The 109,691-nt window shown below is 71.4% G+C and carries 109 protein-coding genes, 1 tRNA gene and 1 riboswitch (2 of these 111 only partly in view); of the genes, 58 read left to right on the top strand and 52 right to left on the bottom strand.

Annotation, left to right across the window (positions count from 1 at the left end; genetic code table 11):
• Positions 1–842 carry the 3' portion of a beta-1,6-N-acetylglucosaminyltransferase gene (locus J3S20_RS09655; protein WP_216836217.1) on the top strand. It extends 28 nt beyond the left edge of the window, so 842 of the gene's 870 nt are visible here — the last part of the coding sequence; its start codon lies beyond the left edge, outside the window; it ends in the stop codon at positions 840–842.
• Here the strand turns inward: J3S20_RS09655 and cysQ are convergent.
• Complete coding sequence (gene cysQ / locus J3S20_RS09660; RefSeq protein WP_216836218.1) at positions 839–1,624, bottom strand: 3'(2'),5'-bisphosphate nucleotidase CysQ; 786 nt, start codon at positions 1,622–1,624, stop codon at positions 839–841. The two genes, J3S20_RS09655 and cysQ, sit on opposite strands and share 4 nt — an antisense overlap.
• 116 nt (positions 1,625–1,740) lie before the next feature.
• Between cysQ and cysN the strand changes: the two genes are divergently transcribed.
• From cysN to J3S20_RS09675, 3 genes are read left to right on the top strand one after another with little or no spacing between them, the layout of a single operon-like run.
• Entirely contained in the window at positions 1,741–3,612 is a 1,872-nt protein-coding gene (gene cysN, locus J3S20_RS09665; protein ID WP_216836219.1) for a sulfate adenylyltransferase subunit CysN, read from the top strand.
• Positions 3,613–3,616: 4 nt separating this feature from the next.
• Positions 3,617–4,405, top strand: a complete 789-nt coding sequence (locus J3S20_RS09670) for a sulfotransferase (protein ID WP_216836220.1) — start codon at positions 3,617–3,619, stop codon at positions 4,403–4,405.
• A complete protein-coding gene (locus J3S20_RS09675; protein WP_216836221.1) occupies positions 4,402–5,220 on the top strand; it encodes a sulfotransferase family 2 domain-containing protein in 819 nt (272 codons plus the stop codon). The genes J3S20_RS09670 and J3S20_RS09675 overlap by 4 nt, the downstream gene beginning before the upstream one ends.
• A 6-nt stretch (positions 5,221–5,226) precedes the next feature.
• On the opposite strand, the gene J3S20_RS09680 is transcribed toward J3S20_RS09675, so the two are convergent.
• The 3 genes from J3S20_RS09680 to J3S20_RS09690 all read right to left on the bottom strand — a co-directional run bounded on the left by J3S20_RS09680 (position 5,227) and on the right by J3S20_RS09690 (position 10,836).
• Complete coding sequence (locus tag J3S20_RS09680; protein WP_216836222.1) at positions 5,227–7,230, bottom strand: DUF6212 domain-containing protein; 2,004 nt, start codon at positions 7,228–7,230, stop codon at positions 5,227–5,229.
• Positions 7,227–8,399: a glycosyltransferase family 4 protein gene (locus J3S20_RS09685; protein ID WP_216836223.1), complete on the bottom strand. Its 1,173-nt coding sequence runs from the start codon at positions 8,397–8,399 to the stop codon at positions 7,227–7,229. Before J3S20_RS09685 ends, J3S20_RS09680 begins: the two co-directional genes overlap by 4 nt.
• A 103-nt stretch (positions 8,400–8,502) precedes the next feature.
• Entirely contained in the window at positions 8,503–10,836 is a 2,334-nt protein-coding gene (locus J3S20_RS09690) for a glycosyltransferase (protein ID WP_216836224.1), read from the bottom strand.
• A gap of 282 nt (positions 10,837–11,118) precedes the next feature.
• Here J3S20_RS09690 and rpsB point away from each other — a divergent pair, with 282 nt between their 5' ends.
• The 18 genes from rpsB (at position 11,119) to J3S20_RS09780 (ending at position 28,645) form a co-directional block, all read left to right on the top strand.
• Positions 11,119–11,943, top strand: a complete 825-nt coding sequence (gene rpsB / locus J3S20_RS09695; protein ID WP_216836225.1) for a 30S ribosomal protein S2 — start codon at positions 11,119–11,121, stop codon at positions 11,941–11,943.
• A 117-nt stretch (positions 11,944–12,060) separates the two neighbouring features.
• Complete coding sequence (tsf, locus tag J3S20_RS09700; RefSeq protein ID WP_216836226.1) at positions 12,061–12,969, top strand: translation elongation factor Ts; 909 nt, start codon at positions 12,061–12,063, stop codon at positions 12,967–12,969.
• A gap of 206 nt (positions 12,970–13,175) precedes the next feature.
• On the top strand, positions 13,176–13,898 hold the full coding sequence (gene pyrH / locus J3S20_RS09705) for a UMP kinase (protein WP_216836227.1): 723 nt from the start codon (positions 13,176–13,178) through the stop codon (positions 13,896–13,898).
• Between the two features lie 12 nt (positions 13,899–13,910).
• Positions 13,911–14,483, top strand: a complete 573-nt coding sequence (frr, locus tag J3S20_RS09710; protein ID WP_216836228.1) for a ribosome recycling factor — start codon at positions 13,911–13,913, stop codon at positions 14,481–14,483.
• Between the two features lie 31 nt (positions 14,484–14,514).
• Positions 14,515–15,303 (top strand): polyprenyl diphosphate synthase, encoded by a 789-nt coding sequence (gene uppS / locus J3S20_RS09715; RefSeq protein ID WP_216836229.1) that lies wholly within the window; start codon positions 14,515–14,517, stop codon positions 15,301–15,303.
• Between the two features lie 13 nt (positions 15,304–15,316).
• Positions 15,317–16,195, top strand: coding sequence for a phosphatidate cytidylyltransferase (locus J3S20_RS09720; protein ID WP_216836230.1), 879 nt, complete (start codon positions 15,317–15,319; stop codon positions 16,193–16,195).
• Complete coding sequence (gene dxr / locus J3S20_RS09725) at positions 16,183–17,361, top strand: 1-deoxy-D-xylulose-5-phosphate reductoisomerase (RefSeq protein WP_216836231.1); 1,179 nt, start codon at positions 16,183–16,185, stop codon at positions 17,359–17,361. Before J3S20_RS09720 ends, dxr begins: the two co-directional genes overlap by 13 nt.
• Positions 17,362–17,449: 88 nt before the next feature.
• Positions 17,450–18,550: an RIP metalloprotease RseP gene (gene rseP, locus J3S20_RS09730; RefSeq protein ID WP_216836431.1), complete on the top strand. Its 1,101-nt coding sequence runs from the start codon at positions 17,450–17,452 to the stop codon at positions 18,548–18,550.
• A 202-nt stretch (positions 18,551–18,752) separates the two neighbouring features.
• Positions 18,753–21,092 (top strand): outer membrane protein assembly factor BamA, encoded by a 2,340-nt coding sequence (gene bamA, locus J3S20_RS09735; protein ID WP_216836232.1) that lies wholly within the window; start codon positions 18,753–18,755, stop codon positions 21,090–21,092.
• 23 nt (positions 21,093–21,115) lie between these two features.
• Complete coding sequence (locus tag J3S20_RS09740; RefSeq protein WP_216836233.1) at positions 21,116–21,898, top strand: OmpH family outer membrane protein; 783 nt, start codon at positions 21,116–21,118, stop codon at positions 21,896–21,898.
• A gap of 3 nt (positions 21,899–21,901) precedes the next feature.
• Entirely contained in the window at positions 21,902–22,942 is a 1,041-nt protein-coding gene (gene lpxD, locus J3S20_RS09745) for a UDP-3-O-(3-hydroxymyristoyl)glucosamine N-acyltransferase (protein ID WP_216836234.1), read from the top strand.
• A gap of 47 nt (positions 22,943–22,989) precedes the next feature.
• Positions 22,990–23,478, top strand: a complete 489-nt coding sequence (gene fabZ, locus J3S20_RS09750; protein ID WP_216836235.1) for a 3-hydroxyacyl-ACP dehydratase FabZ — start codon at positions 22,990–22,992, stop codon at positions 23,476–23,478.
• The gene (gene lpxA, locus J3S20_RS09755; protein WP_343215194.1) at positions 23,475–24,347 is read left to right on the top strand and encodes an acyl-ACP--UDP-N-acetylglucosamine O-acyltransferase; all 873 of its coding nucleotides are present in this window, start codon (positions 23,475–23,477) and stop codon (positions 24,345–24,347) included. Before fabZ ends, lpxA begins: the two co-directional genes overlap by 4 nt.
• Positions 24,344–25,225, top strand: a complete 882-nt coding sequence (locus tag J3S20_RS09760; RefSeq protein WP_216836236.1) for an LpxI family protein — start codon at positions 24,344–24,346, stop codon at positions 25,223–25,225. The genes lpxA and J3S20_RS09760 overlap by 4 nt, the downstream gene beginning before the upstream one ends.
• A complete protein-coding gene (gene gloA / locus J3S20_RS09765; RefSeq protein ID WP_216836237.1) occupies positions 25,222–25,617 on the top strand; it encodes a lactoylglutathione lyase in 396 nt (131 codons plus the stop codon). Before J3S20_RS09760 ends, gloA begins: the two co-directional genes overlap by 4 nt.
• 10 nt (positions 25,618–25,627) lie before the next feature.
• Positions 25,628–27,025, top strand: coding sequence for a YcjX family protein (locus J3S20_RS09770; RefSeq protein WP_216836238.1), 1,398 nt, complete (start codon positions 25,628–25,630; stop codon positions 27,023–27,025).
• A complete protein-coding gene (locus J3S20_RS09775) occupies positions 27,022–27,942 on the top strand; it encodes a DUF697 domain-containing protein (RefSeq protein WP_216836239.1) in 921 nt (306 codons plus the stop codon). The genes J3S20_RS09770 and J3S20_RS09775 overlap by 4 nt, the downstream gene beginning before the upstream one ends.
• A gap of 127 nt (positions 27,943–28,069) precedes the next feature.
• A complete protein-coding gene (locus tag J3S20_RS09780) occupies positions 28,070–28,645 on the top strand; it encodes a calcium-binding protein (RefSeq protein WP_216836240.1) in 576 nt (191 codons plus the stop codon).
• 12 nt (positions 28,646–28,657) lie between these two features.
• Here J3S20_RS09780 and J3S20_RS09785 read toward each other — a convergent pair whose 3' ends face one another.
• Positions 28,658–28,969: a hypothetical protein gene (locus tag J3S20_RS09785; protein ID WP_216836241.1), complete on the bottom strand. Its 312-nt coding sequence runs from the start codon at positions 28,967–28,969 to the stop codon at positions 28,658–28,660.
• Positions 28,970–29,057: 88 nt separating this feature from the next.
• Entirely contained in the window at positions 29,058–30,461 is a 1,404-nt protein-coding gene (gltX, locus tag J3S20_RS09790) for a glutamate--tRNA ligase (RefSeq protein ID WP_216836242.1), read from the bottom strand.
• 120 nt (positions 30,462–30,581) lie between these two features.
• On the opposite strand from gltX, the gene J3S20_RS09795 reads away from it, so the two are divergent.
• Positions 30,582–32,765: a ComEC/Rec2 family competence protein gene (locus tag J3S20_RS09795; protein ID WP_216836243.1), complete on the top strand. Its 2,184-nt coding sequence runs from the start codon at positions 30,582–30,584 to the stop codon at positions 32,763–32,765.
• 194 nt (positions 32,766–32,959) lie between these two features.
• Here J3S20_RS09795 and lexA read toward each other — a convergent pair whose 3' ends face one another.
• From lexA to J3S20_RS09825, 6 genes are all read right to left on the bottom strand, one after another.
• Positions 32,960–33,685, bottom strand: a complete 726-nt coding sequence (gene lexA, locus J3S20_RS09800; protein ID WP_216836244.1) for a transcriptional repressor LexA — start codon at positions 33,683–33,685, stop codon at positions 32,960–32,962.
• 138 nt (positions 33,686–33,823) lie between these two features.
• Positions 33,824–35,029 (bottom strand): molybdopterin molybdotransferase MoeA, encoded by a 1,206-nt coding sequence (locus J3S20_RS09805; protein ID WP_216836245.1) that lies wholly within the window; start codon positions 35,027–35,029, stop codon positions 33,824–33,826.
• Positions 35,029–35,499 carry a cyclic pyranopterin monophosphate synthase MoaC gene (gene moaC, locus J3S20_RS09810; protein WP_281419468.1) on the bottom strand — a complete coding sequence of 157 codons (471 nt, stop codon included), beginning with the start codon at positions 35,497–35,499 and terminating at the stop codon, positions 35,029–35,031. Before moaC ends, J3S20_RS09805 begins: the two co-directional genes overlap by 1 nt.
• Positions 35,499–36,314: an indole-3-glycerol phosphate synthase TrpC gene (trpC, locus tag J3S20_RS09815; protein WP_216836246.1), complete on the bottom strand. Its 816-nt coding sequence runs from the start codon at positions 36,312–36,314 to the stop codon at positions 35,499–35,501. Before trpC ends, moaC begins: the two co-directional genes overlap by 1 nt.
• On the bottom strand, positions 36,311–37,342 hold the full coding sequence (gene trpD, locus J3S20_RS09820) for an anthranilate phosphoribosyltransferase (protein WP_216836247.1): 1,032 nt from the start codon (positions 37,340–37,342) through the stop codon (positions 36,311–36,313). Before trpD ends, trpC begins: the two co-directional genes overlap by 4 nt.
• Complete coding sequence (locus J3S20_RS09825; protein WP_216836248.1) at positions 37,339–37,926, bottom strand: anthranilate synthase component II; 588 nt, start codon at positions 37,924–37,926, stop codon at positions 37,339–37,341. Before J3S20_RS09825 ends, trpD begins: the two co-directional genes overlap by 4 nt.
• Positions 37,927–38,059: 133 nt before the next feature.
• Between J3S20_RS09825 and J3S20_RS09830 the strand changes: the two genes are divergently transcribed.
• The 3 genes from J3S20_RS09830 to J3S20_RS09840 all read left to right on the top strand — a co-directional run bounded on the left by J3S20_RS09830 (position 38,060) and on the right by J3S20_RS09840 (position 41,714).
• Entirely contained in the window at positions 38,060–39,040 is a 981-nt protein-coding gene (locus J3S20_RS09830; RefSeq protein WP_216836249.1) for a Bug family tripartite tricarboxylate transporter substrate binding protein, read from the top strand.
• Positions 39,037–40,239, top strand: coding sequence for a mandelate racemase/muconate lactonizing enzyme family protein (locus tag J3S20_RS09835; RefSeq protein WP_216836250.1), 1,203 nt, complete (start codon positions 39,037–39,039; stop codon positions 40,237–40,239). Before J3S20_RS09830 ends, J3S20_RS09835 begins: the two co-directional genes overlap by 4 nt.
• Before the next feature lie 155 nt (positions 40,240–40,394).
• On the top strand, positions 40,395–41,714 hold the full coding sequence (locus J3S20_RS09840; protein ID WP_216836251.1) for a hypothetical protein: 1,320 nt from the start codon (positions 40,395–40,397) through the stop codon (positions 41,712–41,714).
• On the opposite strand, the gene J3S20_RS09845 is transcribed toward J3S20_RS09840, so the two are convergent.
• On the bottom strand, positions 41,715–42,191 hold the full coding sequence (locus tag J3S20_RS09845; RefSeq protein WP_216836252.1) for a CreA family protein: 477 nt from the start codon (positions 42,189–42,191) through the stop codon (positions 41,715–41,717).
• Positions 42,192–42,228: 37 nt separating this feature from the next.
• Entirely contained in the window at positions 42,229–43,836 is a 1,608-nt protein-coding gene (gene ggt / locus J3S20_RS09850; protein WP_246602527.1) for a gamma-glutamyltransferase, read from the bottom strand.
• A gap of 127 nt (positions 43,837–43,963) precedes the next feature.
• On the opposite strand from ggt (J3S20_RS09850), the gene J3S20_RS09855 reads away from it, so the two are divergent.
• Both J3S20_RS09855 and J3S20_RS09860 read left to right on the top strand, forming a co-directional pair.
• The gene (locus J3S20_RS09855; protein WP_216836254.1) at positions 43,964–44,350 is read left to right on the top strand and encodes a YraN family protein; all 387 of its coding nucleotides are present in this window, start codon (positions 43,964–43,966) and stop codon (positions 44,348–44,350) included.
• Positions 44,350–44,823: a 2'-5' RNA ligase family protein gene (locus J3S20_RS09860; RefSeq protein WP_216836255.1), complete on the top strand. Its 474-nt coding sequence runs from the start codon at positions 44,350–44,352 to the stop codon at positions 44,821–44,823. Before J3S20_RS09855 ends, J3S20_RS09860 begins: the two co-directional genes overlap by 1 nt.
• Here J3S20_RS09860 and panC read toward each other — a convergent pair.
• Positions 44,820–45,647: a pantoate--beta-alanine ligase gene (gene panC, locus J3S20_RS09865; RefSeq protein ID WP_216836256.1), complete on the bottom strand. Its 828-nt coding sequence runs from the start codon at positions 45,645–45,647 to the stop codon at positions 44,820–44,822. The genes J3S20_RS09860 and panC overlap by 4 nt on opposite strands.
• Before the next feature lie 180 nt (positions 45,648–45,827).
• Between panC and J3S20_RS09870 the strand changes: the two genes are divergently transcribed.
• Positions 45,828–46,472 carry a hypothetical protein gene (locus J3S20_RS09870; RefSeq protein WP_216836257.1) on the top strand — a complete coding sequence of 215 codons (645 nt, stop codon included), beginning with the start codon at positions 45,828–45,830 and terminating at the stop codon, positions 46,470–46,472.
• A gap of 3 nt (positions 46,473–46,475) precedes the next feature.
• On the opposite strand, the gene J3S20_RS09875 is transcribed toward J3S20_RS09870, so the two are convergent.
• Together J3S20_RS09875 and J3S20_RS09880 are read right to left on the bottom strand one after the other, a co-directional pair.
• A complete protein-coding gene (locus J3S20_RS09875; protein ID WP_216836258.1) occupies positions 46,476–47,984 on the bottom strand; it encodes a YifB family Mg chelatase-like AAA ATPase in 1,509 nt (502 codons plus the stop codon).
• Between the two features lie 31 nt (positions 47,985–48,015).
• On the bottom strand, positions 48,016–49,047 hold the full coding sequence (locus J3S20_RS09880) for a histone deacetylase family protein (RefSeq protein WP_216836259.1): 1,032 nt from the start codon (positions 49,045–49,047) through the stop codon (positions 48,016–48,018).
• A gap of 95 nt (positions 49,048–49,142) precedes the next feature.
• Here J3S20_RS09880 and J3S20_RS09885 point away from each other — a divergent pair, with 95 nt between their 5' ends.
• Genes J3S20_RS09885 through J3S20_RS09910 form a run of 6 tightly spaced genes read left to right on the top strand, consistent with a single transcriptional unit; the run spans position 49,143 to position 56,686 of the window.
• The gene (locus J3S20_RS09885; RefSeq protein ID WP_246602528.1) at positions 49,143–50,726 is read left to right on the top strand and encodes an ABC transporter substrate-binding protein; all 1,584 of its coding nucleotides are present in this window, start codon (positions 49,143–49,145) and stop codon (positions 50,724–50,726) included.
• Positions 50,727–50,730: 4 nt separating this feature from the next.
• Positions 50,731–51,717, top strand: coding sequence for an ABC transporter permease (locus J3S20_RS09890; RefSeq protein ID WP_216836260.1), 987 nt, complete (start codon positions 50,731–50,733; stop codon positions 51,715–51,717).
• Positions 51,714–52,559, top strand: a complete 846-nt coding sequence (locus J3S20_RS09895) for an ABC transporter permease (RefSeq protein WP_216836261.1) — start codon at positions 51,714–51,716, stop codon at positions 52,557–52,559. The genes J3S20_RS09890 and J3S20_RS09895 overlap by 4 nt, the downstream gene beginning before the upstream one ends.
• On the top strand, positions 52,556–54,157 hold the full coding sequence (locus tag J3S20_RS09900; RefSeq protein ID WP_216836262.1) for an ABC transporter ATP-binding protein: 1,602 nt from the start codon (positions 52,556–52,558) through the stop codon (positions 54,155–54,157). Before J3S20_RS09895 ends, J3S20_RS09900 begins: the two co-directional genes overlap by 4 nt.
• Before the next feature lie 7 nt (positions 54,158–54,164).
• Positions 54,165–55,451, top strand: coding sequence for an ArgE/DapE family deacylase (locus J3S20_RS09905; RefSeq protein ID WP_216836263.1), 1,287 nt, complete (start codon positions 54,165–54,167; stop codon positions 55,449–55,451).
• Entirely contained in the window at positions 55,448–56,686 is a 1,239-nt protein-coding gene (locus tag J3S20_RS09910; protein ID WP_216836264.1) for a Zn-dependent hydrolase, read from the top strand. Before J3S20_RS09905 ends, J3S20_RS09910 begins: the two co-directional genes overlap by 4 nt.
• A gap of 117 nt (positions 56,687–56,803) precedes the next feature.
• Here J3S20_RS09910 and J3S20_RS09915 read toward each other — a convergent pair whose 3' ends face one another.
• Positions 56,804–57,613, bottom strand: a complete 810-nt coding sequence (locus J3S20_RS09915; protein ID WP_216836265.1) for an alpha/beta fold hydrolase — start codon at positions 57,611–57,613, stop codon at positions 56,804–56,806.
• A gap of 110 nt (positions 57,614–57,723) precedes the next feature.
• On the opposite strand from J3S20_RS09915, the gene J3S20_RS09920 reads away from it, so the two are divergent.
• Together J3S20_RS09920 and J3S20_RS09925 are read left to right on the top strand one after the other, a co-directional pair.
• Positions 57,724–59,226: a M81 family metallopeptidase gene (locus J3S20_RS09920; protein ID WP_216836266.1), complete on the top strand. Its 1,503-nt coding sequence runs from the start codon at positions 57,724–57,726 to the stop codon at positions 59,224–59,226.
• A 68-nt stretch (positions 59,227–59,294) separates the two neighbouring features.
• Positions 59,295–59,783: a GNAT family N-acetyltransferase gene (locus J3S20_RS09925; protein ID WP_216836267.1), complete on the top strand. Its 489-nt coding sequence runs from the start codon at positions 59,295–59,297 to the stop codon at positions 59,781–59,783.
• A 14-nt stretch (positions 59,784–59,797) separates the two neighbouring features.
• Here the strand turns inward: J3S20_RS09925 and J3S20_RS09930 are convergent, their stop codons facing one another.
• The 5 genes from J3S20_RS09930 to J3S20_RS09950 form a co-directional block, all read right to left on the bottom strand.
• Positions 59,798–60,727, bottom strand: coding sequence for a sugar kinase (locus J3S20_RS09930; RefSeq protein WP_216836268.1), 930 nt, complete (start codon positions 60,725–60,727; stop codon positions 59,798–59,800).
• Between the two features lie 84 nt (positions 60,728–60,811).
• Positions 60,812–61,441, bottom strand: a complete 630-nt coding sequence (locus tag J3S20_RS09935; protein ID WP_216836269.1) for a bifunctional 4-hydroxy-2-oxoglutarate aldolase/2-dehydro-3-deoxy-phosphogluconate aldolase — start codon at positions 61,439–61,441, stop codon at positions 60,812–60,814.
• 84 nt (positions 61,442–61,525) lie between these two features.
• Positions 61,526–62,359 carry a MurR/RpiR family transcriptional regulator gene (locus J3S20_RS09940; protein ID WP_216836270.1) on the bottom strand — a complete coding sequence of 278 codons (834 nt, stop codon included), beginning with the start codon at positions 62,357–62,359 and terminating at the stop codon, positions 61,526–61,528.
• A 63-nt stretch (positions 62,360–62,422) separates the two neighbouring features.
• Positions 62,423–62,737, bottom strand: a complete 315-nt coding sequence (locus J3S20_RS09945) for a hypothetical protein (RefSeq protein WP_216836271.1) — start codon at positions 62,735–62,737, stop codon at positions 62,423–62,425.
• 83 nt (positions 62,738–62,820) lie between these two features.
• On the bottom strand, positions 62,821–63,252 hold the full coding sequence (locus tag J3S20_RS09950; RefSeq protein WP_216836272.1) for a DUF3429 domain-containing protein: 432 nt from the start codon (positions 63,250–63,252) through the stop codon (positions 62,821–62,823).
• Positions 63,253–63,360: 108 nt separating this feature from the next.
• Between J3S20_RS09950 and J3S20_RS09955 the strand changes: the two genes are divergently transcribed.
• On the top strand, positions 63,361–64,662 hold the full coding sequence (locus J3S20_RS09955) for a hemolysin family protein (RefSeq protein WP_216836273.1): 1,302 nt from the start codon (positions 63,361–63,363) through the stop codon (positions 64,660–64,662).
• A gap of 89 nt (positions 64,663–64,751) precedes the next feature.
• Here J3S20_RS09955 and gpt read toward each other — a convergent pair whose 3' ends face one another.
• A complete protein-coding gene (gene gpt, locus J3S20_RS09960) occupies positions 64,752–65,237 on the bottom strand; it encodes a xanthine phosphoribosyltransferase (protein ID WP_216836274.1) in 486 nt (161 codons plus the stop codon).
• Positions 65,238–65,279: 42 nt separating this feature from the next.
• The gene (locus J3S20_RS09965) at positions 65,280–65,618 is read right to left on the bottom strand and encodes a tRNA-binding protein (protein WP_216836275.1); all 339 of its coding nucleotides are present in this window, start codon (positions 65,616–65,618) and stop codon (positions 65,280–65,282) included.
• Positions 65,619–65,725: 107 nt separating this feature from the next.
• On the opposite strand from J3S20_RS09965, the gene J3S20_RS09970 reads away from it, so the two are divergent.
• The 4 genes from J3S20_RS09970 (at position 65,726) to J3S20_RS09985 (ending at position 70,182) form a co-directional block, all read left to right on the top strand.
• The gene (locus J3S20_RS09970) at positions 65,726–66,487 is read left to right on the top strand and encodes an SDR family NAD(P)-dependent oxidoreductase (protein ID WP_216836276.1); all 762 of its coding nucleotides are present in this window, start codon (positions 65,726–65,728) and stop codon (positions 66,485–66,487) included.
• Positions 66,488–66,581: 94 nt separating this feature from the next.
• Positions 66,582–68,189 (top strand): gamma-glutamyltransferase, encoded by a 1,608-nt coding sequence (gene ggt, locus J3S20_RS09975; protein WP_246602529.1) that lies wholly within the window; start codon positions 66,582–66,584, stop codon positions 68,187–68,189.
• 5 nt (positions 68,190–68,194) lie between these two features.
• Positions 68,195–68,689 (top strand): O-acetyl-ADP-ribose deacetylase, encoded by a 495-nt coding sequence (locus tag J3S20_RS09980; RefSeq protein WP_216836277.1) that lies wholly within the window; start codon positions 68,195–68,197, stop codon positions 68,687–68,689.
• Entirely contained in the window at positions 68,686–70,182 is a 1,497-nt protein-coding gene (locus J3S20_RS09985; protein ID WP_216836278.1) for an amidase, read from the top strand. The genes J3S20_RS09980 and J3S20_RS09985 overlap by 4 nt, the downstream gene beginning before the upstream one ends.
• A 19-nt stretch (positions 70,183–70,201) precedes the next feature.
• Here J3S20_RS09985 and J3S20_RS09990 read toward each other — a convergent pair whose 3' ends face one another.
• The gene (locus tag J3S20_RS09990) at positions 70,202–70,462 is read right to left on the bottom strand and encodes a hypothetical protein (protein ID WP_216836279.1); all 261 of its coding nucleotides are present in this window, start codon (positions 70,460–70,462) and stop codon (positions 70,202–70,204) included.
• Between the two features lie 203 nt (positions 70,463–70,665).
• Here J3S20_RS09990 and J3S20_RS09995 point away from each other — a divergent pair, with 203 nt between their 5' ends.
• On the top strand, positions 70,666–71,640 hold the full coding sequence (locus J3S20_RS09995) for a Bug family tripartite tricarboxylate transporter substrate binding protein (protein ID WP_216836280.1): 975 nt from the start codon (positions 70,666–70,668) through the stop codon (positions 71,638–71,640).
• A 31-nt stretch (positions 71,641–71,671) separates the two neighbouring features.
• Here the strand turns inward: J3S20_RS09995 and J3S20_RS10000 are convergent, their stop codons facing one another.
• Positions 71,672–71,926 carry an Lrp/AsnC ligand binding domain-containing protein gene (locus tag J3S20_RS10000; protein WP_216836281.1) on the bottom strand — a complete coding sequence of 85 codons (255 nt, stop codon included), beginning with the start codon at positions 71,924–71,926 and terminating at the stop codon, positions 71,672–71,674.
• A 315-nt stretch (positions 71,927–72,241) separates the two neighbouring features.
• On the opposite strand from J3S20_RS10000, the gene J3S20_RS10005 reads away from it, so the two are divergent.
• From J3S20_RS10005 to J3S20_RS10015, 3 genes are all read left to right on the top strand, one after another.
• Positions 72,242–73,330, top strand: a complete 1,089-nt coding sequence (locus tag J3S20_RS10005) for an efflux RND transporter periplasmic adaptor subunit (protein WP_216836282.1) — start codon at positions 72,242–72,244, stop codon at positions 73,328–73,330.
• Between the two features lie 72 nt (positions 73,331–73,402).
• A complete protein-coding gene (locus J3S20_RS10010) occupies positions 73,403–76,564 on the top strand; it encodes an efflux RND transporter permease subunit (protein ID WP_216836283.1) in 3,162 nt (1,053 codons plus the stop codon).
• A 117-nt stretch (positions 76,565–76,681) separates the two neighbouring features.
• Positions 76,682–78,379 carry a thiamine pyrophosphate-dependent enzyme gene (locus J3S20_RS10015; protein ID WP_216836284.1) on the top strand — a complete coding sequence of 566 codons (1,698 nt, stop codon included), beginning with the start codon at positions 76,682–76,684 and terminating at the stop codon, positions 78,377–78,379.
• A gap of 54 nt (positions 78,380–78,433) precedes the next feature.
• On the opposite strand, the gene J3S20_RS10020 is transcribed toward J3S20_RS10015, so the two are convergent.
• From J3S20_RS10020 to J3S20_RS10030, 3 genes are all read right to left on the bottom strand, one after another.
• Positions 78,434–78,802: a hypothetical protein gene (locus J3S20_RS10020; RefSeq protein ID WP_216836285.1), complete on the bottom strand. Its 369-nt coding sequence runs from the start codon at positions 78,800–78,802 to the stop codon at positions 78,434–78,436.
• A 64-nt stretch (positions 78,803–78,866) separates the two neighbouring features.
• Positions 78,867–79,835: a Bug family tripartite tricarboxylate transporter substrate binding protein gene (locus J3S20_RS10025; protein ID WP_216836286.1), complete on the bottom strand. Its 969-nt coding sequence runs from the start codon at positions 79,833–79,835 to the stop codon at positions 78,867–78,869.
• A gap of 64 nt (positions 79,836–79,899) precedes the next feature.
• Positions 79,900–81,687 (bottom strand): gamma-glutamyltransferase family protein, encoded by a 1,788-nt coding sequence (locus tag J3S20_RS10030; protein WP_216836287.1) that lies wholly within the window; start codon positions 81,685–81,687, stop codon positions 79,900–79,902.
• Between the two features lie 85 nt (positions 81,688–81,772).
• Here J3S20_RS10030 and phnN point away from each other — a divergent pair, with 85 nt between their 5' ends.
• Positions 81,773–82,351 (top strand): phosphonate metabolism protein/1,5-bisphosphokinase (PRPP-forming) PhnN, encoded by a 579-nt coding sequence (gene phnN / locus J3S20_RS10035; RefSeq protein ID WP_216836288.1) that lies wholly within the window; start codon positions 81,773–81,775, stop codon positions 82,349–82,351.
• Here the strand turns inward: phnN and J3S20_RS10040 are convergent.
• The 8 genes from J3S20_RS10040 to phnG all read right to left on the bottom strand — a co-directional run bounded on the left by J3S20_RS10040 (position 82,290) and on the right by phnG (position 88,855).
• On the bottom strand, positions 82,290–82,964 hold the full coding sequence (locus tag J3S20_RS10040) for a DUF1045 domain-containing protein (protein ID WP_216836289.1): 675 nt from the start codon (positions 82,962–82,964) through the stop codon (positions 82,290–82,292). The two genes, phnN and J3S20_RS10040, sit on opposite strands and share 62 nt — an antisense overlap.
• Positions 82,965–83,163: 199 nt before the next feature.
• Entirely contained in the window at positions 83,164–84,303 is a 1,140-nt protein-coding gene (locus tag J3S20_RS10045; RefSeq protein ID WP_216836290.1) for an alpha-D-ribose 1-methylphosphonate 5-triphosphate diphosphatase, read from the bottom strand.
• On the bottom strand, positions 84,300–84,998 hold the full coding sequence (gene phnL, locus J3S20_RS10050) for a phosphonate C-P lyase system protein PhnL (protein ID WP_216836291.1): 699 nt from the start codon (positions 84,996–84,998) through the stop codon (positions 84,300–84,302). Before phnL ends, J3S20_RS10045 begins: the two co-directional genes overlap by 4 nt.
• Entirely contained in the window at positions 84,995–85,867 is an 873-nt protein-coding gene (gene phnK / locus J3S20_RS10055; protein WP_246602530.1) for a phosphonate C-P lyase system protein PhnK, read from the bottom strand. The genes phnL and phnK overlap by 4 nt, the downstream gene beginning before the upstream one ends.
• Positions 85,864–86,706, bottom strand: coding sequence for an alpha-D-ribose 1-methylphosphonate 5-phosphate C-P-lyase PhnJ (locus tag J3S20_RS10060; RefSeq protein ID WP_216836292.1), 843 nt, complete (start codon positions 86,704–86,706; stop codon positions 85,864–85,866). The genes phnK and J3S20_RS10060 overlap by 4 nt, the downstream gene beginning before the upstream one ends.
• Complete coding sequence (locus tag J3S20_RS10065) at positions 86,703–87,773, bottom strand: carbon-phosphorus lyase complex subunit PhnI (RefSeq protein ID WP_216836293.1); 1,071 nt, start codon at positions 87,771–87,773, stop codon at positions 86,703–86,705. Before J3S20_RS10065 ends, J3S20_RS10060 begins: the two co-directional genes overlap by 4 nt.
• A 3-nt stretch (positions 87,774–87,776) precedes the next feature.
• Positions 87,777–88,391: a phosphonate C-P lyase system protein PhnH gene (gene phnH, locus J3S20_RS10070; protein ID WP_216836294.1), complete on the bottom strand. Its 615-nt coding sequence runs from the start codon at positions 88,389–88,391 to the stop codon at positions 87,777–87,779.
• Positions 88,388–88,855 (bottom strand): phosphonate C-P lyase system protein PhnG, encoded by a 468-nt coding sequence (gene phnG, locus J3S20_RS10075; protein WP_281419469.1) that lies wholly within the window; start codon positions 88,853–88,855, stop codon positions 88,388–88,390. Before phnG ends, phnH begins: the two co-directional genes overlap by 4 nt.
• 127 nt (positions 88,856–88,982) lie before the next feature.
• Here phnG and phnF point away from each other — a divergent pair, with 127 nt between their 5' ends.
• The 3 genes from phnF to J3S20_RS10090 all read left to right on the top strand — a co-directional run bounded on the left by phnF (position 88,983) and on the right by J3S20_RS10090 (position 91,865).
• On the top strand, positions 88,983–89,747 hold the full coding sequence (gene phnF / locus J3S20_RS10080) for a phosphonate metabolism transcriptional regulator PhnF (RefSeq protein WP_216836296.1): 765 nt from the start codon (positions 88,983–88,985) through the stop codon (positions 89,745–89,747).
• Positions 89,747–90,886: an alpha-D-ribose 1-methylphosphonate 5-triphosphate diphosphatase gene (locus J3S20_RS10085; protein ID WP_216836297.1), complete on the top strand. Its 1,140-nt coding sequence runs from the start codon at positions 89,747–89,749 to the stop codon at positions 90,884–90,886. The genes phnF and J3S20_RS10085 overlap by 1 nt, the downstream gene beginning before the upstream one ends.
• Before the next feature lie 76 nt (positions 90,887–90,962).
• Complete coding sequence (locus J3S20_RS10090) at positions 90,963–91,865, top strand: OmpA family protein (protein ID WP_216836298.1); 903 nt, start codon at positions 90,963–90,965, stop codon at positions 91,863–91,865.
• A gap of 21 nt (positions 91,866–91,886) precedes the next feature.
• Here the strand turns inward: J3S20_RS10090 and J3S20_RS10095 are convergent, their stop codons facing one another.
• From J3S20_RS10095 to J3S20_RS10120, 6 genes are all read right to left on the bottom strand, one after another.
• On the bottom strand, positions 91,887–92,873 hold the full coding sequence (locus tag J3S20_RS10095; protein ID WP_216836299.1) for a Bug family tripartite tricarboxylate transporter substrate binding protein: 987 nt from the start codon (positions 92,871–92,873) through the stop codon (positions 91,887–91,889).
• 57 nt (positions 92,874–92,930) lie between these two features.
• On the bottom strand, positions 92,931–93,860 hold the full coding sequence (locus J3S20_RS10100; protein WP_216836300.1) for an NAD(P)/FAD-dependent oxidoreductase: 930 nt from the start codon (positions 93,858–93,860) through the stop codon (positions 92,931–92,933).
• A gap of 49 nt (positions 93,861–93,909) precedes the next feature.
• A complete protein-coding gene (locus J3S20_RS10105) occupies positions 93,910–94,389 on the bottom strand; it encodes a YaiI/YqxD family protein (protein ID WP_343215196.1) in 480 nt (159 codons plus the stop codon).
• Positions 94,386–95,360: an ABC transporter substrate-binding protein gene (locus J3S20_RS10110; protein WP_216836301.1), complete on the bottom strand. Its 975-nt coding sequence runs from the start codon at positions 95,358–95,360 to the stop codon at positions 94,386–94,388. The genes J3S20_RS10105 and J3S20_RS10110 overlap by 4 nt, the downstream gene beginning before the upstream one ends.
• A complete protein-coding gene (locus tag J3S20_RS10115; RefSeq protein ID WP_216836302.1) occupies positions 95,357–96,115 on the bottom strand; it encodes an ABC transporter permease in 759 nt (252 codons plus the stop codon). The genes J3S20_RS10110 and J3S20_RS10115 overlap by 4 nt, the downstream gene beginning before the upstream one ends.
• A complete protein-coding gene (locus J3S20_RS10120) occupies positions 96,112–96,882 on the bottom strand; it encodes an ABC transporter ATP-binding protein (protein WP_216836303.1) in 771 nt (256 codons plus the stop codon). The genes J3S20_RS10115 and J3S20_RS10120 overlap by 4 nt, the downstream gene beginning before the upstream one ends.
• Positions 96,850–96,957: riboswitch (TPP riboswitch) on the bottom strand. Its footprint overlaps the gene before it by 33 nt.
• A gap of 166 nt (positions 96,958–97,123) precedes the next feature.
• On the opposite strand from J3S20_RS10120, the gene J3S20_RS10125 reads away from it, so the two are divergent.
• The 4 genes from J3S20_RS10125 (at position 97,124) to J3S20_RS10140 (ending at position 99,429) form a co-directional block, all read left to right on the top strand.
• The gene (locus J3S20_RS10125) at positions 97,124–97,681 is read left to right on the top strand and encodes a manganese efflux pump MntP (protein WP_216836304.1); all 558 of its coding nucleotides are present in this window, start codon (positions 97,124–97,126) and stop codon (positions 97,679–97,681) included.
• Positions 97,682–97,707: 26 nt separating this feature from the next.
• Positions 97,708–98,835: an acetoin utilization protein AcuC gene (locus J3S20_RS10130; protein ID WP_216836305.1), complete on the top strand. Its 1,128-nt coding sequence runs from the start codon at positions 97,708–97,710 to the stop codon at positions 98,833–98,835.
• Complete coding sequence (locus J3S20_RS10135; protein WP_216836306.1) at positions 98,832–99,314, top strand: DUF192 domain-containing protein; 483 nt, start codon at positions 98,832–98,834, stop codon at positions 99,312–99,314. Before J3S20_RS10130 ends, J3S20_RS10135 begins: the two co-directional genes overlap by 4 nt.
• A gap of 41 nt (positions 99,315–99,355) precedes the next feature.
• Positions 99,356–99,429 (top strand) — tRNA-Pro (locus J3S20_RS10140).
• Positions 99,430–99,433: 4 nt separating this feature from the next.
• Here the strand turns inward: J3S20_RS10140 and J3S20_RS10145 are convergent.
• Positions 99,434–100,207 carry an alpha/beta fold hydrolase gene (locus J3S20_RS10145; RefSeq protein ID WP_216836307.1) on the bottom strand — a complete coding sequence of 258 codons (774 nt, stop codon included), beginning with the start codon at positions 100,205–100,207 and terminating at the stop codon, positions 99,434–99,436.
• Positions 100,207–101,166 (bottom strand): Bug family tripartite tricarboxylate transporter substrate binding protein, encoded by a 960-nt coding sequence (locus J3S20_RS10150; RefSeq protein ID WP_216836308.1) that lies wholly within the window; start codon positions 101,164–101,166, stop codon positions 100,207–100,209. Before J3S20_RS10150 ends, J3S20_RS10145 begins: the two co-directional genes overlap by 1 nt.
• Before the next feature lie 174 nt (positions 101,167–101,340).
• On the opposite strand from J3S20_RS10150, the gene J3S20_RS10155 reads away from it, so the two are divergent.
• The 3 genes from J3S20_RS10155 to J3S20_RS10165 are packed head-to-tail and all read left to right on the top strand — an operon-like array spanning position 101,341 to position 104,595.
• Complete coding sequence (locus J3S20_RS10155) at positions 101,341–102,537, top strand: amidohydrolase (protein ID WP_216836309.1); 1,197 nt, start codon at positions 101,341–101,343, stop codon at positions 102,535–102,537.
• A gap of 31 nt (positions 102,538–102,568) precedes the next feature.
• Positions 102,569–103,561 (top strand): D-2-hydroxyacid dehydrogenase, encoded by a 993-nt coding sequence (locus J3S20_RS10160; protein ID WP_216836310.1) that lies wholly within the window; start codon positions 102,569–102,571, stop codon positions 103,559–103,561.
• Positions 103,562–103,617: 56 nt separating this feature from the next.
• Positions 103,618–104,595: a Bug family tripartite tricarboxylate transporter substrate binding protein gene (locus J3S20_RS10165; RefSeq protein ID WP_216836311.1), complete on the top strand. Its 978-nt coding sequence runs from the start codon at positions 103,618–103,620 to the stop codon at positions 104,593–104,595.
• An 84-nt stretch (positions 104,596–104,679) separates the two neighbouring features.
• Here the strand turns inward: J3S20_RS10165 and J3S20_RS10170 are convergent, their stop codons facing one another.
• From J3S20_RS10170 to J3S20_RS10180, 3 genes are read right to left on the bottom strand one after another with little or no spacing between them, the layout of a single operon-like run.
• Positions 104,680–105,252, bottom strand: a complete 573-nt coding sequence (locus tag J3S20_RS10170) for a peroxidase-related enzyme (protein ID WP_216836312.1) — start codon at positions 105,250–105,252, stop codon at positions 104,680–104,682.
• Positions 105,249–105,698 carry a CMD domain-containing protein gene (locus tag J3S20_RS10175; protein ID WP_216836313.1) on the bottom strand — a complete coding sequence of 150 codons (450 nt, stop codon included), beginning with the start codon at positions 105,696–105,698 and terminating at the stop codon, positions 105,249–105,251. The genes J3S20_RS10170 and J3S20_RS10175 overlap by 4 nt, the downstream gene beginning before the upstream one ends.
• A 16-nt stretch (positions 105,699–105,714) precedes the next feature.
• Positions 105,715–106,707 carry a Bug family tripartite tricarboxylate transporter substrate binding protein gene (locus J3S20_RS10180; protein WP_216836314.1) on the bottom strand — a complete coding sequence of 331 codons (993 nt, stop codon included), beginning with the start codon at positions 106,705–106,707 and terminating at the stop codon, positions 105,715–105,717.
• 116 nt (positions 106,708–106,823) lie between these two features.
• Between J3S20_RS10180 and J3S20_RS10185 the strand changes: the two genes are divergently transcribed.
• Positions 106,824–107,822 carry a nitrile hydratase subunit alpha gene (locus tag J3S20_RS10185; RefSeq protein WP_246602532.1) on the top strand — a complete coding sequence of 333 codons (999 nt, stop codon included), beginning with the start codon at positions 106,824–106,826 and terminating at the stop codon, positions 107,820–107,822.
• A gap of 50 nt (positions 107,823–107,872) precedes the next feature.
• On the opposite strand, the gene J3S20_RS10190 is transcribed toward J3S20_RS10185, so the two are convergent.
• The 3 genes from J3S20_RS10190 to J3S20_RS10200 form a co-directional block, all read right to left on the bottom strand.
• Positions 107,873–108,574, bottom strand: a complete 702-nt coding sequence (locus J3S20_RS10190) for an isochorismatase family protein (protein ID WP_216836315.1) — start codon at positions 108,572–108,574, stop codon at positions 107,873–107,875.
• 62 nt (positions 108,575–108,636) lie between these two features.
• Entirely contained in the window at positions 108,637–108,951 is a 315-nt protein-coding gene (gene sugE / locus J3S20_RS10195) for a quaternary ammonium compound efflux SMR transporter SugE (protein WP_216836316.1), read from the bottom strand.
• A 28-nt stretch (positions 108,952–108,979) separates the two neighbouring features.
• Positions 108,980–109,691 carry the 3' portion of a bestrophin-like domain gene (locus J3S20_RS10200; RefSeq protein WP_216836317.1) on the bottom strand. Its footprint extends 185 nt past the window's final position, so the window shows 712 of its 897 coding nt (coding positions 186–897); the start codon falls outside the window, past its right edge; the stop codon is at positions 108,980–108,982.

Consider the following 109,691-nt stretch of genomic DNA (forward strand, 5'->3'; position numbering starts at 1 on the left):
ATCGCGCGCCGCAGGTCGGCCAGCGCCTGATCCGCCGTCTGCTGCGCCTCGGCGACGTCTACCTGCATGTCGATGCCAAGGTGGGGCTGGAGGATTTCCTTCCCCAGGACATCGAGGGCCTGCCCGGCCGGCTGCACCTGGCGCGGCGCCGCTTCGATATCCGCTGGGGCTCCTTCGCCATGGTGGAGGCGACGCTGGCCCTGCTGGCGGAAATGCGCGCCGCCAAGCCCTATCACCGCATCACCCTGCTGTCCGGCGACAGCTACCCGATCTTCCCCGATGGGCGGATGCGCGAATTCCTGGCCTCCTCCACCGAGGCGATTTCCGCCCGGCCCGTGACCCGCGATGCAAGGCGCAGCCGGACGGAGCGGATCTATGTGCCGGATACGGTGATCGGCGTGCTGAAGTCGCATTTCACCGATCGCTACCTGACGCCCGCCGATGTGCCGGACCTGCTGGCGGCGATCGGGCTGCTGCAGACCCGCACGGAATTCCTGCAGCGCACGCCGGTCCATCTCGGCAGCCAGTGGTGGTCCCTGACCCGCGATGCGCTGGACCAGATCGAGGCCTTCCTGCAGGCCAACCCCGATTTCATCCAGCACTTCCGCTATTCAGCGATTCCGGACGAGAGCTTCTTCCAGACCGCCTTCATGAAGGCGGTGGCCGATCCGAAGAAGCGCACCGATGGCCCGCTGCATATCCGCTGGGACACCAAGCCGCGCCCCTTCGTCTTCCTGCTGCCGGAGCAGATCGTCGACCTGCGCGCCTCGAACAAACCCTTCGTCCGCAAGGTGGCCGAGGAATCGGCCGAGCTGCTGGACCTGCTGGACGCCGAGACCTAGCCCCCCCAGGCGATGAAGGGCCCATTCCGGAAGCCGGCCCCCGCCTTGCCATAGACGAAGGGCGCCCCCTCCGGCGTCTCCACCCGCCCGCCGGCGGCCTCCAGCACCGCCTGGCCGGCGGCGGTGTCCCATTCCATGGTTGGGCCGAAGCGCGGATAGACATCCGCCACCCCCTCCGCCAGCAGGCAGAATTTCAGGGAAGACCCGATGGCGCGATGCTCGCCGATCGGCAGCCGCGCCAAATAGGCCTCGGTCTCCGGGTCCATATGCGACCGGCTGGCCACCGCGGTCCAATCCGCCGCCGGGCGCGGCCGGGCGCGGATCGGCCGCCAGGCGACGCGCTTCGGATCGGCGCCCGGCGGCAGCGCCGCCATCTCCGCCCCCAGGCCCACGGCGCCGCGCCAGATCCGGCCAAGTGCCGGCGCATAGACTACGCCGCCGCTCGGCCGCCCGGCCTCGATCAGCGCGATGTTCACCGTGAATTCGCCGGAAGGCCCCAGGAATTCCCGCGTGCCGTCCAGCGGGTCCACCAGAAGGAAGGTCGCCCCCGGGGGCGGGGCGACGCGCGCCGCATCCTCCTCGGACACCACGGCGATGCCGGGCGCCGCGGCGGGCAGGGCGGCCGCGATCACCGCCTCCGCCGCCAGATCCGCCTCGGTCAGCGGCGAGCCATCCGCCTTGGCCACCACGTCATGCGGCCGGGCGCGGATCTCCACGATGCGCTGCCCGGCCTCGGCGGCAATGGCGGAGAGGCGCGCCAGGAGGGGGCCGTAGTCGATCATTCCAGCGGGGTCCCTGAAGGAGTTCGGCGCATCTTGCCCGGCCGAGGGTGGTCATGGGATAGCCGAAAGGCAAGCAGGGCCAACCGCCACGCGCGCCAGGAGCCGGACGGACCGCCATGGACAGCCACCGCCACGACGCCATCCCGCCGAGCCGCGGCCTGCTGCGCTTCCTGACCTGCGGCTCCGTCGATGACGGCAAATCCACCCTGATCGGCCGGCTGCTCTTCGACAGCCGCCTGATCATGGAGGACACGCTCGCGGCCATTACCAAGGACAGCCGCAAGCACGGCACGGTGGGGGAGGAGGTGGACCTCGCCTTGCTGGTCGATGGGCTGGAGGCGGAGCGCCAGCAGGGCATCACCATCGACGTCGCCTACCGCTTCTTCGCCACGCCCCGCCGCAGCTTCATCGTCGCCGATACGCCGGGGCATGAGCAGTACACGCGCAACATGGCGACGGGCGCCTCCAATTCCGATCTCGCCATCATCCTGTGCGATGCGCGGCGCGGCGTGCTGACGCAGACGCGGCGCCACGCCTATATCTGCTCGCTCCTCGGCATCCGGCATGTCGTGCTGGCCGTGAACAAGATCGACCTGGTGGGGTTCGAGCAGGCCGTCTTCGACCGCATCACCGGCGATTTTGCCACCTTCGCCGCCGGGCTGGGCTTCCATACGCTCACGCCCATCCCGGTCTCCGCCCGCTTCGGCGACAATGTCTCCACCGCCTCCGGCAATACGCCCTGGTATCGCGGCCCGACGCTGGTGGCGCATCTGGAACAGGTGGAGCCGGAGGCTGAGGCGGCGGCGCGGCCCTTCCGCTTCCCCGTGCAATGGGTGAACCGGCCGAACCAGGATTTTCGCGGATTTTCCGGCACCGTCGCCTCCGGCCGCATCGGCCAGGGCGATCCAGTGGTGGTCGCGGCCTCCGGCAAGACGACCACGGTTTCCCGCATCCTGGGCCCGGATGGCGACCAGCCCGCCGCCGTCGCGGGCGATGCCGTGACCCTCTGCCTGGCGGAGGAGGTGGATGTGGCGCGCGGCGATGTCCTCGCCCCGCCCGCGGAACGCCCGGCCGTGACGGACCAGTTCGCGGCCCACATCCTGTGGATGGACGAGGAACCGCTGCTGCCCGGGCGGCAATACCTGATGCGCTCCGGCAATCTCTGGACGCCGGTCTCCGTCACCTCCATCCGCCACCGTGTCGATGTGAATACGCTGGAGCATCAGGCGGCGCGGCGCCTCGATCTCAACGAGATCGGCTTCTGCAACCTCTCGGCCGCCCAGCGCGTGCCGCTCGACCCCTATGCAGAGAACCGGCAGACCGGCGCCTTCGTGCTGGTGGACCGCTTCAGCAACCGCACCGCCGGCGCCGGCATGGTCGCCTTCAGCCTGCGCCGCGCCACCAATATCCACACCGAGGAATTTTTGGTCGACAAGGCCGCCCGTGCGGCGCTGGACCATCAGAAGCCGCTGGCGCTGTGGTTCACCGGCCTGTCCGGCTCCGGCAAGTCCACCATCGCCAAGCTGGTCGAACAGGCGCTGCATGCGGAGGGCCGGCACACCTATACGCTGGACGGCGACAATCTGCGCCACGGGCTGAACCGCGACCTCGGCTTCACCGATGCCGACCGTGTCGAGAACATCCGCCGCGTCGGCGAAGTCGCGAAGCTGTTCGTCGATGCCGGGCTGATCGTCATCTGCTCCTTCATCTCGCCCTTCCGCGCCGAGCGGCAGATGGTGCGGGAGATGATGGGCGCGGGCGAGTTCATCGAGGTCTTCGTCGACACGCCGATCGAGGACTGCATCAGGCGCGACCCCAAGGGTCTCTACGCCAAGGCGCTGGCCGGCACGATCCGCAATTTCACCGGCATCAGCAGCCCCTATGAGGCACCCGAAGCGCCCGAGCTGCGCATCGCCACGCCCGGCCTGACGCCGGAGGAAGCGGCGGCTCAGGTGCTGGCGCATCTGCGACGCGTGCTGGCCGGCTGAACCCATGTCCATGCATCTGCTGTCCGAGGGCCGCGCCCTGGCCTTCCTGCGGGAAGCCGACCTCACCGCCGGGCCCTGCATCTTCGTGCATGTGCCGAAGACCGCCGGCACCTCGCTGCGCGCCGAGCTCGCCGCAATCCTGCCGCCCGACGTCAATATCCATGTCGACTATACCGACACCACGCGCAGCTTCCGCGAGCGCATCGACGAGGCGGTGGAGCGGTTTCTCGACCAGGCGGGCCCCGGCGGCATCCGCTTCGCCTCCGGCCATATCGTCGCACGCCATGTCGCGCGCATCGCCGAACGCCTGCCAGATGCGCGCTTCATCACCATGCTGCGGGACCCGGTGGCGCGGGTGATCTCGGACTATCGCCACCAGCGATCGCCGCGGCAGCCCGGCTTCGAAGCCTTCCGCCAGCGCGTGCCGGATCTCGACGCCTATCTCGCGTTGCGCTGGGAGATGGACAAATCGGCCCTGCACCTGGTGCCGCAGGAGATCCTGGCGCGCGGCGACACGGCGGCCGCGATCCAGCACGTCGCGCGCCGCTTCGCCTTCGTCGGCATCCAGGAAATGTACGACCTGTCCTTCCGCGCCATCACCGCGCTTGCCGGCCGGCAGCAGGCGCCGCAGATCCGGGCCAATGTGAACATGGACGAGGACGGCACGGATGCGGTGGATGCCGCGACCGCCGCGCGCATCCGTGCGCTGAACCCGATGGACACGGCACTCTACGACCACTTCGCCGAGGCGCTGCGCACCGCGACGCCGGCGCTGCGTGCCGTGCTGGGATGACGCCGCTCCAGGCCTTCTTCGCCGGCGACTTTGCGACATGGCGCGCCAGCGCCCATCCGGCGCCGCCGCTCTGGCTCTTCGTGCATGTGCCGAAGACGGCCGGTTCATCGCTGGCCGCCGAGATCGCGACGGATGTCGCGCCCTATCGCAGCCTGCATATCGACCATCTCGACCGCAGCCGCCCGGCGCTCGCCCGTTACGACACCGTCGTGGAACAGGCGCTGGAGGAATTTGAAAAAGCGCCCTTCCGCTTCGCCTCCGGCCATGTGCAGCAGCGCCAGGTGGCGCGGCTGGTGCAGGGCGTTCCGGGGACGCGGCTGTTCACCATGCTGCGCGACCCGGCGGCGCGGCTGGTCTCGGACTATCTGTACCAGCGGTCGGAGATGCATCCCCTGGCCGAGGAGGTGCGCCGCCGCATCCAGGATTTCGACGCCTTCCTGGACCTGCCCGGCCAGCGCAACCGCGCCGCGCGGCACCTGGTGCCGAAGCCGATCCTCGATGCGCAGGACGCCGCCGCCGCCATCGCGCATATCGAGGCGAACTACGCCTTCCTCGGCCTGCAGGAGAGCTATGCGCTGGGTTTTCGGGCGCTGACGGCGCTGCTGGGCGCGCCCCGCGCGCCGGCCGCGCGGCTGCGGGTGAATGCGGCCGCGGCGGCGGAACGGGCGGAAATCGCCGCGCGCCTGTCCGACCCTGCGCTCGCGGCGCGCATCGCGGAGGCCAATGGCCTGGACCTTGCGATCTACCGCTATTTCGGCGCGCGCTGGGATGCCATCGCGCGCCGTCTGGAAAGCTGGCTCGACGGGCTGGGCTGAAGGGCCTCAGCCGGGGCCGACGGTGACGCCGCGCGGGGCGACCGGGCGGCTCGCCTCCACGGCGCTGGCCAGCACGCGGCCACGCTCGCCCCAACCCTCCTGCTCCTCGGGCGGCAGGCCTGCCAGGCGGGCGGCACGGCGAACCAGGGCGGGCAGCACCTCCAGCAGGGCCGCCATCATGGCGCGGTCCTGCGGCGAGGTGAGCTTGGCCATGGCCTCCGCCGTGGCTTCCGTCTCCAGGCGGTAATAGGGGCCGAACTGGTCGCTGCCGCCCTTCGGCCAGGTCTCGAACATGTTCGGCCAGCCCTTGATGCGGCGGAATTCCAGCCCGACGGTGCCGCGCCGATCGAAGAGCTTCAGCCGCACCTCCCGCCAGACGCCCGCCGCCGAGACCAGGCCGGTCAGGCCGAGATCCAGGTGCCGGTAGCTGCCATCGGCATTGGCGGTGTGCTGGTGCAGCTTGATGTCCTGGAAGTCCGATCCGCCCGGCGGCATCTCCGCGGCCAGCACCGGCATGGGGGCGGCAAGCGTCATGGGTGTGGTGGCGGGGGCGGGCGGCGGCAGCGGGCCGCCGGCCTCTCCGCCGGCCAGCGGCGGCTGGGTGGTGGCCGCGCGCGGCGGGGGGCCGGGCAGGCCGGAGGCGGCGGGCGGTACCTCGGCCAGCGGGGCCGGGGCGGCGCCAGGCAGGGGCACGGAAAGCCGCGCGGGCTGCGGTGCCAGGCCAGGTGTCCGCAGCCCGGGCTCCGGCAGCAGGCGCCGCGGCGCCCCGGCGGCGCCGGCCATCAGCGCCAGGGCGGAGACCTCCACCGTCAGCGCCGCCGTGCCGCGGTTGCGCAGCGCGAGGCCCAGAAGCAGCGCGCCGCCGAGGCCCGCCGGCAGCGGCAGGGCGATGCGCAGCGCGCCCGTCGCATCCGGAATCCGCCAGCCGCTGTCCCGCGCCGGGCCTGATTCGGGCCCGGCCGTCAGCGCCACCTGCAGGCCGGTGGCATCGCCCAGCCGGCAGGCGAGCTCGGCCAGCGCCAGGTCGGTGGCGCCGGGCGGCAGGCTGGGCAGACGCAACTGCGCGGTGCCGCCCGGTTCCAGCTCGAGCAGCATGCGCGGCGCCTCGCCGCCCGCCGCCACCATGCGGGATTCGGCGCCTTCCACCACAGCCGCCGCCCAGGCCGCTTCCGGCACCGGCAAGGCGAGCCCGGCGGCGGGGGCGGGCAGGTCGCGCGCGGCCCAGTCGAAGTGGCGCGGCAGCGCCAGGTGGTGCGGCGCCGCCGTCTCCGCCCGCAGGGCGAGCGGCGCCAGCGGCCCGGCGCCGGCGGCCGAGAGCTGCAGGGTCTCATTGGGCGCGACCTCGGCCGCGACTTCCAGCACCGCCTCCGCCGCGCCGGGCGGCGCCGGCTCGGGCAGGTCGAGCGCCAGCCAGCCGGGGGCGAGCGCCGAGCCCGGCACGGTCCAGGCGCCCAGCACCCGCCCCGCGGCCAGCAGCCGCACCCGCAGCAGGCTGGCGGCGCTGGCCTGGACGGCGGCGAGATGCAGCGCCAGGCCACAGAGCCCCTCCGCCGGGCGGCCCAGATGCTGGGTGACGCGGGCGGGCGGCGGCGGCGCCATGGGGGCGGGCGGCAGGTCGATCACCTGCTGCCGGGCGGCAGGCTGGCCCGCGGCCGCGGCCTGCAGCCGCAGCCGCGTGGCCTCCGCCGCGGCCAGCGCCTGCATGGCCAGGGCCAGCAGGCCGGGCAGGGGGTTGCTGCCGGTCACCTGCGGCAGGCCAGGGGGCAGGCCCGCCGCCAGCTCCGCCGCCCCCGCCGCATCCGCGGCCAGGATGGCCAGCGGGCGCAGGCCGGCGGGCAGCGGCTCCGCGGGGCCGTCGCTGGCGCCATCCTGCCGCAGCACCCCCTGCACCGGCCGCAGCACCGCCATCGGCAGGCTCTCCAGCCCCAGCATGCCGGGCGGGGCCACCACGGCAGGCTGCCCGGCGGCCAGGGCGGCGCGCTCGGCCGCGCCGATCAGGAATGCGGTCATGCGGGGGTCTCCGGCGAGGGATCGAGGGGCCGGCGCGTCGCGGCGGCGCGCAGCAGGCCGAGCCATTCGGGCAGGATGCGGTCCCAGGACCGCCGCGCCGCCTCGGCCCGGGCGCGGCCCGCCAGCGCGGCGGCGCCTTCCGGATCGGCCAGCAGGGCGCGCAGCGTGGCGGCGAAGGGCGCGGCCTCCGGCCTCGGCACCAGGCGAGCGAGGTCGGGCGCCGCAGCGCCGAGGCCTTCCAGCGCCGCTTCCGTGGCCACCACGGGGCAGCCGGCGGCGGCGGCCTCCAGGAAGACCAGCGGCATCCCTTCAAGCACCGATGGCAGCACCAGCGCGTCCGCGGCCAGATACCAGGCGGCGGGATCGGCCAGCTGTCCGAGCAGGCGCAGCCGCCCCTCCGGGTCCGCTGCCGCCTGGCGGTCCAGCAGCGGACGCAGCGGGCCGCTGCCGGCGCAGGCCAGCGTCATGCCGGATTCCGTCGCGATGCCGGGCAGCAGATGCGCGCCCTTGCCCTTCTCCAGCCGGCCGACGAACAGGACCAGCGGCGCATCCGCATGCAGGCCGAGCCCGGCGCGCAGCGCGGCGCGGACCATGGCGCGATCGGCCTGCGGCGGCGGCGGTGCGGGATTGTCGATCTGGGCGCAGGCGAGCGGCGGCAGGCCGAAGAACCGCTCCGCCCGCCGCGCACCAGGGGCGGAGACGGCGCACCAGGCGGCGCCTTCCAGCGGCAGATCCTCCACCGCCTCGGCCAGCCCGGCCGGCGCCGCTTCCGGCACCAGGTGCAGCACCACCAGCCGGGGCAGCGCCGCGCCGGCGCGCAGCAAGCCGAGGCCGGCATTGGGCCAGGGCAGGGGGATCAGCAGGATATCGGGGGCGAGGCGCGCGACCAGGGCGGTGGCCGCGGCCTGTTGGCCGGCGATCTCGGCCTCCGTCGGCACGCGGCCGCTCCAGCCGATCGGGGCGGCGCGCAGCGCGGGGGCGGGGCCGTGCGGCAGGCCGGCGGCCAGCTCCGGCAGTAGCGCGGCCTCCGCCGCCAGGGTCACGCGCAGGCCCGGCTGCGCGGCCAGCCGCGCCGCCAGCTGCAGCGTATGGCCCTCGGTGCCGCCGAAACGGGTGGAGGGCAGCAGGATGAGGAGATGGCCCAGGCGGCCGGAAGGCTGCGCGGTCATCCGGCCGCCCTGTCCAGCGCCTGCGGGCTGCGGCCCATCCGACTTCCCGCCCCTGTTGCCAATCCGGCCGATCCCTTAGCCCAGCCCCGCCGATGGCGCCAAGTCAGGCACCAAGGGCGCGAGGGCGCGGCTCCGGGCGGGGGATGCCGCGCGCCAGCCCGGCCAGGCTGCGCATGGCCGGCGCCAGCGCCGCCGGGGCGAAGTGGCGGCGGCCGAAGGCCTGGGCCGCATCGCCCATCCGCGCCCGCGCCGCCGGGTCCAGCACCAGCCCGGCCAGGGCCGCGACGAAGCCTGCGCGGTCCTCGGCCAGTTCATAGGCGGTGCCGGCGCCGCCGCTGATGCCGTAGAGCGCCTCCGCCGTCAGCACGCTGGGCAGGCCGTGGCAGAGGTACTCCACCGTCTTGATCTTCAGCCCGCCGCCGTAGAAGACCGGGTTCACGCCGATATCCAGCGTCGCCAGGAAATCCTCCGGCCGGTTCACCAGGCCATGCGCCACCACCCCTGGCCGGCCCGGCGGCACGGCGGCAGAGACCTGGCCGGCCACATGCAGCTCCGCCCCCAGCGGCGCGATGGCGGGCCAGACCTGGTCCAGCAGCCAGGTCAGCCCGTCCCGGTTCATCGGGCTGTCGCCGCCCAGGAAGCCGATCCGTACCGGGCCTTCGCCGCTGCCGATGGCGCGCGGCATCAGCGGCACGACATGCGGCGCCAGCAGCACCCGGCCGGGCAGCAGGGCCTCCAGCCAGGCGAATTCATCCTGCTGGATCGCCAGCAGCTGGTCGAAGGCCGAGAGGATCTGCAGCTCCTCCTGCACGCTGATCTCGATGAAGTGGCGGCGGCCGAAATGGGCGAAGTTGCGCGCCCGCAGGGACATGATGTCGTGCGTATCCAGCACCTTCAGCACCGGCTGGCTGATCGCGTGGCGCAGATAGGACAGGCGGATGTATTCCAGCACCACCGCATCCGGCGGGTTCTCCGCCAGGTGCCTGGCAAACAGCGGCAGGGCGGAGGCGATGGTGGAGCGCCGCTCGAAGGGCGTCATGCCGCGGGGCAGGATGGCATCCGGCGTGGGCGGCAGCGGACCGGTCGGGAAGATGCGGGACCGGCCGCCCATCAGCTGGCGCGCCTGCGCCTGCTCGGCCTCCGACATGCTGCCCAGGAAGAACAGGTCGAGATCCGTCTCCGACCGCGCGGCGCGGGCGAGCGAGGCGATGCGGGCATGGTTGCCCAGCCGTTCCTCCCAGAAGCGCAGGTCGGTGACCAGCAGGGTGCGCGGCCGCTGCATCGCCAGGCGCAGCTCCGCGGGGCTGGCCAGGTGGCGCGCCTCGGCCGCGACGCGGGTGGCATAGCCCTGCCAAAGCCGGGCCGAGGCCCGGGCCAGCTCCGGCCGCAGCGCCGGCTCCGCCACCAGGCGCTGCACCAGGGCGGCCAGGGCCGGGGCATCGGCCGCGGCCTGGAAGGCGGATTGCGGCGCGAGGCCCGCAAAAGCCTCCGCCGTGCCGGCCACCGGGCGGCCGCGCGCCAGCGCCTCCACCGTCTTGATCTTCAGCCCGGTGCCACCCTCATGCGGGTTCACCACCAGGTCCACCGCGGCATAGAGCTCGTCCGGATCCGGCACGGGGCCGAGCAGAACAAGGCCAGGCTGCGGCGCCAGGTGGCCGGCGGCGCTGCCGGCGATGCGCAGCTCCGCCCCCACCGCGGCCAGGGCCGGCAGGTCGAGTGCCGCCAGGAAGCGGTCCAGCGCGCGGGTGTTCATGGGGTTCGCGCTGCCGAGATAGCCGATGACGAAGCGGCCATCCGGCGCACGCGGCGGCAGGGGCGGGTGCTGGCCGGCCGGGATATGGCCCAGCGTCAGCACGGGCTTGGGGCTGTAGGACGCGAAGGCCTCGCGCTCCTCGTCCTGGATCGACAGCACCAGATCGGCCCTGCCGAAGCCGCGCGCCTCCTCCGCCTCCGTCGTGAAGAAGAAGGAGGGGTTGAGGCCCAGCGCGCGCAGCCGCGCATCACGCCCGCCGAACTGGTCGTGCGTGTCCAGCACCTTCAGCACCGGGGTCGGGAAGCGCAGATGCGGGGCGGGGAAGAAGGTGAAGGCGCGGCTGAGGAAGACGTATTCCACCAGCACCATGTCGAAGCCCGGCCGCCGCGCCGCGAGCCCGACCAGCGCATCCTCCAGCGCCGGCTGGATCCAGTCGTCCAGGCCGAAGCGGCCTTCCGCCAGGCTGGGCTTTTCCAGGCTGCGGTCATGCGGCACCAGGATCAGCTCGTCCCAGGTGTTTCGCATGGATTCAAGATGTTCGGGGGCGACTTTCTCACGGTCCAGCAGGCAGAGCGTGATGCCGTGGCCCGCCGCCTTCAGCCCGGAGAGCACGGCATGGATGCGGGCGCGGTTGCCGGCATCCTGCGGATGGCTCGGCGTGGGGGAGACGACCAGGATTCGCATGGGGCTCGGGCTGTCCGGAGGCGAGGCGCCAGGATAGGGATGGGGCCGCCCGCGGCAAGCGGCCCGCAAGCTAGGCTCGCCGCCGCCGGGGTTGCGGCAGCGGCGCCGCTGGGGCATACCGCGCCCGTCGACCCAAGGCGCAAGCCCGGGGGCGGCAAATTCGCACGCTCTGCACCTTCCGGGGCATACCCCGAGGGTCCGGTCCCCACCCTTCGGTCTGACGGGCGGGGGCGGCAGCGCGGAGGCACAACCGGACCACTGGAAGTAGAAAGGATTTCGCCGATGGCGATGCCCGACGTCACCCTGCGCGGCCTGCTCGAGGCCGGCGTCCACTTCGGCCACCATACCCGCCGCTGGAACCCCCGGATGGCGCCCTACATTTTCGGCGTGCGCAACCAGGTCCATATCCTGGACCTGCAGCAGACCGTGCCGATGATGGACCGCGCGCTGCGCGCCATCCGCGACGTGGTGGCCGCCGGCGGCCGCGTGCTGCTGGTCGGCACCAAGAAGGCGGCGGCCGACTATGTGGCCGAGAGCGCCGCGCGCTGCGGCCAGTATTACGTGAACCACCGCTGGCTGGGCGGCATGCTGACCAACTGGAAGACCATCCAGGGCAGCATCAAGCGCCTGAAGCAGATGGAAGAGCAGCTGGGCGGCAACATCCAGGGCCTGACCAAGAAGGAAGTCCTGATGCTGACGCGGGAGCGCGAGAAGCTCGACCGTGCGCTCGGCGGCATCAAGGACATGGGCGGCCTGCCGGACATCATCTTCGTCATCGACACGGTGAAGGAGAAGCTGGCGATCGAGGAGGCCAACAAGCTCGGCATCCCCGTGGTCGCCGTGGTCGACAGCAATGCGGACCCGATGGGCATCGCCTATCCGATCCCGGGCAATGACGACGCGATCCGCGCCATCCACCTGTATTGCGACATGGTCGCCGGCGCGGTGCTGGACGGCATCTCGGCCGAGCTCGGCTCCTCCGGCGCCGATCTCGGCGCGGCCGAGGAGCTGGTGCCCGAGGCGCTGCCGGATGTCGCCGAGGTGCTGCCCGAGGCGGTCGCCGCCGAGGTTGCGGCCGAGCCGGCCAAGGACGCGCCCGCCGCCTGATGCGCTGGCCCCCGGTGCATCCGGGGGCATCCGGCCGGGCGCTCGCGCCCGGCCATCCGGAAAGAAGCCGCGCTGGGGGACCCCTGGTGCGGCCGTGATTCGATGGGGATGACCGATATGGCCGAGATCACCGCGGCATTGGTGCGCGACCTTCGCGAGAAGACCGGCGCCGGCATGATGGACTGCAAGAAGGCGCTGGTGGAATCCAACGGCGACATGGAAGCGGCCATCGACTGGCTGCGTAAGAAGGGCCTCTCGGCCGCGGCCAAGAAGTCCGGCCGCGTCGCCGCCGAGGGCCTGGTGGGCGTCGCCTCCGGCCCCAATGTCGCCGCCATGGTCGAGGTGAATGCCGAGACCGACTTCGTCGCCCGCAACGACGCCTTCCAGGCCTTCGTGGCCGAGGTGGCGGGCCTGGCCCTGTCCGTGGGCGACGATGTCGAGGCGCTGAAGGCCGCGACCTATCCGGGCACCACGCACTCCACCCAGGAGGAGCTGACCCGCCTGATCGCCACGATCGGCGAGAACATGTCGATCCGCCGCGCCAAGGTGCTGCGCGTGCCCTCCGGCACCGTCGCCACCTATATGCACAATGCGGTGAAGCCCGGCCTCGGCAAGATCGGCGTGCTGGTCGCCCTGCAGGCCGAGAACGAGATCGAGGCGCTGGAGGCGCTCGGCCGCCAGATCGGCATGCATGTGGCCGCGACGCGGCCGGAGGCGCTGGACGTCTCCGCCGTCGACCCCTCGGCACTGGAGCGGGAGAAGGCGGTGCTGCGCGAGCAGGCGGCCGGGTCCGGCAAGAAGCCCGAGATCGTCGAGAAGATGATCGAGGGCCGCATCCGCAAGTACTACGAAGAAGTGGTGCTGCTGGAGCAGGTCTGGGTGCATGACGGCGAGACCCGCGTGAAGGAAGTGGTCAAGAAGGCCGGTGGCCAGCTGACCGGCTTCGCCCGCTTCCATCTGGGCGAGGGCATCGAGAAGGCGGCTAGCGACTTCGCCGCCGAAGTGGCCGCCGCCGCCAAGGGCTGAGGCGCAAGCCCGCCCGCCCCCCCGACCCGGCTGCCTGAAGGGGCGGCCGGGCGGGCGCATACCTGGCGCGAAGTCGGCCGCGCAGCTCCCCCGGCCCGGCTCGCGCCCGGGGCCTGCCGCCACAGGGCTGCTTTCCCTTCGCCTTGCCGCCGCCATGCCGCGGCGACTATGTTCCGCAACGCCAGCCTCCGGATTCCCGAGACCCGATGAGCAGACCTCCGATCTACAAGCGCGTCCTGCTCAAGCTGTCCGGCGAGGCGCTGATGGGCTCGCGGGACTATGGCCTCGACATCGCCGTGCTGAAGGCCATCGCGGAGGATATCCGCGACGTGGTGGAGCTCGGCGTCGAGGTCTGCATGGTGATCGGCGGCGGCAATATCTTTCGGGGCGTCGCCGGGGCCTCGGCAGGGATGGATCGCACCCAGGCGGATGCGATGGGCATGCTGGCCACGGTGATGAACGCGCTGGCCATGCAGAACTGGCTGGAAAAGCTGGGCGTGCCCACCCGGGTCCAGTCCGCCATCCAAATGGCCAGCCTCTGCGAGCCCTTCATCCGCCGCCGCGCCATGCGGCACATGGAGAAGGGAAGGGTGGTGATCTTCGCCGCCGGCACCGGCAACCCCTTCTTCACCACGGACACCGCCGCCGCGCTGCGCGCCAATGAGATGGGCTGCGACGCGCTGCTGAAGGGCACGCAGGTGGATGGCGTCTATTCCGCCGACCCGCGCAAGAACCCCAATGCGGAACGCTACACCACGATCACCTATCTCGATGTCCTGTCCCGCGACCTGGCGGTGATGGACGCCGCCGCCATCAGCCTGGCGCGGGAGAACAAGCTGCCGATCGTCGTGTTCAACATTCACGAGCCTGGTGCCTTCACCGCCGTCATGCGGGGCGAGGGGAAGTTCACCACCGTGGTCGATCCATAAGGGATAGCTGGCATGGCCGCTGACTTCGCCGAGTACAAGCGCGAGCTGCAGCGCCGCATGGACGGCGCGCTGGAGACGCTCAAGAAGGAATTCCAGGGCCTGCGCACCGGCCGCGCCAGCCCGGCGCTGCTGGAGCCGATCCGCGTCGAAGCCTATGGCAATGTGCAGCCGTTGGTGCAGGTCTCCAATATCTCGGTGGCCGGGCCCGGCCTGCTCTCGGTCCAGGTCTGGGACAAGTCCGTGGTGAAGGCGGTGGAGATCGCCATCCGCGATTCCGGCCTCGGCCTGAACCCGCAGACGGAGGGCCAGGTGATCCGCGTGCCGCTGCCGCCGCTGACCACGGAACGGCGCAACGACCTTGTGAAGACCGCCGGCAAATATGCCGAGGCCAGCAAGGTTGCCATGCGCGGCGTTCGGCGCGATGCGATGGAGACGGTCAAGGCCTGGGAGAAGGACAAGAAGTCCGAGGTCAGCCAGGACGACGTGAAGCGTTGGACGGATGAGATCCAGAAGATGACCGACCAGAGCATCAAGGCCGTGGATGCCACCCTGGCGGAGAAGGAAAAGGACATCCGGACAAGCTGATGGCACGCGAGGCGGCCTGGATCGTCGGGGGATGAGCGCTGCGACGAAGCCGCTGGATGGCGCGGCGGCGCGCGACCTGCCGCAGGGCGCCGCCCCGGCTCGCACCGGGTGCGAGGGCGGGCCGCCACGGCATATCGGCATCATCATGGACGGCAACGGCCGCTGGGCCAGCGCCCGCGGCCTGCCGCGGGCCCTCGGCCACAAGGCGGGAGCCGAGGCGGTGCGCCGGACCATCGAAGCCGCGGCCCAGTCCGGCGTCAGCTGGCTGACGCTGTTCGCCTTCTCCTCCGAGAACTGGCAGCGCCCGGCCGAGGAGGTGCGCGACCTGACCGGGCTGATGCGCATGTATCTGCGCTCCGAGGTCGGGACCCTGGCGCGGGAAGGCATCAGGCTCCGTGTGATCGGGGAGCGGGAGCGCTTCGGCGCGGAAACCGTGCAGGCCATTGCGGCGGCGGAAGCGGCCACGGCACATGGCACCCGGCTGAACCTGAACGTCGCCGTGTCCTACGGCGGGCGGGCGGAGATCCTGGCCGCGGCGAAGGATATCGCGCGGCGCGTCGCCGCCGGCACGCTGGATGCGGAAAAGGTGGACATGGCCGAATTCGCCGGCCGGCTTTCCACCGCCGGCATGCCCGACCCGGACCTGATCATCCGCACCAGCGGGGAGCAGCGCCTGTCCAACTTCCTGCTCTGGCAGGCGGCCTATGCCGAATTCGTCTTCCAGGACGTGCTCTGGCCGGATTACGACGCCGCGCATCTGGCGGAAGCGATTGCCGAATTCTGCCGCCGCGAACGCCGCTACGGCCTGCGGGTCGCGTGACGCGGGCCTGGCGATGATCACCGCGCCGGTTCCGGGCGAGCCCGGCGCCCCGCGCCGGCAGTGGAACGACCTGCGCAAGCGGGCGCTTTCGGCCGCCGTGCTGCTGCCGGCGGCGCTGGCCTGCATCTGGTTCGGCGCCGAATCCTTCACCGCCATGGTAGCGATCGCCGGCGCGGTGCTGGCCTGGGAATGGGTGCACCTGTGTGGCCGCCGCACTCGGGTCTTCCCGGGCCTCGCCGTGCCGCTGGTGGTCTGCGCCGCGGGGGCGCTTGCGGTGATGGAGCAGGTGCGGCTCGGTCTGGCGCTGCTGCTGGCCGGCTTCGCCGCCACCTGGCTCGGCGTCGCGTTGCTCGGCCGGCGGTCCGGCATCACCCAGCCGGCGCGGCGGCTCGCCCTCGGCGTGCTCTATATCGGCTTGGCCGGGCTCGCGCTGATCGAGCTGCGGCACGACAACGAGGCCGGGCGCGGCAATGTGCTGTTCCTGTTCGTCGTGGTCTGGGCCTCCGACATCGGCGCCTATATGGCCGGGCGGGCCTTCGGCGGGCCGAAGCTGGCGCCGTCCATCTCGCCCAACAAGACCTGGTCCGGCGCGCTGGGCGGCCTGGCCGCGGCGCTGATCTTCGGCGGCGCCTGCGCCCTGGCCTTCACGCCCGGCGCCTGGTGGCCGGCGGTCGCGCTGGTGGCGCTGCTGGTCAGCATCGCCTCGCAGGCCGGCGATCTTCTCGAATCCGCCATCAAGCGCCACTTCAAGGTGAAGGACACCTCCTCCCTCATCCCCGGCCATGGCGGGCTGCTGGACCGGCTGGATGGGGTGCTGGCGGCGGCGCCGGTGGCGGCGCTGCTGTCCACTATGCTGGGGCAGGGGCGGCCGCTTTGGGGATGGGCCTGGTGACGCGTTCGGTTTCGATCCTCGGCTCCACCGGCTCGGTCGGGCGGTCCACCATGGCGCTGCTGGATGCGGCGCCGGAGGGCGCCTTCCGGGTCGAGGCGCTGGTCGCCAACCGCGACTTTTCGCAACTTGCCGAACAGGCGCTACGCCACCGGGCGCGGCTGGCCGTGGTGGCGGATGAAGGCGCCTATGCGGATCTGAAGGCCGCCCTGGCCGGCAGTGGCGTCCAAGCTGCGGCGGGCGCCGCGGCGGTGGAGGAAGCTGCGGCGCGCCCGGCCGATTGGACCATGGCCGCCATCGTCGGCGCCGCCGGCCTGCGCTCCACCCTCGCGGCCCTCGGCCGCGGCGGCACCCTGGCGCTGGCCAACAAGGAAAGCCTGGTCTGCGCGGCGGAGCTGGTGCTGGCCGTGGCGGGCGCCGGCGGCGCCCGGCTGCTGCCGGTCGATTCCGAGCATAACGCCATCTTCCAGGCCCTCGATGGCCAGGACCCGGCAGGGGTGGAAAAGATCATCCTCACCGCCTCCGGCGGCCCCTTCCGCGAATGGCCACTGGAACGCATGGCGCGCGCCACGCCGGAGGAGGCGGTGCGCCATCCGGTCTGGTCGATGGGCGCCAAGATCAGCATCGATTCCGCCACCATGATGAACAAGGGGCTTGAGCTCATCGAGGCCGCGCGCCTGTTCCCGGTGCCGGAGGCGCGGATCGACATCCTGGTGCATCCGCAATCGGCCGTGCATGGGCTGGTGCAGTTCGCCGATGGCTCGCTGATGGCGCAGCTCGGTACGCCCGACATGCGCACGCCCATCGCCCATGCCCTGGCTTGGCCGAAGCGGCTGCATGTCGAGGCGCCGCGGCTGGATCTGGCGGCGATCGGCCGGCTGGAATTCAGCGCGCCCGACCCGGTCCGCTTCCCTGCGCTGCGCCTGGCACGAGAGGCCTTGCAGGCGGGCGGCGGCGCCCCGACTATATTGAACGCGGCCAATGAAGTGGCGGTGGGGCTTTTCCTCGACCGGCGCCTCGGCTTCCTCGAGATTGCCGCCGTGGTGGCGGATACGCTGGCGGGGCTGGTGGCGCCGCGGGCGGAAGGGCTGGAGGATATCCTGGCGCTGGATGCCGCCGCGCGCCGCGCCGCCCGCGACCATGCCGAGGCCCGCGCCGCGGTCGGGTGAGGGCGGGCGGCAGGCGGGACTGGCGCCGGACTGGCTGGCGCATCAATGACGGGCGCCTTGCGCGCCGCTGGAGAGCACCTTGGACTTCCTGCCCGATCCGATCCGCACCCTTCTGGCCTTCGTGGTCGTGCTGGGCGTGCTGGTGTTCTTCCATGAGCTTGGCCACTACCTCGCGGCCCGCTGGCGCGGCATCCATGTCGAGCGATTCTCGGTGGGCTTCGGCCGGGCCATCGCCTCCTGGACCGACCGGGTTGGCACGGAATGGCGCATCGGCTGGCTGCCGCTCGGCGGCTATGTGAAGCTGCACGGCCAGGAACAGCCGGAAGACGTTCCGGAGGAGGTGCGCGCCAGCTGGCGCCCCGGCCAGACCTTCCATGAGAAGCCGGTGCGCGACCGCGCCATCGTTGTGGCCGCCGGCCCGCTGGCCAATTTCGTGCTCGCCGCGCTGATGTTCGGCGCGCTCTACATGACCGTGGGCCAGCCCGCGGCGACCACCGCGGTCGGCACCGTGCAGGAAGGCTCCGCCGCCGCCACCGCCGGGCTGCTGCCGGGCGACCGGATCCTGGCGCTGGATGGCCAGGCGGTGACGCGGTTCGAGGAGGTGCAGCGCCATATCCAGCCCCGCGCCGGCACGCCGGTGGCGGTGACGGTGGAGCGGGACGGGACGCAGCGCACGCTGACCGCGACGCCCGTGCCGCGCACGACCGGGGAGACCACGGTGGGCATCCTCGGCGTCGGCGCCGCGCCGACGCAGTTCGAACGGCTGAACCCGCTCAGCGCCCTCTGGGCCGGCACGGTGCAGACGGTGGATATCACCAAGCAGACGCTGGCCGCCGTCTGGCAGATGATCGCCGGCGGAAGGGGGGCGGAGGATCTCGGCGGGCCGCTGCGAATCGCGCAGATGTCGGGCCAGGTGGCGGAGCTCGGCATTGCCAGCCTGGTCTCCTTCATGGCGGTGCTCTCGGTGAACCTGGCGCTGATCAACCTGTTTCCCATCCCGGTGCTGGATGGCGGCCACCTGATGTTCTACGCGGCGGAGGCGATCCGCGGCCGGCCGCTGCCGCCGCGCGCCCAGGAATACGGCTTCCGCGCCGGATTCGCGCTGCTGATCACCCTCTTCGTCTTCGCCACATGGAACGACCTGTCGCAGCTCGGCGTGGTGCGCTGGGCGGCGGGGCTGTTCGGCTGAACCGGCCGGGGCCCTCGCGGCCCCGGAAAGTCCTGCAATTTCAGCGCATCAGCGCGGCTTGGCGCGGTTTCCGCCGAAGCGCGGCGCGGGCCGCGCGGCGGGGATGGGCAGGCCAGGCGGGCAGCTTGCCTGCGGGGGTGGCGGGGGCCTTGCCGCTCGGGTAGTCTCCGCCGCCTTACTCACCCCGCCGGGGATATACCTCTTGGTCGCCAATCGGCTTCTCCTGCTCGCCGCCACCTGCCTCGTCCCGGTCGGCCTTGCCCTGACCGCGGAGGCGCAGACCCGTGGCCCTCGCGCCCCCGCCGCCGCATCGCCCGCCGCTTCCGGCGTGGTGCGCGGCATCGACGTGACCGGCAACCAGCGCATCGAGGCGGATACCATCCGCTCCTACATGCTGCTGCAGCCGGGCGATCCCTTCGATGCGGACCGGCTGGACCGCAGCCTGCGCACGCTGTTCGCCACCGGGCTGTTCCGGGACGTGACGGTGGCCCGCGCGGGAGACCGCATCCAGGTCGCGGTGCAGGAGAACCCGATCGTCAACCGCGTGGCCTTCGAGGGGAACAGCAAGGTCTCCGACGATGTGCTGACGCCGGAGGTGACGCTGCGCGCGCGCGCCGTCTTCACCCCGCAGGCGGCGCAGGCGGACCGGCAGCGCATCCTCGACCTCTATGCCCGCCGCGGCCGTTTCGCCGCCCGCGTCGAGCCCAAGGTGATCGAGCTCGACCAGAACCGCGTCGACGTGGTCTTCGAGATCACGGAAGGCGATGCGGCGCTCGTCAGCCGCGTCAGCTTCGTGGGCAATACCGCCTTCTCCGACAGCCGACTGAAGGACGTGGTCGCGACGCGCGAGCAGGCCTGGTACCGGATCCTGTCCACCTCCGACATCTATGACCCGGAGCGGCTGAACTTCGACCGCGAGCTGCTGCGCCGCTACTACCTGCGCCAGGGCTATGCCGATGTGCAGGTGACCGGCGCGGTGGCCGAGCTGGCGCCGGACCGCAGCGGCTTCTTCGTGACCTATACGATCGACGAGGGCCCGCGCTACCGCGTCGGCCGCGCCGAGATCACCAGCACGCTGCGTGGCGTGGAGCCCGAAACGCTGCGCGGCGAGCTCGCGATCTCCGAGGGCGACTGGTACGACGGCGATGCGGTGGAACGCTCGGTCGAGGCGTTGTCCGATGCCGTCGGCCTGCGCGGCGTGCCCTTCGTCGAGGTCCGCCCGCGCGTGGTGCGGGACCGGGAGAATCGCCGCGTCGACGTGACCTTTGAGGTCGCCGAGGGCACGCGCGCCTACGTCGAGCGCATCGACATCACCGGCAACAGCCGCACGGCGGACCGCGTGATCCGGCGCGAATTCCGCATCGCGGAGGGTGACGCCTTCAACGCCGCGCAGGTGCGCCGGTCCCGCCAGCGCATCCGCGACCTGGGCTATTTCGGCAATGCCGAGATCAACGTGCAGCCCGGCTCCGCGCCGGACCGCACGGTGCTGGTCACCTCGGTGACGGAACGCCCGACCGGCGAAATCTCGCTGGGCGGCGGCTTCTCCACCGATGCCGGCTTCCTGACCGACTTCGGCATCCGCGAGCGCAACTTCCTGGGCACCGGCGTCGACACGCGGCTGCAGACCCTGCTGGCGCAGCGCCGCACGCAGGTCGACTTCTCGATCACCGACCCGTCCTTCCTGGACCGCAACCTGGCGGCCGGCCTCGACGTCTTCTATATCACGCGCGACCTGCAGGACACGTCGAGCTATTCGGAGAAGCGCGTCGGCTTCGCCCTGCGTGCCGGCTACGAATTCAATGAGCGGGTGCGGCAGAGCTGGTCCTACAGCCTGGTGCAGCGCGACATCTTCGACGTGCAGACGGATGCCAGCCGCTATATCCGGGAACAGAGCGGCATCACCCTGCTGTCGCAGGTCGGCACCACCCTTTCCTATGACGTGCGCGACAGCCGGATCGAGCCGCGCAGCGGCTATATCGCGCGCGTCGGCACCGATGTGGCGGGCCTCGGCGGCGATGTCGCCTATATCCGCTGGCGTGGCGACGTGGCCGGCTACATCCCGCTGGAACGCTACCTGGGCGCGCCGGAATACGTGCTGGCGCTGCAGGCCGGCGTCGGCCTGCTGACGCCCTGGGGCGACCGGCCGGAACGCATCATCGACCGCTTCTTCCTGGGCGGCGACAATCTGCGCGGCTTCGCCCTGGCCGGCGCCGGCCCGCGCGATACCTCCAGCGCCGGCAATGACGACCCGCTGGGCGGCCGGCTGATCTGGACGCAGACCACCGAACTGCGCTTCCCGCTGCCGCTGCCTTCCGAGATCGGGCTGCTCGGCCGCGCCTTCGTCGATGTCGGCTCGCTCTCGCGCACGCCGGTCTCGGGCGTGGGCGTGCAGGACGATTCCTCGCCGCGCGTCGGCGCCGGCGTTGGCGTGTCCTGGCGCACGCCGGTCGGCCTGATCAATATCGACATCGCCCAGGCGGTGGTGAAGAAGTCCTACGACGAGACGCAGCTTGTGCGTTTCGGCTTCGGCACCCGTTTCTGAGCCACATCCGGAATTATCGACCCATGCGCCTGCGTCATCTCCTCGCGGCCTCGCTGCTCCTCGCGCCGTCCCTGCTGATCGTGCCGCAGGCGTCTGCCCAGCAGCAGCAGGGGCAGCAGTGGTTCGTGCCGCCCGGCCAGGCCCAGGGCCAGCCGCAGCGGCCCGCGCAGGGCCAGCCGGCGCAGCGCCCGCCGCAGCAGCGCCCGGCGGCCACGCCGGCCGGCCAGCGCCCGCCCGCGCCGGTCATCGCCATCGTCGACATCCCGGAGGTCCAGCGCCTTTCCGCCGCCTTCAACCAGGTGCGGGAGGAGATCGAGCGCCGCCGCGCCAGGCTGAACGAGGATCTGCAGCGCGAGCAGGGCCGCTGGCGCGAGGAACAGCAGGCCCTGGCCGCCGCCCGCGCCACCCTGGCGCCGGAACAGCTGCGCGCGCGGGAGCGGGAGCTGCAGGAACGCATCACCGATGCGCAGCGCATCTTCCGCGACCGGTCGCGCGCCATCGACCAGGCCGCCCAGACCGGGCTGCAGCAGATCGAACAGGCGCTGGGCGCCGTCATCCGGCAGGTCGCGGCCTCCCGCGGGGTGAACATCGTGCTGCCGCGCCCGCTGGTGATCTTCAACGATTCGGGCTTCGACCTGACGGATGAGATCTCGGCGCAGATGAACCGGGTGCTGCGCAGTGTGAACCTGCCGGCCGAAGGCGCCGCGCCGACCGAGGCGCCCGCTGCCGGCGCGCCCGCCGCCGATGGCACGCCGCCGCCGCCGCCGCCGCCCGCCCCGGCCGCCCCGGCCGCGCGACGGAACTGACCGATGGCGGCGGATCCGCGCTTCTTTCCCGCCGGATCCGCCCTGACCCTGGCGGAGGCCGCGGCCGCGGCCGGGGGTGAGCTGGTGGGCGGCGACCCTGAGCTGCCGATCACCGGCGTGGGTCCGCTGCAATCGGCGGGGCCGGCGGAGGTCAGCTTCCTCGACAACCGTCGCTATGCGGGGCAGCTCGCCATCACCCAGGCGGCGGCGGTGGTGCTGGCGCCGGAGATGCTGGCAAAGCTGCCGGAAGGCCGCGCGGCCATCGTCACGCCGCATCCCTATCTCGGCTTCGGCCGCATCGCCCGCGCGCTGCACCCGGCCGCCGCACCCCGCCCCGGCATCCATCCCAGCGCCGTGGTCGATGCCTCGGCACGGATCGGGCAGGGGGTGGAGGTCGGCCCACTGGCGGTCATCGAGGCGGGGGCGGAGATCGGCGCCGGCTGCATCATCGGGCCGCATGCCGTGATCGGTGCCGGGGTGGTGCTGGGGGAGGGCTGCCGGATCGGCGCTCATACCAGCCTGTCCCATTGCATCGCCGGCCGGCAGGTGGTGCTGCACCCCGGCGCGCGGGTCGGCCAGGAAGGCTTCGGCTTCGCCGTGACCCCGGAAGGCCGCTTCGAGACCATGCCCCAGCTCGGCCGCGTGCTGCTGGGGGACTTCGTGGAGCTCGGCGCCAATGCCTGCGTCGATCGCGGCAGCCAGACGGATACCGTGCTGGGGGCGGGCACGCGCCTCGACAACATGGTGCAGATCGGCCACAACGTGAGCACCGGCAAAGGCTGTGTGCTGGTGGCCCAGGTCGGCATCGCCGGCTCCACGCGCCTCGGCAACGGGGTGCAGATGGGTGGCCAGTCCGGCATCAGCGGCCATGTCGAGATCGGCGACCGGGCGCAGGTCGCGGCCCAGTCCGGCGTCATGTCCGATGTCGCGCCGGGTGAGGTCGTTGGCGGCTCTCCCGCCTGGCCGATGCGTGAGACCTTGCGGGCCTTTGCCGCGCTGCGGAAGCTGGCTGGCACCAAGCCGCCGGCCAAGCCGACGCCTTGATTCGCCCGACGCCTTAATTCGCCATGGAGCGAACGGAAGACAGGACCATGGACGCGACCGCAGAGAAGACGCCGGCCACCGCGGCGGAAGGCACCGTCGGCACCTATGACATCGCCCGCATCATGCAGGCGATCCCGCACCGCTTCCCCTTCCTGCTGGTGGATCGGGTGGTGGAGATCGTTCCGAATGTCTCGGCCGTGGGCGTCAAGAACGTCTCGATCAACGAGAACTTCTTCCAGGGCCATTTCCCGCAGCACCCGGTCTTCCCGGGCGTGCTGATCATCGAAAGCATGGCCCAGACGGCGGCCGTGCTGGTGGTGGAGACGCTTGGGCCTTCCGCCCAGGGCAAGCTGGTCTATTTCATGACGGTCGAGAGCGCGAAGTTCCGCAAGCCGGTGGTGCCGGGCGACCAGATGCGCGTGCATGTCCAGAAGGAAAAGCAGCGCGGCAACATCTGGAAGTTCACGGCCGAGGCGAAGGTCGATGGCAAGGTGGTGGCCGAGGCCGGCTATTCCGCCATGATCCTCGACAAGTGAGCGAAGCCATCCGCGTGGATTCCGAAATCATGCCGGTTACCAGCCATGGTGGCTTCATCCACCCCGCCGCCCATGTGGCGGACGGGGCCCAGATCGGGGCCGGATGCCATATCGGCCCCGGCTGCGTGGTGGGGCCGGAGGCGGTGCTGGGACAGGGCGTGGAACTCGTCGCCCATGTCGTGCTGGATGGCCGGGTCAGCCTGGGCGATGGGGTGAAGGTCTTCCCCTTCGCCACCATCGGCCTGCCGCCGCAGGACCTGAAGTACAAGGGCCAGCCCACCGGCGTGTCCATCGGCCCCCGCAGCCAGGTGCGCGAACACGCCACCATCCATCGCGGCAGCACCGGCGGCGATGGCATGACGCGGATCGGCGCCGATTGCCTGGTGATGTGCGTGGCCCATGTCGGGCATGACTGCAACATCGGCGACGGCGTCATCCTGGTGAACAACGTGATGCTCGCCGGCCATGTGGAGATCGGCGATTTCGCCGTGATCCAGGGTGGCGCCGCCATCCAGCAATTCGTCCGCATCGGCCGCATGGCCATGGTGGCCGGCATGTCGGGCGTGGAGCGCAACGTGCTGCCCTATGGCCGCGTGAAGGGCTTCCGGGCCAAGCATGCCGGGCTCAACACCATCGCCATGCGCCGGCGCCTGGGCCTGAGCAAGGACCAGGTGGTTACGGTGGCGCGTGCGGTGCACGACCTCTATCGCGGCGGCCGGCCGGATGAGGCGGTGGAGAGCGTCGCCGCCGCCTATCCGGGCAATCCGCAGGTGGCCGAGATCCTCGCCTTCGCCCGCAACCGCGGCCGCCACGGGCTGATCCCCTTCGGCCGCTACGGCGACGAGGAGGAGAGCGGGGAGGCCGCGTGACCGGCGCCCCGCTCGGACTGCCCCTCGGTTTGATCGTCGGCGGCGGTGTCATGCCGCTGCGCGTGGCCGATGCCGCCACCCGCGCCGGCCGCCCGGTCTTCGCCGTGCTGGTGGAGGGTTTCGCCGATCCCCGCGAATGGGCGGCCTGGCCGCATGCGGTGGTGCGCCTCGGCGCCATCGGCCAGATGCTCGGCCTGCTGCGGCGCGCCGGGGCGCGGCAGCTGGTGCTGGCGGGGCGCGTGACCCGGCCCTCCATCCTGTCGCTGCGGCTGGATGGGGAAGGCCTGCGGCTGATGGCCAAGGTGGGGCGGCGGGCGCTGTTCGGCGGCGATGACGCGCTGCTGACCGCCATCGTCACCGTGCTGCGCGAGGAAGGCTTCGAGCCGCTGGGCGCCCAGCAGGTATTTGCCGAACTGCTGATGGAGGCCGGCTGCCCCACCCGTGCCCAGCCGGATGCCGAGGCGCTGGAGGATATCCGGCGCGGCATCACGGTCGCGCGCCAGCTCGGCGCCGCCGATGCCGGCCAGGGCTGCGTGGTCCAGCAGGGCCTGGTCCTGGCGCTGGAGGCGATCGAGGGCACCGACGCCATGCTCGCCCGCGCCGGCGAACTGCGCCGCGAGGGGCCCGGCGGCGTATTGGTCAAATTGGTAAAACCGGCGCAGAGCAAGCTGGTGGACCTGCCCGCCATCGGCCCCGACACCATCCGCGCCGCCGCCGCCGCCGGGCTGCGCGGCATTGCGGTGGAGGCGCGACGGAACGGTCATGTGGGCACCATCGTTCTGGACCGCGACGCCACCATATCGGAAGCCGACGCCGCGGGGCTGTTCCTGCTGGCGATGGATGCCGACCAGATCCTCACGCAAGGGAATACGCCATGAGCCAGGGCTCGCTGCTGCACACCATGATCCGCGTCGGCAATCTCGAGCGCAGCGTGGACTTCTACACCAAGCTGCTCGGCATGAAGGAGCTGCGCCGCCGCGACGTGCCGGAGGGCAAGTACACGCTGGTCTTCGTCGGCTATGCCGAGGAATCGACCGGCGCCGCGGTGGTCGAGCTGACCTACAACTACGGCACCGAGAGCTACGAGATGGGCACGGCCTTCGGCCACCTGGCCGTCGGCGTGCCGGACATCTACGCGACCTGCGACAAGCTGCGCGCCGGCGGGGCCAAGATCACGCGCGAGCCCGGCCCCGTGAAGTTCGGCACCACGGTCATCGCCTTCGTCGAGGATCCGGACGGCTACAAGATCGAGCTGATCGAGCGGAAGTAACGCCGCCCACATGGCGATCCTGACGCCGCTGGAGGATGCGCTCGCCGGCATGACCGATGCCGCGCGGGCGCTGGCGGGGCGGGAGAGGGTGCGCCTGGCCGTCACCGGCCTGTCGCGCGCTGGCAAGACCGTCTTCCTGACCTCCCTGGTGGCGAACCTGCTGGCGGCGGGGGCGGGGGTGAACACCCTGCCTGCGCTGGCGGCCGCCTCCGGCAACCGGCTGCGCGGGGCGCGGCTGGTGCCGCCGGGGGTGGAGGCGACGCCGCGCTTCGACGCCGCCGCGCATCTGGAGGCGCTGGCCGCCGATCCGCCGCGCTGGCCGGAACGGACCGAGGATCTTTCCACGCTGGAGATCGCGCTGGACCTGGCGCCGGCCTCCTGGCTCGGCCAGGCGCGCGGCTGGGTGGCCGGCGAACGCCGCGTCACGCTGGAGCTGCTGGATTATCCCGGCGAATGGCTGCTGGACCTGCCGATGCTGGACCAGTCCTTCGACGACTGGTCGCGCGAAACCCTGGCCCGGCTGCGACAGGGCAGGCGCGCCGCGGTCGCCCGCGACTTTCTCGATTTCGTCGATGCCCTGCCGCCCGGCGCGCGGGATGACGAGGCGCTGGCCCGCCAGGGTTTTCGTCTGTACCGCGCCGCCCTGCTGCGCTGCCGGGACGACCTCGGCTTCCGCTTCCTGCAGCCCGGCCGCGCGCTGAATCCGGGTCCGCGCGGAGAGGCGCCGCTGCTGTGGTTCTTCCCGCTGCCCGGCGGCAGCCAGGGCGAATTGGGAAGGCTGCTGGCGCGGCGCCACGCCGCCTATCTGGCGGACCAGCGCAGCGCCTTCTTCGAACCCTTCTTCCGCCGCTTCCGCCGCCAGGCGGTGCTGGTCGATGCACTCGGCGCGCTGCATGCCGGGGAGGAAGCCTTTGACGACACGGCTGCCGCGCTCTCCGCCATCGCCACCGCCCTGCGCCGGGGCGGCGGCTGGCTGAATCTGCTGACCGGCCAGGGCGTGCAGCATGTGGGCTTCGCCGCCACCAAGGCGGACCATGTGCCGGCGGCCCAGCGCGACAAGCTGGTGGGGCTGCTGGGGGATTTGGTGGGGCGGGACACGGCGGGGGCAGGGGGCGCCACCACCTCCGTCCATGCCATCGCCGCCCTCCGCTGCACCCAGGACGACCTGGCGCGCGTCGATGGGCGGGACGTTCAGGCGGTGCGCGGCGTGCTGCTCGATGGCGGCCGCAGCGCGCGGATCTATCCCGGGGAGGTGCCGGACCGCCGGCCGGATCACGCCTTCTGGAGCCATGGCGAATTCCGCATGCCGGTCTTCCGCCCGCCGCGGCTGACCGGTGACGGGCTGTCCGGCATGCCCCATCTGGGGCTGGACCGGATGCTGGCATCCCTGATCGGAGACCTGCTTTGAGCGATACCCCGCGCGGTCCCCGCGATACCCCGCGCGGTCCCCGCGACGCCCCGCGCGGCCCCCGAATCCTGACCGAGGACAGCCTGGCCCCCGCGCCGCGCCTCGATTTCGGCTGGGACCAGGCGGTGGCGCCGGTGGCGCTGCCACCAGCCCCGCGCAGCCGCTGGTCGGCTCTGAGCCTGGCGGCGGGCGGCATCGGCGTGCTGCTGGTGGGCCTCTCCGCCATCGATGTCGGCGGCTATGTTGCGGACCAGTTCACGCGCGCACCCTGGCTGGGCTGGGTGACGCTATCCGTGGCCGTGGCGGGCTACGGGCTGATTGCGGCCGCCTTCCTGCGCGAGCTGCGCGGCCTGGCCGGCCTCGGTACGGTGGAGCGCGGTCGCGCCGCAGTGGCGCGTGGCGACTTCGCCGCCAGCCGCTCCGCCATCCTGGACTGGGCGGCCCGCCTGCCGGAGGCGCAGGAGATGCTGCCGGCGCTGCGCAAGGCGCCGGACCTGCCGACCCTGCTCGCCTTGCTGGAGGCCGGGCCGCTGGCCAGGCTGGACCGTGCCGCCGTCTCGGCCGGGCGCGCCGCCGCGCTGCAATCCCTGGCCGCCACCGCCATCGTGCCCTCCCCGGCGCTGGACGGCGTCTTCATCGCCTGGCGCGGCCTGCGCCTGGTGCGGGAGGTGGCGGCGATCCACGGCCTGCGCCCGGGCCTGCTCGGCACGCTGAAGCTGCTGCGGCGCACGCTGTTCGAGGCCGGGGCCGTGGCGGCAGCCGATGTCGCGATCAATGCGGCGGTCACGGCCGTGACCACCAATCCGCTGGTCGCCTCCGTGGTCGGCGATGCCGCGACCGGGGCGGTGGCGGCGCGGCGCATGCTGCTGCTGGCGCGCGCCACGGCGCGGGCCTGCCGGATCGTCACGCCGCGATAGGGCGGGGCGCATAGGCACAGCCTATGCGGCCGATCGCCTGGGCCCCTGTCCTTCTCCCGCGACCTCTCGCTAGATTGGCGATCGATAAACTTTATCTCCAATCAGCTTGAGCAAAGGTTGCGGTTGCATGGCCAGTGCCCCGAAATCCCTCCCCACCGCGCCGGTCCCGCTGGACGATGCGGCGCTGGACCAGGTGACCGGCGGGACGAGTTTTTCCGCCTTCATGACCAGCCGCATAACCTTCGCGGGCGATGACAATGTCACCCTCTCCGACAGCGGCGAAAGCGTCGGCGGCAAGGCGGGAGACGACACGCTCTACGGCGTCGGCGGCAATGACACGCTGGACGGCCAGGCGGGCGATGACGTGCTGGTGGGCGGCCAGGGCGACGACAAGCTGATGGGCGGCTTCGGCAGCGACACCTTCATCATCGGCCAGGGCGACGGCAACGACCGCATCTTCGGCGAGCGCAACACCAACCTCGGAGAGCATATCGGCCGCGGCGATACCGATACCATCGTCATCAACAACTACGACTGGGGCGATATCCGCATCGAATTCAGCAAGGGCGGCTTCAGCGGGGAGATGCAGCCCGATGGCACCCGCGCGCTCAGCACCAATTCCGCTGGCGTGATCTACTTCGGCGACCAGCGGGTGGAATTCCGCGGCATCGAGCGCATCCAGGTGCCGAACGGCGCCGGCTGAACCGCCGCGCCCTCAGGCCAGGCGCTGCGCCGGCCGCACGGGGCGGGCCACCGGGACCCGGGGCCGGCCGAGCGGCAGGGGCGCCTGGGCGAGGCTGCGCATCGCCTCCTCCCGCGGCATGCGGCCGGGCGCGATGGCGCCGTCTTCCTCCCGCTGCTTGGGGAAGAGTACCGAATGCCCCCAGAGGCAGCCCACCATCATCATGGCGCCCAGCGCCAGTTGCGCGGGCAGGGGCAGGGTGGTGAGCGCGATGATGGAACTGGTCCAGACCGCCGTGCCGATGAAGCCGAGGATCCAGTAGCTGACCTTGGACAGGGTACGCATGCCGCCCTCCGGAGCCGAACGGCTAATTTGCCGTTCGTTAGTCTATTTTTTAGACTTTCTCCGAGGCGGGGTCAAGCGGGAAGAATCGTCACAGCGCCTCGCCGGAAGCGGCCAGGATCCGGGCCAGGGCCTCGGATCGGCCAAGCGCCACCAGTACCGCATCGATCGGCGGACTCTGGGTGCTGCCGGTGAGTGCTACACGCAAAGGTTGTGCGATTTGGCCGAGCTTGACGCCCTTCACCTCGGCATAGTCGCGCAGCCACTGCTCCAGCTCCGCCCGCTCCCACGGCGCATCCGCCAGGAACTGGGCGAGGTCCGCGAGCCGCGCCCGCACCTCCTCCGTCAGCAGCGCGGCGGCCTTGGCATCCGGCACCGGGGCGCCATTGGCCACCGCGAAGATCGCCGCATCGGCCAGCTCCACCAGCGTCTTGGCCCGCGCCTTCAGGTCCGGCATCAGCAGCTGGATGCGGGCGGCGGCTTCCGTGCCGAAATCGATGCCGCGCCGGGTGAAGCGGGCCAGCACGTCGCGCACCAGCCGGTCATCCTCCGCCTCGCGCAGATAGACGCCGTTCAGATGGGTCAGCTTGGCATAGTCCATGCGGGAGGCGGCGCGGCCGACATCGGCCAGGTCGAACAGCGCGATGGCGCGGTCGCGCGGCACGATCTCCTCATCGCCATGGCCCCAGCCGAGGCGCAGCAGGTAGTTGCACAGCGCCTCCGGCAGGAAGCCCTGCTCGGCGAATTCCAGCGCGCCCACCGCGCCGTGGCGCTTGGACAGCTTGGCGCCATCGGCGCCATGGATCAGCGGGATATGCGCGAAATGCGGCCGCCGCCAGCCCATGGCGTCATAGACCATGCATTGCCGGAAGGTGTTGGTCAGGTGGTCGTCGCCGCGGATGACATGGGTGATGGCCATGTCGTGGTCGTCCACCACCACGGCATGCAGGTAGGTGGGCGTGCCGTCCGAGCGCAGGATGATCATGTCGTCCAGCTCGGTATCGGCGACGCGGACCTCGCCCTGCACCAGGTCGGCCACCACCGTCTCCCCGCCGCGCGGGGCCTTGATGCGGATGGCGGCGGGCAGGGAAGGGGCCTGGGCTGGGTCCAGGTTCATCCAGCGGCTGCCTTCGTATTTGAAGGGGCGCTTGGCGGCCTCGGCCTCGGCCCGCATCGCCGCCAGCTCCTCCGGCGTGTCGTAGGCGAGATAGGCCTTTCCGGCGGCCAGCAACTCCCGCGCCACCTCGGCATGGCGCGCCTCCCGGCTCGACTGCATCACCGGCGGCTCGTCCGGGCTCAGGCCGAGCCATTCCAGGCTGTCCAGGATCTGCTGCACGGCTTCCTGGGTGCTGCGCGCCTTGTCGGTATCCTCGATCCGCAGCAGGTACTGGCCGCCGTGGTGGCGGGCGAAGAGGTAGTTGAACAGGGCGGTGCGGGCGCCGCCAATATGCAGATAGCCCGTGGGCGACGGGGCGAAGCGCGTGCGGACCGACATGATGTTCCGTGTCCCGGCAGGAAAAGGGGACCGGCTGCTTAGCGCGGATCGCCGAAAGGCCGAAACCCAGGCGGCGACTCCTCATTGCGACCGACCATGAAGTCATCCACCATGGGTTGAATGTCCATCGCCCTTCACCCTGTTGAACGGCAGGGGGCGGTCGCAAGGATCGGCGACTGGCTGCTGGAGATGCTCGCCCGGCAGCAGGGGCGTTTCGCCCCCTGGCTGGCGGTGGCGCTGGGCGCCGGGGTGCTGTGGTATTTCGACCAGCCGGTGGAGCCGCGCGCGCAGCCGCTCTGGCTCGCGCTGCCCTTGCTGGGCCTCGCCGCCTTTCTGGCGCGGCGCTGGTGGCTGGTCGGCTGGGCGGCGGCCCTGCCGGGGGCGGTGCTGCTCGGCGCGGGCCTGGCCGCCTGGCATGCGGGGCGGCAGCCGGCGCCGCTGCACCTGCCCTTCAACGCGGTGGTCCTGGAAGGCGTGGTGGCGCAGGTGGAGCCCCTGCCGGAAGGCCGCCGCATGACGCTGCGGGAGGTGCGGCTTGGCCAGGGCCCGCCGCTGGACCGCCACATCCGGGTGCGGCTTCGCGCGGAGGACCCGATCCAGCCCCAGCCCGGCGACCGTCTGCGCCTGCGCGCCTTGCTGCGGGAGCCTGGCGCACCGGTGGTGCCGGGCGGCTACGACTTCCAGCGCGCCGCCTTCTTCTCCGGCCTCGGCGGATCCGGCTTCGCCCTGGATGTGGCGGAGCGGCTGGAAGGCGGCGGGGAGGGAGCCTGGTTCGCCGCCCTCCGCGCCCGGCTGGAGCGGGAGGTGACCGCCGCCATCCCCGGCGCGGCCGGGGCGGTGGCCGCGGCGCTGATCACCGGCACGCAGAGCGGCATCCCGGCGCCGGCCATGGTTGCGATGCGCGATTCGGGGCTGGCGCATCTGCTCTCCGTCTCCGGCCTGCACATGGCCATCGTCATGGGGCTGGTCTTCTTCCTGCTGCGCCTCGCGCTGGCGCTGCTCCCCTGGCTGGCGCTGCGGGTGCCGGGCAAGGCGGTGGCGGCGCTGGGGTCGCTGGCCGCAGGCGCCTTCTACATGCTGCTGACCGGATCCCAGGTGCCGATGCAGCGCTGCCTGGGCATGGCGGCGCTGGTGACGCTGGCGCTGCTGACGGGGCGGCGGGCGCTGTCGCCGCGCGTCATCGCCATCGCCGCGGCCGGCGTGCTGGCGGTGGCGCCGGCGGAGCTGCTCGGACCCTCCTTCCAGATGTCCTTCGCCGCCGTGCTGGCGCTGATCGCGGGGCATGAGGCCACGCGCGCCTGGCTTGCGCGGCTGCGCGCCGCGGGCGGCTGGTGGCGGCCGGCGCTGATCTTCGGCATCGGCCTGGTGCTGACCTCACTGCTCGCCGGCACGGCGACGGCGCCCTACGGCCTGCACCATTTCGGGCGGCTGCAGCTGTTTGGCATCCTGTCCAATCCCGTGGCGGTGCCGCTGACCTCGGTGCTGGTGATGCCGGCGGCGCTGCTGGCCATGCTGGCTTTGCCCTTCGGCCTGGCGGAATGGCCGCTCTGGGCCATGGGCTGGGGGGTGGAGGGGATCCTGCTGGTGGCGCGGACCGTCGCCGCCTGGCCGGGCGCCGCGCCCGCCTTGCCGCCGCTGCCCGGCTGGGGCCTGGCATTGGCCACGCTGGGCTTCTGCTGGCTGGGCCTGTGGCGCGGCGGGCTGCGCGCCTGGGGACTGCCGCTGATCCTGGCGGGGCTGGCCTCGCCGCTGGCCAGCCCGCCGCCGGACCTGCTGGTTTCCGCCGATGCGAGGATCGTGGCGCTGCGCACCGCGGAGGGCGTCTATCTGCACCGCCTGCCCGGCGCCCGCGTCTTCGTGCGGGACAATATGCTGCGCGCCATGGGCGCGACAGAAGCACGGCCCCTGCCGGAGACCGGCACGCTGGCCAGCGGCGCGCTGGCCTGCACCCCGGCCGCCTGCCGCTTCCGCCCGCGGCCCGATGCGGCGGAGGCGGTGCTGCTGCGCGGCCCGCCGCCCGCCCGGGGCCAGCGATCGGCGCCGCTGGATGCCTCGCCCTACTGCGACGGGGCGGCGCTGGTGGTGGCGCTGGAGCCGCTGCGGCCGCGCTGCGCGACGGGGGAAAGCATCGACCGCTTCGCCATGTGGCGCGACGGCGCACAGGCCGCCTGGCTGGGGCAGGCGGCGGCGCGGCGCCTCAGCGACCGGGCCTGGCGGGGCGACCGCCCCTGGGTCCCGCCGGAGCCCCTACCTGGTCGCGTGGAAACTTTGCCGCTCGCGCCCGTTGATGACCCGAGCCGGTAACACTTTTTTCGGAATATGTGACGAAGATCACGGAGTAGCGAGGCCCGAAGGAGGAGCGCACATGACAATGGCCCTGATGCTCGGTGCCGCGCTGGCGACCGGGGCGATGACCATCCTGGCCTGGCAGCGCCTGCAGGATTGGCGCAGCGCCCGCAAGCTGGAGTGGGACCCCTACTGAAGGGGCCCCGCCCTCTTCAGTAGCGGCGCAGCAGGCCCACCAGCCTGCCCTGGACCCGCACCCGGTCCGGGCCGAAGATGCGGGTCTCATAGGCCCGGTTCGCGGGTTCCAGCGCCACCGAATTGCCGCGCCGGCGCAGGCGCTTCAGCGTCACTTCCTGGTCATCCACCAGGGCCACCACGATGGCCCCGTTATCCGCGGTGTCGCCGCGGCGGATGATGACGGTATCGCCGTCCAGGATCCCGGCCTCCATCATCGAATCGCCCGAGACTTCCAGCGCGTAGTGCTCGCCCCCGCCCAGCAGGGCCGCGGGCACATCGACCATGGTGGTATCCCGCGTCGCCTCGATCGGTAGGCCGGCGGCGATGCGGCCGTAAAGCGGCAGGGCCACGGAACCCGCCTCGTTCGCCGCCTTCTGCACGCCGGCGAGGCCGGGCGCGAAATGGCCGCGGATGACATTGGGCGTGAAGGCCGGCGCGGCGGGGGCCGCCGGGGCAGGCACGGCTTCCGAACGGCGCGGTGCCACATTCTCCGGCAGCCGCACCACTTCCAGCGCCCGGGCGCGATGTGCGCGGCGCTTCAGGAAGCCGCGCTCCTCCAGCGCCGTGATCAGCCGATGGATGCCCGACTTCGACTTCAGCCGAAGCGCCTCCTTCATTTCCTCGAAGGAGGGGGAAAAGCCCGTCGCGCGCAGATGCTTGTCGATGAACATGAGCAGTTCGTGCTGCTTGCGCGTGAGCATGGCATTCTCCAGCACCGGCGGGCGGGCCCGGATGGCCCCGAACAAACAAGCAACCGGCGTGGATGTTCTATGTAGGTTCCGGATGACGCGTCAAATGTTTTCCACACGGTCTGCCGCAAATGCAGGCAGATCGGCGCGTCAGATGCCGAATTGGCCGAGCGGGATGGCCTGGACCTCGGCCCCCTCGGGCAGCGCCGGGGCCAGGGCTGGCCTCAGAATCAGCGCCTCCGCCCGCGCCAGGGTGGCGAGCATGGAGCTGTCCTGCTGCGGAAACGGCGTGGCGACATGATGCCCAGCCGAATCGATGTGCAGAGTCGCGCGCAGATGGTCGAATCGGCGGTCATTGGCCGGCAGAGGCGCACCGGCCCGCACCAGCATGGTCGGCGGCGGTGCGGCGGGCAGGCCGGAAAGGACGGACAGCGCCGGCAGCAGGAACTGCACGCCGCAGACGAGCGCCGAGACCGGGTTACCCGGCAGCCCCAGTACCGGCGTGGCGCCGAGCCGCCCCCAGATCAACGGCTTGCCCGGCCGCATGGCGATCTTCCAGAAGTCGAGGGAAAATCCATGTTCGCCCAGCGCCGCCTGGATCAGGTCGTGCTCGCCGACGCTGGCGCCGCCGGTGGTGACCAGCAGGTCGCAGCCCCGTGCCGCGGCGGCCGCGGCGGCGATGGCGTCCCGATCATCGGCGACGATCGGCAGCACCAGCGGGTCTCCGCCGCCGGCGCGGACCAGGGCGGCCAGGGCATGGGCATTGGAACTGACGATGCCGCCGGGGGGGATGGGCTCGCCGGGCAGGGCGATCTCGTCGCCGGTGGCCAGGATGCCGATGCGCGGCCGGCGATGCACGGCCAGCCAGGGGTGGTTTGCCGCCGCGGCCAGGCCGATGTCACGCGCGGAGAGGCGTCGCCCGGCCGGCAGCAGGGTCTCGCCGGCCGAGAAATCCAGGCCGCGGCGGCGGATCCAGCGGTTTGCGGTCACGGCTTCCCGCACCGTCACGACGCCATCGGCCTGGTCCGCATCCTCCTGCAGCAGGATCCCGTCCGCGCCCTCCGGCACGAAGCCGCCCGTGAAAATGCGCACGGCCTGGCCAGGGCCGACCTGGCCCGCATAGGGGTGGCCTGCCGGCGCCGCCCCGGCCAGTGCCAGCCGCGCGCCCAGCACCGCATCCGCCGTGCGCACCGCATAGCCATCCATGGCGGAGACATCGGCCGGCGGCTGGGTCAGCCGGGCCACCACGGGCAGCGCCAGCACCCGGTTCCACCCCTCCGCCAGCGGCACCGTCTCCGCCGCCGTGGGGCGGAGGGCATCCAGGATGCGGGCGCGGGCGTCTTCCAGCGGGATCATCAGGTCGCCTTGTAAGTGCCCGATTTTCCGCCGGATTTATGCACCAGCCGCACCGCCTCGATCCGCATGCCCCGGTCGGCGGCCTTGCACATGTCGTAAATGGTGAGGGCCGCGACCGTCACCGCCGTCAGCGCCTCCATCTCCACGCCCGTCTGGCCGGTGACCTTGGCCAGGGCTTCGATCTCCACCGCATCGGGCTCGGCGATGGTCAGGTCCACCGTCACCTTGGTGAGCGCCAGCGGGTGGCAGAGGGGGATCAGGTCGCTGGTCTTCTTGGCGGCCATGATGCCGGCGATGCGCGCGATGCCGAGCACGTCGCCCTTGCCGACCTCCCCTTGCCGGATCAGTGCCAGCGTCTCCGGCGCCATGACGATACGCCCGCGCGCCACCGCCACGCGATGGGTCTCGGCCTTGTCCGAGACATCGACCATGGCGGCCGCGCCGGCCGCGTCGAAATGGGTCAGCGCCATCAGATGGCGTTGATCAGCTCGCGCGCCGCCACTTCCACATCCGGCTGGCGCAGCAGGTGCTCGCCCACCAGCAGGCAGCGGGCGCCGGCGCGGCACATGCGGCGCACGTCGTCCGGCGTGCGGATGCCACTCTCGCCGACCGGGATGCGGTCCGCGGGGATCAGCGGAATCAGCTCATCCGAGGTGCCAAGATCGGTCACCAAGGTCTTGAGGTTGCGGTTGTTCACCCCGATCAGCCGCGTCTCCAGCCCCAGCGCACGGTCCAGCTCCCGCTGGTCGTGCACCTCCGCCAGCACCGCCATGTCCAGCGACCGGGCGATATCCTCCAGCTCCTGCGCCTGCTCGTCCGACAGAGCCGCCAGGATCAGCAGGATGGCGTCCGCACCCATGGCCCGGGCCTCGAAGACCTGCCAGGGATGCACCATGAAGTCCTTGCGCAGCACCGGCAGCGAACAGGCGGCGCGGGCCTGCACCATGTGGCCGAGGTCGCCCTGGAACCAGGGAGCGTCGGTCAGCACGGAGAGGCAGGCGGCGCCGGCGGCCTCATAGGCGCGGGCCAACTCGGCTGGCTCGAAGGGCTCGCGGATCAGGCCGCCGGAGGGGGAGGCGCGCTTGATCTCGGCGATCAGCCCGACCCGGCCTTCCGCCACGGCGGCGCAAAGCGCGCCGGTGAAGTCGCGCGGTGGGCTGGCGTGGCGGGCCTGGCTTTCGATCTCGGCCAGCGGCATGGCGGCGGAACGCTCCCGCACCTCCTCGTATTTGTCGGCGAGGATGCGGGCCAGCGTATCGGACAGGACGGGGGCGGAGACGTTCATCGGGGAGGGTGCTCGGGAGAGGGGGGCACGGCGGCGCTGGCGCGCAGCCGGTTCAGCACGTTCAACGCCGCGCCACTGTCGATGGATGCGGCTGCGAGAGGCACGCCGGCGCGGATGTCGTCCACCCGGCCCGCCACGACAAGGGCGGCGGCGGCATTCAGCAGCACGCAATCGCGATAGGCGCCGGGCGCGCCTTCCAGCAGCGCCTGCAGCGCCGCCGCATTTTCGGCCGGATCCCCGCCCTTCAGCGCCGAGGCCGGGGCGCGGGCCAGGCCGGCCTGTTCGGGCGCGACCTCAAACTCGCGAAAGCGCCCGTCGCGCAGCTCCACCACCTGGGAGGGACCGGCCAGCGTCAGCTCATCGAGGCCCATGCCATGCACCAGCCAGGCGCGCTGCGTCCCCAGCCGGGCCAGCGTCTCGGCCATCGGGCGCAGCCATTCGGGGGCGAAGACGCCGGTCATTTGCCGCGTCACCCGCGCCGGGCTGGCCATGGGGCCGAGCAGGTTGAAGATGGTGCGTGTGCCGAGCTCGACCCGCGGGCCGGCGGCGTGGCGCAGCGCGGCGTGGTGGCGGGGCGCCATCAGGAAGACCATGCCGGCCTCCTCCAGCACCCGCGGCAGCGCCTCCAGCGGCGTTTCCATCACCGGGATGCCGAGAGCGGACAGCGCATCCGCGGCGCCGGAGCGGGAGGAGAGCGCGCGATTGCCGTGCTTCGCCACCTTCACGCCGCAGCCGGCCACCACCAGCGCCGCGGCCGTCGAGATGTTCAACGTGCCGGCGGCATCGCCCCCGGTGCCGACGATATCCATGGCATCGGGCGGCACGTCCACGGCTACCATCCGCGCCCGCATGGCCCGCACGGCGCCGGTCATCTCCGCCACCGTCTCGCCGCGCACCCGCATGGCCATCAGCAGGCCGGCAATCTGCGCCGGCGTCGCCTCACCGGCCATGATCATGCCGAAGGCGACCTCCGCCTCGCTCTCCGCCAGCTTTTCGCCGGCGGCCAAGCGCGCCAGGATATTCTTCATGCGGGGACGCTGTTGCGGCGCGTGGCCAGGGCGAGGAAGTTGCGGAGCAGGTCGTGGCCGTGTTCGGAGGCGATGCTCTCGGGGTGGAACTGGACGCCCCAGATGGGCAGGTCGCGATGCGCCAGGCCCATCACCAGGCCGTCCGCCGTGCGGGCAGTGGGGATCAGCGTCTCCGGCAGGTCCTCCACCACCAGGGAATGGTAGCGCGTGGCGCGGAAGGGGGAGGGCACGCCGGCGAAAATGTCCGTGCCGCCATGGGTCACGTCCCAGACCTTGCCATGCACCGGCTCCGGCGCCCGCACCACCTTGCCGCCAAAGGCCTGCCCGATCGCCTGGTGGCCGAGGCAGACGCCGAGCAGCGGCAGCCGCGCCTCCGCGGCCGCGCCGATCAGGTCGAGGCAGATGCCGGCCTCGTTCGGCGTGCAGGGGCCGGGCGAAAGCACGATCGCCTCCGGCCGCAGCTCCATGGCGGCCTGCACCGAGAGGGAATCATTGCGCCGAACCTCAACCGCCGCCCCAAGATCACCGAGGAAGTGGTAGAGATTGAACGTAAAACTGTCGTAGTTGTCGATCAGAAGGATCATGATGGCCTGACTTTTGTCCCGGAACGCGGGGGAATCAAGCCACAGCCACCTCGCCGGCGCGTGACGGGGTTCCGCGGGCCGCGGGACGGGGCGTAGCCTGCCCGCAGCAACCAGCAAGGTTGGCGGAGGAAACATGCTCATCGCGGATGTCATGCGCAGGGTGCTGCCGATGCTCGGCGCGACCCTGATCTGGGCCGGCGGCGCGCTGGCGGCGGATCTGCCGGATCGTCCCATCCGCATCCTCGTCCCCTTCGCACCCGGCGGCACCAGCGACATCGTCGCCCGCGTGCTGGCCGAGGCCGCTGCCGCCCATCTGCCCCGCGGCGCGGTGGTGGAGAACAAGGCCGGCGCCGGCGGCAATATCGGCACGGTGGAGGTGGCGCGCGGCCCGGCGGATGGCACGCTGCTGCTGCAATGCGCCTTCGGCCCCTGCGGCGCCAATCCGGCGCTCTACGCCAATGCCGGCTACGACGTTCTGGCCGACTTCGCCCCGGTGATCCTGACCGGCGCGGTGCGCAACGTGATGGCGGTGCGGCGCGACCTGCCGGCGCGGAACGTCCAGGAATTCCTGGCGCTCGCCCGCAGTCAGCGCGGCGGCATCAGCTTCGGCTCCTCCGGCGTCGGCGCCTCGAACCACCTGGGGCCGGAGCTGCTGCGCGCGGTGACGGGGATCGAGATGGTGCATGTGCCCTATCGCGGCTCCGGCCCCGCCATCACGGACCTGGTCGGCGGGCGGATCGACGTCTTCTTCGACAACCTCCCCTCCATCCTGCCGCATATCCGCGCCGGCACGGTGCGGGGCCTGGCGGCGGTCAGTGAGGCGCGGCTGCCGGAGCTGCCTGAGGTACCGACCTTTGCTGAACAGGGTGTACCGGGCATGGCGATCGACAGCTGGTTCGGCTTCATGGCGCCGGCGCGTACGCCGCCTGCCGCCATCGCCGCGCTGAACGCCGCCTTCAACCAGGCCCTCTCCGACCCCCGCGTCCGCTCCCGCATGGCGGAGCTCGCCGTGGCGCCGCTGGGCGGCACGCCGGAGGCGATGGGCACGCATGTGCGGGCGGAAGTCGCCCGCTGGGCCGATGTGGTCCGCCGCCAGGGAATCCGCGCCGAATGACACCCTCCACCATCACCTGCGTCCGCACCCTGCGCGTGCCCGAACGCGCCAATATCCTGTGGGTCGAGATCGAGACGGCGGAGGGCCTGACCGGCCTCGGCGAGAGCTTTCGCGGGGCGGCCGCCGTGGAGGGCCAGATCCACGAGCTGGTCGCGCCCTACCTGCTCGGCATGGATTCCCGAAATATCGAGCGCATCCACCGGCACCTGATGACGCCCTATGTCGGCTTCGGTGCCTCCTCGGCCGAGATGCGCGCGGCCTCGGCGGTCGACATCGCGCTCTGGGACCTGATGGGCCAGCGGCTCGGCGTGCCGGTGCATGAGGCGCTGGGCGGGCTGAGCCGGGACCGCATCCGCGCCTACAACACCTGCGCCGGCTACGACTACAATTCGGCCAAGGACCGCCGGGATATCCGGGCCGGGGAGGCCGCCATCGGCCCCTATGACGACCAGGTCGCCTTCATGCAGCGCGCCGACGAACTGGCGCATTCCCTGCTGGAGGAGGGTTTTACGGCGATGAAGATCTGGCCCTTCGACGTCTATGCCCCCGCCTCCGGCGGCCAAGTGATGAACCTGGAGGATCTGAAGAAAGGCATGGAGCCTTTCGAAAAAATCCGCCGCGCGGTCGGTGACCGGATGGAGGTGATGGCGGAGCTGCACTCCATCTTCTCCCTGCCCGCCGCCACCCGCATCTGCCAGGCGCTGGCCCCCATCAAGCCCTTCTGGGTGGAGGACCCGATCGGCAAGATGGACGACACGGCGGCCCTGGTGGAGCTGCGCCGTGCCGTGCCGGGCATGCCGATCTGCGCCAGCGAAACCCTGGGCGGCAAGGTGGCGTTCCGGGACCTGCTGGTGGCAGGGGCCACCGATGTGGTGATGGTGGACCTGACCTGGTGCGGCGGCCTGACGGAAGCGCGGAAGATCGCGGCGCTGGCGGAGGCCTGGGCCCGCCCGGTGGCCCCGCACGATTGCACGGGGCCGGTGACCCTGGTCGCCAGCCTGCACTTCGCCCTGCACGCGGCGACGGCGATCCTCCAGGAGGTGGTGCGCGCGACGCTGGCCACCTGGTACCGCGATCTGGTGACGGAACTGCCCCGGCTGGAGCGCGGCTTCTGCCTGCCGATGCAGGGCCCGGGCCTGGGGACGAAGCTACAGCCGGATACACGCAAGCGCGCGAACATCCGCGAAAGCCGCAGCTGAACCTCGACGCCGCCCTGGGCGGGGCGGCGCCGGACCGGCTGCTGCTGGCCTGCACGGCCTATCTGCTGGCGCCGGCGCTGATCTTTGGCGGCGGCTTCTTTGCCTCCCCCTGGTGGGCGGGGTTCCTGGCGATCGGCCTGGTCGGCTTCGCGCTGATGCCGGGCTGGCGCGGCGGCTGGCCGCTTTCCGGCGCGGCGACTCTGGCCTGCCTGGCAGGCGGCCTCGCCTGGGGGTTCGGCAGCAGCGGCGCGCATCACCTGCTCTATGCCGCGGTGGATTGGCAAATCCGCGACGCGGTGCTGCACGACCTCGCCACCGGGCCCTGGCCGGTCGGCTATGTGGTGGGGGATGTGGTGCGGCTGCTGCGCGCGCCGCTGGGCTACTACATGCCGGCGGCGCTGGCCGGGCGGGTCGGCGGGCTGGCGGTGGCGGAGGCGGCGCTGTTTGCCTGGACGGCGCTGGGCCTGGCCCTGGTGCTGTCGCTGCTGATGGCGCTGGCCCGGCAGGCGGGACTGCGGGCGCGCTGGCTGGTGCTGGTCTTCCTCACCTTCGGCGGGCTGGACCTGCTGCCGAATGTCTTTCTCGACCTGACCGAGGGCGAGGGGCTGCTGAGCTACTGGCAGCGCGGCGGCGAGTGGTGGGCGCGCATCTTCCAGTATTCCGGCCATGCCACGCTGCTGCTCTGGGTGCCGAACCATGCCCTGCCGGCATGGATCCCGGCGCTGCTGCTGCTGCGCCATGCGCGGCAGGCGCGATTCCTGGCGGTGGCGGCGCTGCCGCTGGCGGCCGGGGCGGCCTGGTCGCCGCTCGGCGCGCTGGGGGCGGGGCTGATGACGGGGGTGGCCGCGCTCTCCGGCGGGTTGTGGCGCGCGGCGCTGATCGGGCCGGTGAACTGGCTCGGCCTGCTGCTGGCGGTGCCGCTGGCCTGGTTCCTGGCCGCAGGGTCCGGCGCCATTCCGCATGGCTGGCTGCTGGCGGAGCATGGCCTGGCGGTGCTGCCGCGGCTGGCGCTGTTCCTCGGCGTGGAATTCGGGCTGGTGGCGCTGGCCGTGCTGCTGCTGGTCCGATCTCGCCTGCTGGCGGCCGGGCTGGTCCTGCTGGCGATGCTGCCGCTCTATGTCTTCGGGCCGGGCAATGAGATGACGATGCGCACCGGCATCGCACCGCTCGCCATCCTCGCTGTGGCGGCGGGTGCGGCGCTGCAGCAGGCGGGGGGCTGGCGGCGCGGGCTGCTGGCCGGGCTGCTGCTGGTGGCGGCGCTGGGGCAGGGGCTGGAGGCCTCGATCCTCACCCGCCCGGCCTGGCCTTCCAGCCGCGACTGTTCGCTGCCGGAGGCCGCGGCCCAGTCCGTCTTCGACGCCACCGACTGGTCGCACTACGTGGTGCCCTGGCCGGAGCCGGAGTTGGCGCCGCTGATCGAGGCGCCGGTGATGCGGGAAATCCAGCCGGCGGCGATGGCCCGCTGCTGGCCTTAGCTATTGGTGGACGGGCACCACGGCCACGGCATTGTAGGGCGAGCCGTCGATCAGCCGGGTGCTCCAGGCCAGGTAGACCACCGCATTGCGCTCCTCATCCACGAAGCGGTGCACGCGGGTTTCCTTGAAGAACAGGCTGGTGCTGCTTTCGAAGACCACCTCGCCGCGGTCGCCGCGGCGCGCGCCGGCCTGGATCTCCACCGGGCCGGTCGCGGTGCAGGTCAGCGCGAAGCGGGCTGGGTCCTCTGCCACGCCCAGCATGCCGGAGAGGCCGCCGGTGCGCGCCTGGCTGATGTAGCAGGAGACGCCGCGCACCTCGGGATCGGTGAACCGCTCCACCACCACGCGGTGGCTACGGGTCAGGCCGAGATTGGTGATGGCGGTGTTCACATGGCCGATTTCCTTGGTCTCCTCGGCCCCGGCGGGGCTCCAGGCGAAGGTGGCGGCCAGCAGCAGGCAGGCGGAGAGGCGGAGCATGGTGCGGATCCTTCGAGGGCCGAGGGGGTAGGTCGTTCTAGTCGCCAAGCGCGACGCCGTCGCGCCGCGGGTCGGCAGCACCCCAGATACCCTGGGGCGTGATCCGGATCGCGGTCAGGCCGGAATTGATCTCCCGCACATCCACGCGATGGCCGCGCGCCTCCAGCGCCGGGGCGAGGGCGGCGGCGGGCGTGCCGGCCTCCAGCTCCATCCCCGCCGGGCCGACCACGCCGATGCGGGGCAGGGCCAGCGCGGCCTCGGGCGACATCTCCCAGTCCAGCATCGCGACGAGGCTTTGTGCCACATGACCGATGATGCGGGCGCCGCCGGCGGAGCCGACCAGCAGCACGGGGCGCCCGCCGCCATCCAGCACGATGCTGGGCGACATGGAGGAGCGCGGGCGCTTGCCGGGCTCGACGCGGTTCGCGACGGGGCGGCCATCGACCTCCGGCACGAAGCTGAAATCCGTCAGCTCGTTGTTCAGCAGGAAGCCACCCACAAAAATCCGGCTGCCCATCACGGCTTCGATGGTGGCGGTCATGGAGACGGCATCGCCGAAACCATCGACGACGGAGATATGGCTGGTGCCGCTGCCGTATTCAGCGGGCTGCGGTGCCAGCCCGGCCTCGCGCCAGCGTGGATTGCCCGGGCGGGGCGGGGCCATGGCGCGGTCGCGGTCGATCAGCTGGGCGCGGCTGGTGAGGTAGGGCGCTTCCAGCAGGCCGGCCACCGGCACCCGGACGAAATCCGGATCGGCGAGGTACAGGTTGCGATCGGCGAAGGCGAGCCGCCCGGCCTCGCCCAGCAGATGCGCCGCATCGGCCCCCAGCGGGTCCAGGCCGCGCAGGTCGAAATGCTCCAGCAGGCCGAGGATCTGTCCCACCGCGACGCCGCCGGAGCTCGGCGGGCCGAACCCGCAGATGCGGAAGGCGCGGTACGGGGCGCAGACGGCCGGGCGGAGCGCGGGCGCATAGCCGGCCAGGTCCGCCGGCGTCATGCCGCCCGGATTGGCGTGGTTTCGCACGGCGTCGGCGATGGTCTCGGCCAGCGTGCCTCGATGCAGCGCATCGGCGCCCTGCTGCGCCACCTGGCGCAGCGTCGTGGCGAGCGCTGGGTTGCGCAGCAGATGGCCGGCGGGCAGGGGCTCGCCATTGGGCGTGAAGAAGTAGGCCCGCGCGCCAGGGTCGCGCCGCAGCGAGTCCGCATTGGCGGCGATGGCGGCCGCCATGCGCGGGGAAACGGCAAAACCCCGCTCGGCCAGGGCGATGGTGGGTGCCATCAGCCGGGCCCAGGGCAGGCGGCCGGTCTCCCGGTGTGCGGCTTCCAGCGTCCGCAGCAGGCCGGGCACGCCGACGCTGCGGCCGCCCTCCATGGCCTGGGCGAAGCGCATGGGCGTGCCATCCGGGTTCAGGAAGAGCTGTGGCGTGGCAGCGGCGGGCGCCGTCTCCCGCCCATCCCAGGCGGCGATGGACTGGCTCTCGCCGTCATACTGCAGCAGCAGGGCGCCGCCGCCGATGCCACTCGCCTGCGGCTCCGTCAGCGTCAGCATCACCGCGGCGGCGATCGCCGCATCCAGCGCGCCGCCGCCCTCCCGCAACACCTGGCGCGCCGCCTCGCTGGCATGGGGATTGGCGGTGGCCGCCATATGGCGCCTTGCGGCGGAAGCCACAGCAGGACTTGCCGGCTGCGCCAAAGCGGGGAAGGCGCACAGAAGCAACAGAAGGATTCGAAGCGCCATTGGGACCACCCGCCTGATGCGCCTAGTCTAGGCCATGGCCGAGCCGAACGTCATGCACCGCGCCACCCGCCAGGCCTCCGAGGCCCGCGGCCGCCAGGCCGAGGCGGCGGCGGAGGCTGCCCTAGTGGCCGATGGCTTCGTCCCGCTCGCCCGCCGCATCCGCACCGGCGCCGGGGAGATCGACCTGGTGGTGGAACGCACGGGGCTGCTGGTCTTCGTCGAGGTGAAGGCCCGCGCGACGCTGACCGAGGCCGCCTTCGCCCTCGGCCCGCGCCAGCAGGCCCGGCTGATGGCGGCCGCAGAGGCGTGGATGGCGGCCAACCCCGGCCATGGCGCGGCCGGCGTGCGCTTCGACGTGCTGCTGGTGGACGGCCAGGGCAGGGTGCGGCGCATCGCCGATGCCTTCCGGGCGATGGGCTGATGCCGGTCGCGGTGGTCCTGCGGCTGGATGGCGGGGCCGAGGCCGCTCTGGCCCGGCTCGGCAAGCGCCTCGTCTACCCGCCTCACATCACCCTGCTGCGCGCGGAGGATGCGGCCGAGGCCGCGCTCGCCCGGGCCATGCCGACGGTGGAGGCGGCGCCGGTGGACTTGGTCTTCGCCAGCTTCGGCCTCTTTCCTGGCCCGCCCGTCTTCCTGTTCCTGGCCCCAGTGGTGACGCCCGCTTTGCTGGCGCTGCACATGGCCCTGGCCGCGGCGGTGCCGGACAGGGTGCTGCACCCCCATGTGCGGCCCGGCGCCTGGGTGCCGCATGCGACGCTGGCCGAGGGCGCGGTCGATCTGGACGCTGCCCTGGCGCGCTGGACCGGCCCCATCGCGGCACGTGGCCTGGCGCTGGAACTGGTGCGCTTCCCGCCGCCGGTGGTGCTGGCGCGGCGGGACCTTCCGGCGGGCTAGAGGGCCATATTGTCCAGCAGCCGCACATCGCCCAGCTTCGCCGCCGCCAGCAGCCGCCCCCGCCCGCCTTCCCATGGCGCCAGCGTCTCGGGTTGCACCAGCGCCAGGTAGTCTGGCACGAAGCCGGCCTCCCGCAGCTGCCGCGCGGCGCGGTCCAGCACCGGGCCTGGCGCGGCGCCGGCGCGGATGGTGTCCAGCACCGTCACCATCAGCCGAGGCAGCAGCGGGGCCAAGGCGCGCTGGTCCGGCGTGAGGCGAATGTTGCGGGAGGAACAGGCCAGCCCATCCGCCTCCCGCACCGTCGGATGCGGCAGGATGCGGATCGGCAGGTCGAGGTCGGCCACCACCCGCGAGACCACCTGCACCTGCTGCCAGTCCTTCTCCCCGAAGACCGCCACATCCGCCTGGGTCTGGCTGAACAGCTTCGTGCAGACGGTGGCGACGCCGCGGAAATGGTCGGGGCGCGCCGCGCCCTCGAAACCCTCGGCATGGCCCGCTACCTCGATGCGCGTGGCGCTGCCGGGCGGGTACATGGTGGGCACATCCGGCATCCAGACGATGTCGCAGCCCACCTCGCGCAGCTTGGCGAGATCCCCCGCCTCGTCGCGAGGATAGCGGGACAGGTCCTCGGTAGGGGCGAATTGCAGCGGGTTCACGAAGATCGAGACCGCCACCGTCTGCGCCACCTGCCGCGCCGCGGTGACCAGCGCGAGATGCCCCTGGTGCAGCGCGCCCATGGTCGGCACCAGGCCCAGGCGGCGCCCCTCGCGCCGCGCCTCGGCCGAGGCGGCGCGCAGCGTCGCCAGGTCGCGGATGATCTGCATGGCGGTTCCCCCTGATCGCAAGCCAAGCCCGATTGCGGGAGCCTCGGCACCAGGGCAAGCCCGGGCGGCGCAGACCAGCCGGACGTTGCGGACATGCCGCGTCCGTGTAGGGCCGGCGTGGTGACAGGGAAGCGGAACGGAAGTTACCGTCCGGCGGTCTAAGCGACGGAGAATGAAGGCATGCGGATGGCAGCGCGGCTGCTCGGCCTGGCGCTCCTGGCCTCCTCCACCTGGACGGGGGCGGCGGATGCCAACGAGATCTGGCGCCGCAACAGCGGGCAGTGGACGGTGAAGCTGGTGCAGACGCCGGGCCAGCGCGCCTGGTGTTCCTGGGACACGCGCTTTCCCTCCAGCGGCCGCACCGTCTCCTTCATGCTGAACAATACCGGCCTGCACCTGTTCCTGGCCGCGCCGAACATGCGGCTGGACCGGCTGCGTGGGCAGCAGGCGATGATCCGCGTCGGGCAGGTGAACTATCCGGTGACCTTCGGCTTCGGCGACTTCAATGCGCGCACGAACCTCGGCGGCGCGGCCGGCCCGATCGCCAGCGACCCCACGGAGATGCGCAACTTCGTGGTGGCCTTCGCCGGCGCCAGCACAGCGAGCATCCGCTTCGCCACCGGCGTCGCCTGGGATTTCGGCCTGCGCGGCACCGCGGCCAGCCTGCCGCATATGGCGGCCTGCACGGCGGAGATGCGCCAGCGCAACGGCGGCGGCGGCGTCGATCTCGACCCGACCCGCGGCGCCCCGTCCCCGCGCAGCCTGGACCCCACCGTCCCCCAGGGCGCCCCGCAACCCGCGCCGCGCGGACTGCCGAAGCAATAAGCTTCAGCCGGGGCGCCCCGGCATGCGGTGCCGGAAGGCCAGCGCCTCCGCCACATGGGCGCGGCCGAGGCGCGCGGTCCCGGCCAGGTCCGCGATGGTCCGCGCCACGCGCAGCGTGCGCACCTGGCCGCGGGTCGACAGGCGCAGCCGCGTCGCGGCGGTCTCCAGCAGGGCCAGCGCCTCGGCCTCGGCCAGGGGCTGCAGCGCGTCCCACTCGGCCTCCGCATTGCAGCGCGCATCCCCACGGGCACGCTGGCGATCCCGCGCGGCGGCGACGCGGGCGGCCACCACCTCCGTCCGCTCGCCGGGGGGCGCGCGGGTGAGCTCGGCGGGGGGCAGGGGCTGCACCTCGATCACCACATCCATCCGGTCCAGCAGCGGGCCGGAGAGGCGCTGCTGATACTCCTGCCCGCAGCCCGGCGCGCGGGCGCATTCGCGGGCGGACTCGCCGAGATAGCCGCAGCGGCAGGGGTTCATTGCGGCGACGCATTGGAAGCGCGCCGGATAGGTCACATGCGCATTGGCGCGGCTGATGGTGGTGCGGCCGGTCTCCATCGGCTGGCGCAGCGCCTCCAGCGCCGCCCGCGGAAATTCCGGCCATTCATCCAGGAACAGCACGCCGAGATGGGCGAGCGAGATCTCCCCAGGCCGCGCCCGATGCCCGCCGCCGACCAAGGCGGGGACGGAGGCCGAGTGGTGCGGGTCCCGGAAGGGCGGGCGCTTCAGCAGGCGGCCCTCGGTCAGCATGCCAGCGACCGAATGCACCAGGGAAATCTCCAGCGCCTCGGCCGGCGTCAGGTCCGGCAATAGGCCGGGCAGGCGGGCAGCGAGCATGGATTTGCCGGCGCCGGGCGGGCCGACCATCAGCAGGTTGTGGCCGCCGGCGGCCGCGATCTCCAGCGCCCGCTTGGCGCTTTCCTGGCCGCGCACCTGGCTGAGGCAGGGGCCAGCCCAGGGCGCATCCTCCAGCCGTGGCGGCACCGGCTGGGCGAGGGTTTGGATGCCGCGGAAATGGTTGATCAGGGAGGGCAGGTCCGGCGGCGCCAGCACCTGGATGCGCCCGGCCCAGGCGGCCTCCGGCCCCTGTGGTGCCGGGCAGACCAGCCCCAGCTCCCGCGCCGAGGCCGCCATGGCGGCGGGCAGCACGCCGGCCACGGGGGCAATGCTGCCATCCAGCGCCAGCTCGCCCAGCGCCGCAAAATCATGCAGCTCGTCGCGGGGCAGCACCTCCATGGCGGCGAGCACGGCCAGCGCGATGGGCAGGTCGAAGTGGCTGCCCTCCTTCGCGATATCGGCGGGGGCCATGTTCACCAGCACGCGCTTCGGCGGCAGGGACAGGCCGATGGCGGTCAGCGCCGCGCGGACCCTTTCCTTGGATTCGCCCACCGCCTTGTCCGGCAGGCCGACGATCAGGAAGGCGGGCAGGCCGGGGGCGATCTGGACCTGCACCTCCACCGGCAGGGCCTCGATCCCGGCAAAGGCGAAGGTCTGGATGCGCGCGATGGAGCTCACGCATCCAGGGTTGATTGTTTACGGAACTAAATCAACCGGCATAGCCGGAAAGAAATCGCTCCAGCAGCATGCCCAGCAGGTCGACGTTGTAGCCGCCCTCCTGGATCATCGCCGCCGGCAGCCTGGCGCCCGCGATCATCCGCCCGGCTTCCGCAAAACCATCCGCGGTGACGGAGAGGAAGTTCAGCGGCTCATGCTCGCTGGCGTCGAAGCCGAGCGAGACAACCAGCGCATCGGCCCCGAAGTTGGCGATGGCGGTCAGGCCCGTGCCGATGGCCGCCAGCCAGGGCGCATCGCCGCTGCCCTGCGGCAGGGGCAGGTTCAGATTGCAGCCGAGGCCGGCGCCGCCGCCACGCTCCCCTTCATGGCCGACATACCAGGGATAGTAGCCGGAAGGGTCGCCATGGACGGAGACCGTCAGCACATCGGCACGGTCCCAGAAAATGCCCTGGGTGCCGTTGCCGTGGTGGCTGTCGATATCCAGTACGGCGACGCGCTGCGCGCCGGCCCGCTTCAGCGCTTCCACCGCAATGGCCGCGTTGTTCAGGTAGCAATGGCCGCCGGCGCGGGCGGCGTAGGTGTGGTGGCCGGGCGGGCGGCACAGCGCATAGGCGCTGCGGCCCCTTGCTGCTTCCTCGGCCGCGGCCAGGGCGCAGGCGGCGGCGCCGATCGAGGCCTGCCAGGTATGCGGCCCGATCGGGCAGCCGGCATCCGCCGTGTACCAGCCGACCTTGCCGACCAGCCCAGTGGGCACCGGCGCGCCCTGCGCCAGCATCTCGGGCGAAGGGTGGATATTCGCGACCACTTCCGGTCCCGCGCCGGGCAGGGCGCTCCAGGCCGCGTGGACGTCCCGGAGAAAGTCGAGATAGGCGGCGGGGTGCACCGCCTCCAGCGCCGCCCGGGGGGCGGGGGGCGGCAGCGCGGGGGCCAGGCCCATCCGGCGCAGCCCGGCTTCCAGCGAGGCGGCGCGGCCCGGCACTTCGTAGTTCTGGCGCACCTGGCCCCGCTGCAGGAAGAAGCGCGGGCTGTGCAATTCCTGGGCAGGATCGGCGAAGGTCTTCATGGCCGGGACGGTAGAGGCGCCAATGCCGCCTTGTCCATGCGGCCCGGCCGAGGCTAGCCTTCGCGCAAGACCAAGGGGGCTTTCACAAAATGAGCATGACGCGCCGTGGCCTGATGGCCGCGACTGCCGCAGCACCCGTCCTGATGTGCGTGGCGGATGCCCGCGCCCAGGGCATCGCGCCGCGCCGCGGCGGCACGCTGACCACGATCCTGCAGCCGGAGCCGCCGGTGCTGCAGATCGGCGTGAACAACCAGGGCCCGACGCTGATCGCGGCCGGCAAGATCTTCCAGGGGCTGATCAAGTTCAGCCCGAAGCTGGAGCCTATGCCGGAGCTGGCCGAGAGCTGGTCGCTGTCCGACGACAAGCTGACCTATACCTTCAAGCTGCGCCAGAACGTGAAGTTCCACGACGGCCGCCCGATGACGGCGGAGGACGTGATCTTCTCCGTCACGAAATTCCATCCGGAAGTGGCACCCCGCGCGCGCGCCATCTTCAGCCGCATCGACAAGGCGGAGGCGCCGGATGCGCATACCGTCGCGCTGACGCTGAAGGCGCCCTTCGAGCCCTTCCTGCTGATGTTCGATGTCACCGCCTGCGCCATCGTGCCGAAGCATCTGTTCGACGGCCAGGATTTCCGCACCGCCCCCGCGGTGCAGCGGCCCATCGGCACGGGACCCTTCAAGTTCGCCGAATGGCAGCGCGGCAACTTCATCCGGCTGGAGCGCTTCGAGGACTATTGGAAGCCGGGCCAGCCCTATCTGGACGCGATCATCTATCGCATCGTGCCGGACAGCCAGTCCCGCCGCCTGGCGCTGGAGACCGGCCAGGTGATGATGACGGCCGCCGGCGATATCGAGCCCTTCGACGTGCCGGCGATGCGCGCGCGGCCGAACCTGGAGGTGTGGACGGATGGCTGGGAATACTTCTCCCCGCTCTCCTGGATCGAGACCAATCACCGCGTGCCGGCGCTGGCCGATGTGCGGGTGCGGCAGGCGATCTCGCGCGCCATCAACCGCGACTTCATCGCCCAGCGGCTTTGGTTCGGCGTAGGCAAGCCGGCGACCAATCCCATCGCCAGCACCACCCGCTTCCACGACGCCAATGTGAAGCTGCCGGGCTTCGACCCGCGCGCCGCCGCGCAGTTGCTGGATGCCGCCGGGCTGCGCGCCAATGCTCAGGGCGTGCGCACCACCATCAAGCACCTCGTGCTGCCCTATGGCGAGATTTGGACGCGGCTGTCCGAATATCTGCGCCAGTCGCTGCGCCAGGTCGGCATCAACCTCGAGCTGGAAAGCACCGATGCCGGGTCTTGGGCGCGGCGGATCGGCGCCTGGGAATACGAGACCTCGATCAACTTCGTCTACCAGTTCGGTGACCCGACGCTGGGGGTGGAGCGGACCTATGTCTCCTCGAACATCCAGAAGGTGACGTTTACCAATACGGGCGGCTACTCCAACCCGCGCGTGGATGCGCTGTTCGCGACGGCGCGGGAGGCGCAGACGGCGGAGGAACGGCGTGCCGCCTTCAGCGAGGTCCAGAAGATCCTGGTGGAGGAAGTGCCGCAGATCTGGCTGATGGAAATGGCCTTCCCGACCATCCACGACAAGAAGGTGCAGAACCCCGTGCAGCTCGGCACCGGCGTGCATGCCAGCTACGACGACGTCTTCCTGACGGCCTGATCGCGTGGACCCGTCGCTGCTGCCTGGATTCCTGCTGCGGCGGGTGGCGAAGGCGGCGATCGTCGTGCTGGCGATCGTCGTCTGCAACTTCTTCCTGATCCATGCCGCGCCTGGGGATCCGGCCAGCGTGATTGCCGGGCAATCGGGCGCGGCGGATGAGCGCTTCATCGCGCAGTTGCGCGAACAGTTCGGGCTGGACCGGCCGCTGCTGGTGCAGCTGTGGATCTATGTGAAGGGCGTGCTGACGCTCGACCTCGGCTTCAGCCACCGGCAGCAGGTGGGCGTCGCCACGCTGATCCTGGAACGCCTGCCGGCGACGCTGCTGCTGACGGGCGCGGCCTTCCTGTTTGCCGTGGGCCTCGGCGTCACGCTCGGCGCGCTGGCGGCGGGGCGCGTCGGGCGCTGGGCGGACAGCCTCATCACCGTGCTGGCGCTGACCTTCTATGCCACGCCGATCTTCTGGGTCGGGCTGATGCTGGTGCTGGTCTTCTCCGTCTGGCTGGAATGGCTGCCGAGCTTCGGCATGATGACGGTGGGCGCCGATATCACGGGCCTCGCCCGCGTGCCGGACGTGGCGAAGCACCTGCTGCTACCGGCCTTGACGCTCGGCCTGTTCTACATGGCGGTCTATGCGCGGCTGACGCGGGCCACGATGCTGGAAGTGGCGGACCAGGATTTCGTCAAGACGGCGCGCGCCAAGGGTGTGCCAGAAGGCCAGGTGGTGCGAAAGCACGTGCTGCGCAACGCGCTGCTGCCGGTCATCACCTTCGCGGGCATCCAAGCCGGGCAGCTCATCGGCGGCTCCATCCTGGTGGAGACGGTCTTCGCCTGGCCCGGCATCGGGCGCCTGGCCTTCGAGGCGCTGCTGGCGCGCGACTATCCCGTGCTGATGGGCGTCTTCTTCGTCACCTCCGTCATGGTGGTGGTCTTTAACCTGGTGACGGACCTGCTCTATGCGGTCATCGATCCGCGCGTGGAGGTCAGCGGTTGAGGGATTTCGCGCGGCGCTATGCGCGCAACAAGGGGGCGGTGGTCGGGCTGCTGATCCTGCTGCTGGTGCTGGCCATGGCCCTGGGCGCGCCGCTGATTTTTCCTGACAGCCCCTGGGACATGGTGGCGGCGCCCTTCATGCCGCCGGGCGAGATGGACATGCTGCTGGGCTCGGACAGCCTGGGGCGGGATGTGGCGGCTGGCATCGCGCATGGTGCGCGGATCTCGCTGATGGTGGGTGCAGTCTCGACCGTGGTGGCGCTGGCGGTGGGCGTGTCGCTCGGCGCGGTGGCGGGTTATCTCGGCGGGCTCGCGGACGATTTGGTGATGCGCTTCACCGAATTCTTCCAGACCATCCCGAGCTTCGTGCTGGCCATCCTGCTGGTGGCGATCTTCACGCCGACGATCGGCAGCGTGGTCTTCGCCATAGCCGTCGTCTCCTGGCCGCCGGTGGCGCGCGTGGTGCGGGCGGAGTTCCTCTCGCTCCGCTCCCGCGAATTCGTGCAGGCGGCGGAGGTTCTGGGCAAATCGCGGATCAGCATCGTGCTGGGCGATATCCTGCCGAATGCGCTGTCGCCGATCATCGTGCTGTCCTCCCTGATGGTGGCGAATGCGATCCTGTTGGAATCGGCGCTGTCCTTCCTCGGCCTCGGCGATCCGAACCTGATGACCTGGGGTTTTCTCATCGGCTCCGGCCGCAGCGTCATCCGCCTCGCCTGGTGGATGAGCGTCTTTCCGGGCGTCGCCATCTTTCTGACCGTGCTGGCGCTGAACCTGGTGGGGGAGGGGCTTTCGGATGCGATGAATCCGCGCCTCGCCCGCAAGCGGGGGGCGGCCGCATGAGCCTTCTCCGCGTCGAGAACCTGACCGTTGCGCTGCCCGCCGGCGGCGACCGGGACCATGCGGTGACAGATATCTCGCTGCATGTCGATGCCGGCGAGATCCTCTGCATCGTGGGCGAATCCGGCAGCGGCAAATCCATCACCGCCAACGCCGTGATGGGGCTGCTGCCGCCCGGCCTGCCGCTGCGCGCCGGGCGCATCTTCCTGGGCGACACGGAGATCACGGCGCAGACGCCCGAGCAGCTGCGCGCGCTGCGCGGCAGCCGCATGGCGATGATCTTCCAGGAGCCGATGACGGCGCTGAACCCGCTGATGCGGGTCGGTGACCAGATCGCGGAGGCGCTGGCCGTGCATGGCGAGGCCGCGCGCGCCAAGGACCGCGTGCCCGAACTGCTGGCGGCGGTGAACCTGCCGGACCCGGCCTCGCTCGCCCGCGCCTATCCTTTCCGCCTCTCGGGCGGCCAGCGGCAGCGGGTGATGATCGCCATGGCCCTGGCGCTGGAGCCGGCGCTGCTGATCGCGGACGAGCCGACCACCGCCCTCGACGTGACCACGCAGATGCAGATCCTGCGCCTGATCCGCGAGATCCAGTCGCGCCGGGGGATGGGCGTGATGTTCATCACCCATGATTTCGGCGTGGTGGCAGAAATCGCCGACCGCGTCGCGGTGATGCAGCTCGGCCGCATCGTCGAGCAGGGGCCGGCGGCCGAAATTCTCAACCGCCCGCAGCACACCTATACCCAGGCGCTGATCGCCGCCGTGCCGCACGGCATCCCGGCCGCGCGGCCGGAGGTCGGCGGCGCCACCGTGCTGGAATCGCGCGGCGTGACGAAAACCTACAGCCGCGGCGGCTGGTTCGCACCAAGGGTCGAGGTGCGCGCGGTGCACGACGCGGATTTCGTGCTGCGCCAGGGCGAAACGCTCGGCCTGGTCGGCGAATCCGGCAGCGGCAAGTCCACGCTGGCCCGGTGTGTGGTGAACCTGGTGAAGCCCGAGGCGGGCGAGATGCTGTTCCACGGCAGCGACCTGCGCCCCCTGTCGCGCGAGGCCTGGAAACCCTACCGAAAACGCATCCAGATGGTCTTCCAGGACCCCTTCGCCTCGCTGAATCCGCGTCGCAAGGTGGGGGAGATCATCGCGGAGGGGCCGATCACCCATGGCACGCCACGCGCCGAGGCGCTGGACCGGGCGCGGGACCTGCTGCGACTGGTGCAACTGGATGCCGGCGCCATGGATCGCTTCCCCCACGAGTTCAGCGGCGGCCAGCGCCAGCGCATCGGCATCGCCCGTGCCTTGGCGATGGAGCCGGAATTGCTGATCGCGGATGAGCCGGTCTCGGCGCTGGACGTTTCCGTGCAGGCGCAGGTGCTGGAGCTGCTGGCCGAGATCCGCCGGCGGCTCGGGCTGACCATGCTCTTCATCACGCATGACCTGCGCGTGGCGGCGCAGATCTGCGACCGCATCGCGGTGATGCAGCGCGGCGCCATTGTCGAGATGGGCGAGACGGCGCAGGTCTTTGGTGCGCCCGCGCATGCCTATACGCGCCAGCTGCTGGACAGCATCCCGGGAAGGGGCTGGACTCCGCCCGATATCACTTGAGGTCCATATGAAACTCGATCCGGGCGCCCGCCGCGCCATTCTGGAGGCCTGCGATTCGCTGCGCGCGGAGGGCGAGCAGGGGCTGATGCGCCTGGTGCGCTGCCCCTCCACCCTGGGCAACGAGGCCTCGGCGCTGAACGAGATGGCGCGCGTCTACGAATCGCTCGGCCTGACGCCGCAGCGCGTGGCGACGGACCCTGCGGCGCTGGCCGGACACCCCGGCTTCTCGCCGCCGCTGATCAGCTATGAGGGGCGCGACAATGTGGTGGCGGTGCACCGTCCGCGCGCCGCAAAAGGCCGGTCGCTCGCGCTGCAGGGCCATGTCGACGTGGTGCCCGAAGGCGCCGAGGATGAATGGACCACGCCGCCCTATGCGCCGGAGATTCGCGGTGGCCGCATGTATGGCCGCGGCGCCGGCGACATGAAGGCCGGCATTTTGTCGTACATCATCGCCTTCCGCGCACTGAAGCTCGCCGGGCTGCAGCCGGCGGCGGAGGTGCAGATGCAGTCCGTGATCGAGGAGGAATGCACCGGCAATGGCGCGCTGGCCTGCATGCTGGCGCTGCCGAAGACGGATGCCGTGATCATCCCCGAGCCCGGTCCCGGCCTGCCCGCCATGTACAGCGCCGAGGTCGGCGTGGTCTGGGCCTGGGTCACCGTCACGGGCCGGCCGGCACATGTGCGGGACAAGCAGGCCGGGGTGAATGCGGTGGAGGCGGCGATGTCCATCTGGACCCGCTTCGAGGCCTATGAGCGTGACATGAACCGCGGCGAGTTGATCCACCCCAGCTTTCGCGGCGTGAACCATCCGGTGAACGTCAACCTCGGGACGTTCACGGGCGGCGAGTGGAATTCGTCGGTGCCTACGCGCGCGACGCTCGGCCTGCGCGTCGGCGTGATGATGGGGAACACTGCTGCCGCCGTGCGTGCGGACATCGAACGCATCGTGGAGCAGGCGCGCGGCGATGGCGCGCTGAAGGGCGCGAAGGTGAAGCTGGAGTTCAAGGGATTCATGGCCGATCCCTGCGTCTTCGACATGCAGGCGGAGATCGTGCAGGAGTCCATGCGCAACTTCGCCGACCTCACCGGCCACGAACTTCGAAAGTATCCGGCGACGGGCCTGACGGACGGGCGCTTCTTCACCCTCTACCAGGACACGCCGGTCGCCTGTTTCGGGCCGGATGCGCAGGACATCCACGGCATCGACGAAAGCGTCGGCATGGACTCGATGCACGACATCACGCGCACCATCGCGATCACCATGGCCGAATGGTGTGGAGTGGAATCCGCATGACCAGCAATTTCCGCCCCTCCGGCGCCCGCCTCTGGGACAGCCTGATGGAGTTCGCCCGCATTGGCGCGACCGCCAAGGGCGGCAACAACCGGCAGACGCTGACCGACCTGGATGGCGAGGCGCGCGCGCTGCTGCAGCGCCAGGCGGAAGCGGCGGGCGCGAAGCTGGTGCTGGACCGCCTCGGCAATATGGCGCTGACCCGCCCGGGGCGGGATCCTTCGAGAAAGCCGATCGCCATCGGCAGCCATCTGGACACGCAGCCCACCGGCGGCAAATTCGACGGCGTGCTGGGCGTGCTGGTCGGCCTCGAAATCCTGCGCGCGCTGGACGAGGCGGGCATCGAGACCGAGGCGCCGGTCATGCTCATCAACTGGACCAATGAGGAAGGCGCGCGCTTCTCGCCGCCGATGATGGGCAGCGGCGCCGCCATGGGAATCTTCCCGGAAGCCGAGGTGCTGGCCAAGACCGACAGCACCGGCGCCGTCTTCGGCGAGGAGCTTTCGCGGATTGGCTGGGCGGGGGGCGCCGATCCGGCCGCGCTGCAGAATCTCGAAGCCTATTTCGAGGTGCATATCGAGCAGGGGCCGCAACTCGAGAAGCTCGGCCTCGATATCGGCATCGTCACCCATGCGCTGGCGCAGCACTGGTTCGAAGTGACGGTCACCGGCGAAAATGCGCATGGCGGCAGCGTGATGGCCGGGCGGCGCGATGCCATGATGGGCGCCGCCGAGATGATTTTGGGCATCGAGAAGGCCGCGCTGGAAGCCGGCGCGCGGGCCACGGTGGGCCGGCTGACGGTGCATCCGGACAGCCGTAACGTGGTGCCGGACCAGGTCTGGTTCAGCCTGGATACGCGGCATGACGACGAGCACAAGCTGGCGGCGCTCGCCGAGGTGCTGCGCGGGGAGGCGGCGGCCATCTCGGCGCGACGCAACCTGTCGATCGCCGTGGAGGATTTCTGGATCTCACCCGCCACGCCCTTCGCCAGACCGCTGGTGGACCGGCTGGAGGCCTCCGCGCAGGCCCGCAGGATCAGCTACCAGATGATGCCCACCGCCATCGGCCATGACGCCGTCTACTGCGCGCGGCGCGTGCCGACAGTGATGGTCTTCACCCCCTGCCACGGCGGGATCAGCCACAACGAGGCGGAAAGCATCACGCCGGAATGGGCCGAGGCCGGGCTGCTGGTGGTGGCGGATGCGGTGCTGGCGACGGCGGGGGTGGCGAAGGGGTAGGGGGCGGCGCGCGGCCCCCACCCCGACCCTCCCCCGCAAGAGCGGGGGAGGGAGCAGTTCCCTCCCCTGCGAAGCGGGGGAGGGTGGCCGCGTCAGCGGCCGGGTGGGGGCAGCGCCCTACCGCCCCAGAAACCTCATCACCGCCGCATTGAACGCCTCCGGCTGCTCCCACTGCGCCGCATGCCCGCACTCCGCCAGGATCACCAGCTCGCTCCCCGGCAGCGCCCGGTGGAAGATGCGGAACACCGAGGGCGGCGCCCACAGATCCGCGTCGCCGCCGATCAGCAGCATCGGCATCGGCAGGCTGCCGAAGGCCGCCAGGTCCAGCCGGTTCATCCGCCGCTGCTCCTGCCGCTTGCCCGGAATCGCCGCGTGTTCCAGCGCCAGCCAGGCCGCCGTGCCCTCCGGGTTCGCGGCGCGATAGCTCGGCCCCACCTCGCGAAAATGCCCCGGCATCTCGGCGAAGCCCTTGGGCCGTAGGCTGGCGCTCAGCGCGGCATAGTCCGGATCCTCCAGCCCCATATGCGTGCAGGCCAGCACCATCCGCCCGACCCGCCCAGGGAAGGACAGGGCGAAATCCCAGGCGACGATGGCGCCGGCCGCGCAGCCCACCAGGTGCGCGCGCGCGATGCCGAAATGGTCGAGCAGCGCCAGCAAATCCTCCGCCGCGCAGCCGGGATCGTCGGTGGCGGGCGACCCCAGATGGCTGCGCCGCGAATAGGCAATGACGCGATAGCCTGCGCCGGCCAGCACCGGCTGCTGGTAGCCCCAGACGGCGTGGCTGCCGGTGCCGGGATGCAGCAGCACCACCGCCGGGCCTTCGCCGCCCGTGTCCCAGCAGGCCAGGCTGCCGCCGGGCACTGGCACCTGGTGCATCGTAGCCGGCACGGGGGCGGGCAGGGGCTGGCGCAGGGCGGCGTCGGACATCTTGGCCTCGTCTTCGAATCGCGGCGGCATCCTGGCGCAGCCGCGCCCGGCTTCCCACCCGCCCCCGCGGCTGGCACGGTCGCCGCCGAACTCCGGAGACCCTGAGCCACATGCGCATCGCCATCGGCGGCTTCCTGCACGAGAGCCACTCCTTCGCCCCGATCCCGACGCGCTGGGCGGATTTCCTCTCGCCTGGCGGCTGGCCCACGGTGCAGCGCCCCGCGACGCTGCTGGACACGCTGCGCCCCTCCGCCGTGCCCGCCGCCGGCGCCATCCGCCTGGCCGAGGAAGCCGGCGTCACCATCGCGCCCTTGTCCTGGGGTTTCGCCAATCCCGCCGGCCCCGTCACGGCCGAGGCCTTCGAGCGCCTCGCCGCGCTGATCTTCCACGACCTGCAGGCGGCGCTGGATGAGGGCCCGCTGGATGGCCTCTACCTCGATTTGCACGGCGCCATGGTGGCCGAACATTTCCCGGATGCCGAAGGCGAGCTGCTGCGCCGCGCGCGCGCCATCCTCGGCCCTGATGTGCCCATCACCGCCAGCCTCGACCCGCATTGCAACCTGACGGCGGCAATGGTGCAGCACGCCGACGCGCTCGCCCCCTTCCGCACCTATCCGCATGTGGACATGAAGGAAGCCGGCGCGCGGGCCATGCAGCTGCTGTTCGACCGCATCGCCCTCGGCCGGCCCTTTGCGAAAGCCTTCCGGCAGATCGACTACCTGATCCCCATCACCGGGCAGTGCACGCTGGTGCCGCCCATGGCCGACGCCATGGAAGCGCGCGCCGAGATCGCGGCGCGGGAGGGGGTGGCCGAGCTCGGCCTCTGCTTCGGCTTCCCCTATGCCGACTTCCCCGATTGCGGCGTGGCCGTCGCCGCCTTCGCCGCCGACCAGGACGCGGCCGATGCCGCCGCCGAGGCCTTCGCCGCGGACCTCGCCGCCCGCGAATCCGCCTTCGCACCCGATATCCACGAGGCCGCGGCCGGCGTCGCCGAGGCGATCCGCATCGCGACCAAGGCGGAACGCCCGGTGGTGATGGCCGACACGCAGGACAATCCCGGCGGCGGCGGCCATGGCGACACCACCGGCCTGCTGGCGGAGCTGATCCGCCAAAAGGCGGAAGGCGCCGTGCTGGCGCTGATCAATGACGCCGAAAGCGCCAGTGCCTGCCACGCGGCCGGCGAGGGGGCGGAGGTCTCCCTCAGCCTCGGCGGCAAGTCCGATGGCGCGCCGCTGGCAGTCACGGCGCGGGTGCTGAAGCTGACGGATGGGCGCTTCGTCTGCACCGGCCCCATGGCAGGCGGCAATGCGGCCGATCTCGGCCCCACCGCGCTGATCAGCCCCGCGCCCGGCGTTCGCGTGATCGTGACCTCGCGCAAGATGCAGGCCTATGACCAGGCGCTGTTCCGCCATGTCGGCATCGAGCCCGCCGCGCAACGCATCCTCGCGCTGAAGTCGAGCGTGCATTTCCGCGCGGATTTCCAGCCAATGGCGGAGGCGGTGCTGGTGGTCGCCGCACCCGGCCCGGTGGTGGCGGACCCGGCAACGCTGCCCTTCACCCGCCTGCGCCCCGGCCTGCGGCTGCGCCCCGGCGACAACCGGCGGACAGCCTGACCCTGTTGGCACTGGCGCGGCGGGGCGCCCGACCCTAAGTGGCAGGCCGCATCCGCCGAGGCACCTACTTGCTCCATCCCCTGCGTCCAGACGGCGCCGCGCCGCCTGCCAAGATCCGTATCGAGCGGATCGTGCATCTGCCGGAGGAATTCGCCGACCTCGCCGCCGATGCGCTGGGCGATGGCCAGCGGATGCTGGAGGTGCTGCGGGAGGATTGGCACGAAGGCAGGCTGCGCTTCGACGACTGGGGCGATGCGCTTTTCGCCGCCCATATCGGCAGCGCGCTGGTGGGCCTCTGCGGCCTGACGCGGGACCCCTATCTGAAGACGGAAATCGTCGGCCGGGTGCGGCGGCTTTATGTGCTGCGCGCGGCGCGCCGGTCCGGCGTGGGGCGGGCGCTGGTGACCGCGGTGGCGCTGCAGGCGGCGGAGTCCGGCTATCCGCGTCTGCGGGTGCGGGCGCCGGTGGCCGCCTTCGCCTTCTACGAAAGCTGCGGCTTCCTGCGCGCGGTGGGAGAGCCGGCGGCGACGCATGCGCGGATCCTCACCCCGGGCTGACGCGGCGACTCATCTCAGATGCGCTGCAACTCCAGGAAGGCATGCACCTCCGCCGCGGTCGGAATCGGCGCCACCGCGCCATAGCCGGTGGTGGACAGCGCGGCCGCGGCATTGGCGTAGCGCGCCGCCTGCCAGACATCATCGCCGGCGACCGCACGCGCCATGAAGGCCCCGGCCAGCGTATCGCCCGCGCCGGTCGCATCCACCGCCTGCACCGCGAAACCCGGGATGCGCGCCCGCGCCTCGCGCGTCGCTACCAGCAGCCCCTCCGCCCCCAGCTTCAGCAGCACCATGGGGCAAAGCCGCAGGTAGAAATCCGCAATCGCATCCGGCTCCTTCAGCCCGGTCAGCAGCCGCGCATCGTCCAGCGAGGGAAACACCAGGTCGGACATGCCGACCGCGGTGTGGATGCAGGCGGCGGCACGGTGCAACGGCCAGAGGCGCAGCCGCAGGTTGGTGTCGAAGGAAACGGTAACCCCCGCCTTGCGTGCCACCTGGATGGCATGGAAGCCCGCATCGCAGGCGGTGTCCGAAATGCCGAGGCTGATGCCAGACAGGTGCAGGATACGCGCGCTTCGGATCGCCTCCTCCGGCACGTCCTGCACCCGCATGCGGCTGGCCGCGCTGCCCTTCCGGTAGAAGGTGAAGTCGTGGCCCTGCGGGCCGTGGGTGACGAAGTAGATGCCGGTTGGCGCTTCCGGATCCGTGCGCACGGTGACGGTATCCACGCCCTCCATCGCCCAAAGCTCGGCAAAACTCTGCGCCGGGCGATCCTCGCCCATGCAGGCGATGATGCCGGCATCCGCGCCGCTGCGCGCCGCCGCGATGGCGGCGTTGGAGGTATCGCCGCCATGGCCCTCCAGATACAGGCTGCGGCCATCGGGCCCGATCGGCTGCTGGTTGAATTCCAGCATCGGCTCGCCGAGGCAGAGGATGTCGGGCATGGTCGTGTTCCCTGGTCGTGTTCCCGGGCGCGGATCCGTTTCGCCGAGCCTGCGCAGATCGGCACGCGGAGGCAATGAGGGGCCTCAGGCCTGGGCGAGGCCCAGCACGTCCCGCGCCGCGGACTCGATGGCCGCACGGTCGCCGCGCGCCAGCGCCGCCTCATCCACCAGCCGGCCGCCGATGCCGACGAAGGCGGCGCCGGCGGCCAGGTAGTCTGGGGCATTGCGCGCATCCACGCCGCCGGTCGGGCAGAAGGCCACCTGCGGGAAGACCGCGCGCAGCGCCTTCACATGGGCGGGGCCGCCGGCGGAGCTGGCCGGAAACAGTTTGACCACATCGGCGCCGGCGGCGAGTGCGGCGCGCACTTCGGTCGGCGTCATGGCGCCGAGCATGGAGGCGGCGCCCGCATCGCGCGCCGCGTCGGCCACCGCCGGGTCGACCCAGGGGCTGACCAGGAAGCGCGCGCCGGCGGCAAGGCAGGCCTCGGCCGCTTCGCGGTCCGGCACCGTGCCGGCGCCGATGGTCAGGGCTGGATCGGCGGCCAGCGCCCGAATCAGCCCGGGGGCATCCGGCACGGTCAGGGTGATCTCGAAGACGGTCAGGCCGGCGCCGCGCAGCCATTCCACGGCGAGCGCCGCCAGCCGCGCATCCGTCGTCCGCACCACGGGAATGACGCGCGCCGCGCGCAGCTTCGGGAGCAGGGGATGGCTCATGGATGTCTCTCCCATCGCCCCGGCCGCCGGGGCCGGGCGTCGTTGATCCGCCTGGCGCCATAGCATGGCGCGCGCCGGCTGGCGTCAGGGCGGCAGGCGGCGGGCCTGCAGCGCGGCCTGCATGCGGGACAGCCGCTCCGCCGCCGCGGGCGGGGAGAGCAGCGCGGCGGCCACCGCCAGCGCATCGCCCAAGACCAGCTGCGCCAGGCGGGTGGCCATGGGCGCGTGCAGCCCGGCCTCCTCCGCCACCGCACAAGGGATCAGCAGGGTGGCGGCGGCGGCGAGTGGCGTGCCGGGGCGGGTGATGGCGACCACGGTCGCGCCGGCGGCGGCGGCCAGCTGCGCGACCTCCACCAGCTCCCGCGTCAGGCCGGAGCGGGAGAGGCAGAGCGCCACCGCTTCCCCGTCGAGGGTCGCGGCCGCCATGGCCTGTAGATGCGGGTCGTGCCGCGCCACCACGCCGCGGCCGATCCGGAACAGGCCATGGGCCAGCGCCTCCGCCGCGGCGGCGGAGGCGCCCAGCCCCCAGACCTCGATCCGCGCGGCGCGCACCACCGCCAGGGCCGCGCGCTCGATCGCCGCCGGGTCCAGGCCGCGGCGCAGTTCGGCCAGGGTGGCGAGCGCGCTGTCGCAGACCGCGCCGGCGGCTTCCGCCACCGGGGTGGCCGGGCCGATGCGGCGGGGTGGCGGGGCGGCGCCGCCCTCGGCCCGCGCCAGGGCCAGGCGCAGCTCCGCAAAACCCTCCAGGCCGAGGGAGCGGCAGAAGCGGATGACGGTGGGTTCGGAGACGCCGGCGCCGCGGGCGATGCCGGCCAGGGTGCCGGTCGTGACGGCGGCCGGGTCGGCCAGGACCCAGTCGCCAACCTTGCGCTCGGCCGGGCTCAGCCGGTCCAGCAGCTGGGCGATTCGGTCGCGCATCCTCGCCCCCCCCCAGCCGATCCCGGCCTGACTACCGCCGGGCGGCGCGGGGCGGCAAGCGGCTCAGTTCACCCGTTCCATCGCCTCCGCCGTCGCCTGCAGGCGCAGCGCGGCCTCCCGCGCCAAGGCGGTGTCCTCGGCGGTGTCGTGCAGGCGGTCCTGCAGCAGCTGGGTGCTCTGGCCGAGATCGGAGACGGCGCTGTTCAGCGCGGCGAGCTCGGCGCGGAATGCGGCGATGGCCTGGCGCTGCTCGGCCAGGGCGGCGTCCAGGTTGCGGAGCGCGACGCGCAGGCGGCGCTCGCCGCTATTGGGGAAGGGCAGGATCTCGGCGGCGTTTGCGAGGGTCTCGCCGGGGGGGAGTTGTTCATCATCGCGCATGGATTGCCTCCGGCGGGGGTAGATGTTGCCGAGAGCTTAACAGTCCCATTTTCTGAGACAAGCGAAATCTTTTGGCGACAAGTTCACCGCAGCGCGACGGCCGCCAGCATGAGGCACGCCCCCGCCACCAGCGACAAGGCCCAGCGCAACCGCAGATAGGCTGGCGGCACAAGGCCGCGTCGTGCCGCCCAGCTTTCCACCGCCGCGGTGGCCAGGATGGCGCCGGCCAGCAGCGCCAGCCCCGGCCGCAGCGGCAGCAGCAGCGCCACCCAGCCGATCAGCGCGGGCATCACGCCGAGCGCCAGGCGCCCGGCCGCGGCTTGGGACTCGCCCGCCGGCGCGGCCAGCGCCAAGCCCCAATGCACGGCGCCGAGGAAGGCCAGGATGGTCGCGCCGTAGGCGGCCAGCGCCGGCGCCCATTCGGCCCCGGCCAGCACGCCGCCCGCGAGGCCGAGGAAAGGCAACAGCCCGGCGGCGCCGAGCCAAAGGGTCAGGGGAGGGATCGGGGCGGTCATCCCGTGCATCTCGGCCCGCCCCGTCACAAGGGAAGAGCCCGCTCGCGGTTTCATCGGGGCGGCGCCGGCGCTACACCCCGGGGCACCGGATCCAAGGAGCTGCGCGACATGGCCATCGGCCTCGAAATCCTGCTGATCCTGCTGCTGGTCCTGCTGAATGGCGTCTTCGCCATGAGCGAGCTGGCCATCGTCTCCTCCCGCCGCACGCGGCTCAGCGCCATGCTGCGGCGCGGGCATCCGGGGGCGGCGGCGGCGCAGGCGCTGGCGGATGACCCGCAGCGCTTCCTGCCCACGGTGCAGGTCGGCATCACCATGGTGGGCGTTCTGGCCGGCGCTTTCGGCGGCGCGCGCCTGTCGCAGATCCTGGGCGAATGGCTCTCGCGTTTCCCGCTGATCGGCAGCATGGGCCAGGAGATCGCCTTCGCGCTCGTGGTCATGCTGATCACCTATCTCAGCCTGATCCTGGGCGAGCTGGTGCCGAAGCAGCTGGCGCTGCGCAATCCGGAACGCGTCGCCGTCCTCGTCTCCCGCCCCCTGGCCGCGCTGGCGCGGGTCACCTCGCCCATCATCTGGGTGCTGTCCTCCTCCTCCGCCTTGGTGCTGCGCCTGTTCGGCAAGCACGACGTCTCGCAGAACCAGGTGACCGAGGAGGAGGTGAAGGCCGTGGTTGCGGAAGGCGCGACCTCGGGCGCCATCGAGCGCGAGGAGCGGCAGATGATCGAGCGCGTGCTGCGCCTGGCGGACAAGCCGGTGCGCGCGCTGATGACGCCGCGGACGGAGTTGGAATGGCTGGACCGCACGGCGCCGCCCGAGGATGTGGCGGCCCGGCTGCGCGCCTCCTCCGTCACCCGCTTCATCGTCTCGGACGGGCGGGTGGACAATGTGGTCGGCGTGGTGGCGGCGAAGGACCTGCTGGACCAGCTGCTGGAAGGCGCGCCCATGTCCGTGGCGCGCGCGCTGCGCCAGGCCCGCGTGCTGCCGGATACGCTCTCCGCGCTCGATGCGCTGGAACGGCTGCGCGGCGATCCGATCGGCATGGCGCTGGTGATGGACGAATACGGCAGCTTCGAGGGGGTGGTCACCGCCTCCGACCTGCTGGAGGCGATCGTGGGCGAGCTGGGCGCGCCGGAGAACGACACCAACCATCCGGCCGTGGTGCGCCACGATGGCAGCCTGCTGCTGGAGGGGATGATGCCCTCCGACGAGCTGAAGTCCCGCCTCGACCTGCCGGACCTGCCGCAGGAGGGCACCTATCACACGGTCGCCGGGCTGATGCTGGCGCTGCTGCAGCGCATCCCGAAGGAGGGCGACCGGATTTCCTGGGCCGGCTGGCGGTTCGAGATCGTCGACATGGACGGAAGGCGCGTGGACAAGGTCCTGGCGGCGAAGGAGGAGATACCGTCCTTTTGAGCGCGAAAGCCCTCTCCCCCGCTTATGGGGGAGAGGGTGGGGTGAGGGGGACGCGCCGGTCGTGCGACACCTCCGCCAGCGCCATCGCCCTACTTCCCCGCATGCGCCTTGGCGATGGGCGCGATGAACTGCGGCTCCGTGTCCCAGGGGAACAGGATCCAGGTATCCTGGCTCACCTCGGTGATGAAGGTATCGACCGTCGGATTGCCGGCGGGCTTCGCATAGACGGTGGCGAAGTGGGCCTTGGGCAGCATGGACCGCACCAGGCGGGCGGTGGTGCCGGTATCGACCAGGTCGTCGATCAGCAGCCAGCCCTCGCCCTGGCTTTCCAGCGCGGCGGCGGGGGGCTTCACCACCTGCGGCTCGCCGCGGTGTTCCTCGTCATAGGTCACGACGGAGACGGTCTCGATCAGCCGGCAATCCAGCTCCCGGGCGATGATCGCGGCCGGGATCAGCCCGCCGCGGGTGATCGCCACCATGCCCTTCCAGGGGCCACGTTCCACCAGGCGCCAGGCCAGGGCCTTGGCGTCGCGGTGCAGCTGGTCCCAGGTCACCGTGTAATAGCGCGGCGCCATCGTCTCGTATCCTGCAGGCAGAGGTTGGTCAGGGTTCGGGCGTCAGAACATCTTGCCGCCGTCCGGCACCTTCAGGTCCGGCTTCAGCAGCACCACCGCGCCATTCTCGTCCGGCACGCCGAGCACCAGGATCTCGCTGTCGAACCCGGCGATGCGGCGCGGCGGGAAATTCACCACCGCCATCACCTGCCGGCCGATCAGCCGGTCCGGCGTGTAGTGGACGGTGAGCTGGGCGGAGGATTTCTTCACCCCCAGCTCGCCGCCGAATTCCACCCAGAGCTGGATGGCCGGCTTGCGGGCCTCGGGGAAGGGTTGCGCGTCGATGATGGTCCCGACGCGGATATCAACCTTCTCGAAATCGGCGAAGGAGATGGGTTCCATGCCTATCCGTAGCCTGTGCCGCGCCGCGGGGGAAGGCAGGTGGCAGGGTTGCAGGATGGCCGGGCCCGGCGCATGGGGCTTGGACCGACCCTCAAGGAGGCCAAGGCATGCTGCCCGTGACACCGACCTTCCGCCTGGACGGGCTGCGCGCCCTGGTCACCGGCGCCAGCAAGGGCATAGGCCGCGCCGGCGCCGTGGCGCTGGCCGCGGCGGGGGCGGAGGTGGTGCTGGCCGCCCGCAGCCTCGATGAGCTGGAGGAGACCGCCGCCGCGCTGCGCGCCGCCGGCCATGCCGCCCGCGCCCTGCCGCTGGACGTGACGGACCGCGCCGCGGTGCGCGCCCTGGTCGATTCGGCCGGGCCCTTCGACATCCTGCTGAACAATGCCGGCACCAACATCCGCGAGCCCTTCCTGGAGGTGCCGGACAGCTCCGTGGACCGGCTGCTGGACCTGAATATCCGCGCCATGTTCACCGTGGCGCAGGCGGTGGCGCAGGGCATGGTCGCGAAGGGCAGGGGCGGGGCCATCATCAACCTCTCCTCGGTCAATGGGCACGTCGCCGGCGCCAACCGCACCGTCTACACGGCCACCAAGCACGCGATCGAGGGGCTGACCAAGGCCATGGCCTTCGAGCTTGGCCCCAAGGGCATCCGGGTGAATGCGGTCGCCCCCGGCTTTGTCGAGACGCCGCTGACCCAGGCCTTCCTGGCCGACGAGAAGATCCGCACCAGCCAGATCCGCCGCATGCCGCTTGGGCGGATCATGACGGTGGAGGACATCATGGGCGCCATCGTCTTCCTGGCCAGCCCGGCCAGCGCCATGGTCACAGGCACCAGCCTGGTGATCGATGGCGGCTTCCTCACGCAATAGGCCCGTCTTGCCGCCACTGTCTTGCCGCCACTGTCTTGCCGAGCAGCCGCTCCGGCGGCAAAACACTGTCAACAATTTGCAAGGTGCCCCGAGCATGAAGCGCGACTTCCACGCCCCCGGCCGCAGCGCCGTCTATGCCGCCAATGGCATGGCCGCGACCTCCATGCCGCAGGCGACCCTGGCGGCGCTGGATATCCTGCGGTCCGGCGGCAATGCGCTGGATGCGGCGATTGCCGCCTGCGCCGTGCTGGGCGTGGTGGAGCCGCAGTCCACCGGCATCGGCGGCGACTGCTTCTGCCTCTATGTCCCGGCCGGGTCGGGCAAGGTCATTGCTCTGAACGGCTCCGGCCGTGCCCCGATGGGGGCGACGCCGGAGGCGCTGCGGGCAGCCGGGCTGACCGCCATGGTGCCGACCTCCGCCCATTCGGTGACCGTCCCCGGCGCCATCTCGGCCTGGGAGACGCTGAACAAGGCGCATGGCCGCAAGAGCCTGGAGGAGATCCTGGCCCCGGCCATCCGCTACGCCGAGGAAGGCTTCTTCCTGTCGGGCCGGGTCGCCTCGGACTGGGAAAGCTCGGCGGGCAAGCTGGCGAAGCATCCCGGCGCGGCGAAGCACTTCCTGAAGAACGGCGCGGCCTATGCGCTGGGCGACAAGTTCACCAACCCGGCGCTCGGCGCCACCATGCGCGCCATCGGTAAGCATGGCGCGAAGGCCTTCTATGAGGGCGCCATCGCGGCCGACATGGTCGCCACGCTGCGCGCCGCCGGCGGCACGCATACCGAGGCCGATTTCGCCCGCGGCGCCCGCGTCGCCGAATTCGTCGACCCGATCAGCCGGGCCTGGCGAGGCATGGAGATCTTCCAGTGCCCGCCGAACGGCTCCGGCCTGCTGGTGCTGATGATCCTCGGCATGATCGAGAAGCTGGGCACCGCCGAACAGGGCTTCCTGAGCCCCGAGCGCTTCCACCGCCATATCGAGGCCGCGCGCCTCGCCTACCGTGACCGCGACGCCTTCCTGGCCGACCCGTCCCAGGTCGAGGTGCCTTTGGCCAAGCTGCTGTCGGAAAACTACATCACCGACCTCGCCAAGCTGATCGGCGACGACAAGGCGATGGCGGAGATGCCGGAGGCCGGCCATGCCGACTGGCAGAAGCACAAGGACACGGTTTACCTCTCGGTCGTCGACCGCGACGGCAATGCCTGCTCCTTCATCAATTCGCTGTTCGAGGGGTTCGGCTCCGGCATCTATGCCGAGAAGGCCGGCGTCATGCTTCAGAACCGCGGCTTCGGCTTCCGGCTGCAGGAAGGCCATCCGAACTGCATCGCGCCCGACAAGCGTCCGATGCACACCATCATCCCGGGCATGGTGATGAAGAACGGCGAGGCGATCATGCCCTATGGCGTCATGGGCGGGCACTACCAGCCGATGGGCCAGACCCTGTTCCTGGCCAACCACTTCGAATACGGCCTGGACGTGCAGGAAAGCCTGGACGCGCCCCGGCTGTTCCCCACCGGCGGCAAGGTGCAGGTGGAGCGCGGCATCCCGGCCAGCGTGATCGACCGGCTGAACCGCCTGGGCCATGAGGTGGCGCTGATCGACAAGCCGCATGGTGGCGGCCAAGCCATCCTGATCGATCGCGCCAAGGGTTGCCTGGTCGGCGGCTCCGACCCGCGCAAGGACGGCTGCGCGATGGGATATTGATGCCGATGCAGGCCCTCGAAGCGGACATCACCACCCTCGGCGTCGATGCGGTGGTGACGGCGGCGAATGAGGGCCTGCGCGGCGGTGGCGGGGTGGATGGCGCGGTGCATCGCGCGGCGGGGCCGGAGCTGCTGGCCGCCTGCCGCGCCCTCGGCGGCTGCCCCACCGGTCAGGCGCGCCTCACCCCCGGCTTCCGGCTGAAGGCGCGCCACGTGATCCATGCCGTTGGGCCGGTCTGGCGCGGCGGCGGGCAGGGGGAGGCCGCGCTACTCGCCGGCGCCTATCGCGCCAGCCTAGACCGGCTGCGGGAGGTGGGCGGCCGCTCCATCGCCTTCCCGGCCATCTCGACCGGCATCTATGGCTTCCCGGCCGATCTCGCCACCACCCTCGCGGTGCAGACCGTCCGGGACGATCTTGCGGAGCGGGGCGATCTGCGTGTCCTCTTCGCCTGTTTCGGCGCCGCCATGCTGGCGCTGTATGAAAAGGAACTGGCCGCGTGACCGAACCCTGCGACTTCACCGCCGTCGAGGCCCGCCGTCTCATCGGCAGCCGCAAGCTTTCGCCGGTGGAGCTGCTGGAGAGCTGCCTCGGCCGCATCGCCGCGGTGAACCATGCGGTGAATGCCGTGGTCGCCCTCGATGAGGACCGCGCCCGCGCCGCCGCGAAGGACGCCGAAGCGGCGGTGATGTCCGGCCAGAAGCTGGGCCCGCTGCATGGCCTGCCGATCGGCATCAAGGACCTGGAGGAGGTCAAGGGCCTCCGCACCACCTGGGGCAGCCCGATCTTCGCCGACCACATCCCGACCAAGGATGAGGCGATGGTGACGAATATCCGCGCCGCCGGCGCCATCGTCACGGCCAAGACCAATACGCCGGAATTCGGCGCGGGGGCGAATACCCGCAACATCGTCTATGGCGCCACGGGCAATGCCTTCGACCCGACGCGCTCCGCCGCCGGCTCCTCCGGCGGTTCCGCCGTGGCGCTGGCCTGCGGCATGTTCCCGATCTGCTCGGGCAGCGATACGGGCGGCTCGCTCCGCAATCCGGCCGCCTTCAACGGCATCGTCGGCTACCGGCCCTCGCCGGGCCTGGTTCCGGCGGAGCGGCGCGGCCATGGCTGGTCGGCGCTGCCGGTGCTGGGCCCGATGGCGCGCACGGCCACCGATGCGGCGCTGCTGCTCTCCGCCATGGCGGATGACGATGCGGTGGACCCGCTGGCCTATACGCTGCCCGGCCGCCGGGTGCGCGGCGGCGACCGCGACCTGTTCCCGCCCATGGCGGTGGATCTCGGCAGCCTGCGCGTGGCCGCCACGCCCGATTTCGGCTTCGCGCCGACCGAACAGCATATCCGCCGCGTCTTCGCCAGCCGCGTCGCCGCGCTGTCCCCGCTGTTTGGCCGGGTGGAGGAAGCCACCCCCGACTGCCGCGGCACCGACGAGGCCTTCGAGGTGCTGCGCGCCGCCAGCTTCATCGCCAGCCATGCGGAGAAGGTGCGCACCCGGCCGCAGGATGTCGGCCCGAACGTCATCGCCAATGTCGAGGAGGGGCTGCGCTACAGCCTGGCGGACTATGCCCGCGCCGCCAGCGAGCAGACCCGCATCTACCGGGTCTGGCAGCAGTTCTTCCAGGACCACGACGTCATCATCAGCCCGGCCATCACCATCAGCCCGCGCCCCTGGACGGAGCTGTATCCGGCCGAGATCGACGGCCAGCCGACCCGCACCTATTTCCACTGGCTGGCCCTGGCCTATGCGGTGACCTTGGTGGGCCACCCCGCCATCAGCCTGCCGCTGGGCGTGGACGAGGCCGGCATGCCCTTCGGCCTGCAGATCGTGGGCCCCCGCGGCGGCGACGCCAAGGTGATGGCGGTGGCCGCCGCGATCGAGGCGGCGGTGGCCGGCGATGCCGGGCTGGTGCGGCCGGTGCCGGATATCGCGGCGCTGAAGGCCGCGCCGCCGATCTCCGGCATGCCGCATTTCCGCACCTGGGGCTGAAGACGCGCCCCGGCGCGGACTACCAGCGGCGATAGCCCCGGTCGTAGCCCCGGTCATAGGCATAGCCCCGGCCGTAATAGGGCCGGGAATAGCCATAGGAGCGGCGGTCATAGCCGCGGTGGCGATGGCTGTTGTCATTGGCCGAGGCCAGCGCTGCCACGCCGAGCGCGGCGCCGGCGCCCAGCGCAAGCGAGGCCGGCACGTTAAGAGTGCCATCGGGATTCTGGCAGGCGCCGAGCAGCAGGGTGGAAGCGAGGGCGAGGCCGGAAAGCACGCGCATGATCTGATCCTCCGAGGCTCGCTATATGGAGGGGCGCTGCGGCCGGGGCAGGGCAGGGCCAAGGCGAAGGCGTGCGGAAGATGGCGGCCACATGGCAGGCATTTCATCCGCCGGCGCGGCCTTGGCCCCGCGCCAAGTCTGGTTAAGCTGGCCGCCAAGGGCGCCCGGCCTTCCGCAAAGTGGCGCCCGACCGGAGACGCCCGATGACCCAGACCACCCGCCGCTTCCTGCTGGCTGCCCCGGCCTTGCTGGCCCTGCCGGCCTCGGCCCGCGCCCAGACCGCCTGGAACCCCGGCCGCCCCGTCCGCATCATCCTGCCCTATCCCCCCGGCGGCGGCACGGACATCCTGGCCCGCGCGGTGGCGGAGACGCTGCGGCCGGTCATCGGCCAGCCGGTGGTGGTGGAGAATCGGCCCGGCGCCAATGGCGCCATCGGCAGCGACGCGCTGTCCAAGGCCGAGGGCGACGGCACCACCATCGGCATGGTCACCTCCACCCATACGCTGAACAAGTATGTCATGGGCACGCTGCCCTACGACCCGCTGGCCGATTTCCAGCCGATCGCGAAGATGACCATCCAGACCCTGGTCATGGTTTCCGGCACCGCGCAGCCCTTCTCGGACCTGGCCGGCCTGCTGGCCGCGGCGCGCGCCCGGCCCAATGCCATCGGCTTCGGTCAGACGGAGGCGGTGACCCGCTTCGCCGGCACCGAATTCGCCCGCCTGGCGGGGGTGCAGATGGAGGATGTGCCCTATCGTGGCGGCGGGCTGATGATGAACGACATCGTCGCCGGCCACCTGCCCTGCGGCTGGACCAGCACGGCCAGCGCCATGCCGCATCTGGGCACCGGCAAGGTGCGGGTGCTGTGTGTCTCCACCGCCCGGCGCACGCCGCTGCTGCCGGATGTTCCGACGGCGCAGGAAGGCGGCGTCGCGGGCTATGACATCTCCAGCTGGGTCGGGATGTTCGGGCCGAAATCCCTGCCGCGGCCGCTGGCGGAGAGCATTCATGCGGCCGTCGCCCATGCCTATCGCGACCCCGGCCTGGTGCAGCGCTTCCAGACCCTGGGGCTGGAGGCCGATCTGCGGCCGCCGGCGGATTTTGCACAATTCCTGGTCAATGACGACGCGCGCTGGGCTGATGCGCTGCAGCATAGGCGCATCCAGCGGATGAACTGAGGGGGCCTGGCCCCACCGCCGGAGGCGGGCTTTACGCCCGCCCGCCGGAGAAGGCGTTGAAGGTCTGCAGGGTATAGGTGTCCTTCACCCCGGCCACCGTCTGCACCCGTTCCACCACGAAAAGCCCGATATCCTGGTCGGGCTCCAGGTAGAACTTGCCCAGAAGGTCATACTGGCCGCTGGTGGAATGCATCTCCGACAATTCGGGGATGCCATCCGCCATTTCCCGCGCCACGCGGTAGGCCTGGCCCATCTCGCATTTGACCATGACGAAGATGGCTCGCATCGGCTGCTCTCCTGGCTCCAAGGTGCGGCAGATTGGCGCGGCCGGGGCGCGGCGGGAAGGGGCGCGTCCGAAAGGGTGGGGGGGAGGCATGCCACTTGCATGGCGGCACACAAGTCGTCATCAAGGCTGGCTTGCAAAATCCCGGATCGTGGGTCATTTGCCCGGTACGGGCTATCGTAGCTGATCGACAACGATTTGCCTCGATCTTGCAGCCGGTGAGCACGGTCAAAACAGTCCCTCGCCGGCAGGTCGGCCGGTTCGAACCATTGCTGTCAGAACTGGGGTCGCATGCGCACATCCTCCCAGCTTGCCGTGATGGCCCTGATCGTCGGGGTCGGCGCGGCCTGGCATGTCTACGGCGAGCGGTTCGGCCTGCCGCGGCCCCTGGCGCTGGTGGGGCTGGAAGCGGCGGCGCCGACGGCGCAGCAGCGCGGCGGGCCGGGCGGGCCGATCGGCGTGGCGGTCGCCCCGGTGCGCACCGGCGCCGTGGTGGACCGCACGGAATCGGTCGGCACGGTGCGGGCGCGCAATGCGGTGGCCGTCACCGCCAAGGTCACCGGCATCATCACCAATATCCGCTTCGAAGAAGGCCAGAAGGTCGCCGCCGGCGACATGCTCGTGGATATGGAGGCCTCCGCCCTGCGGGCCGAGCTGGACCAGGCCCGGGCGCAATACGACGATGCTCGCAGCCAGGTGCAGCGCGCCCGGCAGCTGCAGCCCGGCCAGTCCATCGCCGCCCAGCGGCTGGAGACACTGGAGGCCCAGGCCCGCCAGGCGGAGGGCCGCGTCCGCGCCACCGCCGCGCGGCTCGAGGAATTGCGCATCGCCGCCCCTTTCCCCGGCCGCGTCGGCCTGCGCCAGGTCAGCCTCGGCGCGCTGGTGCAGCCGGGCACGGTGGTGACCACGCTGGACGATATCGCCCGGGTGCGGGTGGAATTCTCGGTGCCGGAGGTCTTCCTGGCCCGCGTCCAGGTCGGCAGCCAGGTCACCGCCCGCAGCAGCGCCTTCGGCGACCGCCGCTTCACCGGCACCGTCGCGGTGATCGACACGCGCATCGATGCCAATACCCGCACCGTCCGCGTCATCAGCGAATTCGACAATGCGGATGAGGCGCTGAAGCCCGGCCTGTTCATGACAGTGGAGCTGGTGCTGGCCACCCGCGCCAATGCCCTGCTGATCCCGGAGGAGGCGATCGACCCGCTGGGCGACCGCAGCTTCGTCTATGCCATCCGCGACAATCGCGCCCGCCGCCTGGAGGTCCGGCTCGGCCAGCGCCTGCGCGGCGAGGTCGAGGTGCTGTCCGGCGTCGAGGCCGGCGACGTGGTGGTGGTGCGCGGCATCCAGCGCCTGCGCAACGACGCCCCGGTGCGCGTGACCGAGACCATGACCCGCCCGACCTCCTGACCGGGGAGCCCGCGCGCCCCAGGGCGCGGCGGGCCCCTGAGACTTCACGCTCCTGCCCAGGGAAGCCTCGCGATGGTGCTCTCGGACATCTCGATCAAGCGACCGGTCTTCGCGACCGTGATCAGCCTGATGCTCATCGTGCTGGGCCTGGCCTCCCTGATGAAGCTGCCGGTGCGCGAATACCCGGCGATCGACCCGCCCGTGGTCTCCATCACAACCACCTATCTCGGCGCCTCCGCCGGCGTGATCGATACCCAGATCACCGAGATCATCGAGGCCGCGGTGGCGGGGATCGAGGGCATCAAGGTGATGACCTCGCTGTCCCGCGACGAGCGCAGCCAGGTCACCATCGAGTTCCAGCTCTCCCGCAACGTCGATGCCGCGGCGAATGACGTGCGCGACCGCGTCGCCCGCGCCCTGGCGCGGCTGCCGGATGCGGCGGATACGCCGGTGGTGCAGAAGGTGGATGGCGATGCGCGCCCCATCCTCTGGGTGGCGCTGGTCTCCGACCAGCTGTCCGGCATGGAGCTGACCGAGATCGCCCGACGCCGCTTCGCCGACCAGCTGGCGATCGTCGAAGGCGTGGCGCAGGTGCTGGTGCTGGGCGAGCGCAAGCCGTCCATGCGCATCTGGCTGGACCGCCAGGCGCTGGCCGCGCGCGGCCTGACCGTGCAGGACGTGGAGGATGCGATCCGCCGCGAGAATATCGAGCTGCCGGGCGGCCGCATCGAGGGCAATGCGCGGGAGCTGACGGTGCGGACCGATACCCGCATCAGCGACCCGGCACAGTTCCGCCAGGTGGTGCTGGCGCGCAACGGCGGCGGCCAGGTGCTGCTGGGCGACGTGGCGCGGGTGGAGGTGGCGCCGGAGGATACGCGCGGCGGCTATCGCATCAACGGCAAGTTCGGCATCGGCCTCGGCATCCTGCGGCAGTCCACCGCCAATACGCTCTCCGTCGCAGATGGCGTGAAGGCGGAGGTGGAGCGCATCCGCGGCAGCGTGCCGGATGGCGTCGAGGTGGTGATCGGCTACGACGAGAGCACCTTCATCGCCCAGTCGATCTACGAGGTGGAGCACGCGCTGATGATCGCGCTGATCCTCGTGGTCGTCGTGATCTTCTTCTTCCTGCGGTCCTGGCGCGCCACCATCATCCCGGCGGTCGCCATCCCGGTCTCCATCATCGCCTCCTTCATCGCGCTGTCGGCCCTCGGCTTCTCGCTGAACGTGCTGACGCTGCTGGGGCTGGTGCTGGCCATCGGCCTGGTGGTGGACGATGCCATCGTGGTGCTGGAGAACATCCACCGCCGGATCGAGGAGGGGGAGGCGCCGCTGCTCGCCTCCATCCGCGGGGCGCGGGAGATCGCCTTCGCGGTGATTGCCACCACGCTGGTGCTGATCGCGGTCTTCGTGCCGCTGTCCTTCATGGGCGGCAATACCGGGCGGCTGTTCACCGAATTCGGCTTCGCGCTGGCGGCCTCCGTGCTGTTCTCGGGCCTCATCGCGCTGACGCTGACGCCGATGATGTGTTCCAAGCTGCTGCGCGCGCATGAGGGCGAGAGCCGGCTGGTGCGCTGGACCGAGCCCTTCTTCCTCGGCATGAACTGGGTGCTGCGCACCACGCTGCGCCGCGCCTTGGCCGCGCCGGTGCTGACCATGGGCGCGGTGGCGGCGCTGACCGGCCTGGCCGCGCTGCTGTTCTTCGTCCTGCCCAAGGAATTCGCGCCCACCGAGGATCGCGGCGTCATCATCATCCCCACCACGGGGCCCGAAGGCGCCTCCTTCACCTATACCAATGAGCATGTGGAGCGGGTGGAGCGGGTATTGCGGCCCTATGCGGAGAGTGGCGAGATTTCCTCGCTTTTCGCCACCGTCGGCGGCTTCCAGCGCCCGGCGCAGGCGAACCTGGCCAATATCTTCATGCGCCTGGCCCCCTGGGACCAGCGCGACCGCAAGCAGCAGGTGATCGCGGCGGAGATGATGCCGGGGCTGCTGGCCATTCCCGGGGTGCGCGCCTTCGCGCTGAACCCGCCCTCGCTCGGCCAGCGCGGCTTCCAGCCGCCGGTGCAATTCGTCATCGGCGGGCCGGACTACAACGTGCTGGTGCAATGGCGCGACTCCTTCCTGGAACGCGCCCGGCAGAATCCGCGCCTGCTGAACCTCGACAGCAATTTCCGTGAGACCAAGCCGGAGATCCGCGTCGAAATCGACCGCCGCAAGGCGGCGGAGCTCGGTGTTTCCATCCAGTCCATCGGCCGCACCATCGAGACCATGCTGGGCTCGCGCGAGGTCGGCACCTATGTCGAGGCCGGGCAGGAGTACAAGATCCTGCTGCAGGCGCGGGAGGAAGACCGCGCCAGCCCCTATGACCTGCAGAACATCTTCGTTCGCACGAGCAATGGCGGGCAGCTGGGCCTGATCGCGGGTTCCGGCTCCTCCCAGGGCGGGCTTGTGCCTCTGTCCAATGTGGTGACGCTGACCGAGCGCGCCCGGCCGCAGAGCCTGTCGCGGGAGGATCGGGTGCGCGCCATCACCATCAGCGCCTCGCTCGCCCCCGGCTATACGCTGGGCGAGGCGCTGGGCTTCATGGAAGGCGTGGCGCGGGACGTGCTGCCGCCGGAGGCGCGGATCAGCTATCGCGGCCAGAGCCTGGAGTTCAAGGAAAGCTCCGGCGCGCTCTATGTCACCTTCGCGCTTGCGCTGCTGGTGGTCTTCCTGGTGCTGGCGGCGCAGTTCGAAAGCTTCATCCACCCCTTCATCATCCTGATGTCGACGCCGCTTGCCGTCACCGGCGGTCTCCTGGCGCTGCATGTCATGGGGCTGACGCTGAACATCTTCAGCCAGATCGGCCTGGTGCTGCTGATCGGGCTGATGGCGAAGAACGGCATCCTGGTGGTGGAATTCGCCAACCAGCTGCGCGACCGCGGCCTCTCCGTGCATGACGCGGTGATGGAGGCCTCCGTCGCCAGGCTGCGGCCGATCCTGATGACCTCCATCGCCACCGCCTTCGGCGCCCTGCCGCTGGCCATGGCGACGGGGGCGGGGGCGGAGAGCCGGGAGGCGCTGGGCGTGGTGATCGTCGGCGGCGTCACCTTCTCCACCATCCTGACGCTCTATGCCGTGCCAGCGCTGTACCTGCTGCTGGCGCCCTTCACCAAGCCGATCGGCGCCATCGCCCAGAAGCTGTCGGAGCTGGAGCGGCAGCAGCCCGTGCACCACCCCGCGCCGGCCGAGTAGGGGGCGCCGGCCCGCGCCGGCTGAGTAGTGGGCGCGAGCCCGCGCCGGGCCAGCGAGGTAGGCGCGGGCGCCGAGCCGGGCTAAATCCCCCCGAAGCAATCTTCGGGAGAGTTCGGCGTGGCGCATGCGGCAGTACAGACTTCCAAGGGCATCGAGGCCCGGACGGGTGGCCAGCTTCTGGCGGATGCGCTGGTCGCCAATGGCGCGACCCATGTCTTCGCCGTGCCGGGCGAAAGCTACCTCGACCTGCTGGATGGCCTCTACAACCAGCGCAACCGCATCGAGCTGGTGACCTGCCGCTTCGAGGCCGGCGCGGTCCATATGGCGGAAGCCCATGGCAAGCTGACCGGCAAGGCGGGCGTCGCCGTGGTCACCCGCGGCCCCGGCGCCTGCCACGCCGCCATCGGCGTCCACGTCGCCTTCCAGGACAGCACCCCGCTGGTGCTGCTGGTCGGCCAGATCCCGATGAACGAGACCGACCGGGAGACCTTCCAGGAGGTCGACTACCGCCGCTTCTTCGGCCCGATCGCCAAGTGGGTCACGCAGATCGACGAGGCGGCGCGGATTCCCGAACTCATCGCCCATGCCTTCGATGTCGCGACCAGCGGCCGCCCGGGGCCCGTGGTGGTGGCGCTGTCGGAGGAAATGCAGAAGGACCTGGCCAGCGTGCCGGATATCGGCCCGGGCGCTGTCATGCCGGCCTATCCGGCGCCGGCGGCGCTGGACCGGATGATGGAGATGCTGAGCCGCGCCGCGCGCCCGTTGGCGATCCTCGGCGGCAGCGGCTGGACGCCGGAGGGCAAGGCCGCGATCCGCGACTTCCTGGTGGGCAACGACATCCCCACCGCCGTCTCCTTCCGCCGCATGGGCCTGTTCGACGGCACCTCCGCCCATTATGCGGGCGATCTCGGCGTTGGCGCCGATGCCGGGCTGGTGGCCAAGGCGCGCGAGGCGGACCTGATCCTCGCCTTCGGCACCCGGCTCGGGGAGCCGGTGAGCCAGGGCTATACGCTGTTCGATTTCGCGGGAAAGCAGCCGATCATCCAGGTCCACCAGGACCAGGCGGAGATCGGCCGGGTGCATCGCGTGGCGCTCGGCATCACCGCCGACGTCAATGCCTTCGCCGCCGCCGCCAAGGCCCTGCCGCCCATCGCGCAGCCGCGCTGGGGCGACTGGCGCAAGGCGGTGCGTGCACAGCGTGAGGCGCAGGCCAAGGCGCCGCAGTATGAGGGCCCGCTGAACCTGGCCGTGGCGCTGCAGGAGCTGGAGAAGGTCCTGCCGGCGGACACGATCTACACCTCGGATGCCGGCAACTTCGCCACCTGGCCGAACCGCTTCATGCATGTGCGGGAAGGCCAGGATTTCCTCGGCCCGACCAACGGCGCCATGGGCTATGGCATTCCCGCGGCCATCGGCGCGGCCATCACCCATCCGGACCGCACCGTGGTCTGCTTCGTGGGCGATGGCGGCGCGCTGATGACCGGGCAGGAGATGGCGACCTGCTTCCACCACAACGCGGCGCCGATCATCCTGGTCTTCAACAACGGCATGTACGGCACCATCCGCATGTACCAGGAGCGCACCTATCCCGGCCGCGTCTCCGGCACCAAGCTGACCAATCCCGACTTTTCCCGCTTCATCGAGGCCTTCGGCGGCCATGGCGAGGTGGTCTCGGAGACGGCGGAACTGGTGCCCGCCTTCCAGCGCGCAAAGGCCAGTGGCAAGGCGGCGATCATCGAGATCCGCATGAATCCGGAACAGGTGACCAATCGCGCCACCATCGAACAGCTGCGGGCCCAGGCGAAAAAGGCCTGAGCCGGCGCCCGGTGCGGATCGGTGCCCCGGTCCGCACCGGTTGGATCGGCGGCACTACGGAGATCGGAACCGCGCCCCATCGGCGCGGATGAACACGCGCAGCGGCGTGGTGCCGGACCCCGAGCCATCCTTCGCCCGCCAGCGGCCGTTCTCGCACATCAGCCCGCCCGGTGCGGGTACCGCATCGAACTCGACCTCGTTGCGGAAAACCTGGCCTTCCGGCGAGATGGCGGCGAAGTCCGTGCGGCAGACCGGCCCCACCACCACGGGGTCGTAGCCATCGATCATCCAGCCCCCGCCGCCGGTGCTTTCGAAGCGGGGCAGCAGGGGCGGCCAGCTTGCCGGATCCTCGGCCTGCAAGGGGCCGGGGGCCAGCAGGCTGCCGCCAAGCAGGGCCGCGACAAGGGTGAAGGCGCGTCGCATCCGGCATCTCCATGAGGGGCTACACCAAGCACTACGGCGCAGCCCCCCATCCGGATGCAGGCGGCTATTCGGGCTGCAGCCCGGTGGAGCGCACCAGTTCCTGCCACAGGGCGCGCTGGGTCCGCATCAGCGCCAGGAATGCCTCGGGCGTCGAGGGATAGGGCGCATTGCCGTTGGCGGCTAGGCGCTCGATCATCTGCGGCTTCTTCAGCCCCTCATTGATGGCGGCATTCATGCGCGCGACGATCGGCTCCGGAATTCCCTTCGGGCCCATCACGGCCGAGAAGCTCGGCAGGTCGTAGTTCGGCACGCCCTGTTCCTGCACGGTGGGGAATTCCGGGGCCAGCGGCCAGCGCGTGGGATTGGTCACCGCCAGCGCGCGGATCTGGCCGGCCCGCACCGCGCCGATGACGCCGGAATAGCTGTCGAAGACCACCTGGATATTGCCCGCAATCAGATCCGCCAGCGCCGGCGCGGCGCCACGATAGGGCACATGGGTCAGCTCCGTCCCGGTGCGCTGCATGAACAGCACGCCCAGCATGTGGTTGGCGCCGCCGGCACCGGCGGAGCCGTAGTTCAGCTTGCCCGGATTGGCCTTCGCATGGGCCACCAGCTCCTGGATATTGGTCACCGGCAATGCGTTGTTGACGCAGACCATGGCGGTGCCGGTGGCGAAGGTGGCGATGCAGGTGAAGTCCTCCACCCCCTCATAGCCCGGCGTCTTGAACAGCAGCGGCGCGCCGAGGTGGGAGGAGGGGCTGGCCATCATCACCGTGTAGCCATCGGGCGCGGATTGGGCGACATGCGCCGTGCCGATGGTGCCGCCGGCGCCGGCGCGGTTGTCCACCACCACCTGCACGCCCAGCCCCTCGGCCAGCGCCTGCGCCTGCAGCCGCCCGGCAATGTCGCTGGCGCCGCCGGGTGGGTAGGGGACCACCAGGCGAATGGGCCGGGCGGGCCAGGGCGCCTGGGCGAGGGCAGGGGCGGCGAGCAGGCCTGCGGCGATGGCGGGCAGGTGGCGACGGCGCAGCATCAGGCGACTCCGGAGGGGAAATGATCCGCCCAGTTGGATGCAACTTCGCCGCGGACCGCAAGCCCTATCGCCCGACGGCGTAGCCCTGCATGCCGCGCGGATTGGCGCCGGCGAAAAGCTGGCCGTCCACCTCCTGCCGCGCGGCGCTGAGGCGCCCCTCGGACCAGTCGCCGCCGGTATCCACCTGGTGGCCGCGGGCGGTCAGCATGCGGGCGACCTCCGGCGCATAGCGGCCTTCCAGCACCACCTTGCCGGGGCGGGCGACGCGCGGCCAGAAGCTGCTGGGCCAGTGTTCCGTGTGGAAGGCGGGCGCATCGATGGCCTGCTGGATGTTCAGGCCGAAATCCACCATGCGGGACAGCATGATGGGCTGCCACTGGTCCTGCTGCTCCCCACCCGGCGTGCCGAAGCTCATCCAGGGGCGGCCCTCCTTCAGCACCATGGCCGGGGACAGGGTGGTGCGCGGCCGCTTGCCCGGCTTCAGCCCGTTCGGCAGGTTCTCGTCCAGCCAGAACATCTGCCCGCGCGTGCCGAGGCAGAAACCCAGCCCCGGCACGGCCGGGGAGGACTGGAACCAGCCGCCCGACGGCGTGGCGGAGACCATGTTGCCCTGGGCGTCGATGACATCGATGTGGCAGGTATCCGCGCCCGAAACGCCGAGGCGCGCCACCGTGGGCTCGCCGGCGCCCGGCGCGCGGGTCAGCATCTCGATCCGGCTGGCGGCGTCGTGGTCCACCCAGGGGGTGGCGAGGCCGGGCAGGGTGCCGGGGCGGAGATCCAGGCTCGCGGCCTCACCCACCAGCTTGCGGCGCTCGGCGGCGTATTCGTCGGACAGCAGGTGGTGGATCGGCACATCGACGAAATCGGGGTCGCCGTAGAAGGCCTCGCGATCGGCGAAGGCGAGCTTCATGCATTCCACTACGGTATGGACGAACTGCTCGCCCAGCGGGTCCATGGCGCCGATATCGAAGCCTTCCAGCAGCGCGAGGGTCTGCAGCATGGCCGGGCCCTGGCTCCAGACGCCGCATTTCAGCACGGTATGGCCGCGATAGTCGCGCCGCAGCGGGGCCTCCGTGCTGGCGCGCCAGTGGGACATGTCCTGCGCCGTCAGCACGCCCTTGTGGCGCTGGCCGGAGGCATCGAGCAGCGCGTCACGCGCGAAGAACTCCCCGATCGCCTCGGCGACGAAGCCGCCATACCAGGCATTCCGCGCCGCCTCGATCTGCGCCACGCGGTCATGGCCCGCCGCCTCTGCCTCCCGCAGCACCCGCTCCCATGTCAGCGCCAGGGTGGGGTTGGCGTAGAGGCCGCCGGCGACCGGGCCGCCGTTCTTCAGCCAGATCTCGGCGGAGGTCGGCCATTCGGATTCGAACAGCGGCTTCACCGTGTTCAGCGTGGCGACCACGCGGGGCACGTAGTGGATGCCGCGATGGGCGTAGCCGATGGCGTAGGACAGCACGTCGCGCAGCGACCAGGTGCCGTAGTCGCGCAGCATCAGCGCCCAAGCATCGAAGGCGCCGGGCACCATGGCGGGCAGGAAGCCGGTGCCGGGGATCAGGTCGAGGCCGAGTTCGCCCTTCACATGGGCGACGGTGAGCCCCGCCGGTGCCACGCCCTGGCCGCAGATCACGCGCTGCGCGCCGGCCTTGGCGTCGTGGATGATGATGGGGCAGTCGCCGCCCGGCCCGTTCAGATGCGGCTCCGCCACCTGCAGGGTGAAGCCGGCGGCCACCGCGGCGTCGAAGGCGTTGCCCCCCCTTTCCAGCACCGCCATGCCGACCTGGGATGCGATCCAGTGGGTGGAAGCGACGACGCCAAAGGTGCCGGCGATTTCGGGGCGCGTTGTGAACATTGGGGGGAAAATCCGTCTGGCGGCTTGAGGGCGCCGATAGGCGCAGGCAGAAGCGTCACGGTCAATATTGCGGTGCGCAAAGACGATGCTGGTGCCTGTGGTGGGGCCCTCCGGGGCGGGCAAGGATACGCTGATGGAGGCGGCGCGCGCGCGGCTGGCGCGCGATGCCCGTTTCATCTTCGCCCGGCGCCACATCACCCGCCCGGCCGATGCGGGCGGCGAGGCGCATTTCCCGATCAGCCCCGAGGAATTCCGCCGCATGCAGAAGGAAGGCGCCTATGCGCTGTGGTGGGAGGCGCATGGGCTGCTCTATGGCATCCCCGCCGCCCTGGAAGTGCCGCTGGCGGCCGGCCGCGTGGTGGTGGCGAACCTGTCCCGCACGGTGCTGGCCGAGGCCGCCGCGCGCTACCCAACGCGCATCCTGAACATCACCGCGCCGCCCGCCGTGCTGGCCGCGCGCCTGGCCGCGCGTGGCCGCGAGACCGAGGCCGACATCGCCGCCCGCCTGGCGCGGGAGGCGGCGCTGCCGCCGGGGCTGGAGGTAGAGACGGTGTTGAACGATGCCAGCGTGGAGGAAGGCGTCGCGCGCGTGTTGGCCGCGCTCAACCGAGCAGCGGCAGACGCTCGGCCAGCAGGAAGGGCGCAGCCGGCCCCGCCTGGGTGAACAGACAAAGCTCCGTCACCCGCCGCGGCTGCGCCGGCACATCGCCGAGATGCGCCTCCAGCGCCGGGCGCACCACTGCCATCTCGGCCTCGTTCAGGCGGCGCGAGAGCGTGACGTGGAACCACCACTCGGAAAAGACATAGTGGTAGCCCCAGCGGTGCAGGTTCTGGCGCTGCGCCTCCGTCATGCGTTCCGGCTTGCGGCGCGCGATTTCCTCCTCCGTCGGCGGCGCACGATGCGCGTCGAGGCCGGCGACGCAGGCATCGCAGAGCGCCTGCAGATCGTCGGAGCGCTGCGTCTCCAGCAGCGCCAGGAAGCCGTGATGCTCGGCGAGCTGCAGCGGGGGCAGGGCGAAGGGGCGCGTGCGCAGGGCGAGCGCCATGGCGTCCTCGCGCAGCGCGGCATAGCTGGTGGCGAGGCGGAAAGGCGGCTTCAGCGTGGCATGCAGGCCATAGCCGCGGGCGTCCCTTGTGAGCTCGGCGATATCCAGGCCGGGCAGGGCGGGCTGCGGGAGGGTGGCACCGGTCTCGGTGTCCCGACCGAGCCAGGTGGAGCCGAGCTCGTGCAGCGGGTCATCGATGCGCGGCGCCCAGTAGATGCCGACGCGCATCATGGCCGCAGCATCCCAAGACTCCCTCTCCCCCCAACGGGGGGGGAGGGTTGGGGTGGGGGCCGCCATTGCATGATGGGCGCAGTCAGGTGGGCGGGACCGGAACTGTACCGCGCCCGTGGCGAGGTCGTGCCGAAACGGCACTCCCCCCCCACCCCGACCCCACCCCCCCAAAGCGGGGGGAGAGGGAGAAGCAGGCCCCTCAAGCGATCCGCTCCCCGGCGCGCCACACCTTCCGCACCACGGCGTGCCCCTCATGCGGCCGGATCTGCACCAGGTCGGCGCGCAGCCCGGCCTCCAGCCGCCCGCGATCCGTGAAGCCGGCCATCCGTGCGGCGGTATCCGTGATCATCGCGATCGCGGCCGGCAGCGTCGTGTGGCCCTGGCCGGCGGCGAGCCAGGCGGCCTCGACCATCGCCGGCGGCACATAATCGCTGGCCAGCACATCCACCGCCTGGTCGTGCATCAGGTCGGAGACCGCCACATTGCCCGAATGGCTGCCGCCGCGGACGATGTTCGGCGCGCCGGCGATCACCTGCACGCCCAGCTTCTTCGCCGCCTGCGCGGCCTCCAGCGTCACCGGGAATTCGCTGATGCGGATGCCATCGGCGGCATTGCGGGCGATGCCTTCGGGGCTGTCATCGTCATGGCTGGCGAGTGGCAGATTGCGATAGGCCACCCGTTCCAGCAGCCAGCGCCGGTTCGGCTCCAGCAGCCGCTCCCGCTGCTCCAGCAGTTCCGTGATCCGCTTGTCCACCTGCTCGGCCGTCTTGCCGTTACGGATACGCATCTGGCGATAGCGTTCCACGTCCCGGTACTGCCCGACCCCTGGTGAGTGGTCCATGAAGCTGACCATGCGGACCAGCGGATGGTCGGCCGCCATCTCCACGAGTTCGCGCATATCCGCGGCCGGGATCTCGCAGCGCAAATGCAGAAAATGGTCGGATTTCAGCAGGCCGGTGCCGGCCAGCGCGTCCAGGTCCTGCACGCCCTCCACGAAGGTCTGCGTGCGGCCCACATCGAAGCCGAGGTCGCCGAGGCAGAGCGCGTCCAGCACGGTGGTGACGCCGGCGGCGGCCGTCTGGCTGTCATGCGCCAGCATGGCGGAGCGGGACGGCCAGCGCGCGGTGGCGCGCGGCTGCACCTGGCGTTCAAGGTTGTCGGTATGCACGTCAACGATGCCGGGGATCAGGTGGTCGCCATCCAGGTCGAGCGCGCCGGGGGCCTGGCTGCGGCCGGGCTGGATCTCGGCGATGCGGTCGCCGCGGATCACCAGCGTGCCGTGCAGCACCTCCCCCGCCAGGACGAGGTGGGCATTGGTGAGGATCAGTTCGGGGATCATGCGGCGTCCTGGATTGGCAAAACTTCGAACAGGCGATCGGCCACCTGCTCGCGGATTTCGGTGTCGTGGAAGATCCCGATCAGCGCCGCGCCGCGGGCCTTGGCCTCCGCCATCAGGGCCACGACAACCTGGCGGTTCACCGGGTCGAGGCTGGCGGTGGGCTCGTCGAGCAGCAGCACGGGGTAGTCCGCGGCGAAGCCGCGCGCCAGGTTGATACGCTGCTGTTCGCCGCCGGAGAAGGTGGAGGGCGGCAGGTCGTGCAGGCGGGGCGGCAGGTTCAGGCGGGTGAGGAGTTCCGTGGCCCGCGTCAGGGCGGCCTCGGCCGGCACGCCGCGGGTGCGCAGGGGCTCCGCCACAATTTCTCGGGCGCCGACGCGGGGGATGACGCGGAGGAACTGGGAGACATAGCCCAGCGTCTCCCGCCGGATTTCGCGCACCAGAAGCGGGTCGGCGGCCGCCAGGTCGACCAGCTCGCCGCGATGGCGGATCAGGATGCGGCCCGAGCCGGCACCGTAATTGCCGTAGAGGCAGCGCATCAGCGTGGACTTGCCGGCGCCGGAGGGCCCGGTCAGCGCGACGCATTCGCCGGGCGCCACGCTGAAATCCACGGCATCGAGCACGGGGATGCGGACATCGCCCTGCAGATGCAGCCGAAAGGCCTTGGACAGGCCCTCCGTGGCCAGGGCGACGCTCATGCCAGCACCGAGGAAACCAGGAGTTGCGTATAGGGGTGCTGCGGGTCGTCCAGCACGCGGTCGGTGAGGCCGCTCTCCACCACCACGCCGTGCCGCATCACCAGCATCCGATGCGCCAGCAGGCGGGCGGCGGCGATGTCATGCGTCACGATCAGCACGGCGAGGCCGAGGTCGGCGACCAAAGCGCGGATCAGGTCCAGCAGCCGGGCCTGGACGGAGACATCGAGACCGCCGGTCGGCTCGTCCATGAAAACCAGCTTTGGCAATGTTACCAGGGTGCGGGCGATCTGCAGGCGCTGCTGCATGCCGCCGGAAAATTTCGCGGGGACCTCGTCCATGCGGGTGGGGTCGATCTCCACGCGGGTCAGCCAGTGGGCCGCCTGGTCGCGGATATTCCCATAGTGGCGCGCGCCTGTGGCCATCAGCCGCTCGCCGATATTGCCGCCGGCGGAGACGGCCATGCGGAGGCCATCGCGCGGGTTCTGATGCACAAAACCCCATTCGGTGCGCATCAGGCGGCGGCGCGCGGCCTCGGTCATGCCGAGGACGTCCTGGCCGAGATAGGAGACCTCCCCGGCATCGGGGCGCATGAGGCCGGAGAGAACCCGGAGGAGGGTGGTCTTGCCGCTGCCGGATTCACCGACGATGGCGACGACCTCGCCGGGGTGGATGTCGATGTCCACGCTATCGAGGGCGGCGATGCGGCCGAAGCGGAGGGTGAGGTCGCGGGCGGTGAGGAGGGGAGTCTGGGCGGCAAGACCCCCACCCCGACCCTCCCCCGCAAGCAGGGGAGGGGGAAGATGGGCGCCTCCCTCTCCCGCTTGCGGGGGAGGGATGGGGTGGGGGGTCTTCGAGGAGCGCTCGTTCATTCCGCCGCTTCCTTCACCGCCTGCCGCTCGCTGCAGAAGTCCGTGTCCGAACAGACAAAAATCCGCCCGCCCACGTCATCCGTCAGCACCTCATCCAGATAGGTATCGCGCGACCCGCACAGCTCGCAGGCATGCGGCGCGCGGATCGGCCGGAAGGGGTGGTCGTCGAAGTCCAGGCTTTTGACCGACGTGTACGGCGGCACGGCGTAGATGCGCTTCTCCCGCCCTGCGCCGAACAGCTGCAGCGCCGGCATCTGGTCCATCTTCGGATTGTCGAAGGCGGGGATCGGAGACGGCGACATCAAGTAACGAGAATTCACCATCACCGGGTAGCTGTAGCTGGTGGCGATATGGCCGTGGCGGGCAATGTCCTCATACAGCTTCACATGCATCAGCCCGTAATCCGCCATGGCATGCATCCGCCGCGTCTCCGCGATGCGCGGCTCCAGCCGGCCCAGCGGCTCGGGGATCGGCACCTGGTAGACCAGGATCTGGTCCTCCCGCAGGGGGCGTTCGGGGATGCGGTGGCGGGTCTGGATGATGGTCGCGGCTTCCGTGCTTTCGGTGGTCGCGACGCCGGCGGTGCGGCGGAAGAAGGCGCGGATGGACACCGCATTGGTGGTGTCGTCGCTGCCCTGGTCGATCACCTTCAGCACATCGGCCGGGCCGAGCACCGCGGCGGTGACCTGGATGCCGCCCGTGCCCCAGCCATAGGGCAGCGGCATTTCCCGCGACCCGAAGGGCACCTGGTGGCCGGGGATGGCGACGGCCTTCAGGATGGCACGGCGGATCATCCGCTTCGTGCTCTCATCGAGATAAGCGAAGTTGTAGCCGCTCACTTGGCTGCCTCCACGCTCGCCCGCATGGTCCGGACGTTCTCAAGCTCCGACTGGAAGTCGACGTAGTGCGGCAGCTTCAGATGCTCGACGAAGCCGGTCGCCTCGACATTGTCGCAATGCGACAGGACGAATTCCTGCTGCTGCGCCGGGGCATCGGAGGCCTCGCCGAGTTCCGCCGCGCGCAGCGACCGGTCGACCAGCGCCATGGACATGGCCTTGCGCTCGCCATGGCCGAAGACGAGGCCATAGCCGCGGGTGAACTGCGGCGGCTCCGTGCGGCTGCCCTTGAACTGGTTCACCATCTGGCATTCGGTGACGGTGATGTCGCCGAGGTCGATCTCGAAGCCGAGCTCCGGCGGCGTGAAGCCGACCGCCACCTCGCCCATGCGGATCTCGCCGACGAAGGGATGGTTGCCGCCATAGCCGCGCTGGGTGGAGTAGCCGAGGGAGAGCAGAAAGCCTTCGTCGCCGCGCGCCAGCGCCTGCAGCCGCAGGGCGCGGTCGGCGGGGAAGGAGAGCGGTTCGCGCGTCAGGTCGCCCGGCTCGTCCTCGGACGCCGCCTCACGCTGCATCAGCCCCTCGCGGGCCAGCATTTCGGTGACGCGCGGCGTGGGTTCGCGGCTCGCTTCCGCCTCGGGCGCGCCGCTGGGCACATGGCCCCCGGCCGCCAGGGCAAAGTCGAGGAGGCGATGCGTATAGTCGAAGGTCGGCCCCAGAACCTGGCCGCCCGGCAGATCCTTGTAGGCGGCGCTGATGCGGCGTTGGATCGCCATGGTGTTGGTATCCAGCGGCACGCTGGCGCCGAAGCGGGGCAGGGTGGTGCGATAGGCGCGCAGCAGGAAGGCGGCCTCGATGAGATCGCCGCGGGACTGCTTCACCGCCAGTGCGGCGAGGCCCCGGTCGTGGCAGGACCCCTCCGCCATCACCCGGTCCACGGCGAGGCCCAGCTGCGCCTGCACCTGGTCCGCCGTCAGTTCCGGCAGGGAAGGGTCGCCGCGACGGGTCTCGTCGAGCCAGGCATGGGCGGCGCCGATCGCCCGCTCACCGCCCTTGGTCGCGACATACATGGCTCAGCCTTCCTCGATCGCGACGCTGCGCGGCAGGGCGGCGATGGCGTCGCCTGCGCAGAGGATCACATCCACCCCGCAGGGCGTCCGCGCCCGGTTCGCCGTCCAATCCGCCAAGAAGCCTGGCGGGGCGCCGCCCACATGCAGCCGGTGTTCGTCGCGGATGCCCGGACCGGTCAGCCGCCAGCCGCGTCCTTCGGTCAGCGAAGCCACCTCCAGGATCAGCGTGGCGCCGCGCTCCGGCTCCTCCTCCGTCCCCGGATCCAGCGCCGGCAGTGCGGCCTCCCGGTCCAGCACGAACTGCGCCGCGCCCGCGGTGACCAGCGGCGCACCGCAATGGAAGCGCACCCAGGCCGCCGCCTCGGGGCCGGCCCTGAGGCAAAGCCGCGTCTCGGCATCCACCAGGGTCAGCAGCACGGCCGCGGCGGCCGGGGACAGGCCCGGCGGCAATTCCGGCAGGTCGGGCACGCGCTGCACCTGACCGGGGCGGCTCATCGCCTGCAGAACGGCGCGGAAGCTGGCCTGGGCGTCCAGCACGGGGTCGGCGAAGCCGGGGAAGGTCGTGCCAGAGGCGCGCGGAGAGGTCGTGCCGGAGGCGCGCGGAGAGGGGCTGGTCATCGCATCTGGGTCATGGTGAAGAACTCCACGCGGGTGGCCGCGGCCTTCCGCGCCTGGGCTTCGCGGCGCGCCGCCTGGGCGCGCTCCAGCGGGGCGATCACCGCCGCCTCCAGCCCCGGCGCGCGGGCCGGGTCCTGCATCAGCGCATCGACCACGGCGGCGAGCTCCGCCTGGCGGGAATCCCGCCCGGCGACATAGCCATGCCCCACCGTGCCATCCGGCAGCCGCACGGCGCATCGGGTGACGGTCATCTCGCCCAGGTTGAAGGGGGCGCCATCCCCGCCGGCGCGGCCGCGCACCATAACCAGCCCCGTCTCCGGCCCGCGCAGGCGCCGATGCGCCGGCAGGCCGGGCAGATCCTGGAGCCGCGCGGCGATATCCTCGGCCGCGGCCCGCGCCAGGATGGACATCCAGCGACGGCGTGCGGGAGGATCGGGAAGGGGGGGTGTCTGGGCTTCGATCATGGGGCGCTCTATTTGTCTAGACAACTAGTCATCCGCCCCGATAAGGTCAAGCAAAACTCGCACAAGGCGACCGGGAGGGGTTTGAACTTTCGATGACGAACAAGGCAGCAAGGGGCTTCCCCCAGCGATGACCGACGACACCAAGCGGCCCGAGACCCTGCCCGCCGGCGGCCTGCTGGCGCGCGGCCAGGGGATCGCGCTGTGGCGGCAGATCGCCCAGCGGCTGGAGCGGGACATCGCCAGCGGCCTGCATCCCCCCGGCGGCCGCCTGCCGACCGAGGCCGAGCTCGCCGGCCAGTACAACGTCAACCGCCACACCGTGCGCCGCGCGATGGAGGAGCTGGAAGGCCGCGGCCTGGTCCGCATCGAGCAGGGCCGCGGCAGCTTCGTGGCGGAGGATGTGGTCGACTACAGCCTCGGCCCGCGCACCCGCTTCTCCGAGATCATCCGCCGGCAGAACCGCGAACCGGGCGGGCGCATCCTGCGCGTCGCGGAAACCGCGGCGGAGACGGGGCTGGCCGAGCTGCTCGGCATCCGCCGCGGCCGGCCGGTGATCGTGGTGGAACGCCTGGCCCTGGCCGATGGCCGGCCGCTGGTGCTCGGCACGCACCACTTCCCCGCCGCGCGCTTCGGCCGCCTGCCGGAGCTGCTGCGCGCCGATCCCTCCATCACCGCCGCCATGGCCGTCTGCGGCGTGCCCGACTACCGCCGCCGCGTCACCCGCATCACCGCCCGCCTGCCGACGCCGGAGGAGGCGGAGCTGCTGCAGCAATCCCGCAACCGCCCCGTGCTGGTGACCGAGGCGATCAACACCGATCCGGCGGGGGAGGTGGTGGATGTCACATTCGGCCGCTACGCCGCCGGCCGTGCCCAGCTTGTCGTGGAGTCCTGATGGTTTGGTCGATCGAGCGCGGCGACGCGCTGCTGGAGGGCGCGCTGCGCCTGGAACGGGTGGCGATGGCGGAGGGCGTCTTCGCCGCTGACCCGCCCGCGGCCGCGCGCCGCTTCGACGCCAGCGGGCTTTATGTGCTGCCCGGGCTGGTGGACATCCACGGCGATGCGCATGAGCGGCAGATGCAGCCGCGGCCCGGCATCGGCTTCCCGCACGGGCTCGGCATGCGCGATTCGGCGGCGCAGCTGCTGGCCGCCGGCATCACCACCGCCTGCCTCGGCGTGACCCTGTCCTGGGAGCCCGGCCTGCGCGGCATCGCCGCCTGGCGTGCCACCCTGGCGGCGGTGGAGGCGCTGCGCCCGCAGGGGGGCTGTGACCTCCGCATCCATTGCCGCTACGAGGCCGACAACCTCGACGTGGTCGAGGAGCTGCTGACCGATATGGAAGCCGGCCGCGTAGCGCTGCTCGCCTTCAACGACCATACGCCCGGCATCGTGAAGCGCCTGCCCGACCCGGCCAAGGCGGCCTCCTACGCCCAGCGCGGCGGCGTTGCGGTGGCCGAGATCACCCGGCTCGCCGAGGCCGCACTGGCACGGCGCGCCGAGGTTCCGGCCGCCCATGCGCGCCTCGCCGCCGCCGCCCGCGCCAATGGCATCCCCATGCTGAGCCATGACGACGCCACCCCCGAGGCCCGGGCGCATTTCCGCGATCTTGGCGCAAAGGTCTGCGAATTCCCGATGTCGGAGGCCGTGGCCGAGGCCGCCCGCGCGGCCGGTGAGCATGTGGTGATGGGCGCGCCGAATGTGGTGCGCGGCGGCAGCCATATGGGCTGGGGCTCCGCCGCGCCGATGGCGGAGCAGGGCCACGTGACCATCCTGGCCAGCGACTACTACTGGCCGGCGATGCTGGAGGCCGCCTTCGTCCTGGCCGGCCGCGGCGTGCTGGACCTGCCTTCCGCCTGGGCGCTGGTTTCCGCCAATCCGGCCGAGGCAGCCGGGCTTGCGGATCGCGGCCGCATCGCGCCCGGGCTGCGCGGCGACCTGGTGCTGGTGGATCCCGCCCGGCGCGCGCCCATCGCCACCTTCTGCCAGGGCGAGCTGGCTTGGCTGGCTGCGGAGGCGGCCGGGCGCATCGGCTGAAGGCCCCGCCTCACGCGCTTGCCACTGGAGCGTTCGCCAGGCCATCGGCTACTGCGACCGCAAAGGGAGGTAAGCCATGATGCGTTTCGCATGCCTGCTTCTGGCCGGTCTGCTGTCACTGGCCGAGGCCCGGGCGCAATCCGACCATCCGCTCCTCGGCCACTACCAGGGCTCGACGCTGCGCGACCGGGAGGAGGAGGCTTTCACCACCTATCCCCGCATCATCGGCTTCGAGAGCGGCACGCCGCTGATCGAGATGCGGGAGGGAAGGCTGACCCGCCTGGTCTATGACAACCCGCCCGGCCGCTCGACGCTGGAGGTGCTGCGCAACTACCTGGCGGCGCTGCAGGCGCGGCCGGGCTTTCGGCTGGACTGGCAATGCGCCGGCCGCGCCGATTGCGGCAGCACCGCGCGCACCCAGCAGGGGCGCGGCTGGAACGGGGTGAACGGCATGAATGTCGGCGCCGGCGGCGATGTCCGCTACGCCACCGGCCAGATCGAGACGCCGGAACAACAGACCTACGTCGCCATCGGCGTCACCCCACGCCAGACCCTGGTGCATGTGCTGGAGGTGGTGCCGATGCAGCAGCGGATGGTGGCGGCCGATGCGGCTGCGCTGGCGGCGGACCTGGACCGGCGCGGCCGCGCCACGCTGCCCGGCATCTTCTTCGACACCGGCGCGCATGCGCTGCGCCCGGAATCGGAGGCGGCGCTGATGCAGGTGGTCGCGCTGCTGCGCAGCCAGCCGAGGCTGCGGCTGCGGGTGGAGGGGCATACGGATTCGGAGGGCGATGACGCCTTCAACCTGGCCCTGTCGCAGCGCAGGGCGGCCGAGGTGCGCCTGGCGCTGATCACGCGCCACGGCATCGACCCCGAAAGGCTGACCTCGGCCGGCTTCGGGGAGGCCCAGCCGGTGGCCGACAATGCGACGCCGGAGGGCCGTGCCCGCAACCGCCGCGTGGAGCTGGTGCGGCCCTGAAATCCGGCCCGGCCGTGACGGTCAGCTGTCCAGCGTCAGGCCCAGCTCCTTGATCAGCGGCGCCCAGATCGCCGTCTCGCTGGCGATCAACGCGGCCAGGTCGGCACCGGTGCCGGGATAGGGTTCCAGGCTGATGGAGCGCAGCCGCGCCGCCACCGCCTCCGTCTCCAGCGCCTTCACCAGCTCCGCCTGCAGCCGGGCGACGATGGCATCCGGCGTGCCGGCGGGCACCGCGACGCCCTGCCAGGAATAGATATCGGCGCCCGTCAGCCCCTGCTCGGCCAGCGTCGGCACATCGGGCAGCAGGGTCAGGCGCTGCGGCGCGGGGATGCCGATGGCGCGCACCCGGCCCGCGGCGATATGCGGCGCGCCGGAGGCATAATCGATGAACATCGCCTGCACCACGCCCGCCACCATGTCCTGCACCGCCGGCGCGCCGCCCCTGTACGGCACATGGGTGATCTGCACATTGGCGGTGCGGGCGAAACGCTCGGTCGCCAGGTGGGTCGGCGTGCCGACGCCGGGCGAGCCGAAGTTCAGCCGGCCCGGATTGGCCCGCGCATAGGCCACCAGCTCCGGCCCCGTGCGCACCGGCACATCCGGATGCACCACCAGCACGAAGGGAAAGCGCGCGATCGGTGCCACCGGCTTGAAGTCGCGAATGGGGTGGTAGGGCAGGCGGGACGACATGGCCGGCGTGATGACCAGCGCGGTCAGGTCGGCCGAGAGCAGCGTATAGCCATCGGGCGCGGATCGCGCCGCGGCCTCGCTGGCCGGGATGGTCGCGCCGCCCGGGCGGTTGTCCACCAGCACCTGCTGGCCGAGCGGCCCGGCGATCGCCGCCCCAAGGGTGCGGGCCAGGAAGTCGGAGCCGCCGCCCGGCGCATAGGGCACGATCCAGCGCAGCGGGCGGGACGGCCAGGCAGCCCCGCCTGGGGCCTGGGCCCATGCCGAGGGCGCGGCGGCCAGGGTGGCGGTGGCTAGGCCCAGGGCGCGCCGCGTGATCATCCTCGAATCCCCTTGGGTGGAATATCCGGACATTCCGCGCCGAAGCGGGGCGGCTGTCTATCCTCCCTCCTCATCCTCCGTCGGCAATTCGCAACGATTGTGGATATGCGTCGCGGCCACCGCCGCATGGCCCATGGCGACGACGATCTGGTCCAGGCCGCGCACGATGTCGCCGGCGGCATAGAGGCCCTTCACGCTGGTCTGGTTGTGGCCGTCGACGACCAGCGCGCCCTTCTCGTCATGCCCGGCGCCGAGCGCGCGGCCGAGGCCGGAGCGGTAGGTCAGGCCGAGGGCGGAATAGAGCACCTCGAAGCGATGCTCCCGCCCGCCGGCGCGCAGTGCCGCGACGCGACCCTCGGCGATGTCGAGGCCGCTGATCGGATCCTCCACCACCTCGACGCCATCCCGCGCGGCCAGCGCCCGCTGCTCCTCGTCCAGCCTGGTGCCGAGGGTCAGCAGGGTGACGCGGTCCGAATAGGTGCGGGCGATGAAGCCGGCCTCGCCCAGGCCGCGGGCGCCATGGCCCATGACGGCGATGCTGCGGCCGCGCGCCTCGTAGCCGTCGCAGATCGGGCAGTAGCGCACCAGGCCGCGGCGGACCGCATCCGGCAGGTCGGGCAGGTCCGGCTCCACATCCACCGCGCCGGTGGCCAGCAGCACGCGGCGGGCCGTTACCTCGGTGACGTCGGATCCGCTTTCGATCCGGGCGGTGAAGCCCTGCGGCCCGCGCTGCAGCGCGGTCACCTCGCCGTGCCGGATGACGATGCCGTAGTGGTCCAGGCTGGCGCGTTGGCGGGCCAGCAGATCCGGCCCGCCGATGCCCTCGGCGAAGAAAGGGATGTTGTGGCTGGTGGGGATCCAGGCGGCGCGCGGCGCACCGGAATCCACCAGCAGCACGCGGCGCTTGAAGCGCGCGAGGTAGAGGGCGGCGGTCATCCCGGCGGGGCCGGCGCCCACGATCAGGCAGTCATTCAGATTTTCGGGCATGCACCTCCAACGCGTGCCGGAGGTGAACGGTCGCGGTTGCGCAGGCGGATCAGCCCGGCGGCATGGCCTTCGCCCGCCGGATCGCCGCCTGCGCCATGGCATCCAGCGCATTGAGGAAGCGCGACTTGTCGGCGCCCCCCATCGGCGGCGGGCCGCCGCCCATGCCGAGTTCCCGCAGATGCTGGGACATGGCGCGGCCGGCGAGCGCGCTGCCGATATTGTTCTCGGTCCAGGGATGGCCCTTGAAATTCAAGGCGAAGGCGCCCTTGGCCAGGCAGCGGGCGGCGAGCGGAATATCCGCCGTCAGGCAGATATCGGTGAGCGTCGCCTCGTCCGCGATCCAGTCATCCGCCTTGTCCGCGCCATCGGTGACGATGACGATCCGCGTGCGCCCGCCCGGCGGCCGGATGGGGCGGGAGCCGTTGGAGATGAAGATGGTCTCGAAGCCGAGCCGCCCGGCAACTCGGAGAATCTCGTCGCGGACGGGGCAGGCATCGGCGTCGACCAGGAAGCGCGGTTCAGTGATCACCGCGCAGCAGTAGCACCCGGCAGCTCCACCGCGTAGGTCTCCAGCGCCGGCACGCTGCGGATCATGCGGCGCTCCACCAGGAATCGCGCGAAACGGTCGTAGCGGTTGCGGTCCAGCGCGCCGGGGCTCAGCGAGAAGCGGTTGGCCGTGCTGGCGAAGGCGCGGCGGTTCAGCTCGTTGTCCAGCTCGCGCCGCGGGCCGGCAATGAACATGCGCCAGGATTCCTCGGGGTTGTTCACCAGGAAGTGGGTCGCGGCCTCCGTCGCATCGATGAAGCGGCGCAGCAGCGGGTCCTGGGCGCGGTCGCGATGGGCGATGTAGATCAGCTCGTCATAGGCCGGCATGCCGTATTGCTCGGGGAAGAAGGCGCGGCCGGGGCGGTTCTCGAGGTCCAGCTGATGCAGCTCGAAATTGCGGAAGCCGCCGAGGATGGCATCCACCTGGCCCGACATCAGGGCGGAGGACAGGCCGAAATTGACGTTCACCAGCCGGATATCGGACAGGCGCAGGCCCACCGTCTCCAGCATCGCGCCCATGGTCACTTCCTCGAAGCCCGCGACGGAATAGCCCACGCGCTTGCCGCGGAGATCGGCAAGACTCCGCACCGGGCCGTCCCGCAGCACGGTGAGCGTCGAGAGCGGCGTCGCCACCAGCGTGCCGATGCGCATCAGGGGCAGGCCCTGTTCCACCGCCAGATACAGGTTCTTCTGGTAGTAGACGCCGATATCGCCCCGCCGGGCGCCGATCAGCCGCGGCGGGTCGTTGGGGTCGGCCGGTGCGACGATCCGCACATCCAGCCCCGCGCGGGCGAAGTCGCCGCGTTCCTGCGCGATGATGATGGGCGCGTGGTCCGGGTTGATGAACCAGTCGAGCAGCACCGTGAGCTGCGCCGGCGCGGGCTGCGCGAGCACGGCCCGGGAAGCCATTAGCGGCGCCAGCAGCAGGGCGAGCGCGAGAACAAGCCGCTTCATGTCGTGACCTTTTCGGTGAGAAGGGAATCGGGCTGCCAGGGGATCGCCCGGCGCAGCAGCCAGTCGGTGGCGAACCACAAAGCGAGCGCCATCAGCATCAGCACGAAGAGCGCCGCGAACATCACATCCGTCTGGCTGCGCCCATTGGCATGCAGCATCAGGTAGCCAAGCCCCGCCGAGGCCCCGACCCATTCGCCGACCACCGCGCCGATCGGCGCGACGGCGGCCGCCACGCGCAGGCCGGAGGCCAGCGAAGGCAGCGCCGCCGGAACCCGCACCCGCCAGAGCGTGGAGAGGCCGCCGGCGCCCATGGTGGTGGCGAGGTCCAGCAGCCCGGGCTCCGTCCGCCGCAGCCCGTCATAGAAGGCGGTGGCCACCGGGAAGAAGATGATCAGCGTCGCCATGGCCACCTTGCTGGCCATGCCGAAGCCCAGCCACAGCGTCAGTAGCGGCGCGATGGCGAAGACCGGGATGGCCTGGCTGATCAGCAGCAGCGGCAGCAGCCAGCGCCGCCCCTCCCGCCAGGCCACCAGCACCAGCGCGGTGGCGATGCCGAGCAGCGCGCCCAGCGCCAGGCCGAGCAGGATCTCGGCGGCGGTGATCAGCGCATGGTCCAGGATGCTCTCCCAGCGATCCGCCAGCGCGAAGGCGACGCGGCTCGGCGCCGGCAGCAGGAAGGGCGGCACCTCGGTCAGCCAGACGAAGCCCTGCCAGAGCAGCACGAGGCCGAGGGCGGCCAGGAATCCGCGGATCATGCCACCGCCTCCGCCAGGCGTTCGAGCAGCGCGGCCTGGGCCGCGAGCAGCGCCGGGTCGCCGGCCGGGCGAGGGGGCGCGCCTTCCGGCACCTCCACCGCCACCGGCACCGCCGGGCTGCCGGAGAGGACGAAGATGCGATCCGCCAGGCGCAGCGCCTCCAGCGGGTCATGCGTCACCAGCAGCACGGTGCGGCCAGCGAGCAGCCGGGCGGAGAGGGACTGCATGCGGTGGCGCGTCGGCGCGTCCACGGCGCTGAAGGGCTCGTCCATCAGCACCAGGGGGCGGTCTTCCATCAGCGTGCGGGCCAGGGCCACGCGCTGGCGCATGCCGCCCGAAAGCTGCGCCGGGCGTTTCTGCGAGTCCCCGGGGGCCAGGCCGACCTCGGCCAGCATGGCGCGGGCCCGCGGCAGGTCCGGCGCTTCGCCCCGCAGATGCGCGCCCAGGGTGATATTGCCGAGCACATCCCGCCAGGGCGCCAGCAGGTCCTGCTGCGCCATATAGGCGACGCGGCCGGCGAGGGGCGCGCCATCCCCGGCCTGCACTGCCCCGCCTGCCGGCACCGTCAGCAGCCCCGCGACCAGCCGCAGAAGGGTCGACTTGCCCGACCCCGAGGGCCCGAGCAGCGCCGTGGTCCGCCCGCCCGGCACGGCCAGGTCGAGCGCCCCCAGCACGGGCCGCCCGCCAAGCGACAGGCCATGCGGCAGCAGGATTCGGAATCCGGGTATGGCTAGGCTGGGCAAGACCACCGTTCCCTTCGCCGGCATGACCCGGATCAGGTTCGTGGGGTCGCGGGGACTGCCCCGCCTCTCAGCCCCCTATGGGCTCCCCCCGATGACCTTTCCTGTATGCGGTGCGCGCGGGCGGCTGGCAAGAGCGGGCGAATGCCGCGATTCGTCTCCTCCTCCCGCTTCTGTAGCCTGCGGAACAACTTTGGGTTCAAACTACAAGTATCGGATTTTAAAAGATAAATTTGACGGCCCGTGGCTCCGGGCCTAGGGGGGCGCCATGTCACCCGCCGCCATCACCCTCCTCGCCCTCGGCATGTCCGTGGATGCCTTCGCCGCCGCGCTCAGCCGTGGGGCGGTGGGGCCACGCGTGCGGATGGGTGATGCGCTGCGCACCGGCGCGGTCTTCGGCGTGGTGGAAATGGCGACGCCGGTGATCGGCTGGTGCGCCGGCATCCTGGCGGCGGGGCAGGTCGCGGCCGTCGACCATTGGGTGGCCTTCGCGCTGCTCGGCCTGGTCGGGCTGCATTGCCTCCATGCCGCGCTGAAGCGCGCGCCGGATGCGCCGCCACCTGGCCGCTCCGCCTGGATGCTGGTGGCGGTGGCGCTGGGCACCAGCATCGATGCCATGGCGGTCGGCGTGTCGCTCGCGGTGCTGGAGGTGGATATCTGGATCGTGGCGCCCGCCATCGGCCTGGCCACCTTCATCATGGCCACGGGCGGCATGATGGCCGGGCGCCTGCTCGGCAGCCGCTTCGGGCGGGGGGCGGAGGCGCTTGCGGGGCTGGCGCTGATCGCCCTCGGCACCTCCATCCTGGTCGAGCATCTGGCCGGATAGTCCCTGCCGCCCCATCTTGGCGGCGCATGCGCCCCCTTCTGATCGGCTCCGAAATCTACCGCGGCTCCACCTATGGGCCGAAGCACCCGCTGGCCATTCCGCGCGTCTCCACCATGCTGGACCTGGTCCATGCGATGGGCTGGGTGGCGCCGGGCCAGTACCAGGACAGCCCGCGCGCCACGCCCGACCAGCTGACGCGCTTCCATACGCCGGACTACATCGCCGCGCTGATGCGGGCGGAGGCGAGACAGGCGGTGGATCCGGCGCATCGCGAGCGCCATCGCATCGGCGCCGACGGCAACCCGGTCTACCGCGAAGTCTTCTCCCGCCCCGCCACCGGCGCCGGCGGGGTGATGCTGGCCGCGCGACTGACCGCGGAGGGCGGTGTGGTGCATGTGCCGGGCGGCGGCACGCATCACGGCCAGCCGGATCGCGCGAGTGGCTTCTGCTACCTGAACGACGCCGTGCTGGGGCTGCTGGAATGGCTCGACCAGGGCCTCGACAACATCCTTTACCTCGATATCGACGCGCATCACGGCGACGGGGTGGAGGCCGCCTTTGCGGATGATCCGCGCGTCTTCACCGTCTCCATCCATGAGGCCGGGCGCTGGCCGAATTCCGGGCCGGTCGAGAACCGGGCAGGGGGGCATGCCCGCAACCTGCCGGTGCCGGAGGGCTTCAACGACAGCGAGATGGATTTTCTTCTCCGCCACGCCGTCCTGCCGATCCTGCGCCAGCGTCGGCCGCAGGCCGTGATGCTGCAATGCGGAGCGGATGCGATCACGGAGGACCCGCTCTCCCGCCTCGCTTTGTCCAATGCGGCGCACCGGTCCGTGGTGCAGGCGCTGATGGGGCTGGCGCCGCGGCTGATCGTGCTGGGCGGCGGCGGCTACAACCCCTGGTCGGTCGCGCGCTGCTGGGCCGGGGTCTGGGCCACGCTGAACCGCCTGCCGATCCCGCCCCGCATCCCGGCCGCGGCGGAGGCCGTGCTGCGCGGCCTGGCCTGGACCCGCGCGGCCGGCCGCAATCCGCCGGAGGCCTGGTTCACCTCCATCGCCGATGCCCCGCGCCCCGGCCCGGTGCGGCCCGAGATCCGCGCCCTGGCGGCACGCACCCTGGAAGGCCTGCCGGAGCCTGCTAAGGTGCCCGCATGATCACACGCCGCCCCCTGCTCGCCGCCCTCGGCTTCTCGGCCGTCACCCCGGCGCTGGCCCAGCCCGGCGTGGACCGCCCGCAGCCGAAGCTGCCGACGGAGCCGCTGGTGATCGTCACCCGCAACGGCACTCGTCACACTTTCGCGGTGGAAATGGCGGTCAGCCCCGACCACCAGATGATCGGCCTGATGTTCCGCCCGAGCGTCGGCGCCGATGAGGGAATGCTGTTTGACTGGGGCCAGCCGCGCGAGAGCAGCATGTGGATGCGCAACACGATCGCGCCGCTCGACATGGTCTTCATCGCCGCCGATGGCCGCATCCACCGCATCGCCGAACGCACCGTGCCCTACAGCCTGACCCCGGTGGACAGCCGCGGCCCGGTGCGCGCCACGCTGGAACTGCAGGCCGGCATCACCGAGAAGCTGGACATCCGCGTCGGCGACCGGGTGCAGCACCGCATCTTCGGCACCGCCCCCTAACCCTTGCTCCCCGGGCCGCAGGCCCGTAGGTATCCGCCGGACGGGGTGTGGCGCAGCCTGGTAGCGCGCCTGTTTTGGGTACAGGAGGTCCTCGGTTCGATTCCGGGCACCCCGATCCTTCAGCCCTCCGCCAGGAAGTCCAGCAGCGCCGCGTTGAAGGCCTCGGGCTGTTCCCAATAGGCGGAATGGCCGGACTCCGCGATCACCACGCCCCGCGCATTCGGCAGGCGGCGCAGGAATAGGCGCTGGATCGCCGGTGGCGCCCAGAGATCGGCATCGCCGTTCACCAGCAGCGTCCGCACCGCCAGGCCGCGCAGCGCCTGCCAGGTCAGGGCATTCGCGGCCGGCTGGCGGAAGCGGCCGCCGGGATGGGCGCGCCGCTCCAGCGCCAGCCAGCGGGCCACCCCCTCCGGATTCTCCGCCCGGTAGCTCGGCCCGAGCTCCTGGAAGTCGATCGGCAGCTCGGTGAATCCGGGCGGCCGCAGCCGGGCGCCGAGCGCCAGGTAGTCCTCGTCCACCACGCCCACGATGGTGCAGGCCAGCGTCAGGCTGCGCAGCCGGTCCGGATGGGTCAGGGCGAAATCCGTGGCCACCAGCCCGCCCGCCGCGGTGCCGACCAGGTGGCAGGGGCCGAGGCCCAGCCGGTCGAGCAGCCCGAGAAGGTCCCCGCTGCCCGTCCCCGGCGCATCCTTCGGTCCGGTTTCCGAGCCGGCATGGCCCCGCCGGGAATAGGCGATGACCCGATAGCCGGCGCCGCGCAGCGCCGGCAGCTGGTGCTCCCAGATGTCCTTGCTGCCGCTGGCCGCATGCAGCAGCACCACCGGCGTGCCGTCCCCGCCGGTGTCCCAATAGGCCAAGCGCAGATCGGGCAGCGCGACCTCGCCCTCGATCATCACTCGGCGACAATGCCGGCGGAGCGGATCACGGCGCCGAACTGCCGGTTGTCCTCCCGCAGATCTTCGGCCAACTCCGCCGGCGCGCGGTAGCGCGCTTCCACGCCGCCGCGGGCCAGCCGCTCGATGAAGGCGGGCTCGCGCGTCGCCGCTTCGACATGGGTGGCCAGGATATTGACGATCTCAGGTGGGATCCCCGCCGGCCCCATCAGCGCCTGCCAGCCGGAGGTGTGGACATTCGGAAACCCCTGCTCGGCCAGAGTCGGCAGATCCGGGAATTGCGGCAGGCGGCGGTCGCCTACGGCCGCCAGCGGGCGCAGCCGGCCCTGCTGCGCGTGCTGGATCACCACCGTGTCGATCATGAAGTCCACATCCCCGGTCATCATCGCCTGCACCGCAGGCGCCGAGCCGCGGAAGGGGATGTGCAGCGCCTCGAACCCCGCCTCGCGGCGGAACATCTCGGTCATGATGTGCAGGGTGGAGCCGATGCCGGAGGTGCCGTAGTTCAGCCGGCCCGGATGGCGCTTCCCGTAGGCCACCAGCTCCGCCAGCGTCGTCACCGGCAGGCTGTTGCGCACCGCCAGCAGGCGCTGGGATTCGCTGATATTGGCGATCGGCGTGAAGTTGCTGGAGTCATAGCCGACCTGGCTGAGATGCGGCAGGATCGAGAAGATCGCGTTGCCCGCCAGCAGCAGCGTGTAGCCATCCGGCGCCGCCACCGCGACCGCACGCGCGCCGATCGCGCCATTGGCGCCGCCCTGGTTCACCGTCACCACCGGCACGCCGAGGCGCGGCGCCAGCGCATCGGCGATCAGCCGGCCCACCAGGTCGCCGGTGCCGCCGGGCGTATAGGCGATGATCAGCCGCACCGGCCGGTCCGGATAGGCGGCCTGGGCGGGCGCCAGGGCGGCCAGCAGCAGCCAGCCGGCCGCGGCCATGCGTCGTGTCCAGGCCTTCATCCTCGTCTCCTCCGCCGGCGCATCCCGGCGCGCCTTGCCGCCATGCTATCCGCGCGGCGCGGCGGCGGCGGCAGGCAAGTCGGCGCATTTCATCTGCCGGAATGCGCCGCGCCGCCGCGCTTCCCGTCCGCGGCCGCCCGGGCTTTCATGCGCCGAACCGCCGGAGACCGCGCCATGACCGAAACGCTGCTGACCCATCTCCGCCTGGCCGATGGCAGCCGGACGCGCATCGCCATCGCCGGCGGCCGCATCGCGCAGATCCTGCCCGAGGGCGCGCCGGCGCCGGAGGCGGCGGAGGTGATGGACCTCGGCGGGGCGCTGCTGCTGCCCGCCCTGGTCGATGGCCATATGCATCTGGACAAGACCCTGTTCGGCCTGCCCTGGCAGCCGCATGCCGCGCAGCCCTTCCGGCAGAGCCGCATCGAAACCGACCAGCGCCTGCTGCCCAGCCTGCCGCTCTCCACCGCGGAACGGGCGGGCGCGCTGATCCGCCGCTGCGTCGCCCATGGCACCGCGCATATCCGCACCCATGCCGACATCACCCCCGATTTCGGCCTGACCGCGCTGCATGGCGTGCTGGAGGCGAAGGCCGCGCATGCCCATGCGGTGACGGTGCAGGTGGTGGCCTTCCCGCAGGCCGGCGTGATGCGCCAGGGCGGCGCGCCGATGCTGGACCTGCTCGACTCCGCGATCCGCGAGGGTGCGGACCTGGTCGGCGGCATCGATCCCTGCGAGGTGGATCGCAACCCCTCCGGCCAGCTGGACGGCCTCTTCGCCATCGCGGCGCGCCGCGGCGTCGGCCTCGACATCCATCTGCACGAGCCGGGCGAGCTCGGCCTCTACAGTCTGCAGGAGATCTGCGCGCGCGCGAAATCGGCGGGGATGCAGGGGCATGTCACCATCAGCCACGGCTTCTGCCTCGGCCGCATTTCCGAATCCAAGCAGAAGGCGGCGGCGGCGCTGATGGCGGAGTCGGGCGTGTCCCTCGTCACCCATGGCGCCGGCGGGGCCACCCTGCCGCCCCTGATGCTGCTGCGGCGGGAGGGCGTGCGCGTCTTCTGCGGCAATGACGATGTGCGCGACACCTGGAGCCCCTATGGCAATGGCGACATGCTGGAGCGCGCCGCGGTGATCGGCTGGCGCGAGGATCTGCGCACCGACCCGCTGCTGGAGGACCTGTTCGCCATGGTCTCGGCCGAGGGCGCGCTGGCGCTGGGCATCGCGCAGCACGGCATTGCGGAAGGCCATCCGGCGAACCTGTTCAGCATCGCGGCGGAGAATGTGCCGGAGGCGATCGGCCAGCATCCGCCGCGCGGGCTGGTCTTCCATGCCGGGCGCCTGGTCGCGCGCGATGGCGCCTGGGTGGGTTGACGCCCAGCGCGGTCCTGCGAGGCTCCGCCGCATGCGCATCCATATCCAGAATCCCCAGGGCGAGACGCTCTTCCCCGTCACGCCCGCCCAGGTCGCCGCCGCCCTGGCCCGCCACCCCGAGATCGGCTCGCCCGAATTCTCCTATGCCGAGGACGATGCCGGCTTCGCCGCCGCCATGGCCGAGGCGGAGGTCCTGCTGACCTGGACCCGCGTGGTGAAGGCGCGCTTCCCGGTCGGCGCCCTGCCGGGCATCGCGCCCAGGCTGAAGGTGATCGCCTGCACCTCCGCCGGGCTCGATGGGCTCTCGCCCTTCACCTGGCTGCCGCCGGAGATCGTGCTGCTGAACAACCGCGGCGCGCATGCGGCCAAGGCCGGCGAATTCGCGCTGATGTCGCTGCTGATGCTGGCCAACCACATCCCCTTCTTCGGCACGCAGCAGCGGGGCGAGAGCTGGACCAAGCGCTTCGGATCGACGCTGGCCGGCCGAACGGTCTGCATCCTGGGTCTCGGCAGCATCGGCGGCACGGCGGCCAAGCACGCCAAGGCCTTCGGCATGAAGGTGATCGGCGTGCGCAACAGCGCCACGCCGCATGAGCATTGCGACGAGGTGGTTACCACCGCCGGCCTCGACTCCGCGCTCGCGCGCGCCGAATTCCTGCTGCTGGCCTGCCCGCTGACGCCGGAGACGCGCGGGCTGATCGACCGCCGCCGCATCGGCCTGCTGCCCGCCGGCGCCAAGCTGGTGAACATGGCGCGCGGCGCGGTCTGGGACCAGGACGCGGTCTGCGATGCGCTGGAGGCCGGCGCGCTGGCCGGCGTGGTGACCGATGTCGCGGTGCCGGAGCCGCTGCCGGCGGGCCACCGCCTGTGGCGCACGCCGGGCATGCTGGTGGTCCCCCACGTCTCCTCCGACGACCCCGCCACCTACAACGACGACACGCTGGACATCCTGTTCCGCAACCTGCTCGCCATGCGGGCAGGCCAGCCGGCGCCGAACCGGGTGGAGCCAGAACGGGGCTATTGATGGCGCCGGGCGGCAGGCCGTAGCGTCAGCCTCCGCTGAACGAGGATGCCGCCGCCATGAGCCTCACCCGCCGCACGCTTCTGGCCGCCACGGCGCTGGGCGCTGCCACGCCGGCACTTGCCCAGCCCGCCTGGCCGACGCGGCCCGTCCGCCTGATCGTCCCGGCGCCGGGCGGCGGCGGCACCGCGGATACGCTGGCGCGCATTTTTGCCCAGGAGCTCGAAAAGCGCCTGCCGCAGCCGGTGGTGGTGGAGAACAGGGGCGGCGCCGCCGGCAATATCGGCGCCAATGCCGCGGCGCGGTCGGATCCGGATGGGCATGCCATCCTCTGGGGCTGGGCCGGCACGCTGGCGACCAACCCGGCGATGTACCGGGACATGCCCTTCGACCCGGTCCGGGATTTCACGCCCGTCGTGCTGATCGGCAGCGTGCCCAACATCCTCACCGTGAACAACGACGTGCCGGTGCGCGACCTCGCGGCCTTCACGGCCTATGCCAAGGCGCATCCCGGCGGCATCAACCACGGCACCACGGGCAATGGCTCCTCCATGCATCTGGCGGCGGAGCTCTTCGCCTCCCGCACCGGGACGCAGCTGACCCATGTGCCCTATGCGGCGCCGGCGGCCGCCACCACGGACCTGATCGCCGGGCGCATCCAGGCCATGTTCAACCTGGTGACCGGCGCCAAGCCGCTGGTGGAGGCCGGGCGGGTGCGCGCCATCGCGGTGCTGGCGGACAGCCGCGTGCCGCAACTGCCGGATGTGCCCACGACGGCGGAGCTCGGCATGCCCGGCCTCGCCTTCGGCACCTGGTTCTGCCTGATGCTGCCGAAGGGCGCCGCGCCCGCGCTGGTCGCGCGCATCAACGCGCTGGCGAATGAGGTCCTGGCCGACCCCGCCGCACGCCAGCGGCTGGAGGCCGCCGGCATGGCCTTCGACGGTGGCGGCACGCCGGAACGCCTCGCCACCTATCTGCGCGAGGAGATGGTCCGCCACGCGGAGCTGGTGCGGATCTCCGGCGCGCAGATCAACTGATCGGTGCGGCCGCGCAAAAAAGCCCTCTCCCCCCGACGGGGGGAGAGGGTTGGGTGAGGGGGGCCGAGGGCGTTTTGCGCCCTGCTACACCCCCCGCGGCAGCAGCGGATCGCCCAGCGTCAGCATCAGCCGGTTGGCATTGGCGAACATCGCCACCGAATGGATCAGGTCGAGGATCTCGAGGTCGTCCAGCCCCGCCGCGCGCAGCGGCGCCAGATGCTGGGCGGTGACGGCGCCGGGGTCGCAGGTCAGCGCCTCGGTGAAATCGGCCATCGCCTTGCGGCGCGGATCGGGCTCCGCGGCCCAGCCCTCATCCAGCAGGCGCTGCATGGCGGGTTCCTCGCCCGTCAGCTCGACGAAGCGCTTGGCATGGACCGAGGTGCAGAAGACGCAGCCATTCACCATGGAGACCACGGCGGTGGACAGCTCGCGATCCGCGCGATCGAGCCCGCCCTCGGCGTACATGACGATATTGAATAGCGCGCCGCGCTCGCCCAGCGAGCCCGGATCATGCGCCAGCGTCAGGAAATAGGTGGAGCGCCGCTGCGCCGGCGGGCAGGCCTCCAACGCCGCGAGCTGTTCGGGGGTGGCGGTCTCGGCCTTCACGGGGGCCAGGCGCGGGCGCCAGCCGACGGGCTTCAGGGTGAAGCGGCTCATGCAGCCTTCTCCTGCATCAGGGCGCGCAGCCCGGCCAGCAGCCGCACCTGGTAGGGCACGAAGGCGATGAGCTGCGTCGCCGCCACGATGTCGCGGGAGGTCAGGCCGAGGGCCACCAGGCCATCGATATCCGCCTTGGAGGTGGATTCCGGCGCCATGGCCGTCTTCTCGGCATAGGCCAGCAGCGCGTCCAGACGCGGGGAGGGGGTGGGGGAAGGGGCAAGTCCGGCAAAATGCGCCGCCAGCGCCGCCTCGCCCTCGCGCTCCGCCACATGGCGGGCCAGCGCCGCACGCTCGGCCAGGCTCAGACCGCCCGGATCGGCGGGCAGCAGCAATTCGCGATAGGCGCCCTCGGCATGGCGCAGGGCTTCCGGGCGCTGGCGACGGAGGCGGCCCAGCGGGCTGTCCGGCGCCAGGCCGAGAATGTCTTCGATCAGGTCAGGCAAGTCGGTCCTCGGGTGGCTATTGCACCAGGATGTTGCCCTGCTGGACCACCTGGCGCCAGCGGGCCAGCTCCGCCGTCACCAGCGCGGCATATTCGGCGGAGGGCACGGGCCGCGGCTGGGTGCCGCGCTCCGCCAGCTGCGCCTGCATGGCGGGGTCGGACAGCGCGGAGCGGGCGGCATCCCCCATCCGCTGCACCACGGCATCGGAGGCGCTGCGATGGGTATGCAGGCCGAACCAGGCCTCGGCGGAGAAGCCCACCAGGTTGAACTCCGCCCCCAGCTCCGCCAGCGCCGGGACATCCGGCAGTTCCGGCAGGCGGACGGCGGAGGTGACGGCCAGGGGCAGGACGGTGCCGGCGCGGATCTGCGGCAGGGCGGTGGGCAGGTTGTCGATGAAGGTATCGACCTCGCCGCCCATCACCGCCACCATGCCGGGCCCGGCGCCGCGATAGGGCACGTGCTGCAGCCCGGCGCCGGTCTGCTGGTTGATCAGCTCCCCGGTCAGATGGGTGGAGGTGCCATTGCCGGCGGAGGCGAAGTTGCGCATCCCGGGCCGCGCCTTGGCATCGCGCAGGAAGGCCCGCACGTCGCCGCCCGGCACCTTGCCCGGATTGGCGACCCAGACATTCGGCACCGTCACCATCAGCGTCAGGGCGCGGAAATCGGTCTCCGCATTGTAGGTCAGGTTGCGGTAGAGCGCGGGGGCGATGCCGTGGGAGGCGATCTGCGAGACGAACATCGCATGGTCGTCGCCTTCGCGGGCGAAGCGGCCGGCGGCGGTGGTGCTGCCAGCGCCGGGCTGGTTCTCCACCACCACGGCGCGGCCTAGCCGGTCGCGCATCGCCTGGGCGACCAGGCGGGCCACCACATCCGTGGTGCCGCCGGGCGGGAAGGGGACGATCATGCGCAGGTCGCGATTGGGCCAGGCGGCCTGCGCCAAGGCGGGGGCGGCCAGCGCGGCGGCGCCGGCCGCCAGCAGGCCGCGGCGGCCCAGTTCTGCTTTTGTCATTCCCATCGGTCTCCCGGTTGTTTTCCCGACCTTCGCCAATGATCGTCGCCCTGTCGAGGCTTCCGATGCCGCTGGGGTCCGATTAGCGTACCGGCTGCATTCCAGAGGACCGGCCGATGACCGACCTGCCCCCCAACCATCCGCCCCATGACGCCGGCGGCCGCTTCGACGGCCCCGTGATCCGCGCGGAGCACGAGGCCGCGCATTGGGAGAAGGAGGCGGATGCGATCCGCATGCTGCTGTCCGACGCGAAGCGCCGGCTTTTCACCACCGATGAAAGCCGGCGGGTGCAGGAACAGCTGGACGACGCGACCTATTGGGCCATGCCCTATTACGAGCGCTGGATCCTGGCCTTCTCCAGCCTGATGATTTCGAAGGGCGTGGTGCCGGAGGCCGAGCTGCTGGCCGAGGAGGCGCGGCTGCGCGAAGCGGAGCTGGATGTGGTGGAGGATCATCACAACCACCATGACGATCACGGCCATGATCACGATCATGACCACGACCACGACCATGAGCATCACCCGTATCAGGAAGATCACGACGCGGCGGAGGAACGGCTCTCGCCGCTACGCCTGCGGGGCGTTGCCATGCGCAACCTGCTGCTGGCCAAGGGCGTGCTGACCGCCGCCGAGATCCGGGAGGAAATCGCGCGCATGGATGCGCGCAGCCCGCATAACGGCGCCGCGATCGTCGCACGCGCCTGGACCGACCCGGCCTATGCACAGCGACTGGAAGCGGATGCCGTGGCGGCGGCGGCGGAGCTCGGCCTGGATGCGGCGGGCACCAAGCTGGCCGCGCTGTTCAACACGGCGACGCGGCACCACCTGGTGGTGTGCACGCTGTGCTCCTGCTACCCGCGCAGCATCCTCGGCCGCCCGCCCGCCTGGTACAAATCCCGCGCCTATCGCGCGCGCGCGGTGCGTGATCCGCGCGGCATTCTCGCCGAATTCGGCACCAGCCTGCCGCCGCGGGTGGAGCTGCGCGTGCACGACAGCAATGCGGAGCTGCGCTACCTGGTGGTGCCGCAGCGCCCCGCCGGCACCGAGGGCTGGGATGAGGCCCGGCTGGCGGGGCTGGTGACGCGCGACGGCATGATCGGCGTCACCACGCTGTAGGGGGCGGAGGCGAAGACCCCCTCTCCCATGAGAGGGGGAGGGGCTTTTCTCTACTCCGCCGCGCGCGCCATGCCGAAGCGCGCGTTCAGCTCGCGCTCGACATAGTCGAGGCTTTCGACATCGGCGAACTTCATGTCGAGGTCGAAGAGATTGGCGCGATGCGCGGAGGGGCTGCGATCGCCGCAGGCTTCCTCCACCAGCACGGTGCGGAAATTGTGGCTGAAGGCGTCCATGGCACCGGCCCGCACGCAGCCGCTGGTGGAGACGCCGCAGATGATGACGGTGTCCACCTCGTCGTAGCGCAGGAAGGCCTCCAGTGGCGTCGCGAAGAAGCAGGAGGGCTTGTTCTTCATCACGACGCGATCGGCCTCGCGCGGCGCATAGGCTTCCGGCCATTCATCGGCGCGCGGGTCGCGGCTGTACTGGTGGTCGTTCGCGGTGCCGAGCTTCAGGTTCCACAAGCCGCGATAGCTTGGGTGCCGGCGGTCGTCGCGGCGGCTGTAGTAGATCGGCAGGTCGAGGCGGCGGAACAGCGCGGTCAGCCGCGTCAGCGCCGCGATCAGCGCCGGATCCTCCCGCCCGCATTGCGAATAGGCGGGGTCGACGAACATGTAGGTGGTGTCGATGTTCAGCAAAGCGGGGCGGCGGCCGATGCCGATGCGCCGCGCGAAGCCGCCCTTGCGATAGGTCTCCAGCTCCTCATCCGGCACGAAGCCGCGCCATTTCGCCAGCTTCTCGAGGTCTTCGGTCATGCTTGGGTCCTCCTGGGGGGAGGGTCGCGAGGGAGGCGCGCGGGGTCAAGCCGCGGCGGCCTTCAGCTTGCCAGCTTCAGGGTCACGATGCCGCCGACGATCAGCGCGATGCCGGCCAGGCGTCCCGCCGTGGCGGGCTCGCCCAGCAGCCAGATGCCGAGGATCGCGGTACCCACCGCGCCGATGCCGGTCCAGATGGCATAGGCGGTGCCGATCGGCAGCGACTTCAGCGCCAACGCCAGCAGCCAGAAGCTGGCCGCCATGGCGGCGATGGTCAGCACGGAGGGCCAGAGCCGGCTGAACCCCTGGGTATGCTTCAGCCCCATGGCCCAGCCGATTTCCAGCAATCCGGCACCCACCAGGTAGACCCAGGCCATCGCCAACCCTCCATGGATGGAGGGCTAGTTAGGGCCTGGGCGGCTGCGGGTCATCCCCGGCCAGGCGCGCGGCGCCCGGGCTGGGCGGCGGCTGCGCCACCATCAGGCCCCGACGCACCGCGGCCGCGACCTCCGCCCGATGCGTCGCGCCCTGGATCAGGGTGCGGTAGGGCGCGGGGGAGACCGAGAGGGTGCCGCGGAAGGGCTGGTCCATCAGGAAGACGAAGGCGATCAGCGCCGCGACGCCGGCGGCCTGGATGCCCAGCATGGCCAGCACATGGCCCTTCGGCGGATACAGCGCCCCGGTGGCCAGCAGCAGCAGCATCAGCAGGCGGATCAGCATCCAGAAGGCGCTTGGCAGGCCATCCGCCGCATGGCGCAGCCGTTCCTCCCGCGCCGTGTCCAGGTCATCCGCCTGCTGCAGCAGGTCCTGCGCCATCACGTCGGAAAGGCCGGCGGCGGCGGCGGCATAGGCGGCATGCTCCACCGCCTCGGCCAGGCGCTGGGTTTCCGGATGCCGGCCGTGATCGGCCATGGTCGGGAATTCCTGCTCCGCGATGCTGCGCAGATAGGCCAGCAGCCCGGCATGCAGCGCGGCGCCGGGCGGGCCGATCCGATCCGCCAGCCGCGCCATGCCGCCGATCGCCGAGACCTCCACCGAGACCACGCGCTGCGCCTCGGCCAGCTGGGTGCGGGCCTGGATGGCGCAGAAGGCGAGGGTGAGCGTCAGGGCGGAGACC

Origin of the sequence: Falsiroseomonas tokyonensis (assembly GCF_019024325.1) — a bacterium.
Taxonomy (GTDB): domain Bacteria; phylum Pseudomonadota; class Alphaproteobacteria; order Acetobacterales; family Acetobacteraceae; genus Falsiroseomonas; species Falsiroseomonas tokyonensis.

Coding starts and splice junctions, on each gene's coding strand:
- cysQ (WP_216836218.1), bottom strand. CDS start 1,624: ATGATCGACTACGGCCCCCTCCTGGCGCGCCTCTCCGCCATTGCCGCC.
- cysN (WP_216836219.1), top strand. CDS start 1,741: ATGGACAGCCACCGCCACGACGCCATCCCGCCGAGCCGCGGCCTGCTG.
- J3S20_RS09670 (WP_216836220.1), top strand. CDS start 3,617: ATGTCCATGCATCTGCTGTCCGAGGGCCGCGCCCTGGCCTTCCTGCGG.
- J3S20_RS09675 (WP_216836221.1), top strand. CDS start 4,402: ATGACGCCGCTCCAGGCCTTCTTCGCCGGCGACTTTGCGACATGGCGC.
- J3S20_RS09680 (WP_216836222.1), bottom strand. CDS start 7,230: ATGACCGCATTCCTGATCGGCGCGGCCGAGCGCGCCGCCCTGGCCGCC.
- J3S20_RS09685 (WP_216836223.1), bottom strand. CDS start 8,399: ATGACCGCGCAGCCTTCCGGCCGCCTGGGCCATCTCCTCATCCTGCTG.
- J3S20_RS09690 (WP_216836224.1), bottom strand. CDS start 10,836: ATGCGAATCCTGGTCGTCTCCCCCACGCCGAGCCATCCGCAGGATGCC.
- rpsB (WP_216836225.1), top strand. CDS start 11,119: ATGGCGATGCCCGACGTCACCCTGCGCGGCCTGCTCGAGGCCGGCGTC.
- tsf (WP_216836226.1), top strand. CDS start 12,061: ATGGCCGAGATCACCGCGGCATTGGTGCGCGACCTTCGCGAGAAGACC.
- pyrH (WP_216836227.1), top strand. CDS start 13,176: ATGAGCAGACCTCCGATCTACAAGCGCGTCCTGCTCAAGCTGTCCGGC.
- frr (WP_216836228.1), top strand. CDS start 13,911: ATGGCCGCTGACTTCGCCGAGTACAAGCGCGAGCTGCAGCGCCGCATG.
- uppS (WP_216836229.1), top strand. CDS start 14,515: ATGAGCGCTGCGACGAAGCCGCTGGATGGCGCGGCGGCGCGCGACCTG.
- J3S20_RS09720 (WP_216836230.1), top strand. CDS start 15,317: ATGATCACCGCGCCGGTTCCGGGCGAGCCCGGCGCCCCGCGCCGGCAG.
- dxr (WP_216836231.1), top strand. CDS start 16,183: ATGGGCCTGGTGACGCGTTCGGTTTCGATCCTCGGCTCCACCGGCTCG.
- J3S20_RS09740 (WP_216836233.1), top strand. CDS start 21,116: ATGCGCCTGCGTCATCTCCTCGCGGCCTCGCTGCTCCTCGCGCCGTCC.
- lpxD (WP_216836234.1), top strand. CDS start 21,902: ATGGCGGCGGATCCGCGCTTCTTTCCCGCCGGATCCGCCCTGACCCTG.
- fabZ (WP_216836235.1), top strand. CDS start 22,990: ATGGACGCGACCGCAGAGAAGACGCCGGCCACCGCGGCGGAAGGCACC.
- gloA (WP_216836237.1), top strand. CDS start 25,222: ATGAGCCAGGGCTCGCTGCTGCACACCATGATCCGCGTCGGCAATCTC.
- J3S20_RS09770 (WP_216836238.1), top strand. CDS start 25,628: ATGGCGATCCTGACGCCGCTGGAGGATGCGCTCGCCGGCATGACCGAT.
- J3S20_RS09780 (WP_216836240.1), top strand. CDS start 28,070: ATGGCCAGTGCCCCGAAATCCCTCCCCACCGCGCCGGTCCCGCTGGAC.
- J3S20_RS09785 (WP_216836241.1), bottom strand. CDS start 28,969: ATGCGTACCCTGTCCAAGGTCAGCTACTGGATCCTCGGCTTCATCGGC.
- gltX (WP_216836242.1), bottom strand. CDS start 30,461: ATGTCGGTCCGCACGCGCTTCGCCCCGTCGCCCACGGGCTATCTGCAT.
- J3S20_RS09795 (WP_216836243.1), top strand. CDS start 30,582: ATGTCCATCGCCCTTCACCCTGTTGAACGGCAGGGGGCGGTCGCAAGG.
- lexA (WP_216836244.1), bottom strand. CDS start 33,685: ATGCTCACGCGCAAGCAGCACGAACTGCTCATGTTCATCGACAAGCAT.
- J3S20_RS09805 (WP_216836245.1), bottom strand. CDS start 35,029: ATGATCCCGCTGGAAGACGCCCGCGCCCGCATCCTGGATGCCCTCCGC.
- moaC (WP_281419468.1), bottom strand. CDS start 35,499: ATGGCGCTGACCCATTTCGACGCGGCCGGCGCGGCCGCCATGGTCGAT.
- trpC (WP_216836246.1), bottom strand. CDS start 36,314: ATGAACGTCTCCGCCCCCGTCCTGTCCGATACGCTGGCCCGCATCCTC.
- trpD (WP_216836247.1), bottom strand. CDS start 37,342: ATGAAGAATATCCTGGCGCGCTTGGCCGCCGGCGAAAAGCTGGCGGAG.
- J3S20_RS09825 (WP_216836248.1), bottom strand. CDS start 37,926: ATGATCCTTCTGATCGACAACTACGACAGTTTTACGTTCAATCTCTAC.
- J3S20_RS09830 (WP_216836249.1), top strand. CDS start 38,060: ATGCTCATCGCGGATGTCATGCGCAGGGTGCTGCCGATGCTCGGCGCG.
- J3S20_RS09835 (WP_216836250.1), top strand. CDS start 39,037: ATGACACCCTCCACCATCACCTGCGTCCGCACCCTGCGCGTGCCCGAA.
- J3S20_RS09840 (WP_216836251.1), top strand. CDS start 40,395: ATGCCGGGCTGGCGCGGCGGCTGGCCGCTTTCCGGCGCGGCGACTCTG.
- J3S20_RS09845 (WP_216836252.1), bottom strand. CDS start 42,191: ATGCTCCGCCTCTCCGCCTGCCTGCTGCTGGCCGCCACCTTCGCCTGG.
- ggt (WP_246602527.1), bottom strand. CDS start 43,836: ATGGCGGCCACCGCCAATCCCCATGCCAGCGAGGCGGCGCGCCAGGTG.
- J3S20_RS09855 (WP_216836254.1), top strand. CDS start 43,964: ATGGCCGAGCCGAACGTCATGCACCGCGCCACCCGCCAGGCCTCCGAG.
- J3S20_RS09860 (WP_216836255.1), top strand. CDS start 44,350: ATGCCGGTCGCGGTGGTCCTGCGGCTGGATGGCGGGGCCGAGGCCGCT.
- panC (WP_216836256.1), bottom strand. CDS start 45,647: ATGCAGATCATCCGCGACCTGGCGACGCTGCGCGCCGCCTCGGCCGAG.
- J3S20_RS09870 (WP_216836257.1), top strand. CDS start 45,828: ATGCGGATGGCAGCGCGGCTGCTCGGCCTGGCGCTCCTGGCCTCCTCC.
- J3S20_RS09880 (WP_216836259.1), bottom strand. CDS start 49,047: ATGAAGACCTTCGCCGATCCTGCCCAGGAATTGCACAGCCCGCGCTTC.
- J3S20_RS09885 (WP_246602528.1), top strand. CDS start 49,143: ATGACGCGCCGTGGCCTGATGGCCGCGACTGCCGCAGCACCCGTCCTG.
- J3S20_RS09900 (WP_216836262.1), top strand. CDS start 52,556: ATGAGCCTTCTCCGCGTCGAGAACCTGACCGTTGCGCTGCCCGCCGGC.
- J3S20_RS09905 (WP_216836263.1), top strand. CDS start 54,165: ATGAAACTCGATCCGGGCGCCCGCCGCGCCATTCTGGAGGCCTGCGAT.
- J3S20_RS09910 (WP_216836264.1), top strand. CDS start 55,448: ATGACCAGCAATTTCCGCCCCTCCGGCGCCCGCCTCTGGGACAGCCTG.
- J3S20_RS09915 (WP_216836265.1), bottom strand. CDS start 57,613: ATGTCCGACGCCGCCCTGCGCCAGCCCCTGCCCGCCCCCGTGCCGGCT.
- J3S20_RS09920 (WP_216836266.1), top strand. CDS start 57,724: ATGCGCATCGCCATCGGCGGCTTCCTGCACGAGAGCCACTCCTTCGCC.
- J3S20_RS09930 (WP_216836268.1), bottom strand. CDS start 60,727: ATGCCCGACATCCTCTGCCTCGGCGAGCCGATGCTGGAATTCAACCAG.
- J3S20_RS09935 (WP_216836269.1), bottom strand. CDS start 61,441: ATGAGCCATCCCCTGCTCCCGAAGCTGCGCGCGGCGCGCGTCATTCCC.
- J3S20_RS09940 (WP_216836270.1), bottom strand. CDS start 62,359: ATGCGCGACCGAATCGCCCAGCTGCTGGACCGGCTGAGCCCGGCCGAG.
- J3S20_RS09945 (WP_216836271.1), bottom strand. CDS start 62,737: ATGCGCGATGATGAACAACTCCCCCCCGGCGAGACCCTCGCAAACGCC.
- J3S20_RS09950 (WP_216836272.1), bottom strand. CDS start 63,252: ATGACCGCCCCGATCCCTCCCCTGACCCTTTGGCTCGGCGCCGCCGGG.
- J3S20_RS09955 (WP_216836273.1), top strand. CDS start 63,361: ATGGCCATCGGCCTCGAAATCCTGCTGATCCTGCTGCTGGTCCTGCTG.
- gpt (WP_216836274.1), bottom strand. CDS start 65,237: ATGGCGCCGCGCTATTACACGGTGACCTGGGACCAGCTGCACCGCGAC.
- J3S20_RS09965 (WP_216836275.1), bottom strand. CDS start 65,618: ATGGAACCCATCTCCTTCGCCGATTTCGAGAAGGTTGATATCCGCGTC.
- J3S20_RS09970 (WP_216836276.1), top strand. CDS start 65,726: ATGCTGCCCGTGACACCGACCTTCCGCCTGGACGGGCTGCGCGCCCTG.
- ggt (WP_246602529.1), top strand. CDS start 66,582: ATGAAGCGCGACTTCCACGCCCCCGGCCGCAGCGCCGTCTATGCCGCC.
- J3S20_RS09980 (WP_216836277.1), top strand. CDS start 68,195: ATGCAGGCCCTCGAAGCGGACATCACCACCCTCGGCGTCGATGCGGTG.
- J3S20_RS09990 (WP_216836279.1), bottom strand. CDS start 70,462: ATGCGCGTGCTTTCCGGCCTCGCCCTCGCTTCCACCCTGCTGCTCGGC.
- J3S20_RS09995 (WP_216836280.1), top strand. CDS start 70,666: ATGACCCAGACCACCCGCCGCTTCCTGCTGGCTGCCCCGGCCTTGCTG.
- J3S20_RS10000 (WP_216836281.1), bottom strand. CDS start 71,926: ATGCGAGCCATCTTCGTCATGGTCAAATGCGAGATGGGCCAGGCCTAC.
- J3S20_RS10005 (WP_216836282.1), top strand. CDS start 72,242: ATGGCCCTGATCGTCGGGGTCGGCGCGGCCTGGCATGTCTACGGCGAG.
- J3S20_RS10010 (WP_216836283.1), top strand. CDS start 73,403: ATGGTGCTCTCGGACATCTCGATCAAGCGACCGGTCTTCGCGACCGTG.
- J3S20_RS10020 (WP_216836285.1), bottom strand. CDS start 78,802: ATGCGACGCGCCTTCACCCTTGTCGCGGCCCTGCTTGGCGGCAGCCTG.
- J3S20_RS10025 (WP_216836286.1), bottom strand. CDS start 79,835: ATGCTGCGCCGTCGCCACCTGCCCGCCATCGCCGCAGGCCTGCTCGCC.
- J3S20_RS10030 (WP_216836287.1), bottom strand. CDS start 81,687: ATGTTCACAACGCGCCCCGAAATCGCCGGCACCTTTGGCGTCGTCGCT.
- phnN (WP_216836288.1), top strand. CDS start 81,773: ATGCTGGTGCCTGTGGTGGGGCCCTCCGGGGCGGGCAAGGATACGCTG.
- J3S20_RS10040 (WP_216836289.1), bottom strand. CDS start 82,964: ATGATGCGCGTCGGCATCTACTGGGCGCCGCGCATCGATGACCCGCTG.
- J3S20_RS10045 (WP_216836290.1), bottom strand. CDS start 84,303: ATGATCCCCGAACTGATCCTCACCAATGCCCACCTCGTCCTGGCGGGG.
- phnL (WP_216836291.1), bottom strand. CDS start 84,998: ATGAGCGTCGCCCTGGCCACGGAGGGCCTGTCCAAGGCCTTTCGGCTG.
- phnK (WP_246602530.1), bottom strand. CDS start 85,867: ATGAACGAGCGCTCCTCGAAGACCCCCCACCCCATCCCTCCCCCGCAA.
- J3S20_RS10065 (WP_216836293.1), bottom strand. CDS start 87,773: ATGTATGTCGCGACCAAGGGCGGTGAGCGGGCGATCGGCGCCGCCCAT.
- phnH (WP_216836294.1), bottom strand. CDS start 88,391: ATGACCAGCCCCTCTCCGCGCGCCTCCGGCACGACCTCTCCGCGCGCC.
- phnG (WP_281419469.1), bottom strand. CDS start 88,855: ATGATCGAAGCCCAGACACCCCCCCTTCCCGATCCTCCCGCACGCCGT.
- phnF (WP_216836296.1), top strand. CDS start 88,983: ATGACCGACGACACCAAGCGGCCCGAGACCCTGCCCGCCGGCGGCCTG.
- J3S20_RS10085 (WP_216836297.1), top strand. CDS start 89,747: ATGGTTTGGTCGATCGAGCGCGGCGACGCGCTGCTGGAGGGCGCGCTG.
- J3S20_RS10090 (WP_216836298.1), top strand. CDS start 90,963: ATGATGCGTTTCGCATGCCTGCTTCTGGCCGGTCTGCTGTCACTGGCC.
- J3S20_RS10095 (WP_216836299.1), bottom strand. CDS start 92,873: ATGATCACGCGGCGCGCCCTGGGCCTAGCCACCGCCACCCTGGCCGCC.
- J3S20_RS10100 (WP_216836300.1), bottom strand. CDS start 93,860: ATGCCCGAAAATCTGAATGACTGCCTGATCGTGGGCGCCGGCCCCGCC.
- J3S20_RS10110 (WP_216836301.1), bottom strand. CDS start 95,360: ATGAAGCGGCTTGTTCTCGCGCTCGCCCTGCTGCTGGCGCCGCTAATG.
- J3S20_RS10115 (WP_216836302.1), bottom strand. CDS start 96,115: ATGATCCGCGGATTCCTGGCCGCCCTCGGCCTCGTGCTGCTCTGGCAG.
- J3S20_RS10120 (WP_216836303.1), bottom strand. CDS start 96,882: ATGCCGGCGAAGGGAACGGTGGTCTTGCCCAGCCTAGCCATACCCGGA.
- J3S20_RS10125 (WP_216836304.1), top strand. CDS start 97,124: ATGTCACCCGCCGCCATCACCCTCCTCGCCCTCGGCATGTCCGTGGAT.
- J3S20_RS10130 (WP_216836305.1), top strand. CDS start 97,708: ATGCGCCCCCTTCTGATCGGCTCCGAAATCTACCGCGGCTCCACCTAT.
- J3S20_RS10135 (WP_216836306.1), top strand. CDS start 98,832: ATGATCACACGCCGCCCCCTGCTCGCCGCCCTCGGCTTCTCGGCCGTC.
- J3S20_RS10145 (WP_216836307.1), bottom strand. CDS start 100,207: ATGATCGAGGGCGAGGTCGCGCTGCCCGATCTGCGCTTGGCCTATTGG.
- J3S20_RS10150 (WP_216836308.1), bottom strand. CDS start 101,166: ATGAAGGCCTGGACACGACGCATGGCCGCGGCCGGCTGGCTGCTGCTG.
- J3S20_RS10155 (WP_216836309.1), top strand. CDS start 101,341: ATGACCGAAACGCTGCTGACCCATCTCCGCCTGGCCGATGGCAGCCGG.
- J3S20_RS10160 (WP_216836310.1), top strand. CDS start 102,569: ATGCGCATCCATATCCAGAATCCCCAGGGCGAGACGCTCTTCCCCGTC.
- J3S20_RS10165 (WP_216836311.1), top strand. CDS start 103,618: ATGAGCCTCACCCGCCGCACGCTTCTGGCCGCCACGGCGCTGGGCGCT.
- J3S20_RS10170 (WP_216836312.1), bottom strand. CDS start 105,252: ATGAGCCGCTTCACCCTGAAGCCCGTCGGCTGGCGCCCGCGCCTGGCC.
- J3S20_RS10180 (WP_216836314.1), bottom strand. CDS start 106,707: ATGACAAAAGCAGAACTGGGCCGCCGCGGCCTGCTGGCGGCCGGCGCC.
- J3S20_RS10185 (WP_246602532.1), top strand. CDS start 106,824: ATGACCGACCTGCCCCCCAACCATCCGCCCCATGACGCCGGCGGCCGC.
- J3S20_RS10190 (WP_216836315.1), bottom strand. CDS start 108,574: ATGACCGAAGACCTCGAGAAGCTGGCGAAATGGCGCGGCTTCGTGCCG.
- sugE (WP_216836316.1), bottom strand. CDS start 108,951: ATGGCCTGGGTCTACCTGGTGGGTGCCGGATTGCTGGAAATCGGCTGG.